The following is a 101580-nucleotide window of genomic DNA, read 5'->3' on the forward strand; positions in this document are numbered from 1 at the left end:
CATCCTGCTTACCGGCTGTTCGGTGCCGGCTGACCGCACTTTGCACAGTCGAGCTCGGCCCCAACACCCAAGCGTGTGAGCGCCAACCTTGAGCCGAACATCCAGACTGAAGTGAAGCCGCCACAATTGGGCGCGGCATAGGAGCGGCTTTATAGATTGTAATCGGTCATATTCAAACGCATCGACGTCAAGCCAACGCCTGAGAGTTCTGTCCATTCATCGACTTCAAAGCCGGCGCCACCAATATTGTAGTTCTCTAAGGCCTCGTCATAACTGAAGTGACTGTTACCAGTCAGCGCAGCACTGTAAGCTGCAACCGCGCCATAAACACGTCCCGAATTCCCACCGCCCGTCAAGGTCACCACCGCATTCGGTGCATAAACTGCTGCGGCCAAATAGCCATTGCCACTAATCGCGATAGACTGCCCACCTTCAGTTGTATGGATACCAAAGACCAACAACTGGCCCGGAACTTGGCTTTCGTTTAGTATGCCATTTCCAGAAATGGAAACATTGCCTTTAGCATAGATTTTGACTGTGGCCCCGCTCGCAATCTCGACACCGGATTTACCAGAAAAACTGATATCACCATCAACAACGATACGTGCATCATCCGTAATCCGTAGGATCTTCTTGCCCGACATCGACCAAGAGTTTAATTGATAATCTCCCCCCGCAATCGTGCCTGAACTCGGAATTGAAGTAGAGGGTGCATTTAACGAAGGTGCACTTATATCTGGGAATTGCGCGTAGAAGTCGGTTGTCACACGTCCCGCATCCACCACACCTGGATTAGAGTAGCTAGTAATTGCACCATTAGGCCCAACATTCGGCAGCGCCCCACCGGTAGCCACGTAGCCGTAGATATCTGCATTCCCAATATCGATCGCATCGCTCTCTACCGATATGGTCGCCACCGTAATTTCGGAATTCCGATTTCTCCAACTATAAGCACCCTCTCCTGAGTCGTAACTATCAAAGGTTACATTATTCCCCTTCAACACGATGCCTTGCTTTGAATTGAACCCATTGATAAATGGATAGAAACCACTGGATAAGCTCGCGTGGACCTGCTTACTAATCGCACCCGAAACGCGCCCACTAGCTTCGCCCTCACTAAATATTTCAGGGCTAGAACCAGTCGGGTTGAGGATCACAACCTTGATCACGCCCTCGAGATTCCCCCCGAGATCATAAGAACCAAAACTCTGAGCCCAATAACTACGCCCCTGTGCATCTGTACCAGTAGTCCAACCAGTATGATCATTCTTGCCAAGTGCATGCAAGGCTCGGTCGACCCCACCTTCGGCTAGATTAAAGCTAGCTCCCAGCAAGTATGAACCTGCTGAGACTCGAAACTCAGTGGTCGCCATGTAAAGATAACTTCCCATCAAAGTCATGACCACGAAGCAAAAAATCATCGCAGAGATCAGCGCCGAACCACGATCGCGCGAGCCATGGGAAGTATGCATAACATGTCTCATAATTAATTTCCTATTTTGTAACAGGCCGATTTCTCATCATAAATCGCGCCGAGATGATGTAGTCCGTAGCCTCAGACCGTGAAACGGTGCGTACCATTTCAGCATCCACTTGTACGCTTTTAACAGAAAGTATCAGAGACTCCGTAGCATGATCTAATGGCTGCCCAAGTGGATCAAAGAAGCCAAACGTAAACTGCTCCACCCCATCGAGTAGAATCTCGTTCGAACTAACCTGATTGAGTTTATCTCGCACGATTCGGCTAAATATGCCATAATCAACATCAAAGATGTATTGCACCGAACCACCATCGTAATACGCATCATCGGGCACCTCTATAATGATATCATACTGAGATGCACTCGTGACATCGCTAGCCGAACGAACATCACGCGCAAAATACTCTAATGCTTTACGACTCTCTCGACTCATTTCTGTATACGCAGCGACACCAGTTGTTCCAGATGCAAACACAACAAATGTGCTCACCATCGATGCCATCACCATTCCAAGCAAACCGGTGGAGACGATTAACTCTACCAGAGAAAAACCACGACGGCCGACTGATATTAAACTCTTTCTGCTAATTTTCATATTGTCCGATAGTAGTAATCATTCACACCTCCCTCGGCGAAAAATGTAACGTATTCGAGCGTAACATCCCCACCTCGCCTATTTTCATAACTCACAGTAACTACCACTCGACGTAGGCCCTCTTCCTCATTCTCAATGCGACGTGTGACTTGATACATGTCGTAAGCACTGGTATCAAATTGAGTATCTACCGCCACCTTCACCGAAGATGGCAATGCCACCAATTCTACCCAAGAAAGCGTGCGCAGCGTCTCAACCTCACTTTGAAGAATCTGTGAAATACGCGTATAATCACGTGAATCACGTAAAATATCAAAACCGCGACGCACTCCAGATAGCCCACCAGCGATTACTAATGTAAATATACCAAGCGATACAATCACCTCCGTAAGTGTGACTCCCTGTTTACTTTTCAAGCGTGTGCCTCTCATATAGGCTATAAGCCTCAATTATACCCAGGAATCAAACATAAAGCCTTACAGCATAGCCATTTAACAACATTTTAGCACTAACATTATTATCAGTGACTACCACTAAATTAGCGTTAAAAGCCCCCGAAACCGCTTAAGTGCTTACTAGGCCAGACACCTCAGTAGATCTGGGACAGAGCTTTTAACGATTCTGGATTGCCCCACCCGCAGCTGCCGCTGAAGCTGCGAGCATGACAACTTTGAAACTACTCTCTTGGAATGTAAACGGCCTGCGCGCGGTTCTGAAAAAAGGCTTTCTTGATTTTCTCGCTAGCGAACAACCAGATGTGCTCTGCCTACAGGAAACTAAGATCTCTGATGACTTAGTCGACGGCTTTAGCTTCGAAGGCTACCCTTATGTTTATTGGAACTGCGCTACAAAGAAGGGCTACTCCGGCACCGCGATTCTATCAAAGATCGAACCGCTCTCGGTGCAATTTGGGCTCGGCATCGAGAAACATGACAACGAGGGACGCGTCATTACGGCGGAGTTTGACGATTACTATTTGGTAACCGTCTATACGCCCAACTCTCAGAATCACGATGAGAACAAGCGCCCGCGCCGACTCGACTACCGCACTACGGAATGGGATGTCGACTTTCTCGCCTTTGTGAAGAACCTGGAACAGAGCAAGCCAGTCGTATTCTGCGGCGACCTGAATGTCGCCCACACAGAGATCGACTTGGCAAACCCAAAGACTAACCGCAAGAACGCGGGCTTCACCGACGAAGAGCGCGCACGTTTCGACGCGATCCTGGAAGCAGGCTTTATTGACAGCTTTCGCCAAGTGTATCCGGACACTCCTGAGCGCTACAGCTGGTGGTCTTACCGGGCCGGCGCGCGCAAGCGCAATGTCGGGTGGCGCATCGATTACTTCTGCGTATCCGAGGCGCTCAGCGAGCGCATCACCCAAGTCGACATTCTCGACCAAGTGATCGGCTCCGATCACTGCCCCGTCTTACTTGAATTGAGCTAATCTTCCAACCAACACTCGCGCCATGTTTACCGACCAGCCCGCAGACTCCATTTACGCACTTGGCGAAGTAAAGTTGATCCACGCCATCGGTGAGTGGTTGGGCGATGTTTCGCCCCCTAGCCCCACAGGCATGGGCGATGATTGCGCCCTGATCGACACCTCACAGGTCGATCGCCAACTGTTGACCACTGATAGCGTCAGCTACGGCCGTCACTTTGACGATACGGTGACGGCCCGCGCGGCAGGTGAGAAACTAATCAAGCGTAACTTGAGCGACATCGCCGCAATGGGAGGCTACCCTGGCCCCGCCTTGCTCAACTTACTCTGCGCACCGAACCTACGAGTCGACTGGTTACAGGAGTTTATACTTGGCATACGCCAGAGCTGCACGCGCTACCAGGTGCCCATCGTCGGTGGTGATATCGGCACCTTACCAGAGGGGCAGTTCACCGCCTCGCTGAGTCAGACGGGCTACATGCGCAGCCAAGCGATCTTACGAAGCGGCGCCCAAGCAGGCGACACGCTCTACGTCACAGGCACACTCGGTGGCAGTATTTACCATAAGCACTACAGCTTCGAACCACGGCTCGCCGAAGGTCAGTGGCTGGCGCAATCCGGTCAATGCACCGCGATGATGGATATCACCGACGGCATTGCCAAAGACTTAAATGCGCTAATTCCTGCAAACTGCGCTGCCCACATCAAACTGCCTGCACTGCCCTTATCCCCAGATGCTCATCGCCGCGCAAGTGCCACCGGCCGCTCCGCCATTGAACACGCATTTTGCGATGGCGAGGACTACGAGCTCTTGCTCTGCCTGCGAGCCAACTGCAAGACGGCCGAGTTTGAAGCAAGTTGGCAGCAACGCTTCCCCGAGACCCCGCTCACGCGCATTGGCCGACTAGAGACACTCACTGGTGAGGCACGTTATATCGATGCAGACAGCAAAGAAGCCTTGCCATGGGTAAAAGGTTTTGAGCATTTGACCGAACAATGATCGATTTATTGGAACAACTACGTAGTGGCATTCGCTCGCAAACAGCCAGCGAGACTGAAGCGCTTGCGAGGCATGTGGCTAGCTTACTGCCAGCGGATTCAGTGATCGCGCTGCATGGTGATCTGGGCGCGGGTAAGACAACCTTCGTTCGCGGGTTGGCCCGTGCTTGGGACATTCAAGAGGCCGTCACCAGCCCGACCTACAACCTCTACACGATCTATCAAGGCAGCCGCCAACTCATTCATTTGGACGCCTATCGACTCGAATCCGGCGCCGACCTTGACGCCCTGATGATTGAAGATTTCCTCAAATCGCCTTGGTGCTTCGCAGTGGAATGGCCCGAACGTATCCCCGACGCCCTGCCAGAAGAGACTTGGCACCTATATCTGACCATCAACGAGGACCAAAGCCACCAGATCCGCTTGCGAGACTCGCACTGAAATCAGCCTCGCAGCGCTTTTCGTGCTCTGGAAAATACTGACTTCACGGCCCGCGCACTTTGCTCTGGGCCAAAGCGCAGCGCTTGTAGCTCTGCCACTACCGGCGACTGAATGCCTTCAATTTTTAATTTGCTTAAGTAGCGACCAGCCTGCCGGCGTACAGGATCGAGCGCCTTGGGCCGTCGTAGCAGACGATGAATGAAACCCAGCAGTGTATAACGCACACGCCAAATCGCCACCACTGCAACTCCCAATGCTAATAGGACGATCAATGGCTGCAAGCGCCCAAGATCCAATGGAGCCGCCACCCATGATTTAATCGCGAGGCCCCACTCACTCAGCCGCTGCTTCAAGGCGGCGTAATAATCGAGCAAGACATCCTTCAAAGTCATCGCCAGTTCAACCTGATCCTGCTGCTCAAAATTCACGATTCGGCGATACCATTGAATACGCAAGCTATCCACCCAAGCCGACCAACCGGAGTCAAAGGTCATGCTCCCCTGCACCAGCATTTCTGGATCACTGGAACCGTGGCCTGGCGTGGGATCGACTCGCAGCCAACTCTGATTTTCGGCATCGTAGATCTCGACCCATGCGTGTGCATCACGATTCCTCACTACGAAATAATCTTCCAAAGTATTCCAAGAGCCTCCGGCATAGCCGACGACCATACGTGCCGCATAGCCCGCCTCGCGCGCCAGCAAGATAAATGAGCCGGCAAACAACTCGCAGTGCCCCAGACTGCCGCTGCTCAACCAAGAAACGACGGGGTCCTGCCCGGTGCGACGCTCACCGTCAGGCATCAATGAATAAGCAAAATTCTGCCAAAGGTAATTCGTTACGGCACGGCTATAATCCACCGCACTCAGCGGCGTCTCGCCCACTAAGCCACGATTGATCTCGTGCAATGCAGCTTTGGATTCAGCGGGCATATCCAGCTCAATCGTCGTCAAAGGATAGGCGAGTAGTTCATCCTCTTCGACCTCTAGGGGCAATGAGTCTAAGACCTCCCGCTCACCCTCTCCAACAGGGACTCGCAGATTGAATTGTAGATCTTCGACTTGATAGGAAAATACGTTTTGCCCGACGGAATCGAGCCCCAGCACCCGCACATCGGGCACCCACTCGATTTCCTGAAGCTTCTGGAAGCGTAGCGCCACAAAATCTCCCGGCAGCGGTAAGTAGCGGCTAATTCCCCCTTCCATGTAGAAGGTCCACAGATCCCCTTGATGCTGCGAAAACGGCATGACGGACAATCGTAATTCTCGTCGCTCAGCAAAGGTTCGAAACGGCTTAGCCCGTAGGCTATGCGAAATACGGAAGCGTCCTTCGGCGTATTTATCCAGCACCAGCATCCGCCAATAAGGAACCGCGCTCACGACATCCATATCAGGCACGTCAATGCGCAGCGCGACACTATTATCTTCCTGTATCTCGCTCACATCACCGAGCGCCACTTCTTCGCTAAAACCGGACCGCGCCTGCGTGCTCAGTTCGAGAAAAGGGAGCGCCCGGTTGAAATCAAAGCGCGGGGTCAGGATAAATAACAAGCTAGAGACCGCAACCACCAGCACGAACATAGCCGAGCACAAGACAATGATCCGCAAGTCCAGCACCTGCCACACGCGGCGTATAAATTGCGACCATTCGAAGGATGTCCAATCGATCACATGGGGGCCTGCCTCCTTGCCACGATCGACCAAACAAATCACAAACAGCAGCGCCATCGCCAGTGGTGCAAACAGTAATATCTGCAAGGCAAACAGCAAAGAAACCGTCAGAGCACCTGAGATGACCACACAAAAGAGGCAAAGCAAAATCACTTGTTTGTCTTCGCGCAGATTGCGCGGCGCCAGCACGCGATAAATGACCAACATGACCACCATCCGCACCAAAGGTGGGATAAACTCAGGAATGTGGAGCAAGAAATCGCCCACAATCATTAGCAAGATCACCGGCCCGGCCCAGCGCCAAACCACCGCCGGAATGCCGGCCACCCAACGCGGGAAACAAAACGCTACCGCAGCGGTGAGCCCACCCAGAACGAGGATCGGCATGCTCCCAACATCCAAGGAAAACAACGACCAGAAGGAAAGCATCGCTAGCAATGCCCCCATCAGTTGTTTTAGCTCGTGCAGCTCTTCTGTGCTAAGCCTCGCCTGCTTGCTCCCCATTGACATGAATAGATACCCCGCTCTCCCCGCACGGCCGAAAGGAAATTAAATTACGTCGCTGCTGATCGGCCCCCGCCTCAGTCATCACTAAATGAGGCGCGTATTCGAGCCGCGCGAGCTGATCAAAAAATGCATGCACTTCACGTAAGCCGCGCACGGCCACCGCTTCATCGCCCACACTGACCGTCTCTAAGCGCCCAGCGTGAAAGAGGTCTTCCGCCAGGGCACAGGCGGTAGAGCACAATGTCTCAACTTGCTCTGCATTCCAATCGCGATCGGGCACATCGACGCGGACATGAAATCCACTCTGCCCCTCCTGCGCCAATTGGCGAACCATCAGTCGGTTCATACGCGCGGTGGCCTTCCAATGAATCAAACGCGGTGGATCGCCGGCCTCGTAGTTGCGCACATTGAGCAAATCATTGCCCGCACCTGCCTGACGTCGCGACACCCCAGTCTGGTGCCGTCGCCCATCTACGGTTGGGGCGAAACTATAATCCACACGTGTCGGCCACACCCAAATGGTCTCCTCCGTCAGCGCGCTCAAGCCTTTCAGCAAAAAACCAAATGGAAAGTGCGATTCTACCCCGTGCAAGCGCACCATAAACGGACCTCGCTTTTCGGGCACAAAGGTCCACTCCAACGAGGCGGACGCGCCCGCGGAAATGGAGCGTGCCAAATACAAGGACTGTCCCGCAGGATCAGCCGTGCTGCTCACCCGAAAGACCACACTCATCGACGGAAAGAGCTGTTTCTCGTTTTTTAAGGCGACCTCCGCCATCCCAACCTCCCCCACCTGCAGATGCTCGGGCGCCGCCAGGCTCCAGTTTAGTTTGCGAAAATTGACCTGCGCTAAAATGCCACTCAAGACCAAGCTACTCAGCAGTAGCGAAAGCGTCATAAATAAGATATTGCTAGATGTATTATACGCGGCTGAACCGATGCCCAGCGCGACGATAATTAACATCCAGCCCGTCAAAGTCAGCTTGGTGCGCTGTAATTGCTTAGGCAAAATCTGCCGCATGAACAAGGGCAGGATGCGACGTTCCTGCTGGCGCCCCTCCATAAAAAAATCAGGGTCTGTCCAGTCGTGCCAGCGTGACACCTCTATGTGCGAATCAGTCATCTGCTCACTTAGACAGGCTCCTTAACGCGCGTTTCCAACTGCGTTAACAAAGCCTCAACCGAACGCCGCTCTTCCATCGGGTCCGACATTGATTTACGCAGCGCTAAGCGATGCGAAAATACAGGATGCAACATACGCTGCACATCTTCCGGCAGCACAAAAGCGCGCCCTTGCGAAAGCGCACAGGCTTGAGCCGCAATCTTAAGCGAAAGCGTGCCACGCGGGCTCACGCCTGAGCGAAAATCAACCTGCTGACGCGTCGCCGCAGCCAGACGCACGATGTATTCGGCGACCGTATCTTCCACATAGACTCGTCGCGTATATTCCTGCAGCTCCATTACTTCAACGCGCGAGACCACTGGCGTCGCTTCAAGGTGATCATAGTGTAAATGCCCACCTTTCAAAATATCCAGTTCGTATTCAAATTCCGGATAGCCCATTTCCATCCGCATCAAAAAGCGATCCATCTGACTCTCGGGCAGCGGAAAGGTGCCCTCATAATCGACTGGGTTTTGAGTCGCAATCACCATAAAAGGCGGCGGCACAGTGTAAGTTTGCCCATCCACCGAAAGTTTCCCCCGTCCCATCACTTCCAATAAACTGGATTGTGTCTTAGGCGTCGTACGGTTAATTTCATCAGCCAAGACTATGTTGGCAAAGATTGGTCCGCGCTTGAACTGAAAATCTTTCGACTTTTCATCGTAGATAGAGACCCCAATAATATCTGAGGGCAGCATATCGCTGGTAAACTGTATCCGCGAAAAGGAGCAATCAATCGAACGGGCCAAGCAATAAGCTAAGGTCGTCTTCCCCAGACCAGGTAAATCCTCGATTAGCAAGTGCCCACCCGCTAATAAACAGATCAATGTGCGATCGACCGCTTCGGTTTTTCCGCGAATGGTGCGTTCAATATTCTTTCGCAACCGATCGACCGTTTCAAGGGCTCGTGGCGCAGGGATCACTGGGGCATCTGACATAATGTAAAAATTAGGTAATATCCATTTATAAGACAATCTATAGAAAGCATTTCGGGGTCAACCTCCTTAGTTAACCAACGATCAGCCAAACCAAAATACTCACTAAAAACCCTCGACAGATACACAGGCCCAAAACACAGTTTATGGCAACTTCTTATCCACTTTATGCGCGCATGAAAACCGTTTATATCATCGAAGACGAGGAAATCTTGCGGGATTTACTTTCCACATTTATCGCGACCACCTATCCCGATCTGGAGCTACTTGGCATGACAGGCGATGGTGGTGAGGGCATCGAAAAATGCATCGAACTCGCGCCCGACCTCGTGATCGTCGACATTCAACTGCCCGAAGTCAATGGGCTCGAAATTCTACACCGGCTTAAGTCCAATTTTCCTAAAATCAAAATACTCATATTTTCCGGTAAAACGACTTATCAGAGCGTTAAGATTGCAGTCAACGGCAAGGCCGACGGCTTTATTAACAAAATTTCAGGCATCGAAGAGCTAGAGCAAGCAATCAACGCCGTATCCAAGGGCGAGGAATTTTTCAGCCCCGATATCCGCGACGAAGTGGCTCGCATTCGCGCCGAGCCTCCTGGTCGTTCACGTCCGCCTTTTGCTCGCTGAGCCCCCCAAAAAAAACAGCACAAGCACTCAACTACCACACACTGCCAGAATGCAGCCTTCACGCCTGAATCACGCGTGAATCACCATTGCTGCTTGGACTAAAGTTGCATTACAGTCACCTAAGTGTCACATAAAGCAGTGAAACAATTCTTCCCATCCGACGATCCATTGATAACTTTTGCACGAATTCCCAAGAAATGAAACAATCCAGACTGCTAAAATCCACCCACCGAAACAGCGGCTTCAGCTTGCTCGAAATCCTCATTGCGATCGCGCTCGTCGCCCTACTCGCGAGTGTGGCGCTCAACCAGTTGACAGGTATTTTCGGCGACAATCAAGAGGAGGCCGCACGACTATTTGTAACCAGCAACTCGGAACTAGCCCTAACCCGCTACCGCTTGGATGTGGGTAACTTCCCCACCACCGAGCAGGGCCTAAGTGCGCTAATCAAAGCTCCCGCGGACAAAGCACAGCGCTGGAAGGGCCCTTATATTAAACAAGAACCCGTCGACCCATGGGGCCAGCCCTATCAATACCGCTTTCCCGGCAGCCGCAACGTCAGCGGCAGCCGTAGCTATGACATCTGGTCACTCGGTGCAGACGGCGTAGAGAGCGGGGATGATATTGGAAACTGGAGCAGCCAGTAATTCACCCACCAGCCGCCGTATTCCCAAGGGGCACCGCTCGCGAGCAGGCTTCAGTCTGCTTGAGATCATTTTGGTCTTTGCCTTAATCGCGCTCGCATCGAGTGTGATTATTGCGAACTTCACCACTTTTCTCAATTTCGACGACCGGATCGATCCCGAGGACACGCTGCGCGCGGCCATCCGCTCCGCCCGCTTTCAGGCTGCCAGCGAACGCATTCCGGCCAGTCTCAGTTTCGACAAAGAAAGCGGCTCTTTACGAATCAGTAACGGCGAACAATTCCCGCTCAGTCCCGAATTTAAAAACGGCGATGGTGAAATCCGCTTTTACTTAGTGCCTCCTGCCAAGGGCATGGCCCCCTTTCCGGATGCCAGCCGCAGCCAACTCGAAACCAAAGAAGTGAGTTTCGCCCCCGACCGTAGCTCCAGCCCCTTCGCTGCCGAAATCGACAGCGGCAGCGGCAGTCCCGAGCGCATCATTTTCGACCCATTTTCCAGCTTAGTCAGGAGTCCGAAGTGAAAGCCATGAGCGCAAAACGAAGCCTCCCCAAAGTTGGGGTCCCGCCTTTAGCCAGCTGCATAGGAGTCGCCAAAGAGGCGCGACCGCCAAAAGGCGAAACTCCAAGTCCAGAGCATCGCCCCACTCATTTCCGACTGCCCACTCGCGGCGCAGCCGCGCCCCTCGCGCCCCACTCGCGCCACAGCCGCGCCGCCTTCACGCTAGTCGAAGTGCTGATCGCGGTCGCCATCTTTGCCATGACGAGCACCGTCTTGATGTCGGCCTTTGTGAATGCACTACTCGCCCGGGAGAGCGCAGCCAATTACGATCTGTTCAATGCCGACATTCGCGCCGTGCGCATGCAGCTACTACTCGAGCCCAGCCTCGATGACGCCGAAGACGGCGGCGATTACGAAAGCTTCCACTGCGGCGATGCTTCTTGGGAAGCCCAAATCGCTCCCACCAACGTAGTCGATCTATTTCAAGTGCAGCTCCACATTCGCTTTAGCGATCCCCCCGAAGGCCTGCCCAGCGACTACAGCGAAATGCTCTATTTGCTGCGCCCCACTTGGTCGGAAAGCGACGAGCGCTCCGACTTACTACAAGACAAACGCGAAGCACTCGAAGACAGCCGTGGAGGATTCAATTTCTGATGCACTCACTGTCGCCACAGTCCACCCACCGCTTGCCCCAACACAGCAAGCTCCGCGCCAGCACCTCTGCCTTCACGCTGCTCGAAGTGATCCTCGCGGTCACCATCGCCGGCGCCCTATTGGCCGCAGCAGCGACCTTACTCGTTTCCGTCACCGACGTGTGGATGGAGCGCCAAGACCGCCATTTTTTTGAAGATCATGTCGATGGAGTCGCCGAATTCCTACAAGCGAGCCTGTCCTCCGCCGGAACAGAAATCGCAATCAACAACGAATCCGGTGACAACTCCACAACGACTGAAGAGACCGATCCTACCGAACAGACTCAGAACCCCACCCCGGAGGCCACCACGCCCAATAATCAAGACGCGAGCGACAACGACGAAGACAACGAAGAAACAGGCAGCACTGCAAACACAGGCGGCGGGCTGATCAGTGTCGCCGAAGATCCGATCGACTGGGCCCAGCCACCAGGCTTCGCCGAATATCAAGATCCTCTCTTACACTTCCGACTCAAAGACACCCCCCCGCTACTGATCCAAACCGACAACGCGCCCATCGTGGGCATAGAGGTCTACCTTTATTTCAAAGACAACGAAGGCCTCAGCTTGCTCTGGTATACCCCACTGCAAGAAGATTCCGAAGACATCAGCGACCTGCGCCGCACACCGCTCAGCGATCTAATTACCAAGGTCGAATACGTCTACTGGGACGAGAGCTTCGAAAAATGGGAGACCGAAACCGAGCCTCAAGAAGGCGATGGCGAAGAACAATTCATCCTCCCCCGCTTCCTAAAACTTACTTTCGAGTACGAAGGTGAAACAAAAGAGCGCAGCATCACGATACCCGTCCCTTCAAGGAGTGTATTACTTTTTTAAAAATGGATTTAACCAAGCATCAGCGTAAGGGCTTCACTTATGAAGACCGCAGTCGGGTGGCCCGCCATGGCCGCACGCCCTTGCCATCTGCCTCCAAGTCCAAAATTCACACTTCGGACCACCAGCGCGGCAGCGTGCTAGTCGCCGTGCTCGCGATCACACTACTGCTCTCCTTCATCATCACCCGCTTCATCGACGAAGCGATCGAAGACCTCGAATATCGCGCTATTTTCAACGAGCCAGCCGACGTACGCTCCTTCAGCTACAGTATGTTGGAAGTCGCGCTAGCCTCCATTCAGGAAGTCGCCCTCATCGACGACGGCAAGCTCTTCGCCCCTGAACAAGGCTGGGCCGATCCGATCGAGTATGCAGGCATCACTGTGCCCAATGGCTGGCAAGTCGACATCCAGATCCAAGACGAAAGCGGCAAGCTCCCGATCAACACCATGAGTGAAGAAATGCTCAATCGCATGCTGGAAGAGAGCTTCGACTTTGATTTCGGCACCGCCCGTGAACTGAGCAGCATGCTGCTCGACTGGATCGACGAAAACGATGGCCGCCGACTCAACGGGGCAGAGTCGGAAGACTACTTACGACGCGATCCTCCCTACCGCGCAGCCAACGCCCCCTTGCAAAGCCTGGAAGAATTACGATTGATCGAAATCTGGGAAGATGAATTTTTCGACGAAGACGGACAGCCCAACGAACTCTTTGCCCAACTCGACAGCATGGTATCCGTGCTACACACAGGAGCCACCAACCTCAACAGCAGCCCCCAATCCGTGCTGGAACTGCTTGCCCTTCAAGACGGCTACGATGAAGATCATCTCTTCGATGGTCTCGATGACTTGCCCTACCTACAGCAAGTGCCCGACTCCGCTAACAGCGAGAACAGCGGTGTCGAAGTCAGCCTACTACGCGTCACTGTTAACCTTTGGCGAGGGCAAGTCCCCTTCAGCCTAAGCGCCCTGGTTGAACCCAATTTCAGCACAGAAGAAGGCGACGCAGGCAGCAGCAGCGCTAGCGTCCCCGGCAGCGATTCCTCCGACGCGCCCAAGACCGGCGCCACCAGCGAACAGGACGCCATCACATACCCATTCACTATTTTGCAAGTATCCGAATACAGCCAAGGACGCCCAAGTAGTCCACCCGCGCGCTATTCGGCACTAGACATCGAGGAAGAAAGCGGTTCATTTTGAGCCCGAACACACCAGCCGTGAGCAACCCGACCAACATAGCCCCCGAAAACGAGCCCACTTCACAGCCAGACGTACTCTTGCTGCCTGCGGAGTATTTCTTCGTCGAAACGGTCGAAGTGCCCCCGGCACTCGCAGCCAATGAGCTCGCCGACTTTGCAGAGCTCAGCATGGAGGCCATCGCCCCCTTCCCGCTGGAACAATTACGCTGGGGCTTTTTAACTGCTCCCGACGGTCAAAGCCTATTAATCTACGCCGCGGTTAACGAACGACTCAAGCGCGCTGGCTACAGCGAACTCGAAAACTACACCTGGGTGCTGCCCGACTTCGCCACACTCTACGGCGCTCGTTTTAATAGCGACACCCAAGTCCGACTCCAAGGCGAGTCCTACGACACTACCTTCCACTGGCCCAGCGGCGAATCCATGCCCGAGCAGATCCGCAGCCTGCCCCCAAGCCTGTCCCCGGGCGATGCGACACCGGTCACGTCTCCCCCCGACTCCTCCGACAGCCAAACCATTCAGCTACGCGCTTTACCCGTCGAGATCTCTGAAAACGGCCAGCCCACTTTTCAATTTGAAACGATCGGGAACGCGCCCAGCAACGGTCACTGGTCTCCACTCACACCCGACGAGCACGTGCTCTGGCAAGCCGACATTCGCCCGGCCGATTACAAGACGCAAGAACGCAGCGCCCGTCGCACCACCGCACTCATCACCCGCATCTTAGGCTACGCCGCGCTCTTTGCACTTTTCCTCATCTTACTTGAGGGCCTCTTGTTTGCAGGACAATTTTGGCTCGGCACCCGCCAGGCAAAAATTGACCGCCAAGCCAGCAGTGTGCGCCGGGTCGAAGACACCCAAAGCCTGATGAACAAGCTGGAGCAGGTCGCACAAAACGAGCTGCGTCCCATCGCCATCCTGCGAGCCGCCAATAATATCCGCACCGCCCTCGGCACCACAGGGATCGAATACGACGAAACTATTATTGAAGGTAACAACCGCATCACAATCGAAGGCAAGGCTAACACAATCAATGAGCTCAACGCCTATACCGACGCACTGCGCAAGTCTGGCACCTTCGAATTGGTCGATCCCCCAAAATCGCTCAAACGCGCAGGACAAACCAAAGTCACCTTCTCCGTTTCCCTGGACTACACGCATCGCGAGTTTCAACCAGAGCCCGAATCAGAGCCCGAACCAGAGCCTCGCATAGCTCCCACTCCGCCGCGGCCCACAAGTAGCGTTAGCGATGCACCAAGCGTTAGCGAGCCCCAGCGAATCGGTGCCAAGACGATCCCGCTCCCTAAAACCACGCTGCCAGCCATACAAGCGAAAGGCGACCAGTAATGAGTACACTCAAGCAAAGCACCCGTCGCTTCTATAAGCGCATGAGCCTGCGAGAAAAATTACTCTCGCTCAGTTTCATTTTAGTCATCCTCTTTATCTGGAGCAACAACTGGCTCGGCCGCATGTCCGATTGGAATGCCCAGCGTAAACTCTCCACCATCGAGCTCACCACCCAACAGGAATGGCTCGATCGCAGCGACTTCTTTGCCGAGGGCCTTGCGACCGCACTGGAACGTGTCGACCCCTCAAAAACCTACGATGCAGCACAACTCTCTGGGCGCGTCGATAGTCTGACACGCCAGATTGGCCTCTCGGGGCAGGCCGACATCGACTCCGTCCGCACCCGTGAAGGCGAAATCTTTAACGACCACAACCTGCGCGTGCGCCTCAAAAGCATTTCCATCGCTCAACTGATCCGGCTCAACGACCTTATCAAGCAAGAGACCCCCTACATCAATTTACAGAATGTCCGTATTCAAAAAAACCAGCGCAACCCCGAGCAACTCGATGTGCGCTATGAAATCAACTCTTTCGATCTAAAAGACTCCAACCTGCAATGATCCGCTTCTCCATCCTAAGCCTCAGCCTCAGCGCCTGCATCGCGCTTGCCTCTTTTTCCCACGCGCAAGAGACAAACTCCCCCGCGTCCTCAAGCCGTAACAGCACCGCCGAGCTCGTGGCTCCCTCCATCCCCGCGGAGCCCGCGCTCAAAGAGCCCGAAGCCATGATCGGCGAGTTAATACTCGTCGAAGACAGCGCCGACCAAGTGCTCACCCTGCTGGAGCAAATGACCGATAAGATCATCCTACGCCGTCAAGACCTGCCCGCGTCAAAGTTCACCTTCAACTCCCGCGGCGAACTGACTAAACGCGAAGCCGTGCTCGCGATCGAAAGCTTGCTCACGCTCAACGGCATCATGCTCACCGACATGGGCGGCCGCTTCATGAAAGCTGTCCCCGCGACCAACGTGAATACCCACGTGCCGCAAATGCTGGCAGGCAGCACCCTCTCACTCGATCCCAGTCAGCAAATCTACGCCAAACTCTTTAAACTCGATTACCTCAACGCTACTGAGGGTGCCGCTCCTCTGGTACAAAATCTGATTTCACAAAACTCTAGCATCCTCCCCTTCCCAAAATCTAACGCACTGCTAATCTCCGATGCCCTAATCAACCTACAGCGCATCGAGACCATCCTCAACGAAGCCGACACCCCACAACTCGTCCGTGAACAAATCAAGTTCGTCAAACTCGACTACGTGCAAGCCTCCGAGATGCAAGACCGCCTGGAGAACCTCATCCAAGGCCCGCTCAATAGCTACCTCGAAGGCAATACCAGCGTTACCGCCGATGAACGCACCAATCAACTCATCCTCATCACTCATCCTGGAAACCTCGATGTGATTATGAACGTCATCGAGAGCGTCGATGTCGATGCCGCCCCACTGACTGGTAGCGAAGTCTTCCAACTCCGCCAAGCCAAAGCCGAAGAGGTGGTCCCCATCATCGAAGACATCATTTCCGGACAAGAAGAAGGCCGTGAAGAAGACGCCAAAGTCGCCCGTGAGAACGAACGCAGCAACGGCCAGCGCACGAACAACACCGGCAACAACAATAATAACGAGAACAATGGTAACAACAACACGCCACCAGTCCCCGCGACTGCGGTAGCCAGTAGCGGTGGCACCGAAGCTAACAGCTCGCTCCAATTCTCAAATTTTGTCGGCCTCTCCGCCGACGAGCGCACCAACTCGATCGTCGCTTACGGCACACAGCAAGACCTCAAAACACTCCGCGAGTTGATCGAGAAAATCGATATTCCACTACCACAAGTGCTGATCGAAGCAGTGATCACCCAAGTCACACTCAGTGAAACACAAAGCAGCGGCTTGAGTAGCATCGGTTTCACCTACAATGGCTCCACTAATTTCTTTACTGATATCTCAGCAGGCACAGTGGACGGGCTCTCCTTTACCGACGGCACCATCAGCCTCGACGATCCTTCAAACTTCTCGCTAGGCGCCGCAATCACACCCACCAATGGCGACAGCGACACACGTGTGCTCTCCGCCCCACGCATCGTGGTCAGCCACAACGAAGAGGGCATCATCAACGTGAGCAAATCACAACCGATCATCACTGGCAGCACAAATTACAATGATAGCACCTCCACCAGTAGCACAGTCGAATACCGCGACATCGGTATCAAACTTACCGTCACCCCACTCATAGGAGCCGACGGCACTGTTCAAATGGTGATTGAACAAACGGTTGAAAACGTCGTCGATTCCGTCACCATCGATGGAAATGATCAGCCTGTCATCGGTGTGCGCGAAGCCACTTCCACCATCAGCGTCAAAGATGGGCAGATCGTCGTCTTAGGCGGCTTGCAAGAAAACACGGGCACCGACAACAACAACTATTTCCCGCTAGTCAGGCGCATCCCTCTAATCAGAAACATACTAGGCAACACCAGCGAAAATCATGACCGCACCGAGATCATCATCTTCATCCGCCCAACAGTTCTAGAAAACCCAGACAAAGCAGATCAGGTATCGAAAAACTACATCGAAGGAGCCTCCGAAACCGAAGTCATTAAACAATATATCGAGACCAGCACCACTTCAGACATTTATCTGAAAGGCAGTAAGTTCGAAGAAAAGACGCCCAAAGAGGAAAGCTCAACAAACAGCAGTAAACCTCGCTCACTACGCCGCTAAACGATGCATCCGCTCTACACAGATTTCATGCAGCAAGTGAAGGTCCGAGGCCTACTCACGCTCACCCTTATATTCACGCTGGCCCTTAGCAGCCACGCAGAATCATTGGAGAGCAGCAACCCCTTCCTCCCCCCCGGTTACGGCGAAGAAAAGCCCGAGCCCCCCAAGCCCGTGGTGCAAACCAGCGGCCCAATCAGCCGGGAAGTCGAATTTCGTGGCGTCGTTAAGCTCAACGACAAATATCAATTTAGCGTCTTCAATAAAAGCGAACAAAAGGGCTATTGGATCCAAGAAAACCATGCCGACGGAGGCATCAGCGTGCGAGGCTACGACGCCAATTCACGCACGCTCACTGTCAACATGAACGGCCGCTCCGAACGACTCACACTCATGAGCGTCAGCGACGCTCCACTGCCTGTGATCTCCTCCGTCAGCCAACCTAACAGCAAGGCCGCAACACCGACACTTCCGCCAACGATCAGAAACGCTGGTAACAGCAATAATAACAGCGCGGAAAGCCGCCGGCGCGTGATTCCCCGGCGCCGTGTCATCTTGCCCAAGAAGTAAGTGCGCCGACTTCAACGGTCAACGACCAACGGCAAACGGCCAACGGTTGGGAATGAGAAAATCAACCTAAGTTTGTAATAGGCAAAGCGCTCGCAATCAGATATCTTACTGATCTATGATTAAGCGCGTACTCCATTTCTTCAAAAGTCTATTTGGCTCAGCCGTCACTGAATTAGAAAAAACCAACCCTGAGGCACTCCTCGGAGCGGAAAAAGAGAATCTGCGAAAGCAGATCCAACGCTACAATCAAGGATTGGCGGCACATGCCGCGATGGTTGAGAAGCTGATCACTCAGGTCAATGGCCAGGAGCAACAAGAGGCACAGCTACTAACTAAAATCAAAGCCAATGTAACAGCCGGCAATCAAGAGCTGGCTGGCCGCCAAGCACTCAAGCTCAGCGAAGTCCGAACAGAATTGGCGGCCAACCGCGATCAGTTGGAAGCCGCCGAAAACACCTATCAGGAAATGTCTCGCAACCGTGAAGCCAGCGTCAAAGAAGCTCAAAAGAAGATCGAATCTTTGCAGGCCAAGATCAATGAACTCAAGGTCAAGGAAGCCACAGCGGATCTATCCGAGATGGCCAGCAGTATGACCGCCGACATGGGAGGCGCCAGCGAGACCATGAACCGCCTGGAGCACATGGTCGAAGACGCACGGGCCAAAGCTGCCGGTCGCGCACGTGTGGCGCAAGATAGTATGCCTTCCCTAGAGGTCCCAAGTGCCGAAGAAGAACGCGCGCTGGCTCACGAAGCACTCAGGAGCCTCTCCGGAGAATTGGGCTTCACCACCGCCGTCGAATCCCAAGGCGAAGAAATCCCAGTGGTCACTTTCGAAAAAGAAAATAGTAAAGAAAAGACGAGCTAGTCAGAAAGACTTTACTGCGCGCGCTGCTGTTGTGATTCACGGACCTACGACTGCGCAAACGAAAAGGCTGCCCACACTGCCTATTCGAAGAGTGATGGCAGGCGGGTAAAGAGCCAGACGGTGGCGGTGGACCCAAGCACGTAGGGTGGGATTCGATACCAGGCCTTGGACCAGTTGATGCCTAGGCGTTGGATGACGAAAATGATTGCCCAGCAAACGAGGACGAAGGCGAATTGCCCGAGTTCGACGCCGATATTGAAAAAGAGCAGCACTTGCGGGATCGACTCATTGGGCAGGCCAATCTCTCGCAGAGCCCCGGCGAATCCGAGCCCATGCACGAGTCCGAAGATGAAGGCGATGGCCCAAGGGTATTTCCAAGCGAGTCCGTGCTCGCCGCGTTGCGCCATGAGGATCTCCTTGGCCAGTAACACAATGCTAAGGGCGATCAGCGTCTCTACCACCGATGACGGGAAGCGGAGAATTTCAAAGATCGACAGGCCTAATGTGATACTGTGCGCCAGTGTAAAAGAAGTCACCGTCCAGAGCAATTTACGAGGGCTGGATACGAGTAAGAGCAATCCGAAGACAAAAAAGATGTGATCTGTGCCGATGAGTATATGATGCACCCCTAGCCCAATATAGCGTTTTGCAGTGCGTAAAAAGGAACCGGAACCGGCCTGCAATTGATCCAATTCGACTCGGATGCCGCCTTTGGAGGGTGGGAAAAACTGCCGAACATTCGTGCCGTTTTTCCATACGATGCTCACTTGCACGCCATTCCGCTCCCATGGCAAGAGGATGACGTCACCCGCGGCAAGCGGTCGCCCTTTCGCGGTGAATCGTAATTGCAGGCTGCCTTCGATTACATCCGGCAAGGCATGCCACTCACAATGCTCGGGCAATTGCGGCAACCCGTAGATATTCTGCTCACCCATAGGAACCTCGTAGCGCAGCACATACTCGTGCGTGTCGAGTTCTTCAATACCAAGCTGAGCCACTCTCAAGTCATGCGCAAAAGCCTGCGCTCCGAGAAATAAACCGAGCAGCACAATACTGTATAAATAACGAATCATGGCACGACGTCCACGTATGGAGCTGGCACTTCAATCAAATACGGCTTAGCGAGTTCGTGAATGGCCGCATCTACAGCAGCTTGTTGTTGTGCGGATTCCCAGTTCGATTGTAGAGTGCGTCTAACTTGTTCAAAAGGCATATCCATTGGCCCGATCTTCTCTATGATTCGAACAAAGTGCGTGCCTCGATCTGTAAGGTAAGGCCCCTGCCACTGCCCAAGTTCGAGTTCAAATAATGAATCGGAGACTGCTTCTCCAAGCAGACGATCAAGCTGTGGTTTATAGGTTAATGGTAGCGGATTGGCTAAACGAATCGGATCCCCGAGTCCGGAAGGTGTCTTGCCGGAATTGAGTTGGGCCAATAGGTTATCTGGAATTGCAGTGGAGTCTTTGCGATAAGAGACATGCTCAAACGAGAGGCGCGGAGGGAATCGATACTCTTCGGGAGTCGTTTGGCGTAATTCGATGAGCTCTTCATCGCTCGGTTCCCGCAAGACGGGCTTTAACTCATTACGAATCAATTCCACCAAGAGTTCTTTCACTTGAGAACTTTCGGTTAAATCGCGCCGTAAGGCTTCTTCGAGTAGAATTTGATCCTCAATATAAGTGCGCACCAACTGCGCAGTTTCAATCTGATTGCCGGTCTCGAGTGTCTCCTTCTCTGCCGCGACTTTCATCTGCTCGACTTGCGCCTCAGTCAATACGATCTCCGGCTTGGAAAAAGATTGATAGATGCTGTGCACGCCGAGCATGACGAATGCAATGAGCGCGAAGTGCACAACAGGCTCTTTCATGCAAACTTGTATCCACCCAGCAGAGGATCCGTTATTTGGTTCCGTATTCGATTTCACAATACTTAATCTCTTGCTGGAGGCTTATTCCGATGGATGCGCAGGACGCACACAACGGAAGCCATTGACACCGTAAGGATCATCCCCTGCCGGAGGGAATGGATAGCGGTGAAAGACACGGGCATCGACGCTGTTATTCCACCAACTGCCACTGCGCAAAATACGGTTCGGTGCGGTTGGTGTAGATTCCGGTCCTTTCGGCTCGAAGTCTTCTAGAGCAGTATAATCTTCGGCCCAATCCCAGACCCACTCGTGCACATTCGCCGCCATATCGTAAAGGCCGTAGGCGTTTGCCATATCTTCAGCGACGTAACCGGAGGCGACATCTTGTGTGCCATCAAAGTAACCGATCGGACGTGTAATCGGATACGGATCGAACTGCTGGTTAACCGATACGAGATTCTGCCAGGAGTTGCCTCGTGAAATGACATCTCCGTAACCCCATGGATAGTCAGCTCCAACGAGTCCACCGCGTGCGGCGTATTCCCACTGTGCTTCAGTTGGCAGGCGGTAACCGTTGCCACTCCAGTTCACATGTGCAGTGGTCAGGTCGATTTCGCCGCTACGGTAAACGTTTTCGCCATTTGTATCCGCGTAGTATGCTGGCACGAGACCTTCCATTTCACTGCGCGCATTACACCATTTCACTGCTTCATACCAGGTGATCGGCACAGCCGGGTGGTCATCGGAGGGCACGAAGTCGTAAACATGCAAGACGGTCGGCAAGTCGTATCCGTTGGCATTGGCCCAAGTAGCGACAGTGATCCACTCACCTCGGGACACCTCAAATTTATCCATATAGAAGGCATCGAGGTGCACTGTATGCTCCGGACGAACGTCGGCGATACCAGCGCTATCCTCACCCATGATGAAAGAGCCCGCCGGTATGTGTGCCATCGCTCGGGCGAAGTTGAACTGCGCGGTGCCCGGAGAAGAAATCGCGGCGTCGGCATCTGCACTCGTTGCCACTGGAGAGGCTTCCACTTCGACCGTGAAGAACGCTTGATCATTACCGGCGCCAGGACCGGCAACAGGAATTTCCATTAAGTTGCCATCTCCTTCGACAGCGTCATCGATCGCAGTAAAGGTTGTATTCAAATCCGGAGCGGACTTCACGGTATAACGACGGCCGAGTTGACTGTCCCAGGTGATGTTGATGGTCGGCGAAGCGGCACTTGGAATGTCCATGCCTACTTTCAACTGTCCACCGACTGGCAGTCCGGCGACGAACTCCTGAGCAGCGGTCAGACCATTACCATCTGGATCGGAAGATTCAGCGGCATCAAAATTCCCATCAGATACCAGACCTTGATTGTCTAACCACCAGTGTGGTGTGCCATTGGCAGCTAAGACAGGTGAGAAGTCGGCAACGAGTGCGCGCGGCTGATCGAGTCGCAGGCTGAGAGTTGCTTGAGTCGCATCGGCCTCGCCGAGGTCACCACGCCATTCGACGAAGGTGAAAAACGGCCCAGGCACACTCTCGATATTAACTGTAGTGTTGATTGGATACCACTTGCCGGCATCCATGGGCTTAAGCTTACCTTCGGCACCACTGTCGATTTCCAGTAATACTTGTGTTTCCCAATTCCAGGTGAGGGTCGTATCACCGGTCAGTTCCAGATTGACGGATGATTCGTCGCCGCTGGCACTATTCGCTCCCGTAGTCGACCAGCCCGTGATGATATTACGTGTTTTCCCTTGGCTGACAGCCTCGACAGATGCCTCGACTTCCGCGCCATGACTATAGAGGTGCTCGCCAACTGCTGGAACCGGTGAACCGTAAGCGGAAACGACCGTCAGCGTGTATTGGTCCAGGGCGAAGTTGGCCGTCACAGGGCCAACTGGTTCGCTCATCGATGCGATACTAAACTGGCTACCATTAATGTCCAAACCACTGGTATCCCCCGTCCATGCAGTGAAGGCTGCATTGGTATCGGCCATTGCGCTGACACTGACAGATGCTCCCTCCTCGATCCAAGGAGTCGGTAGACTTATCGAGCCCGGGCCACTCGTCGCGACGTTCAAGTAGTGCTGCGTTTCCCAATTCCAGGTAAAGTCGAGATCGTCGGTCAAAGTAATGTCGACCGAACTGCCACTACCATTGACGACTTCGCCATCGCCCAGAGTGTAGGAATATCCGGTTGGCACATAACGCGTATCCCCGACTGTTTGCGTCGTGGCACTGAAGCTGACTTCGGAATCTTCATCGTAACTGTAAGAACCTGGCAACGGGCTCACAGTGCTAACTGTCGACGCAACTTCGACAGTATAGGTAGGATTCGAACTAGAGAACTCAGCAGTCACAGGGCCGCGTGCGCGGTCCATCGTAAAGGAAATCGTCTCTCCATTAACAGTCGCGCCACTAATGTCGCCGCTCCACTTCACGAAGCTCGCTCCAGTGTCGGGCTGCGCCGTAATGGATACGCTCGCACCGGCGTTTTGCCAACCACTGGACAAGGACACGAGGCCATCACCTACCGACTGTGTCGTGAGTTGATATTGCGTATCGTAATCCCAAGTCAAAGTAGCGCCTCCATCCATCGTGATCGTCGCCACAGCACCGCTACCGGAAGTGTTGACTCGATCGCCAATCAAAGACCATCCGACCACATGCTCGCGCGTGGTGCCATCGACGATGTCTTGCGCACTGATCACCACCGGCTTGCCATCCGCGATCTTATGCGAACCAACTGCAGGCGTCACAGTTGACTGCGGCGACACCACGATCAGCGTCTGATCGAAACGCCCATCGAAGTCGACCAACATATCGAAGAAGCTACCATCCGGATCGTGTAAGCCAGCCATGCCTTGTGAGTCGGAGCTGATATCTTTGCTCCAGTCGCGTCCGAGGTATGGAGAGTAAGTGCTGTGCACCACTTTACCAGCTGAGGGCTGGAATTCCATGATACGCAAGAAGCCGTTACCACCATTGGGCAAGGTTTGATAATCTACCAAAACTTCGTGCACAACATTACCCGCGGCGTTGGTTTCTTCTAAATTATAAATCGCAAAATTGTGTCCACAAATGACCATAAAGATCTGGTTATTTGGATACACGAGCGTATCGAACACTTCGTTTGCCGTATTACGATCAGCGCCACTCACCCAGAGTAGAGGCACACGACCACGCTCACCCGTGCCGGAACCGGACTTACCGCTACCGCCTGATTCGGCGAGATAGTTATGCGTCGTCAACACGGTCAAAGTGGTCGGGTGTGCATCGAGCACTGCTTGAGCCCAAGCGATATCCTGGTCACGCGCATCGATGTCCATGTGTAAATACATCCACTCACGACCATTGACGGTAATGACTTGATAATCACTCCAACCAGTTGGCGAGGATCCCCGATACCAATCATAGATTTGTCCATCAGCTGGATTCACCCAACGGGACGCGCTAGGTCCATAGTGCTCAATATATTTGTCGCTCAAATCATGATTCCCCGGACTGGTGCCGTATGGGATTTGGTCGTTCATCAAATCCATCGCGGCGTTGGCACGTGTCCAGTGATCATCGCTGTATTGATTATTCACAATGTCACCGAGGTGCGTGACGAACTTGATATTTTCGGTCACGATATTGTCCACAATCCACTGCGTCTGCGACTTGTAAATCTCAGCGCGTGAATCATTGTTAACGTAGTTTTGCGTATCCGGAAGTGCGATCACAGTGAACACCTCCTCGACACTAAAGTTTGCGGTAATCGTTCCATACGCACGATCCATTGGGAGCACGATCGTGTTACCACCGATCAAAGCACCTGCGGTATCACCCGTCCAACCACTGAAATAATATCCAGCCGCCGGTGTCGCCGTAATGGTCAACGGTGTCGTATCACCATACCAGCCGTCGACAACATCGACACTGCCGCCAGTTGTCGCTTCAGTATCGATTAAGTATTCGGTCAAGAATAACCAAGTCAGCTCGGTATCGCGAGTAATGTCGAAAGTCACCGTTGCTCCATTACCTGTGCGCGGTGCGCTACCGATCGCAGTCCAACCAATCGGCGTGCTCCGTGTATCGGATGTAGTCTCACCGACAACGGATACGGTCACCTCTGAGCCTGAAGTATAACTGTGTGCACCGGCGACTGGAGTCGATGTGCCTTGCGAAGAAAGAATCGTCAACACGGGGTCAGCCAACGGGTCCGTCACACTGACGGTCACTGTAATTGTATCCGTTGCTAAGCCATCGGATACCGAAACCACGAAACTGTCGATTCCTGAGAAACCGGCATCCGGTGTATAGCTAATCGTCGCCTCCGTATCACTTTGTGTATCGATCGCGGCTGTGCCATTACCTGCAGGAGTCGATACGGACCAAACGAGTGTATTACCGTTCGCATCAGTCACATGATAGACCACTGCCTGAGCATCCGAATCTTTTGTCGTGTTCAGCGCGAATTCGCTCCCTTCAGTGATCACTGGTGTGGTATTGGATACGTTTACTGTGACAACAATCTGATCCGTTTTTGCGCCATCACTCACTTCCACAATAAAACTATCATTCCCGACATAAGCACCGGAAGTGTAAGTGACTGTAGCCTGAGAATTGCCATCAATCGTCACGACCGCCGAACCATTTGCAGCGTCTTCTGCGATGGACCAGCTGAGCGTATCCTCATTGCCATCCGTGGCATTAAATATCAGAGGGTAAGCGACATTCATTTGAGCGCTCACGCTCACCGATTCACCTTCTGTAATCACAGGTGCTTCATTCGGAGTCGGTTTCGTGGTCGATGTGATACGCCCGGCAACAGGGCCAAGTGATGCGATTTGCGTATCCGTCAAGGCCTCATCCCAAAGGGCGAAATTTGTGATATGAAGATTGCCATCATCACCATCATTGTCTCCTAACAGGATGAACTCACTGCCGAGCGCATAGCGCGCATCGATACCGTCTTTCGGTGTGCCCGTATGCCACTGCACTCCATTAACCCACATGGAGCCACCATCGGTCTCACCTGCCTCGACTCGCAACACGACTCGATACCATGCCCCGGCAGATACAGTGTTAGAGCTATAACCTTGAAAGCCTTCATTTGTGCCGATGGCTCCGCTGGTGTTGAAAAAGAGATCGCCGTCGTCGTCGTTTGCGAGCGTAGTTTGGAAGAATGTCTTCCAACCGAGTGAAGGCACATACACATCCCACAGCATTGTGTATTCGTTCGTCAAAGTGCCTCCACCATTCGCTCCAATCGGGTTAGTGACTAAGTAGTTGGTTTGCGTGCCAACATCCATAGCGCCATCATCACTATACGCACCAGCCACCACAGAAGCCGCCTCGCCCTGCTCGACTAAATCATTTCCAATCGTCGCCACGGTAGGATCGACTGCGAAATCAAACTCCCAAAGGCCAACCGGAGTCGGCCATGCGGGATTCGCGGGGTCTTGGACTAAGATCGATACCGTTACCGCATCGCTAGCTTCTGCATCGGCAGCTTCGATTTCAAAACTATCCAAGCCGCTAAAGCCTGCATCCGGAGTATAAGAAAAACTCACAGAACTATCATCACTCTGATGGATCGCGACAGTGCCATTCGCTGCAGGTATCGAAACGCTCCATACGATCGAATCATTCTCAGGATCCGACACATGGAGTGTGCCCTCTACTGCCGCACCGTTAAGCACAGCATCACTCATCCGATAGCTGCTGCCTTCGGTAATTTCAGGTGCCTCATTTGGATCATACTCCAAAGCACCGAGCACGGCATCCCCCGCGGCTCCGATACCGGCAATCGACGCCGGTGAAAGCGGATGATCCCAAATCGCAAAGGCCCCTATATTGAGTGAAGCATTTTCGCTACTATTGTCAGCGAAGAGCAACAACACATCATCCAACGCATAACGCCCGTCTACAGTTTGGTTGCTATGCGTATGAAAAAGTTCGCCGTCGATATAAACTTCAAAGCTCGGCAAGTCCGCAACAATCACGACCCGCTGCCAATTAGCTTCATCGATTGCGGCACTCGTATAACCCGCATCAGCGGTGCCCATGGTGTCATTATTACTACGGATGAAATATTCGCCGTCGCTCGCGTTGGTCGTGTCGGTTTGGAAAAAACAACGCCATGCACTACGACTCCCGGATGGAGAGAACACATCAAACATCAAAGTATATTCATTCACACCCGTGCCGCCGCCATTGGCTGCGATACCATGGGTCAAGTTCAGGCGATTCGCAGTTCCCGTGACAGTTGTTATGACGCCATCGAGACTCAATCCATTGGCATCAGCCAGCGCACTCGTCTGCGAAGGCGTGCTGCCTTCAACCTCAAGTGTAACACCATCGTTCGCAAGCGTCGCTGCAGTAATATTCGCTGCATCATCAAAATCCCAAAGACCCACAGGTTCCACAACAAATCCCGAAAGACCGGCGTCGGCGCTTCCCATGTCAGCGATTTCGTGATCACTTAAGCGCTCATCATACAGCGCGATATTACTGACGATCACCCGTGACTGTTCAGCAGTCGTATTATCCTGAAAGATTCCAAATGTGGATGCAATCGAAGCGCGGTCAAAATCGAGTGTGTTGTTACTATTGTTATCACCAATTTTGACACCATTCAAATAGACACTGCGGCCCACTCCGCCGTTATCGACCGCATAGACGAAGCGATACCATGTATTACTCAAAAATGTGCCACTACTACCGGTGTAATTAATTGCTGCGACACCAAGTTCCGTATTCCCCGTCTGCTTACGGATAAAATAATCACCATCTCCCCCACTATTAAATTCTAGTATTCCGGTGAAGTTACCATTGTCCGCACCACCGTCGGTAAAATCAGGCACCATCATATCAATCACGATGGTGAACTGATTGCTTCGAGTCGCGGCCTCATCTCCATTCGCTCCGATAGGATTCGTCGCCGTCAAATAGGCAGTGCGCGCAACATCCGCGGCACCCGGCACATCCGCAGATGCAATCACAGTGCCGTTCAGAAGCAATGGGCTTCCGATACTGGCTGCGCCGAGATCGGATGGATCTTCAAATTCCCAGAGCCCCACAGGCTCCGCCGCAAAGATAGAGGCAGGCAACAGAGCTGCCAAGGCGAGTGATGAGTGTGCAAACGCACGACGAATAAATGATTTCATGGTGAAAAGGCTCAAAGGCCATCGCGGTAAAATTGAAAAATCGGGCGACTGAAATAAGCCCGAATATTATATATAATTCCTTAAGAACGGCGGCGGATCATGCTAAACCCCAACGCAGCCAGTCCGATCAACATCGCATAAGCAGAAGGCTCTGGAACAATTGCGTCGGCACTGGCTCCACCAAAACCAGAAACTTCAACCTCGCTCAAAGTGTGATCCCAGAAAGCTAAATTGTTGAGTAATGCCTCACTAGTCTCAGCACCATTATCCACAAGTATGAGTAATGAGCTACCGACATTAAACCGATCCGCAGTGCTGGTCACCTGGTTCACCAAAGAACCATTTATATAATACGACAATTGCGAGTCATCAAATGTAATGGTAATACGATTCCACTCTGAAGCAGCAACAGTTCCTGCATAATCACCACTGACTCCAATGCCATTGGCACTATGAATAAAGGAATCACCATCACCCGCATTTCCAGTGTCCGTCTGAAAGAGTGAAGTATAGTTCCCCGCAAATCCTTGATCAAAATTGATATCCATCATCAAGGACCATGCGCTTGTCGGTGCGCTCGCATCATTTGTCATCACCAACCACTGCTCACCGCTACCACTTGTTACATTATAGCCGAGACGAGCGAGGTTTGCCACTGTCGCCGTTTCTCCACCGATCATTGCGGAATCATAAGATTCAACGATCGCACTGCCGGAATCTGAAACCGTAGTCAGCGCACTCCCGCCAAGAACGCGATTAGTCAAATCACCATCAAAAGCCCATGAGCCAACGAGTGAGGCCGATGCTACTTGCATTAGAATTACGGAGCCGAATGCACAAAGTGTGGTAGTTTTCATATTAAGTTGCCTTATGAAGGAAGTTATAGCCGTGTTGAAACGCACCATCCCGGCAGAGGGAGGCACATGAAGGAGCCGAGGTATTTCAGCAAAAGATAGCCCCGCAATAGCAAAAATCCTTCGTCACACAGCTTTCACATGACGCCAATATTACTGACACTGTTATGACACAAAACTCCTCTCAAAAAGATTTAGACGAACAAACTTCGTCCAATAATTGAGTTAAGTAAGTTGAGAATACTCTCTCTTCACGCGCTTTATTAATCTTTAAGATTCATGTCTCCGTGTCCGAAGAACTTTACTGCGCAGACTCATCATTGTGATTCACGCTAATGCGACTGAGCAAAGAGTCGATCGATGTGATCAGCGTATTTAAAACCGTGAGCGACGACTTATCCAGACTGAAGGCAACTTCTTGTAGATGGGCTTGAGATGAAGAGAGTTCAGCAGACTCGGCCTCATCATTTGTTCGACGCTGGGTGACTGCTTGCTGAATCGCTTGGCTCAACTCAAAGGTCTGACCGTTCGACTGCTGCAATTGCGCAGCAATTGCCTGCAATGCCTCCAGTAAACGCGGCATATCCTCAGCACTCAGCTTCGCTAAATCTGTTTGATGCGCACTGGCGCGATCGAGCGAAAGGGCCCCCTGATCTTGTACCACATTCACCAGCTCACGTATCGCACCACCAATGCCATTTTCAGCATCGCTTCGGCCAGCAGCCAAGGCTTGTCCAATCCCATCCAGCCCTTCCTTGAAGTCGGACAATTGAGCCACCACTCGATTGATGGGATCGCCCTCGCTGCCACCGAGCAATTTCTTTCGGTTGAAACGTTTCTTAATTTCATCCCAGCGTGCCTGTTCTGCCTCGCTGAGTTTGCCTTCAATCTCTTTGAACTTAAGCAAATTGGCCTCGGCCCCATCGGTGAGTGTCTGCGCCTCGCCGGTGTAGTGGTCGACAATGAGTTGCTCGACTTCTGCATCTGTCATGATGGGCAAGAGCTTCTCCGCGATCCGATTCATATTACGATACGAGCCTTGCAGTTTAAAGGAGGGCTCGGTGCGATAATCGTCGGCCTGCGCAGCGGAGCGCACATACTCTAGATTGACCCGCAAGATAGTGTCGCGCACGCGCATCATCATCTTCATCACAGCGACCATGTCGTTGATCTCCTCCATCGAGTAGGAAGAAACGAAGCTTACGCCTTCACGCTGATCGGTCTCCGCAATTTGCATCACGGCATACACATCCTTGCGATCCTTGCCAGCAAGTATGCCCAAGGTGCGATTCGAGGTTAATGAATTCTCAATATAAGAGGCCTCAAAATATTGGCTGTTCTCACCGATAATATCGCCGAGATTGTAGGTGTCGGCACGATTCGCCAACATGTCGGGAATCTGAAATTTGCCCCCGGCCTCGGTATAAGGATTGCCCGCCATGACCACCGCCACTTTGCGTCCACGAAAGTCATAGGTGCGCGACTTCCCCTTATACACGCCCTCAATACGGCGGGTGCCATCACAGAGGGAAATAAACTTTTGCAAGAGCTCGGGGTTGGTGTGCTGAATATCATCTAGATAGATCAACACATTATCCCCCATCTCGAAGGCTAAGTTAATTTTTTCCACTTCCTGGCGAGCTGCCAAGTTGGGGCATTGTGAGGGATCGAGCGAAGTGACGTCGTGCCCGAGCGAGGGACCATTGACTTTGACAAAGGTGATCCCCAGGCGATTGGCGACATACTCCATCAAGGTTGTTTTACCATAGCCCGGCGGCGAGATCAGCAACAGCAAGCCCATGCGGTCGGTGCGTGTATCCTCACCGGCACTACCGATTTGCTTGGCAAAGTTCTCACCGATCAAGGGAAGGTAGACTTCATCCAGCAAGCGATTGCGCACGAAGGCGCTCAGGACTTGCGGCTTAAACTCGTTGAGGCGCAGCTCGGCCTCTTGTTGTTCTAGCAGTTCCTTCTTGCGAGACTCGTAGCGAAAATAAAGAGCTTGATCCTGAGCTTCGAACTTTCGCATGCGTTGCATAAACTCGAGGTAATTAAAGTGATACCCCCCCCCATCGGCGATGATGCGGTGGTCACCCTTGAGGCCAGCAACGGTATGCTTGATCGGCACGTTGAGAATCTTACGACGCTCGAGACCACCGCGCAGTAAATGTGCAGCTGCCTCGGGCAGGAATACCCGCAAGTCCGCATCTAGCTGATGTGTGACAGCGTAGCCCTCCAACCAATCATGAATCACACGATACTCGCTCAGCACATCGCCGCTGACTTGCTGCACCGCACCTTGATAGGCCTCCTCAAAGCGTTTAGTGGAAAGCTCTCGCTTAAAACGATCGATCAAATCGGCAGCCTCTTTGGTGCAATAAAGATCGGCATCCTGAACGATTTCATAAAACAGATACTCCGCAGCAGTGGCGTACTCGATCGATTCAAAAAATGCACTCTCCTGAGCAAAGCGAGCAATGGCTTCACTGAGCTCATCGATGTAATTTTTCTGCGTATGATGATTCGGAAAGAGGCGCAGCATCTGGCCGAAAGCATCGATCCGCTCGCGTAGATGGTTAGTCAAGCTCTGCCCAGCTTGGCTGTGCCAAAAAACTAAGGCGCAAGCGCGGACGCCAGGGCTGTAGCGCAGTAAACCAATATTAGAATGTGTTTGCGCCAGCTGATTGAGAATCGCGCAGGCATCAAAGTCGTGCACACCCTTAGTATAGGACTCTTGATAACGGGGCGCCATAAAATCGCGCACCGATTCCAGACGCGCCTCCTCACTGAGTTGTAAATAGTCCTCGGCCCCCTGCGCCTCCAAATATTTGTAGGCCAAATACTCGGCACGATACACTTGATCGTTCTCCGAGCAGCCATGCATCTGCCACGCTGGCTGAGTCTCCAGCAATTCGGAGTCCTGCATTTTCTCGTAAAACTGAGTGCCCGAGAGATGGGTATACAGCGCCCCCTCACGCAAGACTGATGTCAATTCGAGTGTCTGCGTATTCACAGTAAAGGCGTGACGCCCAAACTTAATGAGGTTTTCCCCATCAACGAAGAGCTCTTGTTTATCTTTGAGCTGCCGCACGGCATCGCCCTGAATGGTTTTAAGCCGCGTCAGCAACTCGTCGCCCTTCATGCCCTCTCCTAATGCTTTGAGCTCTTCGACGAGGTCGCGCACCTTGTCGACCATGAGGTCGGAGGCAAAATACCCGTTGATATCGTTGATCTCTTTGAGTGCCTTGGCGCGATTATCGATGCCTTTTAAAATGCGCTCTGCAGATTGTACCAGCTTGCTCACGCGGCGATTGCGCGCCTCCTGCAAACTCGCCTTCTTGGACTCGAAGGTATTGTAAAGTTCCGCCCGCTTGTCGGCCAAGAGCTCGATAAATTCATCAAACTCCGCGTATTTGCCCTCCAGTTCTTCCAGCTGCACGACCGCCTTAGTCAAGAACTCATCACAGCGCTCGGGCTCATCGGCGATGTCCAGATAGTTGGCGACTGATTGCTCCAGTAACTTGATCTGCGCTTGAAATTGCGCCGAGCCCTCCTTGCGCATCAGCTCCTGGCGCGAGCGTTTCACCTCGGCCTTGAGGCGATTGAGCTCGGTAAAAATATCAGAAATGGTGTCGATGATGCGCGTGGTCTCGGTGGCATCTTCGATCTTAAGGTTCGAAACCATTTCGATCAGCATTTCGAGTTGCGCGCCGGTGCCGTCGAGCTCGCCCAGCAGATCCTTCGCCATGGCGGCGGTTTTGATCTCCGGCATCGCGCTCTCCACCTCCTGTAATTGCTGGTGGTAAGGCGCGAGCGCCTGTGGCTGCAGCAGGAACTCAACGGTCGCTTGCGCAAGCGAATCCATTTGAGTCGCGACGCCCTCTTCCAGCTCATCACACAGTGCGATATCGACGTATTTTAGATCCCGTAGGCCAATCACTTCGCCCCGCAATCGACGCAGATGAGCCAAATAATCGACAAAGACGCGCACATCTTCCGGCTGCGCGCCCGCAAGCTCGGTAAAAAGTTTACGCGCCTGTGTTTGCACCAGCTGAGTCTGCTTCAAGGTCGACTTGCGAATGCGCTGCACTTTCTCAAATTCTGCAATGGCGGCTTGGCCGGTATCACGAATCTGAGACAGTGTATCTTTGAGATTAAACGCATCCTCAGAGCCGAGCCAGAAGTAGCTATCAATGGTGGCCACACAGGTCTTCACCAGATCTAGGTAGAGCCCCTCGTAGGCATCCTCGCGCTGCAACAAATTATAGATGCTGTGACATTCTGCGATGCAGCGCACAATGCTGGCGTTACCGATCTTAAATAAATAATTATCGCTACTCGCTTCGACAGTCAGCTCTTCCGTCGCATACGGAGTCTGCCAGATTTGCAAGGTGTGGTGCTTTTGCGGCTCCTCATGTGCTTTAAAATAAATCAGCGAGCCATCCTCAAATGTACTGTAGCCGTGTGCTTCGATCGGACTCTCTACTTTTTGAGCAATGAGATTATAGGAGAGCAATTGATACAGGCCCTCACTTTGCTGATAAAACACATAGAGAAAATCCTCTCCATTAGGTGCTTTCAACACGCGCTCAAAGGTCATCTCGCCGGTGGCATGACTGAAGCGCTTAAAATCGCCATTGTGGAGGTAATACCCGTCCGCAAAAATCACCCCGTGATCTTCGGGCAACATCACACAGGAGTGTGCCACCGAATCCACGCGCTTCACTTCTTTCACCTTTTCGTTATAAATGAAATAGCGCGTCTGCTTCTCCTGGTAGGGCGTAATGCGAAGAAAAATCAGGCTGCCCACACATGCATAGTGAATGTCAGCATCGTCCAGCGTTTGATCAGGATTCTCAACAGGCTCGGAATAAATCCCCTCCCCACTGTCGGTATTGTCTTCAACCTTAATCGTTAGATCGCCTCCGATGGTTTCGACAAACAAGCGATCATCGATCGAGACGTGCGGAAAGCTGCCCGTACGGTGCAGGTCGCGATGCGCCCGTGTCCATTTAAACGAGTGTTGATCGGGAAACACATACTCGTGCTCGAAGCGATTACCGAGGTAGCTTAAAGTATCGTCCTGTATCAGCCATTTGAATACCTTAACATCACGCAGATCGTCACTAATCTGAAACACCATCAAAAGGTGTGGGCCGACGATCATAAACTTCGCAAAGAAAGTATTTTTATAATATTTATAAAGGTACTGAAAGTCCGCCTCAAACTCACTGGACTCGAGTGCCACCAGCGGCTCCTCATGAAAAGAGTGATCCGAGGCATCGTAGCGAAACTTGGCAAAAACATCCGTCACCTCCACCTGCGACTTCAGGCCCATGTGCACATTGTAGCCGAAAATAAAACGCCCTCCCGGCAATGCAATCATACCGCGCGGGATGCAATTGTTCCCCGTCTGTATTCGATCGGTCGCCAGCAAGTGAGTGTCCACCGCACCGAACACGGATTTACGCTCCGCATCAAGCTGCTGCACGCGCTCCAAGAGCGCACTGCTTTGAGTCGTCAGGCGATTACGAATCACCTCATAAGCGCCCCCTTCGAGTTTTTGCTCTGTCGCTGGATTCTGACTAGCCATACTGGATCAATTGCCTGCTGTTTATATAAAGTCGCCGCAGAAGACAGCGACAGCTGCGCGCTGTCGCTGCCCCTAGCAGCTTAGTGTCGGCTAGCGCCTATTTTTGCCCCATACTAAGGAACTGTTGCACACGCTCATTGGCCAGACCGAACTTCTCAGCCATGCCGGCCAGTCCGCGGATGCGGCTGAGCTGATCTTCATCATTAGTTTCCGAAGCCAACTTCATCATCAAGTTAGCGATCGACAAGTCCTTCACTGTGGCCACATCGATGTTGAAGTCTTTCAACCAGTTTGAAACCTGAGCTCGGAAATATTCAGGGTCTCCATTGAAGAAGGTCTCCTTCACATCAGTCAGTGCGGGACTGCTACTCAAGGTGCGCTCAAAGGACTTACCACGAGTCACAGCGCCAATGATATCGTTATAAAATTCGGTGCTACCACCCACGATATCAACCTTAGTATTCTTAAGCGAATCAGAGAGCACTTGGGCCTGATGACGCGCGATATTTTCGTTAACACGAATGCTTTCGAGCTCGACCTCTTTGTCCTTTTCGAGGCGAAGTTTAAACTCTTCGTGCTCCTTGCCCGCTTCGTTGAAGAGTTTCATCGCAGCAGCCTTTTCGGTAATGCCCTTGGCATCGGCTTCGAACTTTAATGAGGCAGATTTAGCATCGGCTTCGCCCTGTCTCAAGCTGGCAGCAGCCCTTGCTTCCAAGACCTTGGCATCGCCTAGACCTTCGGCCGCGGTTTCCGCCGCAACGCCTTCTGCGAGGTGCTTCTTGGCGAGCGCTTGTTTGACCGAAGCGGCTTCTTCTGCTTCAGCGGCGATGATCATCTCTTGCGCAGACAGCTCAGTAGCTTGCTTGCTAGACTCGGCCCGGCGGACCTCCTTGTAATATTCTTCGTCAGCCTTCAACTTTTCAGCCTCTTGGCTAGCTTCAGCTTCCTTCAGTCGAGTTAGCTTCTCGCGTTCGGCCTTTTCTTCCGCATCTGTAATTGCGATGCGCTTTTGACGATCAGCAGTGGCAAAGGACTCGGTATCTTTAATCTTTTCTTGCTCGATCACGACGGTCTTCTCAACCATCACACGCTCTTTAATGACATCTTGGATATTGCGCTTTTCAATTTCGACCGCCTTGGTCTTTTCGATGTCCGCCAATGTAGTGACCTTATCGCGCTCCACGACTTCGAGTTGACGGTCACGTTCGACACGCTCGGTTTCTACCGCTTCGGTCTTCTGCTTATTCTTTTCTGCCACGATCACCTGGCGCTGCATGTTTTCACGAGCGATTTGTAATTCTTCGTCAGTGTTGATCTGAGCTTGCTCGGCGCGTAGGCGTTGCTCTTCAGCAACGCGCTTCGCTTCAGCTTCCTCACGCGAACGAATCACGGAAATTTCACGCTTTTGCTTCTCTTCAGCCTCCGCTTGTTGTTTCTCCATCTCCAAGACTGCCTCGATACGCTGCACATCGTTCTGCTTGATGGTTTGAATGCGGCGATTGGCAATCTCGTTTTCCAGAATCGCCTGAGTCGCCGTGCGCTCGGCAATCTTCTTAATGCCCTCGGAGTCGAGGATATTGTCCGGATTTAAAGCTTCAAGTGGAGTTTGCTCCAGGTAATCAATTGCCACGTCTTCCAGCGCGTAGCCATTCAAATCCTGCCCGATAACTTCAATGATCTTATTACGGAAATCAATGCGGTCGGTGTAGAGGCTTTCAAAGTCGAATTGCTTACCTGCAGTCTTCAAAGCTTCCGAGAACTTGGCATCGAAGAGCTCGCGAATTTTATCCAGATCCGACGCACGCTCACAGCCGACTGCCTTCGCGACCGCTTTCACATCATTTTCATGCGGATTCACTCGCACGTAGAAGCCAACACTGATATCCGCTCGCACATTATCCTGACAGATCAAACCATCCTTGCCACGACGATCCAAGGGCAAGTGCTGCACTCGCAAGTCCATGATTTCCAGTTTGTGCAGCACTGGCACACTCACCATGCCCGCAAATGAAACCTGTGTGCCGCCAAAACCATTGCGCACGAGTGCATAGCCTTGGTCGACCTTACGGTACATTTTTATAAGTGTGACCAACAAACCAACAATCGCCGCGGCGACTCCTAGCAACACTGTGAGGCCCACAGATTCAATAATGGCAAGTGACTGTATCATATTCATATTATCTTAGATCTTGGTTAATTCGTTGGTTATCTTCCTGACTGTATAAAGCATACGCTGCGCATCTTCGCTAATGATCAATGCAGTATCCCCCGCTTGCAGCGGGGCACTCTCCGAAGCAAGGCGCACATTCACCACCAAAGGACCTTCCGGCGTGCTGACCTCGGCTTGCCCAAAACTTGCATCCACTCGGTCTGAACGCACATGGCATGTTCGCCCAATCATCGTCAAATTGCCGTCGGTCTTGTCTTCGAGTCGCTGGTAAAAGACCGCCACCGGCCACAAGGCCAAAGACGAAACGATCAAGCCCGGCACTGCGACCGCAGCGGACAGCGCAAAACCAATGATCCCGGAACCTCCGGAATTTAAATAAAAGTTGCCAATTAAAGCCATCGACCAGGCACAAATCACTAAGCCCGACACCACGACCATCAGAGGCAGGCTGCCGAGATGAATAAACTCCATCAAGCCAGTGAGTGCCCCACCACCCGTATTGGCATCAATATCAGCGTCGGCATCCACATCGACATCGGCGTCCACGTCAAAATCGAAGCCTAGAAAATCCAGATCCACGACTCCGATAACCGCAATCGACCAATACAACATGACTAGGATCAGCATTAGAGTCCAGGGCATGTTGTACCAACGCAAGGCTTCAGTAAACAGTTCTTCAATCATTTGAGTGGGGCAAAATAATAACAGAAAAAGTGAGCAAATATATTACAATAAGCGAGAGATTTTATACAAACACCTTGCCAAAATAAGTAATTTCTAAAAATCATTAGCTGTGCAATCCCACGAAATTATCAAAACTTGCTTCGTTGACAGCTCTCCGAAGGCACTCGCCGCCGAACTCGGCATATCACAGTCCCTCATCTATAAGTGGTCGCAACCAGTAGGTGAAACTCAAAGCGGCTCTAAGAACCCCTTGGATCGGGTTTGCGCCCTCAACGAGGCCTGCGGCGACAACCAACTGATCAAATGGTTGGCTGCGCAAGCGGACGGTTATTTCGTGCCAAACAATGTCGTATCCGCAAAACATGACGCACTGAACCCAGCCACGCATGAGATGGTCAGTCAATTTGCCTCTCTACTCGGAGAAATCGCCAACGCTGGCCTCGACGAACGCATCACCCAAGAAGAAGCTGCCGGCATACGCAAGCGCTGGGACACACTCAAATCCTTCGCCGACGGTTTTGTAAACGCCTGTGAACGCGGCGACTTCGATCAAATGAAAGAGATCGAAAAGCAGTGGAGCCGAAGCGCTTGAGCGCACTTGGGAATGACACGAAAAAGCCCGCAGCTTTTACAAGCAGCGGGCTTTTGGAAATATTACGTGATGCGGCGTGAGTCGCACCTACGCGGCATTAACTAGACGTTAATGGAAATATCAACACCAGCAGGCAGGTTGAGCTTCTTGAGCTCATCCACTGTGGCTGCAGTTGGCTCGACGATATCGATCAGGCGCTTATGTGTGCGAACTTCAAACTGATCCATCGACTTTTTGTTAACGTGAACGGAACGATTCACAGTGAACTTTTCGATCTTAGTTGGAAGGGGCACAGGACCAGCAACGCGAGCGCCAGAGCGCTTAGCTGTTTCGACGATGTCCGCAGCGGACTGGTCAATTACGCGATAATCAAAGCCTTTAAGGCGAATACGGATACGTGGTGTGCTCATATTTTATATTTGTTTGGTTAAGGTTTACTGATGTTTCAGTTAAAATGTGCTTTTGAAATTGAGACTAAATGCTTTCTTGCTTAATCCCGATTAATAGCGCCCCCGAGTGGAGGTTTCTAAAATTTTATTAAGGATGTTCTGCGGGACCGGCTCGAAGGATTCGGGCTCCATACTATAGGAAGCGCGTCCTTTACTGAGCGAACGCACGATGGTGGCGTAGCCAAACATCTCTTGCAGCGGCACTAGGGCGGAGATCGAAATGAAAGCGGACTTACCAGTTACATTCTGAATCTGACCGCGTCGACGATTGAGATCCCCCATGATATCACCTTGATACTCGTCAGGTGTTTCAACTTCGACCTTCATCATGGGCTCGAGCAGCTGTGGGCTCGCCTTTTCCATAGCATCGCGGAAGGCGAAAATACCGGCCATCTTGAAAGACATCTCGGAGGAATCGACTTCGTGGAAAGAACCATCAAAGAGGGTGACTTTCACATCGACAACGGGATAACCACAAACGGAACCGTTGTTAGTCGCTTCACGAATACCATCCAAGGTTGGCTTAATAAATTCTTTTGGAATGACGCCGCCAACGGTCTTGTCGACGATTTCGATACCAGCGCCGCGCTCGAGCGGCTCCAACTTAATACGGGCATGGCCATATTGGCCACTGCCACCAGTTTGACGCACGAACTTACCCTCGCCTTCTGAATTGGTTGAAACGGTTTCGCGGTAGGCAATTTGCGGGCGTCCGGCTTCGGCGCCGACTTTAAATTCGCGGAAAAGACGATCCTTAATGATTTCGAGGTGCAACTCACCCATGCCAGCGATGATCGTCTGGCCAGTCTCTTCGTCGCTACTGACAACAAAAGTTGGATCTTCTTCGGACAAGCGCTGCAAACCAGTCGCCATCTTTTCCTGGTCAGCGGAGGTCTTGGGCTCGATCGACATCGAGATCACTGGCTCTGGAAATGTAGGCGGTTCTAAACGTATGTCCACGCCCTTTGCGCAAAGAGTATCCCCGGTCACAACATCGCGAGCACCGACAATGGCGCATATATCCCCCGAATAGGCGACATCAATATCTTCGCGTGAGTCAGCCTTCATGACCAGTAAGCGCGAAATGCGTTCGGTTTTACCGGTGCGTGGATTATAAAGTGCGGTCCCCTTAGCCAAGCTACCGGAGTAGACTCGCATGAAAACTAGCTTACCGACATAACCGTCGTTCATTAACTTGAAAGCGAGTCCTGTAAACTTGGCGTTGTCATCGGGCGCAACTTCAACATCGCGGCCGGCTTCTGTCTCCCCCTTCATAGGCGGTAGATCGAGCGGACAAGGCAAATAATTGACAACCGATTCTAAGACGGCCTGCACGCCCTTATTTTTAAAGGCGCTGCCAGGAATCACACCACAGAAATCAAGTGAAATGGTGGCTTTACGAATGGCTGCACGAATATCGTCGGCACTGAGCTCTTCGCCCTCCAAATACTTATCCGCCAGCGCGTCATCAAAGTCGGCCAGCGCTTCGATCAGCTTCTCGCGATACTCTTGGGCTTGATCGACATAATCAGCGGGGATCGGCCCCAGCTCAAATGTCATACCTGAAGCATCGGCGGCATCGTAAATACGGGCATCCATGGATGCGAGATCGATCAGACCGACAAAATCTTCCTCCGAACCAATCGGTAAAAAGATGGCGTGTGCATTCGCAGCGAGGCGATCGCGCATGGACTCAATGGCCGCAAAAAAATCCGCGCCCACGCGGTCCATTTTGTTTACGAATGCGATGCGCGGGACCTTATACTTGGTCATTTGGCGCCAGACCGTTTCGGACTGCGGCTGCACGCCAGCGACGGCACAAAAGACACCTACGGTGCCATCGAGCACTCGCAGCGAGCGTTCGACTTCTGCCGTAAAATCGACGTGCCCGGGGGTGTCGATAATGTTAATCTTATTACAGATTCCGGCAAATGGACCTTCTTGATTGGTCCAGTTACAGGTGATCGCAGCCGAAGTGATGGTAATACCACGTTCGCGCTCTTGATCCATCCAATCGGTAACAGCGCTACCTTCATGAACTTCGCCCATCTTATGGACGACACCTGCGTAAAATAAAATTCTTTCCGTCGTCGTTGTTTTGCCTGCATCGATATGCGCAGCTATGCCGATGTTGCGCGTATGCTCCAAGGGGAACTTACGCTTAGGCGAGTTAGCTGACGCTGTGCTAGTAGCGGACATAAAACAATTAGACTGGAAAAGAACGAGTGGCGCGAGGAAGTCCTCAGACTACCAGCGCAAGTGTGCAAAGGCACGGTTGGCTTGGGCCATACGGTGCACTTCTTCCTTTTTCTTAACAACACCACCAGTGTTGTTATACGCGTCGATAATTTCGTCTGCCAAAGCTTCGTTCATCGGAACGCCCTTGCGGCTGCGAGCTGCATTCACCATCCAACGGAAAGCCAAAGCTTGTTGACGCTCGAAAGAGATCTCAACGGGCACCTGATAGGTAGCACCACCCACACGGCGGCTCTTCACTTCAAGCTTAGGACGCGAGTTTTCAAGCGCACCCATAACTAGGTCTACAGGATCGCCTTTTTCGAGTTTTTCACTTACACGCTGGAAAGCAGTGTAAACGATTTTCTGAGCCACGGTGCGCTTACCACGCTCCATGATCATGTTCACAAGATTGGCAACCAGAGTGCTATTATAGCGAGGATCTGGAATAAGAGGACGTTTTACGGCTTGGCGACGACGTGACATAGTAAGAAAGAAATAAGATTTAAGAAATCAGAATCAAGAAACAGCTAAATTAAGAAACAGCTAAACTAAGAAACACTTAGCAGGCCTCAGGAAGCATCCTTAGGACGTTTCACACCATACTTCGAGCGACTACGGCGACGCTTCTCAACACCGACACAGTCAAGCGTGCCACGCACGATGTGATAACGCACACCGGGAAGGTCCTTCACACGACCACCACGCACAAGCACGATACTGTGCTCTTGCAGATTGTGACCTTCGTCAGGAATGTAGGCAATCACTTCGATGCCATTAGTCAAACGAACCTTAGCCACCTTACGGATAGCAGAGTTCGGCTTTTTAGGCGTACGAGTCATAACTTGAACACAGACACCACGGCGAAATGGGTTCTTGTCCAGGTGACGAGACTTGGATTTTACCTTTTGAACAACACGAGGGTTGCGGACTAGTTGGTTAATTGTTGGCATTGAAATTGATCGCTGGAATTAGAGAAAGACGGCGAAAGTAGCGCTTGGCCTTTCCTGTGCAAGTACCTTTTTGCATTTTTTTCGAGGTAATCAAGCAGGGCCTTGCCATGCTTCACATAAGCCACTCCCCCGTTAGCCCACGAGCACAGGCCACAAGCGCGCTTGGGACCGATTCGAAAAGCCCGCAAGGGCCGCACACTCGAGAGAAAGATACCATAATTCTCAAGCTTGCAAATACAGCACCGACTCTCAATCTGCGCGCATGCTCACTAGCCTATTCGGATATTGTTCCTTAATCGCCTTCGCTTGGCTCTGCTCAAGCTCTCGTAAAGACATCAACTGGCGCACAGTCATAGGAGCCATCCTGATACAATTCGGATTTGGCGCATTGGTATTGTTCTCCCCATGGGGCAAATTTGGGCTCGAAGTGCTCTCCGTCATGGTGGGTGACGTCATTAGCTTCGGCTTCGTGGGCATCGAATTTCTATTCGGAGGACTCGCAGGACACCAACACAACTTAGGCTTCCTCTTCGCATTCACCGTATTACCAGTAATCATATTCTTCTCCTCACTGATCTCCGTTCTCTACTTCTTAAGGGTGATGCCTATTATAGTCGCCTCACTAGGCGGTGTAATCCAAAAGCTACTCGGCACCAGCCGCGCGGAGTCCCTCAGTGCGACAGCCAACATTTTTGTGGGACAAACCGAGGCCCCGCTCGTCATCAAACCCTACCTTAGCAGAATGACCAAGTCGGAGTTTTTCGCAATTATGGTGGGCGGGCTATCCTCTATAGCTGGTAGCGTCATGGCCGGCTACGCCAGCATGGGGGTCAGCTTGGAATTCCTACTGGCTGCCTGCTTCATGGCCGCCCCCGCAGGCCTACTCTTCGCCAAACTACTGCTACCCGAGACTGAAGAGCCGAACAACGAAAAGCTGCCCGAAGACATTGAAGGGGCCCCGGTCAATGTATTTGATGCGGCTGCGCAAGGTGCCAGCGACGGGCTCAAGCTCGCGCTCAACGTAGGCGCCATGCTCATCGCATTCGTCGGGCTGATCGCACTAAGCAATGGCATACTTGGCAATGTGGGCGACCGCCTCGGACTGGAAGGCCTCAGCATACAACTATTACTGGGCTACGCATTTTGCCCGCTCGCATGGATTCTCGGCATCCCATGGGAGCAGGCAATTCAGGGCGGCGCGATCATTGGCCAAAAAATCGTGCTCAACGAATTTGTAGCCTTCCTAGAATTCACCCATATACAAGAGACGCTCAACCTGCGCAGCCAGGCAATCCTAACCTTCGCTCTTTGCGGCTTCGCCAACTTCTCATCGATCGCGATCCTACTCGGCGGCCTCGGCAGCCTGATACCAGAGCGCCGCAGCGAAATCGCGCAATTAGGCATGCGCGCCCTGCTCGCCGCCTCACTGGCAAATTTCTCAAGCGGAGCAATTGCCGGAATGCTGGTGCAGTAAGCATTTCAGAGTTGCCAATCCAGTAAGCCTTGGCGTTCTTTGGAGGTATGAAACTCATCGACGGCAACGCTATTGCAGAATCCATTATCGAAGAACTCACCGTTCAGGTTGGCCAAATCCAAGGCAAGAAGCCAGTCGTGGCCTTTATTAGAGTCGGAGACGACCCGGCATCGGTTTCCTACGTGCGTAAAAAGGAAAAGACAGCCGAGCGCATCGGCATCGAAAGTCGCCTCTACCTGCTGCCAGAAGATGTCAGCAAAGAAGCGCTATTTGCACAAATCGACAGCCTAAATGCCGACCCCGACATCAATGGAATCCTCATACAAGCACCACTCCCATCACATATCGACGAAACAGAGACTTTCAATCGCGTGCTGCCCAACAAGGATGTCGACGGATTCAACACTCTAAACATCGGTAAACTTTGCCAAGAAGATGACAGCGGCTTCGTCGCCTGCACGCCTGCGGGTATCGTCGAACTAATCAAGCGTAGCGAGATCGAGACCGAAGGTAAACACGTCGTCGTGCTAGGCCGCAGTCAAATCGTAGGCAAGCCTGCCGCACTACTCATGATGCGTAAGGCACTCCCAGGCAACGCCACGGTCACCATTTGCCACTCCCGCACACAAGACCTGCCTAGCATCACACGCCAAGCGGACATCCTAATCGCCGCCATAGGCCGCGCCAATTTCGTAACAGGCGACATGGTTCAAGACGGCGTCGCAGTCATCGACGTTGGCATCAATCGCGTCGAGGATCCGAGCAAGAAACGGGGCTACCGCCTAGTAGGTGATGTTGAGTTTGACGCAGTCGCGCCCAAAGCGTCACAAATCACACCCGTCCCAGGCGGCGTCGGCCCAATGACCGTCGCCATGCTCATGCACAACACATTGCGTGCATTTAAAGCTGCCCAAGCCGGATGAGTTTCCCCGACCCCAACCAGCACGAGCCCAAAAAAGAACAGTCACATCCCACGCCTCCCAGCGCGGGCAACTTGCTCGACTCGATCTTTCGCAAGGACGGCCCCATGCCGACTGCCAGCATCCCCCTGCGTGCGTTTGCCTTCTTACTGGACTTCATCCTGATTTCGGCCGTAGCCTCGGTCATCATCTGGAAGATCGTATTACCGCAGTCTCACCCAGCCGCGTTCACTGAACTTACAGAATGGACCCAGGCGTTGATCACGTGGTATGGCGAAAACGGTGCCACAGCAGGCGCCACCATCCCAGAACCCAGCAAAAGCCTAGTCCGCGCGCTGGCTGTCGCCAACGAACTGCAGATGCTCACTTTTTGGATCTACTTTGCCATTGGAGAAGGATTCTTCGCTGGCAGCTCACTAGGCAAACGCATCTGCCGCATACGCAGCGTCAGCACCGTAACACTTGGAGCTCCGCCAATCATGGCCGGTATCGTACGCGGCGGCCTAAAAACACTTACGCTCTACCTATTTTTCCCCTTCGGACTAATCGCCACCCTCGCGACGCTATTTTTCAACAAACGCCGACAAATGGGGCACGATATGATGAGCCGAACCGCCGTCATTGACGAAAAAAACGTAAATATTCAAACATCCAAGTGAGGTACATTGCCTATGAACCATCTAGTGTTTTCTGTTTTACCTAAGCCAACGAGTCCGTCACACTCACACTTGACAGTAGAAACATCCATCCAACTACGATCATCCACCTCAAGAAAAGCGCTATTTTGATCAAGAAACACCAGCCAAAAATCCTCGTCGTCGACGACCAGCCGATCAACATTAAGCTGCTTCAGCGTAAACTTGAGCGCCAGGGCATGGAAGTCTACGTTGCCTATAATGGGCGCGAATGCTTAAGCACTGTAGCTGAGACCAAGCCGGATCTGATTTTGCTCGACATTATGATGCCTGAGATGGATGGCATCGAAACCTGCCAACGCCTCAAGTCAAACCCCGAGACCGAGACGATTCCGATCATTTTCATCACCGCCAAGGCCTCTAAAGAAGGCAAACTAGAAGGCCTCGATGCAGGCGCCGTCGACTACATCACGAAGCCAATCGATTTAGACGAAACACTCGCCCGCGTGCGCACACAGTTACGTCTACAAGAGATGTTTCGCGAAAACCTCCAACTACAAATACGCTTGGGAGATGCTCGTAAGGCCGCCGCCGTTGGCGCCATCACGCAAGGCATCGCACACAACTTAAACAATTTGCTAGGCGTCGTGGTCGGCTACCTCGACCTGATCAAGAATGGCCACGACAGCCCCGACATGGTCAAACACAGCGTCGGATTAATGGACAACGCCATCAATCGCATGGTCAACATCATCCGTCAACTAGGCACCATCGCCAACAATGAGCGACTCGAACTCACAGCATTACCTGTCTCGGACCTAATCGATAGCAGTATCGAACGCTTCCGCTCGGAATATGATGTACCTGCAATAGTGACCATCGAATCCTCACTCGACAGCGACACTAAGATCTCGGCCAACGCCGAAACTTTCGAAATCATTCTTGGTAAACTCCTGATCAATGCGTGGGAGAGCTACAATAAGGACACACCCGATGACTCACGCAGCATTCACCTAAAGGCCAGCATCAATCGCGAGCGTGGACCTGCCATGCTACAATTAGAAGTCACGGACCATGGAACAGGCATCGCACCCGAGGTGAGCGACACACTCTTCGAGCCATTTATCACCACCAAGACCTCGGTCGGCCGAGGCATGGGCCTCACCATCGCCCGCCACACGCTACGCAACCTTGAGGGCGAACTTCACCTTAAGGAAAAGCCAGAAGGCGGCGTCACGGCAACCATCAAACATCCACTATAAAAGGCTTAGTAACAGGCTTAAAATTTCAATCGCCCAGCTAGATCATCTACATCAACTGGCACACACACACTGACTCATGTCCATACGCATTGCATTTATTGGAGCCGGCCGCATGGCCTCAGCCATCGTCCGCGGACTCCTCGATAAGGAACACTACGCCCCCGAAGAGATCGCCTGCACCTGTGGCGACGATCCCACCGGCCCTGCACTAGCCGAAGCAACTGGCATCCAGTTTCTAGAAGACATCACGCCTGCCCTGTATGAGGCCGAGGCCGTAGTGCTCGCCTGCAAGCCTCAACAGTTCGCGGCGATCAGCCCCGAACTCGCCGAAGCCGCACGCGGAAAATTAATACTCTCCATCCTCGCAGGCACTCCGCTGACTCGCTTAAGCGAGAAGTTTGCACATGCGCGCAACGTGGTGCGCACCATGCCCAACACTCCGGGCCAAATCGGCGCGGGTGTGACGGCCTATGCTCCACTCCGCGAGTTGTCTGACAAAGACAATACTATCGTCGAGAACACACTCAGCTCCTTGGGCAACTTCCACGAAGTGGAAGAGTCCGACCTAGACGCTGTCACTGCACTCAGCGGCAGTGGCCCCGCCTACGTATTTGAATTTGCAGCCGCACTGCGCGAAGCGGGCGTCAATTGCGGCCTCGACGAAGGGCTCGCCGACGCCCTCGCCATCGACACACTACTCGGCGCCGCAATGCTACTCGCAGAAACTGAAGAAACACCGGAAGCACTGCGCGACGCAGTGACCTCCCCAGGAGGCACGACCGCCGCCGCGCTCAAGGTATTTCAAACAGGCGGATTCCGCAGTTTGGTCGACCAAGCGCTCGCAGCCGCAAAAGCACGCTCACTGGAGCTCGCTGCCGAATAAACAACGCCCCTGCACGGAGCGCTGGGCGCAGGACACGTCCGGCAGTTTTGGTGCTTTTCGCCGCTCTGCTAATATTTGACGCTGCACCCGTAAGGCACGGTGTTCGCATCAGCAATAGGCTCTCCCGCCTGCGCGCTATCGTAAGCGGCCTGCACATAATTTTTAGCCTTAGCAATGTCACGTTGACGCGTCGACTTAATGCTATCGATTGCTCCTTGGTAAATTAAAGTACCTTCCGGATCGATCAGATACATGTGAGGCGTCGTGCGAGCTCCATAAGCACGCCCGACCTGCCCCGATGCGTCCAACAGCATCGCAGTCGAAAGCATTTCTTTATCCTTACGTAAAGCTTCTCCCTCCGCGGCTGTCACATAGCCCTGCTTCCCTTCGGCCGAAGAAACGACCTGCAGCCAAACAACACCGTCCTCGGTCATCGACTTTTGTAGCGCCTGCATATCCCCATCCCCGTAGTGCTTCATGACAAAGGGACAATGGTGATTTGTCCACTCCAGCACAACATACTTGCCAGCGAAATCAGACAAACTGTGCGACACACCCGTGGTATCACTTAGGGTAAAATCAGGCGCTTTCGCACCGGTTTCCACGCTGGCCAATAGTGAGGAGGCAAAGACAAACGAAGTCGCGAAAAGAAGAGAGAGTGATTTTTTCATAATAAGATGTAGTAGAATCGATGATTCGCCTACTAACAGACTCGATTTTAGCGCAAATTCAAGTGACTAGTAGAGATTCTAAAAAGCCTTGAGCCTATCCCTATTTTAGAATTAAAAAGCACGTATAAAGCGTCCACTTAAATAAATTAAGCTCATCTATGAATGCACTCATCTACAGTAACGAATATCCACCTTATAACTACGGCGGCGCAGGAGTGCACGTTGAGTATTTAACCCGAGAACTTTCTAAACTGTCCGACGTCGATGTCGACGTGCGCGCCTTCGGCGATCAGACTGAATCCGACTATCCGCTCAAAGTCAAAGGCTACCCCGTCGACACCAGTCAATTCGGCGCGCCCAAGCATTTACACTCCATTTTCGGCAGCTCACAGCGCGCAATCAGTTACAATGCCGACGGCAACGAAGCGGACGTCGTGCACTGCCACACATGGTACACCCACCTGGCTGGCATCATGACTAAGATGAACTATGGGATCCCGCTAGTGATTACGGGGCATTCCCTGGAGCCACTCCGCCCCTGGAAGCGTGAACAACTGCAAGGCGGCTACGACTTCAGCAGCTGGGTCGAAAAGACCGCACTCGAGATGGCCGACGCCGTGATCGCGGTGTCCGAAGGCACCAAAACCGACATTTTAAAACACTTCAATGTCTCGCCCGAAAAAGTCCATGTTATCTATAACGGCATCGACACCGAAGAATACCAGCCAGTCGACCCCAGCCCCGCATTGACTAAGTTTAAGATCCCCAACGACAAGCCTTACGTGCTCTTCGTCGGACGTATCACCCGCCAGAAAGGCATCATTCATTTGGTCGAAGCGATCAAATACATGAACAATCACTATAACGTAGTACTCTGCGCCGGCGCCCCCGACACTCAAGAGATCGCCGCCGAAATGAAAGCCGCCGTAACGGAGGCCAGTAAAGAGCGCGACGGCATTTACTGGGTCGACGAAATGGTCGATAAGACTGACATCATTCAACTCTACTCAGGCGCGGCCGTCTTCTGCTGCCCCTCCATTTACGAGCCCTTCGGTATCATCAATCTCGAAGCGATGGCCTGCGAGACTCCCGTAGTCGGCTCCGCAGTCGGCGGCATTCCCGAAGTTGTCGTTCATGATGAGACTGGCTTTCTAGTCCCTGTAGCGCAACAAAACGAGAGCCCCTTCGCCCCACTACATCCAACCGCTTATGCTAAAGACCTCGCGCATCAGGTCAATCGACTGATGGACGACCCCGCGAAGCGCGAACGCTTCGCTAAGGCCGGTCGCAAGCGTGCCGTCGAACAATTCAGCTGGAAAAGCATCGCTGAACAAACTGGCAACCTCTACGCCTCTCTCAAGAACTCTTAATTGCCCATTCCTCTTTCTCAATTTCTCCCGTAATGTCTCTTCTAGCCAAAACCGCAGGCACTCGTCGTGTCGTCATTGACCACGTCACTCCGTCGATCGACGGCGGACGCAATCCCTTTAAACGCGTCATCGGCGACTGGATCGTCTTTCAAGCGAATGCCTTCGCCGACTCCCACGACCTGTTGCAGGTCGAACTGCGCGTTCGTAAAGTAAACACCGAGCACTGGCAAGTGCTGCCAATGCAAGCGCTCGGCAATGACGAATTCGAGACGACCTACCGCACCGACAGTATTGGACTCTTCGAATATGAAGTCGCCGGCGTAGTCGATCATTACGGCAGCTGGCATGAAGGCTTCAAAAAGAAGCATCAGGAAGGCGTCCCCCTAGACTTGGAGTGCCGCATCGGCGCCGAACTGCTGGAGCAAGCAGCCAAGCGCGCAAGCGAAGACCACGCCGAACAACTGCGCGAATGGGCCACCCACTTGGCCGACTCTAGCGCCGACATCGAAACGCGCATTAGCCTCGCTTATAGCCGCCACGTAACCGATATCGCACGCAGCTACCCACAGCGCGCCTGGGAAACCACCAGCCCTCTCTCGCTAATGCTGATCGAGCGCGAACTGGCCGCATTCAGCGCATGGTATGAATATTTCCCACGCTCTTGCGTCTATGACGGCCACACACATGGCAGCTTCAAAGATGCCGCCAAGCGCCTGCCCGAGATTCACGAGATGGGCTTTAACATCGTTTACTTCCCACCAATCCACCCGATCGGTCGCGAGTTCCGTAAAGGTAAAAACAACACCCTCACCCCCGGACCTGACGACGTCGGCAGTCCGTGGGCAGTGGGCGCAGCAGAGGGCGGCCACAAATCCATCCTCCCCGAACTCGGCAGCCTCGAAGATTTTCAACACTTCCTCGATGAAGCCGAAATGCGCGGCATGGAAGTCGCCCTCGACATAGCCTTTCAATGCGCACCGGATCACCCTTGGGTCAAAGAACACCCGCAATGGTTCCGCTGGCGTCCAGATGGCACCGTCCAATACGCCGAAAACCCGCCCAAAAAATATCAAGACATCCTCCCGATTAACTTCGAGTCTGACGACTGGGAAAACCTCTGGGACGAGCTCAAGGGCGTCTTCGAATTCTGGATCGAGCAAGGCGTCAAAGTCTTCCGAGTCGACAATCCTCACACCAAGTCGATGGAATTCTGGCGCTGGTGCATTCTCAACATCAAGGCTCGGCACCCCGAAGTCATTTTCCTCGCCGAAGCTTTCACTCGCCCCAAGCGTAAGTATTTCCTAGCCAAAGGCGGCTTCACCCACGGCTACACATACTTCACTTGGCGTAACACTGCAGCCGAACTGCAGCAATACGTCGAAGAGCTGACACAGGGCGATTCCAAGGACTATTTCTGGCCCAACTTCTGGCCCAACACGCCCGACATTCTACATGCCGACCTTCAGACTGGCAACCGCGCCACCTTCATCGGCCGCTACATACTCGCCGCCACTCTCTCCTCCAATGTCGGTATTTATGGGCCTGCCTACGAACTCCTCGACCACGAACCCTATCCTGGCAAAGAGGAGAATAACCACAGCGAAAAGTATCAACTCAAAGCTTGGGACCTCAACCAGCCTGGCAATATCAAAGCTGAAATCGCCCGTGTAAATGCGCTACGTAACAATCACGAAGCTTTCCAACGCACATTTAACGTACAGTTCATCCCCTGTAACAACAGCCATATCATCGCCTACTTAAAACAGAACTTTGAAAAGACCGACCGTTTCATAGTGGTCGTCAATATGGACTGGGAAAATAAACAAGTCGGCACACTCGACCTCAGCGGAGAAGCCCTCGGCCTCGCCCACGCGGGCAACCTACGCCTCGTCGATCAATTCGCCGCAAAGCCCACAGAGTACATCTGGCACGACACCACTCCTTACCTTGAGCTCAACCCGCAGACCTGTCCCGCTCATATTTTTCAAATTATCGACTAAAGCTTAAAGCAAAGGGGCACATACGACCGACTCCGGCCATGCTCTAGCCGTATAGTTCGACAAAAAACGCATACTTCATCTGCTGCCAATGAATCGGCTCAGTTAGTGCTTCGTGGTGCCCTAATATAAAAGAATCATGCGTCATTCAGTATTAGTCCTCCAAATCACCCTACTCTCGCTGCTCGCGGGATGCGCAACCTTGCCCGAGAAGGCGATCATCACCAAAAAACATGTTGATCGTGCAATTGAAATCGAAGAGACATTCGCACACAACAGCGCAGAGTTCGCCCCGGCCGGCGAGTCTTGGTTTGAAATCAAACACGGCAGTTCGAATGTGCTGATCGTAGCCCCTCACGCCACTCGACCCACGCGCGAGGGAAAACTGCGCTTTCCAGATGGTGGCACGGGATCACTGGCTGTCATGCTTGCGGAGCTGACGGATTCCACCGTGATCTACACCACCTATGCCAGCCCCTCCGATCCAAACTACTACGATGACAACGACTTTAAACGTGCACTGGCACAACTCATCGAAACGGAACAGCCTCGACTGGTGCTCGATATCCACGCCTCGCATTGGTATCGCCCATACGATGTGGACTTCGGCACTATGAATGGTGCAAGCATTCGTGGCAACCGCTGGATTGTGACCTCGCTCATGTCCTACCTACAGCAGGAAGGCATGTCGAATTTTTCAATGGATTACTTCGCGGCCACTGCACACCAGACCGTTACGAAATTTGTCACGGCCATGGGCACTCCCTGCATTCAACTTGAAATCAACTCAAATTACACGGGCCACCAGTATGACAGTGAAACAGTCCGACCACAAATGTTCGCACAAGCACTGCAAGGGCTCGTGCGCTTCGTCGAATACGTGAAACAAAATAAATAACCATTCGCCGCCTGGAGCAGACCATATAGCAATCACATAATTAAGATATACGATTCCAATCATTGACTGCACGACTTGCAGCGAAATAGTTGCGAAAATTATGCCTACCTACCAAAAACTCACATCCACACTCGCAATCCTAAGCGTCACATGCGCGACCTACGCGGACGACACAGCCGATCTTTCCGGTAATTGGAGAGAACTGCGACTCGAAACTCCCGCCGCTCTCATCGAGACTTATTATAATATAAGCACAGGCGAAACGCGCAGATCCAGCGACTCTCAGGATTATGCGCAGAGTGGAGAACTTTTAGTGGATACTTACTATAGCAGTGATTTTGCCACCGAGGCCAGCAGCCTGAGCATCGACGCCTCCGGCAATATCAGCGGAGGCGCAGCAGCCCAAATTCTCGACTATAACCGGGGGCGCCTACTGGCCAAAGATGACGGCGAATCTTTAGCCGATGCCAGCCCGGCTTACGTGAATCTAGCGAAAGACATCATTACTAACTCCACTGCGGACTCCAACAGCCAAGAGCTCAGCATTGTCCTGCGACAGCCGGCAAGCCTGAGCCTAAGTGAACTCGACGGCAAATGGGGCCTGGGCAACGCTTATATTGGCTCTGCGATGCAGGAGACCTACTATAATCAGAGTACCGATAATCAACGTCACTCTGATATTAGCGATTACGCGCGGGAAGGTGAGCGATTGGTCGATCTACACCGAATTGAAGATTTCGAAAGTAATTGGGGCACACTCACCATCAATGATGGCTCCTTCAGTGGACTCTTTTCAGGCAGCATATCTGTCAATGGTGTTCGCCCCGTAGTCGCCCCGGGCGACGACACCAGCCCGATGACCATGAACATCAATGCTGCCAAAGATGTGATTGTACACGTCAAAACGGAAGCAGGCGAATACGTGGAACTCATCATCATCAGCAAGCTCCCCTCTTCCCTAAACCTGGCAGAGCTGTCTGGCAACTGGCGCTACACCTCCCTATTCATCCCTATCGAGATGACGGAAAGCTACTATAATAGCCAAACAGGAAACAGCCGCACGGGCGATATTAACGACTATGCCGGCAGCACTGGCTTGAGCGAAGAACTCGTAGACATCTACTACACGGACGAGTTTTCCACCAAACAAGGTAACATTCACATCGACTCCTCCGGCAATGCCAGCGGGGCCATCAATGGTAGCTTCAGTATTGCCAATACTGAAAACTCGCTGCTGTTCAACGATTCGGGAGATCTTGCTCCTTTGTATATTAATGCCTCTAAGAACTTTGCCTACAATTTTAGCCAAGACACCTATGGCGTAAACATCAGCCTGCTGACAAAGATCAGTAGCGATACGCCCGAAACCTTCGAAGAAAGCGTGGACCTACGATTGGTGCAAGTCGACGGTGAAGCCGTATTCACCCTCAACGGGAGCAACGACCTTAAAATCGTAAGCAGCCAAACTCTGGGTACTGCAGCCAGCACATGGGCTGAATTGAGCGACTCAGAAGGCAGCAGCATCATTACTCGCAGCGATGCCGCAGCCACCTCAGAGTTTTATAGCGTCACTCCGCGCACCGAAGCAGAGTAATCGCTAGAAAAATAGCATGCACACTCTACGCGCGGCAATCGCTGGATTGCCGCGCCCTTGCTCGCCGCTGAATCAGGCGCCATTCTGAAAAACGCTCTATTTTTCAAAAAAAATAGCAGAACGACTTTACTTTACCAAATAGTCATCTATTAGTGCATCCCATGGGACGAACAAGTAATGCCAAAAACCAACTCCTCGACGCGATGGTGCTCCTGATGTGGGAACGCAGCTATGGCTCGTTGACGATTGATGTCATCTGCGAAAAGGCAGAGGTCAAAAAGGGCAGCTTTTATTACTTTTTCAAGTCCAAGCTCGATCTCGGTATCGCCGCAATGGACCATGTGTGGACTCAGATCCAACCTCGCCTAGATGCGACTTTTTCACCCTCGCGCCCGCCCTTGGAGCGCCTGGCCCGTAAACTCCAGGAAGCTTACGAGCGCACCCAGCAAGTCGCGGCCGAACATGGCTGCGTCTTGGGCTGCCCCTTCTTTAACATCGGCGCCGAGATCTCAACCATCGAGCCGGAGCTTGCCGATAAGGTGAACCAGATGCTAAGCCGCTTCCAGCGCTACTTCGAAGCGACCATCACGGAGGCGGTCGCCAATGGAGATATCCCTGAAATGGATACCAAAGAAGCCACACGTATTCTGTTTAACCTCTATGAGGGTATGATTACCCAAGCGCGCATGAAAAACGACCCGGAGATACTCAAGGATCTTCCCGTCGCAGCTGCCCGTATCCTCCGCATTCAACAGCTGCCCGAAATCTCAGTCGCCTAAGAGCGCTGGCCCGCTGCCTCCACCCATTGCTGATGCACAATTGTCGGCAGATACTCAGTCCCAATTCTTTACTAAACAGTCAACTACTAACAAATTTATATTATGATCGGAATCAAAGACACCCTCGAACTCAACGCCGCGCGCTACGGTCGTCACGACCGCTTGGCGGATCGCATCTTCGGAGTTCAAAGAACCAACCGCACTCCAGCGGAAGGTAACAGAGCATCCAGCCCGCAGCCGAGTCCCTTGCGCCAATACACAGGCCACAAGTTGCTCGGGCTCCCGGGCGGCATCGGTCAGCCACGCACGCTGAGTTTCAACAGGCACGCAAAGCGCCACGCCGCATAATACGCGACAAGACGACCGACCACTACCGACCTCGCAAACGACCAAGCCATGATCCAACCACTCTTGACATCCATGACTGTCCTATCGCTCGTGCTTTCCGGCTGCGCGGTGGGGCCCGATTTCGCCCAACCTGAGCCCGCCACGCCCCAGGCATACACACAGCCGACCCCCTCGGTTGAAATCGACGTGAAGCACTGGACAGAGCTCTTCGCCGATGTGCAACTCACTCAATTGGTGAGTCAGGCGCGTGCCCACAATCACAGCTTGAATGCGCTCTATCAGCGCACACGACAGTCGCGTGCGCTCATTCGGCAAGAGCAGGCTGGCCGACGCCCTCAAGTGGATACAGACAGTACCTACGCACGCTACAAAGATTCGGAGGCACTGGGCAATACTGGCGATGCGGAGGATGCCTACAATGCCTCACTCACCTTAGGATGGGAGCTGGACCTCTTCGGTCGTGTGGCACGCTTAGTCGAAGCCGCCGAGGCAGATGCCGCGGCCAGCGAGGCCGCCTATCAAGATCTACTCCTGATCACCGAAACCGACGTAGCGATCAACTACTTCCGCCTACGCGCCATCGAGCGCGAAGTGCAATCCGTACAACGCAGTGTCGAAACACGCCGTGAATCACTGGAAATCGTTAAAAAGCGCTATGAAAATGGAGCCGTCAGCGACCTCGATGTCGCACAGTCTGAGACGCTGCTAGCACAATCGGAAGCGGACCTGGCCAGCCTGCTGCGCTCGCGCGATACTCGCAAAAATGCGCTAGCGGTCTTGATGGGACAAGCGGCCCCTGATTTTTCGATTCAAGTCACCGCGCTCACTGGCAAACCCGTAGACGCGCCCGCTGGCCTGCCCTCGGAACTGTTGCAGCGCCGCCCCGACATCCGTCTGGCCGAACAAAACTTACGCGCAGCCAACGCACGTATCGGCGTGGCCAAGGGAAACTTCTTCCCACGCATCACCCTGGGCGCCAGCGGTGGCTTCGCCGCCTCAGCAGCGAGCGATTGGTTCAAGGCCGGTTCCGAACTTTACAGCTTCGGCCCCAATATCAACCTGCCGCTCTTCCAAGGAGGACGCCTACGCGCCGATCTCAGTCGCAGCGAATATGCCTACGCTGAAGCGGCCGCCAACTATGAGCAAACCGTAGTGGAAGCCTTTGCAGAAGTGGAAGACGCACTCTCGGGCTGGCGTCACCTCTCCGTGCAACGCGCCGCACTGGAGCGCGCGGCACACGCTTCCGCACGCGCGCAAACGATTTCCGACAATCAATACCGCAATGGTATCGTCGACTTCATCTCCTCGCTCGACTCCGAGCGCACCGCATTGGAGGCCGAACGTAGCCTAGCCCAGATCATCGGCGACGAATACGAAAACTCCATTCGCCTCATCCGGGCGATCGGCGGCAACTGGAACTAAGCTGCTTCCCACTTTAAAAATCAAAAAGAATACCACTACCAATGAATAAGCCACTCTCCCTCGCCGTATCCACTCTAGCCTTACTGGCCACTCTCGTCGGCTGCGATAATAAAGCCGCCAGCCCCGCCTCCCCCGCTGCCAACGCAGCTCTGCCGGTGCCAGTCGCCAACCCCACGCAACAACACATTGCTGAGTATGCCGACTACACCGGTCGCCTGGAAGCGGTCGAAATCGTCGACGTGCGCCCGCGTGTGAGTGGCTACATCGAATCGATTCACTTCACTGAAGGACAAAAAGTAAAGGCCGGCGATCTGCTCTACGTGATCGATGCACGCCCATTTCAGGCACAGGTCAATCGCCTGCAAGCACAGGTCAATCAAGCCGAAGCTGCGCGTTCACTCGCCAAAGCAAACTTGAAGCGCGCTGAAAAGCTGATCGAAGTCAACGCGATCAGCCAAGAGGAGGCCGACATTCGTAACAGTGAAGCACTGCAGGCGGAAGCCGATGTCGCCGCCGCCATCGCCTCGCTGGAAGCCGCTCACTTGGACCTCGAGTTCACGCAAGTCATCGCACCGATCGACGGCATTGCCGACCGCCGCGAAGTCACAGTGGGGAACCTGGTGGTCGCCTCAGAAACTGAACTCACGACCATCGTGCCGCACAGCCCCATCTACGCCTACTACGAAGTCGACGAACGTGCCTTCCTGCGCAGCCTGCGTCGCTATTTCAACGGTGAAAGTGGGGGCCGTCACTCCGATGCGCAAATCCCTGCTTGGCTGGGCCTCGACGATGAAGAGGGCTATCCACACCAGGGCATCATCAACTTCTCCAGTAATCAGCTCAACCCCAACACCGCCACACTCACTGTGCGTGCCTTGTTCCAAAACGAAGATGAATTCCTCACACCGGGGCTCTTCGCCCGCATACGTGTCGCCACCACGGAAAAAGCCGACCGTATCCTCATTCCCGATACAGCGATCGGCACCGACCAAACCATCAAATATGTCTGGGCACTCAAAGACGACAACAGTGTCGAGCGCCGCACACTCGAGCTAGGCCCCACACATGAGGGTCTACGCATCGTGCGCTCGGGCCTCAGCACCGAAGACCGCATCATTGTAAGCGGCATCCAATTCATCCGTCCAGGTATGACGGTGGATCCACAAGCGGCGGCTCAATAATCCTCCGCACTCCTCTTTGACCGACTACCGAACCAAGCCATGAATTTCTCTCACTTTTTTATTAAGCGTCCGCGCTTTGCGATCGTCATATCGATCGTATTCACCGTGCTCGGGATACTCGCATTTCCGACACTGCCCATCGCACAATATCCTGAAGTCGCGCCACCGACTGTAGTGGTGCGCGCCAGCTACGCCGGCGCCACTCCGGAAACCATCGCCAACACCGTCGCCGCGCCGATCGAACAGGAGATCAACGGTGTGGAAAACATGCTCTACATGTCGTCCAATTCCACCGCGGACGGTTCACTGGCCATTACCGTGACCTTCGAGCTCGGCACCGACTTGGATCAGGCACAGGTGCTGGTGCAAAATCGCGTCGCCATTGCGGAGCCCCGCTTACCCGACGAAGTTCGCAGCGCTGGCGTCACCGTCACCAAGAACAGCCCCGACATCTTACTGGTGGTGCAAATGATGTCGCCGGGGGGCACCTACGACAATCTCTACGTCAGTAACTACGCGATCACTCAAGTGCGCGAGCAGCTGCGCCGCATTCAAGGCGTGGGTGACGTGCGCTTATTTGGAGCACGTGAGTATTCCATGCGCATCTGGTTGAACCCGGAAAAATTGTCCTCCTTGTCGATGATCCCCAGCGATGTAGTCGCAGCACTGCGCGAGCAAAACGTGCAAGTCGCCGCCGGTGTGATCGGGCAATCGCCCACCACCCAGGGCAATGCTTTTCAATACAATGTCAGCACACTCGGCCGCCTCGACAACGAGACCGCATTTGAAGACATCGTCGTCAAAACAGGCCAGAACGGTGAAGTCGTACACTTACGCGACGTCGCTCGAGTCGAGCTCGGCGCACAAGACTATGGCATCGTCAACTACGCCACCAAAACACCCGCGCTCGCGATGCCGATCTTTCAACGTCCCGGCTCGAACGCATTGGAGACTGCGAGCGCAATACGCGCCACCATGGCTGAGCTGGAAAAAGATTTCCCAGATGATTTGGAGTATAAGATCATTTACGATCCCACCCAGTTCATTCAGCAGTCGATCGACGAAGTGCAAATCACCCTGCTTCAGGCCATACTCTTCGTGGTCTTAGTGATCGTAGTCTTCCTACAATCCTGGCGCGCCGCCATCATTCCTTTCTTGGCAATTCCGATCTCACTGATCGGCACCTTTGCCACCATGGCGATCATGGGCTTCTCGCTCAATAACCTCACGCTCTTCGGCCTCGTGCTCGCGATCGGCATCGTGGTGGACGACGCCATCGTGGTGGTGGAGAATATTCAGCGTAATATCGACGAGGGCAAGAGCCCGCGCGAAGCCGCCTTCGCCGCCATGTCGGAAGTCACCGGAGCGGTAATCGCCACCTCCTTAGTGATGGTCGCGATCTTCGTGCCGACCGCCTACATCCCTGGCATCTCGGGTCAATTCTACCAACAGTTTGCGCTCACCATCTCTGGCGCCGTGGTGATATCGACCATCGTATCACTCAGCCTCAGCCCCGCACTCGGTGCCATTTTGCTGCGCCCGAGTAATGCGCCGCAGGACCGCTTCACTCGCATTTACATGTTCCTCTTTGGCTGGTTCTTCAAGGGCTTCAATTGGTTCTTCGATAAATTCACCCGCGGCTACACCGGCATTATTCGCCGCATCGTGCGCTTCGGCTTCGCCGCCATCATTATCTATGTCGGCCTACTCGCAGTCACCTGGTTTGGCTTTGGCAAAGTACCGGTCGGATTCATCCCGACACAAGACCAAGGCTACAGCATCGTGGTGGCCCAATTGCCCGACGGCTCCTCGCTGCAGCGCACCGACGAGCTCACGCGTAGCATCGTCGATACCATCATGACTGTCGACGGCATCAAGGGCACCGTCGCCTTTGCTGGCTTTAATGGTGCCTCCTTCACCAATAGTCCCAACTCCGCGGCCATTTTCACACCCTTCGAATCCTTCGAAGAGCGCCTCGAATCCGGACGCGATAGCGACACCATCATCGCCGAACTACGGCAAAAACTAGGCGACATTCAAGAAGCCTTCGTCTTCGTCATCCCGCCCCCACCCGTGCGCGGCATCGGTAGCGGCGGTGGCTTTAAGATGCAACTGCGCGACCGCGCCGGACTCGGCCCCGCCGTGCTCGAACAAACCGCATGGAAGCTCGCCATGGCGGCCAATGCCGAGCCTTCAATCACGCAGACTTTTACCTCCTATCGCTCCTCGGTGCCGCAATACTACGCCGATGTGAACCGCGTCAAAGCCAAGATGCTGGATGTGCCACTCGATAACATCTTTAGCACCATGCAGATTTATCTCGGTTCACTCTACGTCAACGACATCAACCTACTCGGCCGCACCTACCGAGTGACCGCCCAGGCCGACACCGAGTTTCGCGATACACCCGAAGACCTCTACAGCCTCAAGACACGCAACAACAACGGCGACATCGTGCCACTCGCTTCCCTGGTCGAACTCAAGAACTCCTCTGGCCCCGACCGCTATGTGCGCTACAACCTATTCTCCTCAGCCGAGGTGCAAGGCTCCACCACACCCGGCTACTCCTCCGGAGATTCAATTGCCACCATGGAGCGACTCGCCGCCGAGATTCTGCCTCCCGGCATGGACTATGAATGGACCGATCTCGCCTACCAACAAAAGCAAGCCGGCGGCAGCACCGTCGTCTTCCTGATGGCCATCGCCTTCGTCTTCCTGGTGCTCGTGGCACAATACGAAAACTGGTCACTACCGCTGGCCATCATACTCATCGTCCCCCTCAGTCTCAGTGGCGCCATCGGTCTCGTTGCCTTACGCGGATTTGACAACAACATCTTAACACAGATCGGCTTCATCGTACTCATCGGCTTAGCCGCCAAGAACGCCATTCTCATCGTTGAGTTTGCCAAACAAAAGCAAGACGAAGGCATGAACCGCTTCGACGCCGCAATCGAAGCTTCACGCCTACGCCTACGGCCTATTTTGATGACCGCCATCGCCTTCATCCTCGGCGTAGTCCCACTCGTATTTGCCACAGGTGCCGGTGCCGAAATGCGCCAGGCCCTAGGCACCGCCGTCTTCGGCGGCATGCTCGGCGTCACCGCGATCGGAATCTTCATGACACCCGTGTTCTACGTGATCATCCAAAAATACGCCAAGTCCTCACATAATTAAGCTGCATCTCTTTTGCCGCGGCGCAAATGGCGTGCTGCTGCGGCTCCAGCTGCGAGAAGTCCGAGGGCGCCTGCGGCTTCGGAGGGCTCGGGGATGACGGCAGAGTCAAAGGTGTCTCCTGATTGCCCCCATTGGCCAGCTTTGCCATTGACCTCTACGGCTGTGATTAAAGTGGGATTGCTCGGATCATTGACGAGGATGTAGATCCAGCCAACACTGGCTCCATCGTTGAATTGAAACTGAGCGGTTTTTACATCTGTTGAGCTAAAGCTAGTAAAGTCGTTTCGGATGACATTTTCTTGGGCGGCGCTGGCCCATTTCACTTGCATTGAAAAATTGTTAGCAAAAGAGGCTGCATTGATAACAAACGAGGCCTCTGGATCAATCGCGCCAGCCGAGTTCCATCCACGATTTGCGCCGTTTCTGCCGAGCACAATATCATGATTCCCACCAACAAAGGAACTCTCGTAATTTTGTCCCCTAATATACATTTCGGCAGATCCGACGCCATCAATATTCCAGGTTGCAGTGCCATCGTTATAGTCGAGCCCTCCAGTCAAAACACTGGGTAGCTCTCCTATGCTGATATTGACGACTGCCCCTGACAGCGATAGAGCAAGTCCGCCGGAGCAAGCGCCACCGATTAGACTGATTTTCTTGAGGGAGGGCGTGCTTTGTTGGGAACTTTTCATATAAGTTTTAATGTTTATCCTGTAGTGTGGTCGAGAGCGCCAATGTGATAGCTCCTATTACATTGGCGAATAGTTTTATGTCAAAAAAATGTAAATGCATTCCGGAGTCCCTAGCGTCGAGTTCGGTAGAGCTCTGTGGCGACGGCTGCGACCATGGCATCTCGATTCATATTGGGAATTTGTAGAAACTCAATGATCGCGTCGACGGTGGCTTCGGGGGAATGAATAGCCTCACGATGGCTGATGCTTAGGCAGTCGGCTTGCGGATGGTTAAGCAGTATGTTTTTGCATTCACGTATTTGATTTACGAATACATTCTTCAAGCCACCCCGAGTGGCAGCAGACGTGGCTTTCTGATTGCGCTTGAGCATACTGTCTTGAGAGGCCAGGATCTCATCAAGATCGCGTTCTATGATAATGATTTTATAGGGATGCGTGTGGGGGAGATACTGAACTTGCGGGATGACGACTTTAACAACTTTGCCATGTGCGTCGTTGAAAATGTCGACCGACTTGTCCAGGGCCTTAATGGCTTCATGCTCGAAGTAACCTTTTTGATTGGATGCGTCTGCTTTGCGTTGCGCATCGCTTAGCACGGGGAGGCCAGCTGCCTGCAGGATTTGCATGAGCATGGATGTCCCCGAACGCGGTAATCCGGCGACAATGGTGATCCATTGCTTGGGTTGGCATTGGACCTTCCCTGTCTGATTGAGCATGACGGGCGTGTAAGGCGTCGGTTTGGGCTCGGTGGTGGCTTGAGCTGTGGCTAGCGTAGACGGCTGTTCGAGGTGATCTTTGAGCAGTCTTTTCGCTTCCAAGGCTTTTTGTCGGCACTCATCCGCCTTGGTTTCGTTCTTTAAGCGTTTAGAATAGATGAAGGCTAGGCGTTGATAGGCTTTGGGAAATAGAGGATTCTGTTGCACGGCCTCGTTCAGCGCATCGATCGCCCATTCGATATGACCGCAACGGTGCAGTGCGATCCCGTAGAGGTAGTGCCCATGGGGATTGTGGTGTTTCAATTGAATGGACGCTTGAGCTTCGGCGGCGGCTTCAATGTTGCGCTTACGAGGCAAGAACGCTTGGCAGAGTCCCATGCGGGCTATGGCGTTCTCTGGATCCAGGTCAATGATGGCTGTGAAATGAGCTTCGGCCTCTTCCCAGCGTTTCAGGCTCAAGCAGACATCTCCCATTCGAGTGAGGAGAGAGACTCGGCGGCTTGGCTCGACGGAGATCAGCTTTGAAAAGCAATCGAGAGCTTTCTCGTAGTGCTTCTCTGCTTGCAGGACCAGACCTTCGAAGTAGGCGAGGGTTTCTGGATTTGTCTGCGCTCGGATTTTGAGTTGACGCACTTGTTCGATTTCTTGAGGCGTTAAATCCTCATCAGTTATTGTAAGGCGGGCGGTTTGCTCGGTGGACGATGGTACTGTCTTCTCAGCTAACTTCGCCTGATAGATTTCGTCCAGTTCGTGCTGTGCGGCTTGTGCGTAATGTTGTTTACGCTCGATGAGTAAGTTCAAGGTTTTGCGGGCTGCTCGGGGCTTCTTGAGTGCGAGGTAGCAGTGCATGAGTTTGATGCCGAAACGGCTTTCGTCGGGCCATTTCTCCCAAAGTTGTTGAAAAATGGTGATGGCCTTTCTAAAGTGGCGGGCATCGACATGGGACTGCGCCAAGTGATATTGGAGTTCACGATTTGTTTTTTCGACGGCAATGGTCTGATCGGCATCTGGCTTGTCGATGTAACCTAGCTCGATCAACTGATCCATGGCCGCTTGGGCATCTTGTGGATTTAGTTGAGCATCGGAGGGGTGCATGCCGGAATTGCCTGCAACGTCATCCCAAGAGTCAATTCGTTGGATGGGGGTGGGTTCAGAGAAGACTGATTCAAGCACCTTGCCATCCATGTCACGTCCGACTGGCAAACCAAAGGCATGGAGCACGGTCGGCGCGATATCCAAGAGTGTCGCGCCATGAATCTCGGTATTTCCTTGTTTGATTCCCGGGCCTTGCATGGCAAAAATTCCGTAATTCCTGTGTTCAGCCGCGGGGCCTGCAGGTTCGTTGGGCAGCGAGCGGGGGCGGAGATGATCCGGGTGGAAGCCATGATCGGACATGAGGAGAACGGTGGTGTCCTCGCCGGCTAGGGTTAGGAGCACACCGAGCATCATGTCATGAAAGGCGTAAGCCGTGGTCATGACATTTTTATAAAGTTCGAAGTCTTCCTCCGAAATGTGTTGCTGACGAGGCGGGTGGTATTTCATGAACCCGTGGCCGTAGTGATCGATGCCATCGAAATATACGGCCATGAAATCCCACGGCTCGGTTTGCAGTAGTTCCGTGGCTGCCGCGTGAATTGATGTGTTTTCCGCGGTAATTTTGGCTAAGCCGTACAGCCGATTTTCTTTAGACTGATCGATCGCTTCCGCAGCGGGGATGAAGGATGCAAGCATATCTCCGGTGATATCCATAGGATGCAGGCGAAGCTCCGAGAGTGATTGCTGTAAGCGTGCAGGGTGGATGGTGCCAGGGCTGAGGGGCCACGGAGTTTCCGGTAGCTTGGGTGCACTCTGAAAGTGGTTCGACACCATGACACCGTTAATCGACTCCACGGGACTGGACGGCCACCATCCTACAACATTACAGATCTTTTCACTTTGGCTGAGAATATTCCAAATAGCCTTGGTTTTACGACTGAGGTTAGTGATTGGTCGGACTCCACCGGTCGATGGATCTGCTTCGGTAAAACCATGAATGCCGTGCTTCTCGGCACGTTTACCAGTTGCGATACTCGTCCAGAGCATGGGAGAGAGGGCAGGTTGGAGCGTGGCAAGATTCCCCCAAACGCCATTATTGATTAGCCGTTGAAAGTTTGGCATTTTGCCCAGATCGAGTAGTGGACGAATGATTCGCCAATCAGCGGCATCCCATCCGACAAGTAGTAATTTCTTCATAATCTAAGCTCGGGAGCGAGCTGTTCGCTGCTCCTCGGCAGCAGCGATACAGTCAATTGTTGATGCAAGCCAAGAAAAAATGAACCAAGGAGCCCGAACTCAATTTTAGCCCAAAATTGCGCCTATTACTAAAACCAAGTTTGACGGCTCCATTACCTTAAAGGGATGCGGATGGGCCATTCATACTGTGAGCGCACGGCTAGGCCATTTCGCAATGGGGGCGAGAAGCGAGAACCTTCAGCCATTCGTTTGGCGGCCTCGATGAATTCTTTGTGCGAGTAATCGACCACACGTTGCACCGAGATGCGTCCATCGGCCTCAACATAAATCAGCAAATTGACAAAGGCCTCCCCACGGCCACGTGGAGAATTGGGCGGATATCGGAACCGCCCTTCCCTCACTAGGCGCGGCACTTCGTCGAGCTCTCCAAAGCCGAAGATTTTTTCTAACTGCACAGCAGACTCAGTGGAGAAATCGACTCCTAACCCGATGTCTAAACTCATATCCCCCCCAGTGCCGGGATTGAGCGCGATCTCTAGTTGCTCCAGACTGGGCATCGGCGGCGGCTGATCCAGTTCGGGCGGCGGCTCCTTCTCTTCCATTTTGCGCGGCGGAGGAGGCTCTTCTAAGCGTGGCGGCGGAGGGGGCACAGCCAGCTCCACGGCTTCAATGGACTCCACGGACTCCCGCTGTGGTTGCGTGAGCTGAGTCAGCGGAACTAATAACATAATGATCAAAGCCACCCCACAGCCCAGCAACAAACTCAGCCCAGAGCCGAATGATTTTTTTTGAGGCGGTAAAAGTGATGGCATATGCAGGCTTCACTAAAGCGCCTCCAAACACGCTTTGTCAAAGTCGGAGCTGAGTGGACGGAAAAAGTCCCTCCTTCCAGGGCTGGCTACATGAAGGACTCTAGATCGCTCTTTACGCTACGATCGCGTTGCTCCAGTTGACCTTCACCATATTCTATGACTCCCAAGGTTACCTGCGCCCCGAAGTAAACGCCAATGGCAGCCGCAGTGGCCACTATATAGATAAATAAACTCACGCCTGAAGGGAGCGCCCAAATTCGCTTCGCAAAGACAACAATTGAAAGAAAAATAAATAGCACCCAGATCGCACTGGGGATGGCATAGATGCTCCAACCCGCACCTTTACTGACTAGCGGGACGATAAACAATTCCGCCATGGCATAGCCGATCAGGCCAAGCAGCATGGGTATGGCGAAGGCAAAAAACGCAGAGAAAATACCACGCTTACTCGAAAAAATTGCCATGAATATGCGTGCTGCGAGAACCCATGCGAAAATGCACACGCCGAGTACGATATTGAAATCTGGCTCCCCTGCGGTATAGCCAAAAATCGCTTCAACTAAGCGTAGAATTGACTCCATTACATCCTTCAGCATAACCTACACTTGTAACAAGCTGCGCTAATAAAGCGACTCAATTTTTGTGAACGTCCAACTAGTCAAATCCCCCAATTCACGCTGTGATTGCGCATTTAGCCTTTTAAAACACTGGTAAAAATACAAGTCAGCTCCAACATTGCTCATGTCCAGCACAAATGAGAAGGTCCCCTATCGTCTCAAAAATAGGGATACAGGCCCCGTAGGCATCCATGCGCCCCTCTCTCCGAAATCGATGTTTTTATTCGGACTGCCCTTTGTTGCTTTCGGCCTCTACTTCACCCTGGGAAGCCTTGGGATCGTCGAATTGGATGCTAGCAAAGTTAACGGACCGATGTGGCTGCTCACCGCTGCCGGTTTAGTCTTCCTAATGGCAGGCCTCATCATCTGGAAAATGGGCTACAAGCAAGCTCGCCTATTGGCAACATGCCGCAAGCTAGCACAGCGACATCCCAACAATCCCGCCATGGCGGACTACCCCTGGGACCGCCAAGGCTTTTGCCCCCCGCGCTGGAGGCCAGTCCAAACGAGCCTGGCTGCCTTTGTTTTCATCACGATCTTCGCCTCGATCCCGAACTGCATTCTTCACGAAGACGATTCCGCCCCGTGGCTGCTTCGCCTGTCTGCGATCGTCATGAACTTGATCGTGATCGCAAGCTTTGTGATCACCGTAAAGAAGCTACGTCACGCCTTAAAATTTGCGAAGACTCAATTAATCTATCCTCGCTTCCCAATGCACCTGGGCGAATCCGTGCAGCTAAAGGTCCGCTTGCCTGCCAGCGTGCGCTCACCGTCTTCTGCGAAGTTCTACCTGCGCTGCATCAAAGAATACTATGTCACCAGTGGCAGTGGCAAGAACCGCAGCAAGCGCCTGGTGCATGAAGTGCTCTACGAAGCACAAGAACAGGTCGACCGCACACAGCTACAGGCGAGCCCCGGCTACGCTTGCGTGCAATTCGAGCTACCCGAGTCAGCACCTGCGACTCACATCCAAGGCGCCCCACCCCATTTCTGGGAGCTTGAGATGATTTTATACGTTCCAGGGCTGGACCTGAATCAACAATACCTGCTCCCCATTTATCGTGACGAGTCGACAAAAAAGGGCGTGTCTCTCGACACGCCCTTTTGAAAATGTTTATAAAGTAAATTTACTTTTTCTTTGCGTCGAATTTCTCGGCGCTCATCACATTGGAGTAATGAATGGGAGCTTCACGCTCAACCGAACCACCCTCTGGGTTTTCCTGAGTCTTGCGTTGGAACTTAGTGATCATGTTGACGCCTTCGACGAGGACACGCTCACCTGCTTTTACAGAGAGGACCTTGCCGCGTTTGCCTTTGTGTGCGCCCGAAATGACGACGACTTCTTGTTCGCGTTTGATTGCTTGTGCCATGATTAGAGAACCTCCGGTGCTAGAGAGATGATTTTCATGTATTTTGCGCGGAGCTCACGAGCAACCGGTCCGAAAATACGTGTGCCTTTGGGGTTACCATCGGCGTTGATGATAACAATCGCGTTGTTATCGAAACGTAGGTAGCTGCCATCTGCACGGCGGACTGGAGCCTTGGTGCGAACGACAACGCCACGAACGACTTCACCCTTTTTAACAGAGGAGTCGGTGGAGGCTTCCTTGACGGCACACACAACAACATCACCGACATCGGCAGTGTCCTTGTTTTGGCCAAGGCGGCGGATCATCTCGGCGGATTTGGCGCCGGTGTTATCCGCGACAAAAACGCGGCTGTTCATCTGAATCATAGCTAAATCTCCTTATTAGGATTTATAAATTGTGTCGTGTTCGTGGCTGCAGTGCGCCCTATTCTTCGCCCAGCTTTGGAGCGACTTCGAGCACCTTGGTCACACGCCAGCGCTTCAGCTTGCTGAGCGGACGAGTTTCCATAATTTCAACTTTGTCACCCAGACCGCACTCGTTTTTTTCGTCGTGTGCGTGCACAACAGTCTTACGCTTAATTTCCTTCTTATAGAGAGGGTGCGGGACTTTGTAAGAGTAAGTGACTTTGATTGTCTTGTCACCGGAACGTTTTGAAACGGTTCCGACCAAGACTTTACGAGAGTTGCGTGTTGCTGTGGCTTCCATATGCGTAGGCTGCTAAGAGATTAGGCGCTGGCTGCGGCCAACTTCTTTTCTTTAAGGATGGTTTCGAGACGAGCGATTTGACGGCTCATGTCTTTGAATTCGTGTGGGTGCTCGACTTGACCAGTTTGCTTGCGCATACGGAGGTTGACGCGGGCATCACGTGTATCGCGAAGCGACTTTTCAATTTCGACTTCGGACATTTCGCGGATTTCTTTAGTGTTCATAGTAATAGTTTCCTATCTCTAAAAGTGTTATGCTTCTTCGCGTGAAACGAAGCGGCAGTGGAATGGAAGCTTTGTATCCGCAAGGCGGAGGGCTTCACGAGCGGCAGTTGCGGAACAACCAGCAACTTCGAAGAGCATAGTGCCGGGCTTAATGACCGCACACCAGTATTCAACAGAACCTTTACCTTTACCCATACGAGTTTCCGCAGGCTTCTTGGTCACAGGCTTGTGAGGGAAGACGCGGATCCAAACCTTACCTTTACGCTTGAGGCTACGTGTCATAGCAACACGAGCCGCTTCGATTTGACGAGAGGTCATACGACCGCGAGTGAGTGATTGGATACCGAAGTCGCCAAAAGCGAGTGAATTACAAGATTGTGCAGTGCCGTAAATACGACCTTTGTGAACCTTACGGTATTTTGTGCGTGATGGAAGAAGTGCCATGGTTCGCTCTGTTTAAAATGTTAAAAGTAAAAATTCGTTTCGAAGGGAAGACTCGCCTTAAGCGTTTTCTTCGTCAGGTAGGCAGATCCAGCATTTAACGCCGATGATACCATACACAGTGCTAGCTTCGGAGAAGCCGTAGTTAATGTTCGCACGAAGTGTTTGAAGAGGCACACGACCTTGACGTTGTTGCTCTGTGCGAGCGATGTCAGCACCACCGAGGCGACCTGCACACTGGATACGGATACCATCAGCACCCATGCCCATTGTGGTTTGAACCGCACGCTTCATTGCGCGACGGAATGCGATACGGCGCTCAAGCTGCAAGGCTACGTTTTCAGCAACTAGTTGTGCGGAAAGGTCGGGGCGCTTGACTTCTTGAATGTCGAGCATGATTTCCTTGCCGACCTTCTTATTGAGCGTTGCCTTGATCTTATCAAGCTCGGCACCTTTACGGCCGATGACAACACCTGGGCGTGCGGTGAAAATCTTAACACGGATACGACCCGAAGCACGTTCGATGAAGATGCGTGGCACGGATGCGTAGCGAAGCTTCTCTGTGAGGAATGTGCGGATGGTGTGGTCTTCCTTGATATACTCAGGGAATTTGTCCTTGTTTGCGTACCAGCGGGAGTCCCAGTCGCGGGTTACTGCAAGGCGGAAGCCGGTTGGATGTACTTTCTGTCCCATAATTCGTAGGTGTCGTTAAAGCTTAAGCCTCGTCAGAGAGGATGATACGGATGTGGCTAGTCGCCTTCTTATAAGGGTGAGCGGAACCACGAGCAGCAGGGCGGAAACGCTTGAACGTTGGGCCTTGCTCGACGGTGGCGGACTCAACCTTAAGGGCATCCGAAGAGAGATTGTTATTGTTTTCCGCATTCGCGATAGCCGACTGAAGAGTCTTGCTCACGAGACGCGCGGACTTGCGAGGGATGAAGCGAAGAACTTCAACCGCCTCGGCAGCGTTGCGACCTTGGATGGCTTGTGTGATCTCGCGCACCTTGCGGGGCGACATACGGGCGTATTTTGTATAGGCTTGGACCTGCATGAGATTCAGCTGTTTTGAAGTGTTTTAATTCGGGCAATGTCGCCCGCTTGTATGGTGGAGTCTTTGACCAGATCGAGGATGAGCCCTGCGGAATGGTCGCTACGTGATTCGATAATGATAAGCTCGCCAATGGATTGTAGGCCACGCGTGATGCGGCAAACCATTCCTAAGCGAATCCCCTGCTCAAGACCTCCATCGAGAATAACGACGTCGGCAGCGAGTGTGGGCACAACCTCAGCCACGGTTGCGGCATTCGGGCTGTAAATGGACTCTTTAACGAAAGCGGGCACTCCAGCACTCAGCGCACTAGCTGCTAGCATCCCCCCGAGGAGGAATAAGCCAGCCAGCTTAAGTGTGCGAATTGTGCGTGGAAATTGCATAGCGTTAGCGTGAAAGAGAGAGTTTACTTACCAGTGGGATGCCCCTTGAAGGTGCGAGTGGGTGCAAACTCTCCGAGCTTGTGACCGACCATATTCTCAGTGACGTAGACGGGCAAGAAGCTGCGACCGTTGTGCACATTGAAGTTAAGGCCGACGAAGTCGGGAGTGATTGTTGAGCGGCGCGACCATGTTTGGATCGGCTTGCGGTCGTTGTTGGCCTGTGCAACCTGCACCTTTTTAGCGAGGTGTGGATCAACAAAGAAACCTTTTTTTACGGAACGAGACATAGCTAGTTAAATCGGTTTAGCGTTTCTTCAATTGGCGGCCGTTGCGACGGACAACAATTTGTGAATTGGTCGGATTAGACTTTTTACGAGTTGGGAAGCCCTTCGAGAGTTGGCCCCAAGGCGACTGCGGATGACCACCACCGGAAGTGCGGCCTTCACCACCACCCATTGGGTGATCCACAGGATTCATCGCGACACCGCGAACACGAGGGCGACGACCGAGCCAGCGGCTACGACCTGCTTTACCCAAGCTTTGGTTTTGGTGCTCAAGATTACCAACTTCACCAATCGTTGCGCGGCAACGAGAGTTGAGGAAGCGAATTTCACCGGAAGGCATCTTTACAGTCGCACGGTCACCATCGACCGAAACAAGCTGTGCAGACTGACCGGCAGAACGTGCGATTTGCGCGCCACGGCCAGGGTGAAGTTCAATTGCGTGAATCTTAGTGGCTGGTGGGATGATTGCCAAAGGCAAGCAGTAACCAGGGTTGAATTCTACGCGATCGTTGGTGCTGAGAAGTGTGTCGCCCGCTTGAACACCACGAGGTGCAAGAATGTAGCGTTTTTCACCATCCGCATACGCAAGCAGCGCAAGGTTGGCAGAACGATTTGGATCATACTCGATCGCTTGCACTTTTGCAGGGATGTCGAGTTTTTCACGGCGGAAATCGATGATGCGATAGATACGCTTGTGACCACCACCACGACGACGAGAAGTGATACGACCATAGCAATTACGGCCCTGCTTATCGTGTACGCGTGTGACGAGACGGCGTTCTGGCTTTTTCTTAGAGACGTCCTGCTTGTTTCGTGTGAGGAAACGTTGGCCGGGAGTCAAAGGTCTGGAATCTACGAGTGGCATGTTATTGGGTCCCTTCGTTCTTAGACGAGTTCGATCTTATCGCCCTCTTTAAGAGTCACGATAGCCTTTTTGTGGCCGCCCGAAGTGCCGGACTTACCGCGACGTGAGCGGTCGTTCTTCACCTTAGGCTTTTTGTTAAGAATGTTTACGTTTGTCACCTCGACATTGAAGACCTTAGCCACGGCGCGAGCAACCTCGATACGGTTGGCGCTAGGAGCGACCTCAAATGTGTATTGGTTGAAATTAGCAGACAAGAGTGCTGCTTTTTCAGTGACTCGGTATTCGAGAAGAATTTTATCGGCAATAATCATGACTCACCTCCCTTTGCGCCATTGGCACGTGCGATGATAGTTTCGATGCCCTTAGCGCTGACGATGATGTGGCGATAGCGCACAACATCCAGAGTGCTGAGGTTGCCAGCTTCAGAAAGGGAAACCCCTTCGATATTGCGGGCTGCCAGAGCGGCATTGTTTTCAAATTGGTCATCAACGATCAAGACCTTACCACGAGTCGGAAGAACCGCTGTGAGCACTTGATTGAAGAGCTTTGTTTTTGGCTCCTTCACTTCGACAGACTCAATCACGGAAAGGCCACCTTCAGTTGCACGCTCGAAAAGTGCGCGGCTGAATGCGAGATCCTTCATCTTGCGATTGATCTTTTGTGAGAAGTCGCGAGGTTTTGGGCCGTGAGCGATACCACCATGACGTTGGTGAGGCACGCGGCGTGAACCTTGACGGGCTGTGCCGCTACCTTTTTGACGGAAAAGCTTCTTACCAGAACCGGCAACTTCTGCACGGGTCTTAGTCGAGGCGTTTCCTTGGCGAGCGTTGGCCTGGTGTGCGAGCACGACTTGACGTAGCGCTGCTACCCCCTTGTCGCCCTCGAAAGCTGGAAGTGCAAACTCCTTCTCAGAGCTTGAAGATCCGTCGGCTGTATAAACTTTAAGTTTCATCGTATTGTTTCCTTTCGTCGCTCAGCTTACGCTTGGGCTTTTTTAGTTTTAACCGCTGTGCGAACAGTGACGAGGGAGCCACGCGAGCCAGGAATACTTCCCTTAACCAAAATCAGGTTTTTCTCAGCGATAACTTTAACAATTTCAAGGTTTTGGACTGTGCGACGCACATCGCCCATGTGACCGGGCATCTTTTTACCCTTGATCACGTGGCCTGGCCATTGGCACATACCATATGAACCACCACGGCGGTGGAACATCGAACCGTGAGAGGCGGGACCACCCGCAAAACCGTAGCGCTTCACAACACCTTGGAAACCACGTCCCTTGGAGGTGCCGATCACATCGATCTTTTGGCCCGACTCAAACTTCTCTACAGTCAGCACATCGCCGAGGTTCAACTCGACATCGCCATTTGTGCGGAACTCTTGGAGTTCAGCAACAGGCTCAACGCCGGCCTTTTTGAAGTGGCCGAGGGCTGCTTTAGAGAGACGGTGCTCTTTTTGTGGACGGAAACCGATTTGGACGGCATCATATCCGTCTTTTTCGGAGGACTTAATCTGCGTTACTGGGCAGGGTCCTGCTTCAATGACAGTCACAGGCACAAGACGATTGTTGTCGTCAAATACCTGAGTCATTCCTATCTTTTTACCAAGTAGGGCTACGTTCATAATACTAATAGGCAGGTGGAGCAGAGGCTCCGTTTCCTAGACCTGCGTTAGAGGAGTTAAAAAAATGTGGTTTATCGCCTCAATTGGGAAGCGAGCGACGGAAAAAAGAGGGAAGAAGCGCGTTCGTCAATCCCCGATTTCAAAAAAGCCGATTATTTTCTGTACTTTGCAAAAGTCTGTGCTTAGTCAGCCCTGCGCTCCAATTGCGGAGCAAATACCACTTTATTATAGAAGAATCCAATTCCGATCAGAGCCAAGCCCAAGCCGAGGAAAGACAACACTCGCAAAAGGCCCTCCAACTCGGCGGCATCAACCAGAAAGACTTTGCCAATAGTGAGCAGCAGTAAAATCAAGGAGCCAACATGTATCACTGACTGCTGACGCCACAGGCCGATCGCCTGATAAGTCACCGCCAACAAGAGCCAAACAAGCGAGTAGGTGTAGATCTCCGCGGTCGAAGTCCCATCGCCATATAGATAACTGCCGCCATAATAATCCTGCACTAGAAAAGTCGCCCAGACAAAGCCGAGCAGCATAGCCGCCAATTGATACACACGGCGCAGACGCTCACAGCCGCCCACCCCACTCTGCCATGCCAGGACACAGGATGCCGCAAAGGGCAGGCCGAACTGCAACAACAGCGCATTGAAGAAGAAACGCTCCCCCGCCGCCCCCGCATCCGCCAAGTGAAGCCAAGCCACCCGCAGCGCCACCAAGCCCGCCAAAATCACGCTCCCCTGATGGCAGGACGTCCACACGCGCGCAAGATAGACAAAGCCCACAGCCGCCACCGCCAGCAGCGCGGTCAAGCCTCCCTCAACAGTCGCCGACGACCACTCAGACGGCATATACGACGCATCCAGCCATTGATAGATCGCCACAAAGCCCAGCAGGCTCACCCCACCCAGTATTCGAGTCACAACTTTGCGCGCTGCCGCATCCCAGACAGTCCGAAAACAGCCCCACACGGTGACGACTCCCACAAAGCCCAACACCCAAGCCAAGGCAACCATCCCATCCTGCGCAGCCCCAGCCCCCACCTGCTCGCGGAAGAAATAGCCCACCGCATCGGCAGCATGGTCGAGCATGCATGCCGCCCACGCCACCCCCAGCACAGAAGCCACCAAAGCCGACCGCCCGAAAGCACGCAGCTTCCAATAAACTGCGGTGCCGATGACTAAGGCCCCAGCAGCTTGCTCTAAGTAATCCGACGGCAGACAAGTCCACAGCCCGAAGCCGAACAAAAACACTGCAAAGGCCGAATACTCACCCGCTACCTCGGCATCGCTCTCTCGGCGAAGAATATGTTCACCCGCCAGCGCCAATAGACCAGCCACCACCGCCGCCAGCCACAGCCAAGCGGAGCGATGAAACACAGCGACGCCCCCCACCACCCACTCCCGGTTGGCATAGAGTAAGGGCACTGCACTGAGTGCTGCCGTCACAGACAGCGCGCGCCATGTCAAAACCCGGCCCGACACCAGCCCACGCCAGTGCCCAACCACAAAAAACAAGCTCAGTAAACCCAAGGGCGCAAACAACCAGCTCAACATCGCGCTATCTATACTAGCAAGCGTGCCCGCCGCCACCGCGCCCAAGGCCAACCAGGCGGCCCCAATAAAGTCATCTTCACGCAGCACAGCCAGCAACAGCGCACCCACACTTATAGCACTGAAAAGCGCCATATCGACTGCGGCAAAACCGCCGATCAAAACGAGAACCAAGCCCTGCACGAGCCCTCCACCCCAAGTCAGCCAACGAATAGCCGTCAACCAAGGGAGCGCCGATGCATCCAGCACAGTATCTTTCTTCGCCAGCAAGACCCAGACTGCATTCACCCCGCAGACACCCACTACGAAGATCAGAACCCCCGCCAGCTGATCCAAGTGACCACAGACATTGCCTACGATTACCGCAGCCGACCACAGATAAACACCCGCCAAAGAGCCCAATAAAAGCGCCCACCAGCCACGACATACGCATAGAAACTGCGCCCCACAGAATAACAAAAACAGATAGCCAAACAGCATCACCGTATCATTCGAGCCCGTCGACATCAGCCAAGGCGTGAGAAATCCCCCTACCAAGCCCATCATCGCAATCGGCGCCCCATTCTTGAGCGACAACAGCACCGCCAAAACCGTAACCAACACCATAGCCACAAAGCCCAGCCCCAACGACACATATCCATGCATATGCACGGCTGCGTAGGCAGCAAAATATAAGCACGCAATGCCCGCCCCAGCCAATGCCTGACCGATGCGCTCATTGGCAGCCATCGACGATTTCACTCCAATCACAAACCCAGCCCCGCAGAGCAGGCCTCCAAAACCCACCGTCAACCAAAGGCGGACCAGCGGCGTCAGCCAGCCAGATTCGATCGAGTATTTAATCATATAAAAGCCCGCCATCAATAAAGCAATCCCCCCAACCCAAACGGCGACCTTGCCAAACCAGTCTTGCGGCTCAGCGGACTCGACCGGCTCTGAGACAGAGCAACTCGGGAGAGTTGCGCTCCCGGGATCGCGAATCTCCGCATTCGCCCCAGTGACTGACTCTGACGCAGAGCAACTCGGGAGAGTTGCGTTCCCGGGATCGCGAATCTCCGCATTCGCCCCAGTGGCTGACTCGGCCATTTTCTCAGGCCGAGTCCTTGCGTCGCGCGACGGCGAAACCCTGGATTCCGTTGGCTTGGCCTCGGCGACCTTCATCGATGAAGCCCCTACCTCCTCCCGAATAACCGCCGCGTCTTTGCGATCCTGCAGCTCCCCTAGCTCACGCTTGAGTCGCTCCAGTTCACTGCGGGTGCGGCTAATCCGCCCCAAATTCACCCAAGGCAAAATCAAACTAGCGATCAAACCCAAGACAAGCAGCAGCCCAAATATTTCTAACATACCGAATCTTAAAAAATACAATTGAACATTGTTCAATATTAATTTTAAACAACGTTCATAATAATAAAGAACTCTAACAAATTGACCCATGGCCCGCCGCAAAGACCACTCCCGCGAAGAACTCACACAATTGGCAATCCAAGCCGGTCGCCAGATCGTCATCGAACAGGGCCCCAGCGCGCTAACCGCACGCAAGGTCGCCCAAGCGATCGGCTACACGCCCGGCACGCTTTATAATGTCTTTGAAAACATCGATGGTCTCATCGCAGCCATCAATATCGAGAGCATGCACAGCTTCGCCGACAGCCTGCGCACACTCCATCAACCCGGCGAAACAAGCGAAAGCCGCATCCGTCGCATCGCGCAGGCTTACTTGGACTTCCATCACGCGCAGCCGCAGCTGTGGTCCCTACTCTTTGCCCAGCCGCTCGACTATAATTCCGACGACTATCACGCCGCCATTCACGCGATTTTCGACCAGGTATGCGACGCCATGATGCCACTCAGCAGCTCCCCCACACTCGCGCGCCAAAAAGCAAAGATCCTGTGGTCCACCCTGCATGGCATCTGCCTACTACAGCAAAGCGGCAAGCTCAACGTCAGCGAACCCGACCCCGCGGAAGATCTACTGACTCACTTCCTCGACCAATTCCTACAATGAGCCGCACGCCGCCCCACCCCATACGCCTCCTCTATATACTAGTGATCATGAGCCTCAGCTACGGAAGCACCCACGCCCAAGAGCACGTTGTCCTACTCCACGGCCTCGCCCGCAGCGCCGCCTCCATGAATAAAATGCAGCGCGCACTCGTCAACGAAGGCTACCAAGTGCACAACCTGAGCTACGACTCACGCCAGCATGGCATCGAGCAGCTGGCCGAAAACGTCCATCATCAAATACGCACACAGACCACCAAAGCCACAAAAGTGCACATCGTCACCCACTCACTCGGTGGCATTCTCGTGCGCCAGATCCAAGCCACCACCCCATTGCCCAAGCTCGCTCGCGTCGTCATGCTCAGCCCGCCCAACGCCGGCAGCGAAGTCGTCGATAAAATTGGCCATTGGTGGCTCTTTCAAAAGATCAACGGCCCGGCTGGGCAACAACTCGGCACCGACAAAGACAGCTTCATCGGCCAACTGCCCGCAATCAATTTCGACTGCGCCGTCATCACCGGCGATCGCAGTATCAACTGGATCAACTCCCTCATGATCCCCGGCCAAGACGACGGCAAGGTTTCCACTACCAGCGCCCGCGTCGCAGGCATGCGCGCCTACAAAGTGCTCCACACCACTCACCCGATGATCATGAAAAAGCAAACAGTCATCCAAGAGGTGATACACTATCTTCAGACCGGCACGTTGCAGTAAACCCCAACAGCTCACCCGCGCAAGGAGCGCAAATACAGTGCCGCACAGGCACGCGCATCCGACAGCGCATCGTGGTGATTCAGTGGGATATCGAACTCCTCGCAGCAATAATTCAGCTTTTTCTTAAACAACTTATAGGTGCACTGCTTCTCAAACAGTGGCAACGGAAGCCCGTAAAACTCCAGTGCCTGCTTCAGGCAAGAACCGTCGAAGGCCATATTATGCGCCACCACCGTTTGCCCTTCGATGAAGTTGGCGATCTGCGGCCAAATCGCATCAAAGCCCGGCGCCGTCATCGTATCGCGCGCCGTCAGCCCATGCACCGCGGTATTGAAACCCGAATACATATCCTCCGGCGGCCGCACCAAAAGCGAGAGTTCCTGGGTGACGACGCCCGCCTCCACCCGCACCAAGCCCACTTGGCAAATACTCCAACGCTTCGGCTGGGCTGTCTCAAAATCGATCGCGGTAAATGTCGGCATGCCTGTTCTTCTCAAAAAAACGGCCCTCGAAGCAAGCGCATTAGCCCAGACTGCGCTGAATTTCAGAACTAAACTCAAGCGCTGCCGAAGGCGTCTCTTACTTGCTGTAGAAAGCCCTTTTCTTTATCGGTGAGGCCGTCCGATTGGAAGAGACGATTGAGCAGTTCCAAAGCGCGTGGCTTTGAATTTTCGCTCAGGCGCTCCGCGACATATGCGATAAAATCTGCGGTCAGCTCTTCGCTGATACGAGCGGTTCTCGCGCGGTCGGTCGCATTGCAAATGTAAACCGAGGGCCCCGTGCTGGAATCCCAACCGAGCGAATCAGCGGCATGGTCAAACTCTTTGGTCTCTGCCAATGATAAATGTTGATCCACATAGATCGCCATCAGTAGCAGATCAATAATCGCTTCGCGCTCTGCTTGCTGCAATTCGGACTCAGGGGTGGAGCGAGACTCTTGACTAAATAGTTTCTCTAAAAATTTCATAGGACAAATGGTTGATACGGTGGACGCACGTGGCGAGTGTCGGCTCGATCATCGAACAAAACCACAATCAGTCAACTAACTACTTTCAATTCAGACACAGCAGACTCCCCTCGAACCAGCTCTGAGCGGACAATGGTGGCAGCACTACTCCCAGCGTGACAGGCTTTCGCCAGCATCTTCCCATTCGTTAAAAATAGAACAGGCGCGCGCCTGGAGTAAAACCCGGCGGCCTTCGCGACTTCTACAGTGCACCAAGCGCACATTCCCCATCAGTCGCTTCGCTTGTCGCAACAATTCAGTTCGCTCTGCTTCGCTGCCACGCAGTAATTCTGGAACAGGGAAATAACTGCTGCGAGCGCTGGTAACCGATGAAATCAAATAGTGCGGCGAGCGAATGGGCCCCATCATTTCTAAAAAGGCTGTGGCGAAATGATGACGGTCCATACGATTGCCACCTTTGAGTGAGACAGAAACCTGGCCCATAAATCGGTCCACCGTGAGAGCTTGCTCCGGCACGTCTTCGTCAAACTTCCCGAGCGCATGCATTGTGCGAAACAGGGAGCGCCCGACTCGATCTGCAGTCACTCCCGTGAGCCCATATTGACGATAGAGCCGCAGGGCCCGCCAAAGATCGGGAGCGATTCGCAGCAGCCCGATCAAGAGCATCAGTAGCAACATTCCCCATACCGCGAGACCGCGACCACCGGAGAGCATGTGTCGAAAGGCATCAAACCCCACGCCAAGAATCGATAACGCGGCGCCATACAAGACCGCTTCTACGGTCCTCCACAGATAAGCGTAATGCATCAACTTGCGCCCTTTGACTTGAATGCTACGATAAAACAATCCTTTCCAATCGGGAGCATTGGCAGGCCCGAGCCATGCCTGACGAATCCAGCTGGCATTGGCAGAGAGCGCCTGCATTTCATCATTTACCTGCTCGCATTGCTGTGGAGTCAAAATACTGGCGGGAATGCCCAAGCGCTCGTATCCCGATTGAATCGCCGCTTCGCGGTGATTCGGACCGACAAAGGTTTTGAGCCGGCGCCGCACGCAGTCCAAATCGGGCTCGTCATGGGGCACCCCCGTGAGTGTGACGAGGTGCCAGATCTTAGATACTTTCAGCGGACTCGAGGGATTGGTGCGAATGGCTCGGCCCCGAATTTGGTTGGACGACACGAAGGAGCCGACATTGGAGGCAATGATTAAGCTGTTGATACAGGGCGCATCCCAACCTTCGCCCAGCAAGGCTTGCGTGCCTGAAAGTATATGAATCGCGCCCCGCGCAAAGGTCTCGGTCATCACGGGCACCAGTTGCCTCGAAGCACCGCGCAGCAAAGTGAGCGCTCGATAGTCAGGCAATGCCTCGAGCACTTCTAAGCGCACATCCGCCGGTGAGAGTCCCCGCTCACGGCAAACCTCTAACAAGGTGCCCGCTGCGCTCGCAGGAATAATGACCATGGAACCTGTGAGCAGACCGACCCGCTCGTCTCCCAGCTGACGTAGTCTCTCAAAGATGGGCACCGCTCCCAGCTTCAAAGATTTTGCATTGCGGCTCCGCTCACAATACGTGCCCAGAAATTCGGGATAAATGTAGTCCGACAGCACCAACAATCTCAAGTCCGCGCCATGGGTCTCACGTTCCACGCGCACGATCGCTTCAATCGAGCGCAACTTGGTGGCACTACGCATCAGGCGGCGATTCCGCGCATGGCTCGGAAGTAAATGCACATGCCCTCGCTCAATCGCACCGCGCTGCTTCAGCAAAGCTTCGATCTGTCTCACAAAGTCCTGCGGCCATAGCGAACGCTGCTTTTTAGAGACAATGCCACGCAGTAAGACCTGCGCCCACTCGGTATCGAAACACGGCAATTCGCCCGCCTCCGCATCTAACAATTCGAGTAGCTCTGGCTGCAACCGCGCTCCTCGGGTGTGGAGATAAATAAGCAGCGACGAAAACCACTCCACTTCGGCATAAATATCGACTTCGTGCGCCTCGGGGTCCAGCAACCATGGATGCTTATTGATTTGCTCAGCGAGCGAGTCCCGATGTAACAAGTCAGCAACCAACTCGTTGATCTGGCTTTGAAAGCTTGCGCGTTGTTGCAGATCTTCGGGACTGGCGAACTCGAAATAGAGCAGGTCTACATGTGGGCACAAATCGCCATTCAACACCAGCTCCGGCACTGGAATCTCCATGTCGATTTCGCCACAGAGCTGAATATAGCGCTCCCACTCTGCAGCCGACGAGTCGTAAGGAGGTGTCGCAGTCAGCGAAATAGTATGCACCCCCTCAATACGTTTGCGCAGATCAATAATCGACTGCCACCAAGCCTGCTTGAGGTGGTGTGCCTCATCCAGAAGCAGAGTTTGGACCCCAAGCGCACGCAGAGCGGCCAAGACTGGCTCCGCCCCGGGCTGCGACATGACCTGATCGACCATCTGATAGGTCGTGATCGTCACTAAACCAGGCTGGCGCAAGTCGAGGCTGATCCAATCCGCAGCGCCCGCGGCAAAATCTTGGCGCAAACGCTCCGCCCATTGCGACTGAATGGTGCGAGTCGGCGCGACCACCAAGCTGGGGCCCGCCAAACGACGCATGAACTCCAGCCCAAGAACCGTCTTACCAGACCCCGGCGGCGCGACAACATGTAGACGGGCATCGTCCAAGTGCGCCTCCATCTCCGCCAAGGCTCGCGCTTGATAATCGCGCCACGGATGGGCGAAGCACAGTGTTGGAGGAAATGTCGGCACAAAAGTAAGTCACCGCATCGGACGCGCCAAATCAATCTTATCCGAGCGCAAACTGCCCCAGGGCAAGCAGCGAATCAAGCCGCCGAGCGCGAAGGTCGATGCTGTGAGCGAGTGCGACGCGTGTCCTGGCCTCTTTGCAGGCCTCTTTCCGGATGCGAATGCGATTCACGGCTTGGCGCGGGGTCGAGAAAGTCCACCTTGTGCGCAGTCAATACGATGCGGCTACGCTTATCCCCCGCATCTGTCTCCCAGTGCTCTTGTTTAAGACTGCCCGCAAGCAATGCTTTGGAGCCCTTAAACAAGTGCTCGGCCAAATGTGGCATATTCCACGCCTCGACAGGCATGAAAACCACACGCTCCCCATCATTACAGGCGAGCGTGAATTTACTTAGGTGCTGAACGCCGTTGGCTTTTTCGCGAGCTTTGATTTCGCGAGTTTCAATGTCGGCTGTGAGGTGTCCGCTGATGATTGTCTGATTCATAATATTTCCTTTCAGTTACGTTAATTTAGCTTGCTACGAATGAATCGTTTTCGATGTCCTCCAAAATAAAGAACGCCTTCCTCTATCGCATAAAGGCAAGGCTACTGTCAAGCAAATAAGGTGAACAAAATAGCACTCCGCGTCATCGCGCCCCACCCCAGCAGTCCGGCTTCATTGCATTACGCCGAGACAGGCTCCGTTAGCCGAAACGAGTTTCGGACGGAGCCTGGCCTGCCAAGGCGTAGTCTTCGCCCCGCCCCCAGCAGTCCGGCTTCATTGCATTACGCCGAGACAGGCTCCGTTAGCCGAAACGAGTTTCGGACGGAGCCTGGTGCCCCCTCTGGGAATCGAACCCAGATCGACTATTTAGGAAACAGTAGTTTTATCCGTTAAACTAAGGGGACCGCTACAGGACAATCTAATCGTACCTTTGAATACATGAGCTTAACTAAATAGGTAAAGGCTTTTGATCGAAAATCTTAGTCTTCTACCAACCATAACAGCTCATAGGGCTCTAATTCCAGAATGTCATGAGTGGATAAAGTTCGCTGACTCAGTGTATCTTTGAAAAAATGTGCGAGTCCCTCGGTACGTAGACGGCGCATATTAACAGTTTGGGGGGCATCGGAGAAATTCGCAATCACTACGAGCAAGTGGCCTTCGCTCCAACGCAGATAGCTGATCACGTGTCCATTCTCCGGTTCTAATAAGCGCATCTGGCTGCCAGTAAAAGCCGGGCATGCCTTACGTGTTTCAAACAACTCCTGCAACTCTCGAAAAATACGTGCCCGCACAGAATTCTTTTTCTTGAGCTCACCGACGAGACTCCAGTCCATCATAGGCCGATGTACCCAGCGACTGTCGTCTTTCTTCTCTTTGTCTGCCAGATAATCGTAATCGTTGAGCATTCCCCATTCCTCGCCAAGGAAGATGAGTGGTATGCCACCAATGCTACACAACACGCCATAAAGCATCCGTATGCGACGCACCGCCATCTCGATCAGCTTGGGCTCTCCACTCACAAGCGCCTGCTCCAAACCCGCAAGTGAAGCCATAGTGCCCGAAACGCGCATGTCTCCTGTATCGGTATTATGTTGAAAAGGCACGCCTGCAGCAAAGGAACCTTTAAATGCGCCTGTGTAAAAGCTGTTCAAGAAGTTGCGATGGTCGTCGGGGTTAATGCCGACGGCCCAGGCATCTCCATTGTCAAAAGACCAGCCGATGTCGTCATGCCCACGCAAATAGTTCACCCATACAGTGCCCGGCAACAGATGCTGACGATGGCCGACCGATTGCTTGAGCAACTTGGTTTCACGCGTCGCAACCGCCTCCCAGAGCAATGCCATCAATGTCGGATTATACGAAATAGGACACTCCTCGGGGCTGATGTATTTGACAACTTCATCGGGATGCACAATCGCCTCAGACTTGAAAGCGAGCCCAGGTGCCGCGATGCGACACACGGCATTAAATGCCTGGATCAATAAATGTGCCTCAGGCAAATTCTCACAATTGGTCCCCATCTGTTTCCAAATGAAGGCAACCGCATCTAGGCGCAATATTTCAACACCGGTATTGGCGAGAAAGAGCATTTCCTCTACCATCGCACGAAAGACCTCGGGGTTCGCATATTTAAGGTCCCATTGAAAACTATTGAATGTCGTCCATACCCAGCTCTGCATGCCTTCCTGCCAAGTAAAATTGCCGCGACGTATCGTGGGGAATATTTCGCGCAAGCTGCGTTCATATTGATCGGGAATGCTACGATCGGGATATACGTGAAAATAGTCGAGGTATTCGCGCTCGCCCTCTTGCGCACGGACCGCCCACTCGTGGTCATCGGAAGTATGATTAAAGACAAAATCGATCACCAAGGAAATGCCAACCGCTCGAAAATCGTGCGCTAAAGCGCGCAAATCCTCCATCGTGCCGAGGTCAGGATTCACACTGCGGTAGTCACTAATAGCGTAGCCACCATCGCTATTGCCTTCACGATCCTTGAACAAGGGCATCAGGTGCACATAAGTCAGACCCAAGTCTTTTAGATAAGGGATCTTATCACGCAGTTGATTCAAGTCGCCACTAAACAGATCCACATAAAGCGAACCACCGACCATACGCTCGGAGAGGTACCAATTAGGATCGTTCTCGCGACGCACGTCGAGTTGACACAAGTCCTCGGGACGACTGAGCCAACAATCCACGGCGGTGAGTAAAATGCGCTCCAGATAATAATAAAAATCGTAATGCTGCCCGTAGAGCCGATACAAGAGCTCGAAAAGACGCGGCCAATGCTCCTCTAGGCGAGCATCGATCGTCTCTATATTCAGAGCACAGCTATCATAACTAAGTGAACTGGCTTCAATCTTTTCTAAAATCTTAGGACGCACACGGCCTAAGGTGCGAGAGGCTTCATATACTAAATCCAAATCAGTCATCCTCACTGGCTGTCAATTTCTCATTCGGGATCGTAATTTGATCCAAGAAGTTATAATACTGGATGCCTTCAATAATACCGGCAGCATGCTCTTGTTCGGCAAAATAAACGCGCGGATACTTGCGCAGCTTTTCGAGCTCGCGGCTGTAATTGCCCACCACAACACCGAGCGTATTGCCAGCGAGCATACCTGCGTCGTTACCTGAATCACCCGCCACTAGAATGTGCTCCAGCGGATACCCCCACTTGAATGCCATGTGGCGAATACTAAGACCACTTCCAGCACGACAGGGGATGATGTCCAGGAACATGCCCAAGGACAGAATACACTTCGCACGCACACCATGCTCCCGCAGGATACGTTTGATATGTGCTAACTTCGGAGCAACGGAAAAATCGACCTTATAACTCACCTTAAAAGTGGACTGCTCGCTTTCTTCCTGCAGGTATAAACCATCGACGGGATCGAGCACCTCGTGGATACGCTGGGGCGCCCAACGGAAGTCGATATGCTTACGCCAGCTCGTGTCCAAGGTGTAGTTTTTGCCGTAATAAATCTCAGTACCGACCGAGGTAATGAGCACTTCGGGGTTGGGAATGTTTAAAGATTCCATCAGTGGCAACACATCCTCGTAACGACGACCGGTCGCAATGCCGAAACCAATATTATCCTCGGCCTCGCTAATTAAGCGGAAGAAATCCTCCATCGCCTCATCATTCCCCGTGAGGGTATTATCAATATCGGCAATAATTAGACGATCAACCTGCGGCAAACGCCGGCTCTTGCGGCCGCGGGCAATCGGCGCGGGGGCATCGGCATCTTTCAGCACTTCCTTGACATCGCGTAAATAGCGTGTGACGTGCCGCTGCCAAGAGTAGTATTTATTGACGTTTTCCAAGCCCGCCCGTGACCATTCATCCCACTGCGCAGGCTCTAACAGGGCATGCAGCAGCGCCTTCTCAATCGACTTAGGATCGAAGGGGTCGACCAATACGCCATTGTTACAATTTGCAATGATGTCGTTGGGCCCCCCATCGTTAGTCGCGACAATTGGCGCTCCACTCGCTGCGGCTTCGAGTAGCGTCAAGCCAAAGGGCTCCGTCATCGCAGCGTTCACGAAGACGCCACGCGACTTAGTAATCTCACGATAGAGCGTCGCGACATCATCGGCCTTATGACTCTTGGGATAAGCGACCTTGCCATATAGATCATACACATCGATCAGCGTGAGCACATTGAGCAGTACCGCACGCTGCCCTGCAGGCATTTGCCGTAAATCATCACGCGTCCCCATGACTAAAACCAGATTAGCCTCGCGCTGTAATTGCGGAGACTCCCCGTAGGTCTTCACAAGCATCTCCAAATTCTTGCGCTCATCGGGACGTGCCATCGCAACCAACATAGGCTTATCTGGCTGATGTAAAAAGCTACGCACGTCCTGCACTAGCTGTGAACTCACATCTTCCTCGCGGGGCGCACGGAAGTTGCTCAAGTCCACTCCAGGAGGGATCACTTCCATCCGCTCAGGAATGTAATTCTCGTATTGCTCATACTGCTCCTTCACTTCCTGACGCGTGCTGGTGCAAATCAACGAGCAAGTCTCTAAAGCAAACTCTTCGGCCTCGATACGGGTGGAGATGGCGTAACGCGATTCAATTTTCTCTGCGCTAAGTCCTGAATCTTCCAAGCGTTGGCGCTTCACACGCCCTAAAGAGTGGCCAGTAAAAATAAAGGGGATGCCTAAGAGTCGAGCCAACTGCCCACCGCCGTAACCAGCATCGGCATAGTGGCCATGTATGACATCCGGCACCGTACGCGTGCGCTGAAAATGATTGAGGCACTGATCGACAAACATCTCCATATAAGGCCACAGCTTAGACTTACTCAAGTAACGCTTGGGCCCAAAAGGGATACGTACAATGTAAGCTTTATCTGCAATCTGTTCTTCGAGTTTCGCATAGTCATCCGACACCTTGTCGTCCACGACCTGACGTGTGATCAAGTCTACTCTAGCCACATCTTCGCACTCTGAAAGCGCACGAGCCAACTCAAGTACATAGCGTGTCTGGCCCCCAGTGTCTTCATCGCGACCGAGTTCAAGTTCATCACCTCGAATCAAACCATGCAGGCTGATCAATGCAATACGGATTCCTTTTTCTTTAACCATGATTATTGATTGCTAGAATTCTATATTAAGGCGGCGCCATGTTGCATTTTGCAAAGTTTCGCAGCAGAGCGCATGGCGTTCTGCACGAAATGAGTCATATAAGCGCCTATCACTCATCTATGCAGGCTGCATGCCGAAAATTGCAGACTTCAAAGCCGTATTCACTCGCATGAGATGCGTGCTAGCTTGAGTCGAATTTGATTTTCGTCACAATTCCGGCTAGAGATTCACTTAAGATCATGTATGTTAAATTTCATGATGAGCGCTACAGCTCCAGCACATTGGCCCGCTCCTGCGACGCATCCACACACAATACTATCTGATGAATCATTTCAACCCAGAAGCCAGAATCGCCCCGACCGTGCTCGCGACGGATCTCGATGGCACGCTCATTCCCTTGCCCGACAGCCCGGAGCATCCCAGCGACTTAAAAGCTCTCAATCAGGCACTTTCCAAGTCAAAGGCCAAGCTGGTGTTTGCGACCGGACGACACTATGAATCGGTGCTCGAAGCCATGCAGCAATACGACCTACCCTCTCCCGAATGGATTATTTGCGATGTAGGCAGCGCAATCTATCAACGCATAGGCGAGCGCTTCGAAGTATTCACAGCTTACGAAGCACATCTAGAACAAAGCTCCGGAGGCGTCGACCGCCAAGCTGTCGAAGAGGCTCTATTCACAGTCGAAGGGCTGGAATTACAACCGCCCGACCATCAACAACGCTTTAAGATCAGCTATCAATCTGCAGCGGACACGGTGACTCGATTAGTCGATGACATCGGCCAACGCCTCAAACAAGCCCAGCTGCCCTACGACTGTATGGGAAGTCTGGATCCGTTCCTAAATTGCGGTCTGATAGATGTCATGCCACGTGGCGTGTCTAAAGCCTACGCCTTACTTTGGTTGAGCACCCATGCCAACTTTCGCCCCGACGAAGTCATCTACTCCGGCGACTCAGGAAATGATTACGCCGCACTCGTCAGTGGTTTCCGTGCCATCATTGTGGCAAATGCTAGCGAAGGGCTGGTCGATAAAGTGCAAGCGGCCCTGGCAAAACGCTCCTTAGAAGAACGGCTATATTTAGCAGAACACCGTGCAAGCAGCGGTGTATTAGAGGGCTGCCGACACTTCGGATTAATCTAGTCGGCGAGTTAGGCTTGGCAATCGCATGAACATTTGCACAGTCATAGATTATGACTCCTGAATCCGCTCTGCAAAAATACTTTGGCATGCCCTCCTTTCGGCAGCCGCAGCAAGCGATTATCGAAGCTGTACTAGAGAAAAAAGATACTTTAGTGGTGATGCCGACGGGGGGCGGTAAAAGCCTCTGCTTTCAATTGCCCGCGCTACTGCTACCGGGGGTGACACTGGTGGTCTCACCGCTGATTGCGCTGATGAAGGATCAAGTGGACGCGCTGCAAGCACGTGGCCTGCCTGCGGGGCTGCTCAACAGCTCGCAGACGCTGGAAGAGCAGCGGGCCACATTGGACGCTATCCGCCAACGCACGCTCAAGCTGGTCTACGTCGCTCCGGAGCGTTTTCGCTCGCAAAGTTTCCTCAATGCGCTGCCGAAAGACGCCATCAGCTTGTTCGCCATTGACGAAGCGCACTGCCTCTCCCAGTGGGGGCACGATTTCCGGCCCGATTACATGCGACTGGGTGAAGCGCGCAAAGCGCTGGGCTCCCCACCCTGCATCGCGCTAACCGCCACAGCCACTCCGGATGTGCAGGGCGACATCATGCAGGTGCTGGAAATGCGTGAACCTGCGGAATTCGTGGCAGGCTTTGCCCGTGAGAACCTAAGTTTTAAGGTGCGCAAAATCGGCTCCAACGCCGATAAGCAGGAGGCTCTACTGCGCCTGATCAAACAGCATAAGACTGGCATCGTCTATTGCGCCACACGTAAGTCGGTCGATAAAGTGGCAGCCGCCATTGAGCCATTGGCAGGCTCCGTCATTCGCTACCACGGCGGGCTATCCGATAAGGAGCGCACGCAAGCGCAGGAAATTTTCATGCAGCGCAGGTCGGACGTAGTCGTCGCCACCAATGCCTTCGGCATGGGAATCGACCGTGCCGATATCCGCTTCGTTTGCCACTACGAAATGCCGGGGAGTGTGGAAGCTTACTATCAGGAAGGCGGGCGCGCGGGGCGCGATGGCGCCCCTTCGGTCTGCGAAATGCTCTTCTCCTACGCGGACAAGCGGGTGCAGGACTTTTTCATCGAAGGTGCCAACCCTGGCAAAGAACTGATCGCCCGGGTATTTGACATGCTATGCGCCGAAAGTGACGAAAACCACGAAGTGCGGCTGCCTGTCGATGACCTCTGTGAGCGTCTAAATACAGGCCGCAAGGTCAACCCGATGGCTGTTAGCACCGCCATATCCACACTCTCACGCCATAAATGGATCGAACGTTTCGAGGTGCCCGGGCGACGACTCAAAGGCACCCGCATTCTCAAACTTGGCCAAAGCGGTCGCGACCTACCACTGGACGGACAAGCTCTGGCCATCAAAGCTCAACGCGACGAGGCCCGCTTAAAGGCAGTCATTGACTTCGCTTACGCCTCCGGCTGCCGCCAGCAGTGGATTCTCAACTACTTTGGCGAACGCAACAGCCAGCCCTGCGGTCGCTGCGACGGTTGCCGGCAACGCAAGCAACTGGCCAATCGCGAGGTTAAGGCCGATGAGTGGACCTTGGTGAAGATGGCGCTCAGTGGCGTTGCTCGCATGAGCAGCCGTCGCGCTCCCGACGAATGGACCCCCCGCTTCGGGAAGCGTAAAATCATTCAATGCCTACTCGGCAGCCAATCGGCCCCCATCCTCGATGCGGGACTGGACGCACTCTCCACCTATGGCATACTCAAGCGCGAAGGCAGCGCCTTTGTGGATGCACTCTTCGAAAGTTTCGAGCAGGCGGGACTGATACAAGTCGTGACCGAAGAAGGTTTCCCCCTCTTAAAGCTCACCGAACTCGGCTCGCAAGTCATGCGCGGCCTCGCTCAACCGGCCCTGGCACTGCCCGAGCGCACAGCTGGGAGCGCTGGCAAAGTCACCACAGCCAAAAAGCTGAAAAAAGGACAGGCGCCCGAAGGCATTTTAGACAACGCACTCTATCAAAAGCTGGCTGCGAAGCGCAGCGAAATGGCCGCTGCCCACGGCAAGCCTGCCTACACCGTATTCCCCAACTTTGTATTGGTCGAGCTGGCCAACCTCAAACCAAGCAGCGAGCGCGAAGCGATCAAGATCCGCGGCATCGGCCCCGCTAAACTGAAAACGGTGCTACCCCCCTTCCTAGAGGTGATCAAAGCTCATAACGCGTGAACATTGAACATTGAACATTGAACATTGAACATTGAACATTGAACATTGAACATTGAACATTGAACATTGAACATTGAACGGACGTCTGGCCCGTAGAGGCGAGAGACAATGAAAAATCCCCTGAAGAAGCCATTATTTCGACATTCAAACTTGGACCTTCGATGTTCGACCTTCTTTTGACTAAATTTTAAGCGAGCAACACTTAAATTTTTGCCAAAATTGTACTTGCACACTAGCGTGAACCCCATACTTTCCGTCGCTTCATGAGCACTGACAACAAGACACTTAATCGCTCCCGCAACCCGATGGACTACACGTTCAACGATGTGGAGCTACTTTCCCGTTTCGTCACAGAAACTGGTAAGATCCTTCCTCGTAAAGACACAGGCCTTTCCGCAAAGCACCAGCGTCGCATTACGAACCGCATCAAGCAGGCTCGTAACATGCTGACTATGCAGTAAGCCCTTGAGCTGAAACAGGACTTTCCAATCCTTCTCCTTTAATTAGGTGAAGGATTTTTTATATCTACCTGTCGTGTCCGCTTGCGGACCTCTCAGCGCTGCCTACAGTAATCAAACACCACCGCAGATACGCCGCACACCAGCCAAATGACCCACGCCTGCAAAATACTGCCACCGACCGAAGCGAACATTGACCTATGCGCGGATTTGCTACGCGACGAAGCAGTCGTCGGCGTCCCAACGGAGACGGTCTACGGACTCGCAGGTAATGCACTCAACGAAGTCAGCGTGCGAAAGATCTTCGAAGTGAAAGGGCGGCCCCTAATAGATCCCCTAATCGTACACTTTCATTCCTTGGAAGATGCAGAGGCTCATGTCGAATTTAACGATCGAGCTCGCAAACTAGCCGCCCAGTTCTGGCCTGGCGCGCTCACCCTAATACTCCCCAAAAAGGACAGCATCTCCGACCTCGTCACCGCGGGCCTTCCCAGCGCAGCCGTGCGTGTGCCCGCACACCCGGTATTCCGCAGTCTATTAAAACGGCTCGAATTCCCACTCGCCGCCCCCAGCGCCAACCCCTTCGGATACGTCAGCCCGACACTCGCCCAGCACGTAGATGCCACACTGGGCAATCGTATCCTCGCGGTGCTAGACGGTGGCGCCTGTGACCACGGAGTGGAATCCACCATTGTGGATCTGCGCGATCCAGCTGCGCCCAAAATCCTACGCCCAGGCCCGCTTTCAGCAGAAGCCCTAGGCATTCAAAATTGTATTCAAAACTCGGATACAAACAAAGCTACAGTCCCCATTACCAGTGCACAGGCTGCGCCAGGCATGCTGACCCAGCACTATAGCCCGAAGACTCCGATCACATTATTTGCACACGGCACAAAAGCCCAACAAGTAAAGGAAACAGAAGCTGTGATCTATACCGTCAAGCCCTGCGATTCGAAGCTAGCGAGTGAAACATCCAACACTTTTTGGCTTTCAGAAAACGGCGAACTTGCAGAAATTGCGCATAATTTATTTGGGCTGATCCAAAAGTTGGACCAAGCCAAGTACACAAGATTACACATCGAGCGCGCCCTCAATCAAGCGATCGGCGTCGCGGTCAACGACCGTCTAAGTCGCGCTGCAGCCAAGCGCCCGTAGAATACTGACGTTCGCAAGCACTGAATCGACAAGCACTTAAAGCTATTAGAAGAAAGTAAAACAGGGATCAGCCAATCTAATCGGAAAATTATTTAGCTCTTTTTTTCCTATTTGGCACCAGATGTGCATTACACCGTGTATGCACCAAACGATTCGACTACCGCGGTGCGCTGGAGTGGCAACAGCCTCCCTTGCGTGCCTTTTTGCATTCACATCCGCTTCTGGCTCAGTTCCGAGTGAGACGCGCGACGTCCTACAAGAATGGGTCAAAGTGAAAGCACTGATCTCTCAAGAACGCGAAGAATGGGCCACTGAAAAGGCCCTGATCGCTGATACCATTGAGCTACTCAATGCTGAGAAGGAGATGCTGGCTGAGACCATTGATTCCCGCAAAGACGCCGCCGAGGCTGCTGCCAACGAGCGCACAGAGCTCTCGCTTAAAAAGGAAAGCTTAGATGCCGACGCCGCCACCTTAGGTGAAGTGCTCACCGGCTATGAGAGCGAGATGACCGCGTGGGTGCCTAGCCTGCCCGCATTGCTACAAGAGGAGCTCGCGCCCCTCATTCGTCGCTTGCCGACCGAAGAAAATGCCAGCTCCAATGCGGGAATCGGACGCCGCCTGCAATCGGTCGTCGGCATTCTATCTCAAGTGGATAAGTTCAATTCATCCGTCACCTACCGTAAAGAGTTACGCGACTCGGGCGAAGCCACTAAAGAAACCGATACACTTTATTTCGGCCTAGCCTATGCCGTTTATAGCGATGCCGAAGGCAGTTCAGCGGGCTACGGAAAACCCGGCCCCGAAGGCTGGACCTGGGAAGCAGCCCCCGAAGCCGCAGCCGATATTAAAGAGCTGATTGCCGTCTATAAAAACGAGACGCCCGCAAAATACGTCTCGATTCCACTCTCGATTCAATAAGCGCTACGTACGCTCAATCGAAAACTACTACTACCAAACGATTCTTTGATCCATGAAACGTAGCCTATACTTTCTATTAATTAGCCTATTCTCCTTACAGTTACTCAGCGCGCAGTCACTGGATAGTGTGAAACAATCTGCCAATGCAGATCTCGAAGCAGCCCTCAGCGAACTTGCCGAATTACGTGCAGAAATTCGCGAGGAGAAAATACCACTCGCTCAAGAGCGACGTAACCTAGAAGCTGAAGTCCGCACCTTACGCGGCGAAGCCGAAGCGGCTCGCGCCGTGCAGGACAACGCCGACTTACGACTCGACCAACTGCGCTCCCAAATCAAGGGGCGCGAAGAAGAGATCCAGTATGCAAGCAACTTGCTGGACGAATACGTGCGGGGCCTACAAGCACGCATCCACGTCAGCGAAGTGGAAAGCTACGAACCGAAACTCTTGGAGATCCTCAACAGTGCGGAAGCTTCTGAAGACGGCGAGACTTCCATCACACAACTCGCCAACGGCATTGGCCTCGGCCTGGAGCGCGCCAAGGAAATCTCCGGCGGCAGCTCCTTTCAAGGCGGCGCAGTCCTTCCCGACGGTAGCTACACACAAGGCACCTTCCTGCTGGCAGGGCCTCTGGCTTACTTTTCCTCGGAAAAAGGTGGCGGTCTGGTCATCCGCGGCGAATCACTTCGCCCAGCAGTCGAGCCGATTCCTGAATACGACATTAGCGAGGCAGTCGCCTCCGCCACATCCGGCAGCACGGGCCTGATCCCGATCGATGCTTCGATGGGTAATGCACGCGCAATCGAGCAAACCAAAGAAACTCTGATCGAACACATTCAAAAGGGTGGCGTCTGGATCGTTCCTATTCTCGGCTTTGCACTGGTATCGCTCGTGATCGCAGCCTTTAAGGCACTCGAACTATACGGCATTAAAACTCCAGATGAGGGTGCCGTCGCCAAACTGGTGGGCCTAATCAAAGAAGGTAAACACGAAGAAGCCACAGAGTCCGCCGCCCACCTACCAGGCCCTGCCGGCGACATGCTGCGCATCGGTGTTCGCCACTCGGGTGAGTCTGTCGCACTCGTGGAGGAGCTCTGCATCGAGAAGGTCGTCGAGACTCAACCTCGCGTGCAACGACTACTCTCCTTCGTCGCCACCACCGCCGCGGTCTCCCCACTCTTGGGCCTGCTCGGCACGGTGACCGGTATGATCAATACTTTCAAATTGATCACCATCTTCGGAACCGGCGATGCGCGTAACTTATCTTCAGGTATTTCCGAAGCGCTGATCACCACTGAGTTCGGTCTGATCGTCGCCATCCCGGCCCTCATCTTACATGCTGTGCTCTCCCGCAGAGCCAATGGCATCCTCGCCACAATGGAGAAGCAAGCAATTGCCTTTGTTAATGGACTGAAAATCGCCCGCGAAAAATAATGAATAGCCACGAACTAATCACCACAATCATAGAGATATGGGTACAAGGTGGGTGGCTCATGTTCCCGCTGGCAGTGCTCGCACTATGCATTTACCTCGCGGGGTTTGAACTCGTGTTCTTCTTCCGTAAATACGGTTTCGATAAGGACGACAAAAACACCTGGGGCCACTGGATCGACAAACCAGAAGACGGCACCGGCATGCTAGGAGCCGCGATTCGATTCGCACAAGAAGGCAGCAAGCAAATGGATTCGATTCGCTCACGCGTTCACGAATTACGACACGCTTATATCAACCCTGCCCGCCGGCGCATTTACTACCTATCGATCCTAGTCACAGTCGCGCCCCTCACCGGGCTACTGGGCACGGTCATCGGTATGATCGTGACCTTCAACGGCCTGTCTTCAAGTCGCGGCAGCGCGCTAGACGTCGTCGCAGGCGGCATCTCGCAAGCGCTCATCACCACGCAAACCGGCCTCATCATCGCCATTCCTGGTTACATCTTGGTGCACCACGCCAAAACACGTTGCCAGCGATTGGAAGGCTTTTTCTCAGAGCTCGAAATACGCACAGCTCAAAAATTTGAACGCACACATAAAGAATCATGATACAACGACGCTTTTCCAGCCCAGCCGAAGAGAGTGAAGAGATCAATCTCTCACCGCTCATCGACATGGTGTTCATCCTACTGATTTTCTTCATCGTCACCACTGTCTTCGTCGAGGAAACAGGGATCGATGTGAATAAACCGGAAGCCGCCTCCGCGGTGGACCTAGACAAACAGAGTATTCTCATTGCACTCACTCCCAAGGGTGAAGTTGTTTACGGGGGCCGCGACATCGGCGTCAATGGTGTCCGCAGTCTCGTGCAACGACTCACTCGGGATGACCCCGAGATGCCAGTCATCCTACAAGCGGATAAGGCTGTCAGCACGGAGCGCCTAGTGCGCGTGATCGACGAATCTAAGCTCGGAGGTGCGCAAGTCGTTAACATCTCAACGGCGCATTAACCACCAGCCCAGACTATTTGTGAAGCATAGACCAGAAGATACCGCCCCCGATAAACCTAAGTTTTCATCGCGAAGCCTTGGAGTGATCAGCGCGGCGGCGGCCCTGACGATTGGCATCTTCGTCCTCTTTCCTTTTACTCAGTTCATCGGCAATCAAACCCGCGAACTAGTCACACTGCGATCGATCGACGTGGCTCCGCCACCGCCACCGCCACCGCCATCGGAGGAGCCACCACCGGAAGAACCGCCGGTCGAAGAAGCCCCCCCACCAGACCTATCGGAGCCACCACCTCCCTTGGATCTCGCGCAACTGGAAATGGCACTGAACCCTGGCATGGGGGATGACTTCTCCAACGCGTTCTCAGTCGCTGGCTTCGATGTCGCCGGGGATACCGCCTCGGAAATCATGACCTTCGAGATCTCTGATCTCGACGAGATGCCACGTATGCTGAAAGGCCGACGCCCCAAGCATCCGCCGAATCTGCTGCGTGAGCGGGTCGAAGGCGTCGTTCGCCTGAAAGTGCTCTTGGACGAAACCGGACGCGTGAACGTGCAATCCGTCATTTCATCGACACATAGCGCTTTCGAACGCCCCGCCATTCAAGCCGCCGAAGACTTCCGCTACACGCCACCGACTAAGAACGGCGAACCTGCACGCACCGTGTTCGTTCTGCCCATGAAATTCTCTATCAATTAAACCACTCTTATCATCCATTTTGTTCAACCACGAGCGCTTATGAAAATCACACGCTTACTTACCATTCTCGCCAGTATGGCTGCTCCTTTTAGCAGCGGCTTACTCGCTCAAGACTATCCACTCAGCGAAAATCTCTGGACCAATCCTGAATTTCAAAATCGCTTCCTCGGCAGCTACGGCTTCGACACATCGATCACGCCCAAAATCACTGCCGACGAGCAAGAGATTTTCAAGCAATTGGTGCCTTTGATGCAGAACAACGCCAACGCGGCGATTCAACAATTGCGCTCCGCAATCACCAACGAGTCCAGCGCGGCACTCGACTACACCCTGGGCAATCTCTACGCTCAAGAAAACCAAGTGTCCAATGCGATTCGCTCCTATCAAACCGCGATCCGCAAGTTTCCTAATTTCTATCGCGCCTACAAAAACCTGGCATTGGTCATGGTCAATGAAGGTCGCTATGAAGAAGCAGTTCCTTTTCTGCTGAAAGGCCTCGAACTCGGCGGCACCGATGGCGCACTCTACGGCCCGCTGGGACTCGCTTATTTGAATCTAGAGAAGCCTAAGAGCGCACTGACTGCTTACGATAATGCACTGCTCTTCGCACCCGACAGCTTACAGTGGCAACAAGGCAAGCTCCGCTGCTTAATGGATCTGAACCTTTACAAAGAATCTGCCGGCATGCTGGAAGAAATGATTCTGGAAGACAGCCAAAACCAAAACTATTGGAAATGGCAGGCCAACGCCTTCCTGAGCGAGGACGACATGGCCAAGGCCAGCGCCAACCTTGAGATCCTGAAACGCTTGGGCAATGCCGACGGCGCCTCCTTAGGCCTGCTGGGCGATATCTACCTCAATGAGGGCATGACTCAAATGGCACTGGAGAATTACCTCCTCGCCGCCGATCAAGAATCACTCAGTTCCGCACGTCTAATTCGTACCGCACATAGCTTCGCAAGCCGCCGTCTATGGAACGAGGCCTCCACCTATTTGGATAAGACCAAGAGCCGACTCGACTCTCTCAGTCCGAAAGAACAATCCACCTTCCTCACGCTCCAAGCACAAGCAGCCATGGGCCTGGGTGAAACCGAACAGGCTTCCACAATCCTAGAAGCACTCGTCGCGGAAGACCCGATGAACGGTCAGGCGCTATTGACCTTAGGCAACCTACAACGCGAACTCGATCGCATCGAAGACGCGGCCTTCTCCTATGAGCAAGCCGCACAGGTCGATGAGACACGCGTCGACGCACTGGTTCAACATGCACGCATGCTGATCTCACTACGCGACTACTCACCTGCCGTCACACTACTGCAACGAGTCGTCTTACTCGAGCCAGGACCTCGCTATGAGGATTTCCTAGAGCGCGTCCAAAGCGCCAACCGCGCATCCAAGGGACAGATCTAATCGCGCACAACGACAACTTACCAAGAGCACATATATAAAATGATTCGCATTGAACAGGAAAACGACTGGCTTTTGCTCAGCCATCCAGACCACGCCGCACTCGCGGGTGAATTTGCCCGGCATTGGAAGAACGATTTCTTCGCACCGCCTAAGCCTTTCACCCACATATTGGATGCCACCGCACGTCACGACGACAGTTGGAATGACCGCGATGCATTGCCACTACTCACGCATGAGATGAACCCCAGCGCCTTCTCCGAAGAGCTGGTGGGCACTTATGATGCATTCGAGGAAATTGATCTGCACGACTATCTAGGTGTGCGTGGCCAAGCGACCGAAGTCGCCGCACTGCGTGACCCCTATTCGGCCATCTTGATCTCAATGCACACGGTCAATCTGCTAACAGTTCAGGCAGACCTCTCCACATTGAACGATGAAGATCGCGCCTTTCACAAGGCATTCATCGACGGACAAATTAATCGACAAGAGGAACTCAAGGCGCGGCTGATGTTACAAGACGACATTGCGCCCTACCTCACAGACGAGTGCCTGCTCGCAGGATTTAAATTCCTACAGGCTTGCGACAGCTTCTCGCTCCACGTCGGTGTCGCATTCTCCAAGCCTAGCAAACTGCAGCACGCGCACCCACGGCGCGATGGCAGCGAGACCGAAATCGAGTTCATTCCCAAGGGCGATAACCATTACGTGCTGAGCCCCTATCCACTAGATGAGCCGACCGTCGTATTCAAAGTGCCTTACCGTCGTGTGACTAAAACAGCCACTTCCAGCTTGGAAGCGTTTCAAGCGGCCTATGCGGCTGCACCGATCGAACTAGTCACCGTCACCGTCTCTCAAAGCTAAGCAAACCATGAGCGCCGAAGCTAAACTTGCCGAACTCGGCATCACTCTCCCCACCGCACCCACACCGGGCGGCAACTACCTAACACACCGTCGCATGGGTAACATGCTGATACTCGCTGGAGTCATTAGTTTTAGTTCCACCGGTGAAAAGTGGCAGGGCCAAATCGGTGACACCCGCGACTTGGACGAGGGTTATGCCGCCGCGAAGCTGTGCGCCTTGAATGTGCTCGCAACCATTCGCGACATCACTGGCACACTCGATGCAGTCAAACAGTTCTTGTATGTGGGCGGCTATGTCAGTGCCATTCCCGCTTACGGCAAGAGCCCATCGGTGATCAATGGTGCTTCGGATTTATTCGAAGCTGTATTCGGCGAAGCGGGCAAGCACGCACGTGCTGCCGTATCCGTAGCAGGACTACCTAATAACGCTACCGTCGAAATTCAAGTTACGGTCGAATTACACTAAAACAAAGAAGCACTTTAGACAGGGCGTAATGAGTGCGATGCATTTATTGCCGTAACCAGTATTACGGCTGAATACGTGCTGTAGCGCTGTTATGGATTTTCGCCCTTTCAAACCCAATCGACCTTTCGATATAAAAAAATGGCCCGGCTATTACGGCTGGGTCATTTTAGTCGTCGGCACCCTAGGCATGATTTCTGCCGTGCCAGGCAGCCCACCGGGCATGAGTGTCTTTGTCGACGATATGATCGGCGCACTGGACCTTGAGCGTAGCAGTTTCGCGCTCGCCTACACGCTCGGCACCATCGCCGCAGGCGTATGTGCGCCCATTGCTGGCCGCTTTATTGATCGCTTAGGCGCACGAGTCATGGGCTGCCTGAGTTATTTCGGCCTGGGGCTCATCCTACTCTTTACCGGCTACATCGGGCAAATTTATTCCATGTTTCCGAGCGCGGAGACGACCTCGGTCCCCTACGCCTTTATCCTGATATTTATTTCGTTTGCCGGCATCCGCTTGATGGGTGTCAGTTTCTCAATGACGACTTGCCGCTCCATGGTCTTTCGATGGTTCGAAGGTAAGCGTGGTTGGGCCGCTGCCATCAATGGCACCATGCTCTCGCTCAGCTTCTCAACCGCCCCCTTACTCTTGAACGGATTTGTTATTTCACTCGGCTGGCAACGCACATGGATCACTTTGGGCTGCATTTTCATCTTTGGCATGACAACGATGGCCTACGTCTTCTTTCGCGACAGCCCAGAGGCCTGTGGCGTCGAAGTGGAGCAGTCGACTTCCAAGCGCAAAGACAGTAAAATCAGAGTGCCGATCGTCAAAGAATTTACCGCTCCGGAAGCACTGCGCACCAGCACATTTTGGTATTTTGTCGCGGGCTTGGCATTGAATGGTTTGATCGGCACTGGTATTTCATTCCATATCATTGGGCTTGGTGACTCGCTGGGCATGACTCGCGAGGCTGCTGTGGGCGTCTTCCTCCCCTCCTCGTTTTTTCACATTGGTACCACGATACTCATCGGCAGCTATGCAGAACGCTTAAAGATGAAGCATGTGCTGAGCTTTATGGTGATCGCTCAGCTGCTCTCACTGGCCGGGGCTTACCACTTGTCAGACACTTTCTGGCGCTGGTGCTTCATTGTGGGCAGCGGCTGCGCCTGGGGCTCCTTTGGGGTTCTGGTCAATGTGCCATGGGCACGCTTCTACGGCCGTAAAAACCTGGGCGCAATCAATGGTTGGGTCACGGGCGTCATGATCGTCACCAGTGCACTCGGCCCCTACTTGTTCGGACTCTGCTACGAGCTAACCGACGCCTTCTCGATCGCCATCATCGCCTGCTCCGTCCTCTGTCCGATCGTATTCATATTCTCACTACTCTCAGACAATCCACAAGCAGTCATCTACTACAATAAGAAGGCAAAAACCAAAGGCCCATGAATCGACGACATTTCATAAAAAACAGCCTGATTGGCGTGTCCGCAAGCATCGCCCTCTCTCCCTGGTCCGCCTTCGGTCAAGGGCCCGCGATACTCGGCTCAGATAAGCTACGCCCGCAACTCAAGCACGGAGCCGCCAGTGGTGATGTCGATACGACGTGTGCCGTGCTCTGGTCCAAAACAAATCAAAGCGCTCAGATGTGGGTCGAGCTCAGCACCCTGCCCGATTTCTCAAAAGTTGAAACACTCAAAGGGGGACACGCACTCCAACAAACGGATTATAACGCGCACACCCTAGTCAGGCGTTTGTTGCCCAACACACGTTACTTCTACCGCGTTCATTTTCAATCGTTGAAAGATCCCAAACTGCGCAGCGAGCACTGTAGTGGACAATTTAAGACAGCGCCCACAGAAGCCTGCGATGTGCGCTTCTGCTGGTCGGCCGACACCGCAGGACAAGGCTTCGGCATCGATCCCGCCCACGGAGGCATGCTCACCTTCGCATCCATTCGCGCACGTAAGCCGGACTTTTTCGTCAACTCGGGCGACTTGATCTACGCCGACAACCCGATGTCCTCCGAAGTCACACTCGACGACGGCAGCATCTGGCGCAATCAACTGGTGGAAGCCAAAACACGCGTCGCCGAATCCACCGACGACTTTCGACAAAACTTCTACTACAATTTGCAGGACGATCACCTACGAGCCTTACAAGCCGAAGTGCCGATGATCCAGCAGTGGGATGACCACGAAGTCGTCAACAACTGGTATCCGCAAGAAATACTCGATGACGACCGCTATACGCTAAAGGATGTCAAGCAACTCGCACACAATGCCAAGACCGCCTTCTTCAACTGCAATCCCATCCGTCCTCACGACACGGATCCCGGCCGCATTTACCGCAAAATTAGTCGCGGCCCACTCTTAGATCTATTCGTGATCGACCTACGCAGTTACCGCGGCCCCAACAGCTACAATCATCAGACTCAACAGAGCGAGGAAACTGCTTTTCTAGGTGCAGACCAACTCAAGTGGCTCAAAGCCGAGCTCAAAGCCTCCAAGGCGACTTGGAAGATTATTTGTAGTGACATGCCGATCGGACTGGTCGTCGCCGAATGGGGCAAAGAAATCTACGAAAATGGAGCGAACGGCGATCACGGCGCCCCCCTCGGACGCGAACTGGAACTGGCTGAACTGTTCCAAAACATTGCGCGCGAAGACATCACCAACGTGCACTTCATCACCGCCGACGTTCACTACTGCGCGTCACACTATTACAATCCCGCCAAGGCCAGCTTCAAAGACTTTAAACCCTTCTGGGAATTTGTCAGCGGCCCACTACATGCAGGTAACTTCGGCCCCAACCCACTCGATGGCACCTTCGGCCCCGAGGTCAAATTCACCGGCATCCCCGAAGGCATGCCCGCCTTCACGCCACCTTCCGAAGGCCTCCAGTTTTTCGGAGAAATGGAAATCGATGGAAAAACGCAAGCGCTGACCGTCCGTCACTTTAATCGAATCGGCGAAGAAATCTGGTCTAAAGAACTCCAGCCAGAGCAAGCAGCCAAGGTATAAAACGAAAAGCCGTAAAGAAGGAATCAGGCATAAGAGGACACGGCCTTGTGCCGCACCAACAGATTGGAGGACAAAGCGACATTGGGTTTAACGACTCCCTTTTCTTCCCCGGTTCAAAGAATCGAGGCCACGTATCTTTAATCCTTGGGATTGGAGCTGTCGGCAGGCGCAAGGCAGATCGTCCGACCTACGCTCCCCGGTTCGAAGAACCGAGGCCATGTATCTTCAATCCTTGGGATTGGAGCTATCGACAGGCGCAAGACAGATCGGCCGACCTACGCTCCCCGGTTCGAAGAACCGAGGCCACGTATCTTCAATCCTTGGGATTGGAGCTATCGGCAAGCGCGAGGCAGATCGTCCGACCTACGCTCCCCGGCTCAAAGAACCGAGGCCACGTATCTTCAATCCTAGGGATTGGAGCTATCGGCAGGCGCAAGACAGATCGCCCGACCTACGATCCCCGATTCGAAGAATCGAGGCACGTATCTTCAATCCTTGGGATTGGAGCTATCGACAGGCGCGAGACAGATCGCCCGACCTACGCTCCCCGGTTCAAAGAACCGAGGCCACGTATCTTCAATCCTAGGGATTGGAGCTATCGGCAGGCGCAAGACAGATCGCCCGACCTACGCTCCCCGGTTCAAAGAACCGAGGCCACGTATCTTCAATCCTGGGGATTGGAGCTATCGGCAGGCACAAGACAGATCGCCCGACCAACGCTCCCCGGCTCAAAGAACCGAGGCCACGTATCTTCAATCCTTGGGATTGGAGCTGTCGACAGGCGTGAGACAGATCGTCCGACCTACGCTCCCCGGTTCGAAGAACCGAGGCCACGTATCTTCAATCCTTGGGATTGGAGCTATCAGCAACCCCAAGACAGATCGTCCGACCTACGCTCCCCGGCTCAAAGAACCGAGGCCATGTATCTTCAATCCTAGGGATTGGAGCTATCGGCAGACACAAGACAGATTACCCGCCCCCGTCAGTTCCCCGTCAGTTGTCGTTGAGCTGACCCCGTAAGTTGTCGTTGATTGAACAACGAATGGAGAGGAGCGTAGCGACGACGTGGCCGTGCACGGTATCGACAATTGGGGTGGTCGCCCCGGTGGCTTCATCCACCAACGCTTCTAAACCGCCAAGCCCCTGAAAACTGCCATAGCCCGTATACAGGTCGGGGCCGTGCACCATCCACTCACGTTTGCCGTGGTGCTCGACGGCGGCGACCATATATTCGACCTGAGGATCGAACCATGTTTTGATGCGGTTCTTTTCGATCGTGATCGCGTTGGCTCCGGCGGGCGAGTAATCGGTCTGGAAACGCCGTCCAAAGCCGTCATATTGTGCAGTCCAGATGTA

Annotated in this window: 89 protein-coding genes and 1 tRNA gene; 46 read left to right on the top strand and 44 right to left on the bottom strand. The window is 53.3% G+C overall.

The features are described 5' to 3' along the window. Nucleotides 1-149 precede the first annotated feature (149 nt). The 3 genes from QEH52_RS07770 to QEH52_RS07780 are packed head-to-tail and all read right to left on the bottom strand — an operon-like array spanning nt 150 to nt 2492. The gene (locus QEH52_RS07770; RefSeq protein WP_308949537.1) at nt 150-1472 is read right to left on the bottom strand and encodes a DUF7305 domain-containing protein; all 1323 of its coding nucleotides are present in this window, start codon (nt 1470-1472) and stop codon (nt 150-152) included. A 22-nt stretch (nt 1473-1494) separates the two neighbouring features. Continuing rightward, nucleotides 1495-2076, bottom strand: coding sequence for a PilW family protein (locus QEH52_RS07775; RefSeq protein WP_308949538.1), 582 nt, complete (start codon nt 2074-2076; stop codon nt 1495-1497). Further along, a complete protein-coding gene (locus QEH52_RS07780; protein ID WP_308949539.1) occupies nt 2073-2492 on the bottom strand; it encodes a type IV pilus modification PilV family protein in 420 nt (139 codons plus the stop codon). Before QEH52_RS07780 ends, QEH52_RS07775 begins: the two co-directional genes overlap by 4 nt. A 254-nt stretch (nt 2493-2746) precedes the next feature. Here QEH52_RS07780 and QEH52_RS07785 point away from each other — a divergent pair, with 254 nt between their 5' ends. From QEH52_RS07785 to tsaE, 3 genes are read left to right on the top strand one after another with little or no spacing between them, the layout of a single operon-like run. Beyond that, nucleotides 2747-3523 (top strand): exodeoxyribonuclease III, encoded by a 777-nt coding sequence (locus tag QEH52_RS07785; protein WP_345785455.1) that lies wholly within the window; start codon nt 2747-2749, stop codon nt 3521-3523. A gap of 22 nt (nt 3524-3545) precedes the next feature. Continuing rightward, nucleotides 3546-4520, top strand: coding sequence for a thiamine-phosphate kinase (locus QEH52_RS07790; RefSeq protein ID WP_308949541.1), 975 nt, complete (start codon nt 3546-3548; stop codon nt 4518-4520). Then, nucleotides 4517-4960 (top strand): tRNA (adenosine(37)-N6)-threonylcarbamoyltransferase complex ATPase subunit type 1 TsaE, encoded by a 444-nt coding sequence (tsaE, locus tag QEH52_RS07795; protein WP_308949542.1) that lies wholly within the window; start codon nt 4517-4519, stop codon nt 4958-4960. Before QEH52_RS07790 ends, tsaE begins: the two co-directional genes overlap by 4 nt. A 2-nt stretch (nt 4961-4962) precedes the next feature. Here tsaE and QEH52_RS07800 read toward each other — a convergent pair whose 3' ends face one another. From QEH52_RS07800 to QEH52_RS07810, 3 genes are read right to left on the bottom strand one after another with little or no spacing between them, the layout of a single operon-like run. Further along, nucleotides 4963-7140, bottom strand: a complete 2178-nt coding sequence (locus QEH52_RS07800) for a transglutaminase TgpA family protein (RefSeq protein ID WP_308949543.1) — start codon at nt 7138-7140, stop codon at nt 4963-4965. Next, a complete protein-coding gene (locus QEH52_RS07805) occupies nt 7109-8260 on the bottom strand; it encodes a DUF58 domain-containing protein (RefSeq protein WP_308949544.1) in 1152 nt (383 codons plus the stop codon). Before QEH52_RS07805 ends, QEH52_RS07800 begins: the two co-directional genes overlap by 32 nt. An 8-nt stretch (nt 8261-8268) precedes the next feature. Next, the gene (locus tag QEH52_RS07810) at nt 8269-9237 is read right to left on the bottom strand and encodes an AAA family ATPase (protein WP_308949545.1); all 969 of its coding nucleotides are present in this window, start codon (nt 9235-9237) and stop codon (nt 8269-8271) included. 143 nt (nt 9238-9380) lie between these two features. Here QEH52_RS07810 and QEH52_RS07815 point away from each other — a divergent pair, with 143 nt between their 5' ends. From QEH52_RS07815 to QEH52_RS07865, 11 genes are all read left to right on the top strand, one after another. Further along, nucleotides 9381-9866: a response regulator gene (locus QEH52_RS07815; RefSeq protein ID WP_308949546.1), complete on the top strand. Its 486-nt coding sequence runs from the start codon at nt 9381-9383 to the stop codon at nt 9864-9866. 197 nt (nt 9867-10063) lie between these two features. Then, the gene (gspG, locus tag QEH52_RS07820; protein WP_308949547.1) at nt 10064-10513 is read left to right on the top strand and encodes a type II secretion system major pseudopilin GspG; all 450 of its coding nucleotides are present in this window, start codon (nt 10064-10066) and stop codon (nt 10511-10513) included. Next, nucleotides 10485-11030: a pilus assembly FimT family protein gene (locus QEH52_RS07825; protein ID WP_308949548.1), complete on the top strand. Its 546-nt coding sequence runs from the start codon at nt 10485-10487 to the stop codon at nt 11028-11030. Before gspG ends, QEH52_RS07825 begins: the two co-directional genes overlap by 29 nt. A 5-nt stretch (nt 11031-11035) precedes the next feature. After that, nucleotides 11036-11662 carry a PulJ/GspJ family protein gene (locus tag QEH52_RS07830; RefSeq protein WP_308949549.1) on the top strand — a complete coding sequence of 209 codons (627 nt, stop codon included), beginning with the start codon at nt 11036-11038 and terminating at the stop codon, nt 11660-11662. Next, nucleotides 11662-12537: a hypothetical protein gene (locus QEH52_RS07835; RefSeq protein WP_308949551.1), complete on the top strand. Its 876-nt coding sequence runs from the start codon at nt 11662-11664 to the stop codon at nt 12535-12537. Before QEH52_RS07830 ends, QEH52_RS07835 begins: the two co-directional genes overlap by 1 nt. 2 nt (nt 12538-12539) lie before the next feature. Then, nucleotides 12540-13736, top strand: coding sequence for a type II secretion system minor pseudopilin (locus QEH52_RS07840; RefSeq protein WP_308949552.1), 1197 nt, complete (start codon nt 12540-12542; stop codon nt 13734-13736). After that, the gene (locus tag QEH52_RS07845) at nt 13733-15082 is read left to right on the top strand and encodes a hypothetical protein (RefSeq protein ID WP_308949553.1); all 1350 of its coding nucleotides are present in this window, start codon (nt 13733-13735) and stop codon (nt 15080-15082) included. Before QEH52_RS07840 ends, QEH52_RS07845 begins: the two co-directional genes overlap by 4 nt. Next, the gene (locus QEH52_RS07850; RefSeq protein WP_308949554.1) at nt 15082-15642 is read left to right on the top strand and encodes a hypothetical protein; all 561 of its coding nucleotides are present in this window, start codon (nt 15082-15084) and stop codon (nt 15640-15642) included. The genes QEH52_RS07845 and QEH52_RS07850 overlap by 1 nt, the downstream gene beginning before the upstream one ends. Beyond that, nucleotides 15639-17801 (top strand): secretin N-terminal domain-containing protein, encoded by a 2163-nt coding sequence (locus tag QEH52_RS07855; RefSeq protein ID WP_308949555.1) that lies wholly within the window; start codon nt 15639-15641, stop codon nt 17799-17801. Before QEH52_RS07850 ends, QEH52_RS07855 begins: the two co-directional genes overlap by 4 nt. 3 nt (nt 17802-17804) lie before the next feature. Then, nucleotides 17805-18368, top strand: coding sequence for a hypothetical protein (locus tag QEH52_RS07860; RefSeq protein WP_308949556.1), 564 nt, complete (start codon nt 17805-17807; stop codon nt 18366-18368). Between the two features lie 115 nt (nt 18369-18483). Further along, nucleotides 18484-19233 carry a PspA/IM30 family protein gene (locus tag QEH52_RS07865; protein ID WP_308949557.1) on the top strand — a complete coding sequence of 250 codons (750 nt, stop codon included), beginning with the start codon at nt 18484-18486 and terminating at the stop codon, nt 19231-19233. Between the two features lie 80 nt (nt 19234-19313). On the opposite strand, the gene QEH52_RS07870 is transcribed toward QEH52_RS07865, so the two are convergent. The 7 genes from QEH52_RS07870 to QEH52_RS07900 form a co-directional block, all read right to left on the bottom strand. After that, nucleotides 19314-20306 carry a HupE/UreJ family protein gene (locus QEH52_RS07870; protein WP_308949558.1) on the bottom strand — a complete coding sequence of 331 codons (993 nt, stop codon included), beginning with the start codon at nt 20304-20306 and terminating at the stop codon, nt 19314-19316. Next, nucleotides 20303-21100, bottom strand: coding sequence for a peptidylprolyl isomerase (locus tag QEH52_RS07875; protein ID WP_308949559.1), 798 nt, complete (start codon nt 21098-21100; stop codon nt 20303-20305). Before QEH52_RS07875 ends, QEH52_RS07870 begins: the two co-directional genes overlap by 4 nt. Nucleotides 21101-21181: 81 nt before the next feature. Beyond that, on the bottom strand, nt 21182-28255 hold the full coding sequence (locus tag QEH52_RS07880; protein ID WP_308949560.1) for an SUMF1/EgtB/PvdO family nonheme iron enzyme: 7074 nt from the start codon (nt 28253-28255) through the stop codon (nt 21182-21184). Nucleotides 28256-28335: 80 nt separating this feature from the next. Beyond that, nucleotides 28336-29112, bottom strand: a complete 777-nt coding sequence (locus QEH52_RS07885) for a LamG-like jellyroll fold domain-containing protein (RefSeq protein ID WP_308949561.1) — start codon at nt 29110-29112, stop codon at nt 28336-28338. A 298-nt stretch (nt 29113-29410) separates the two neighbouring features. Continuing rightward, the gene (locus QEH52_RS07890) at nt 29411-34702 is read right to left on the bottom strand and encodes a DNA repair ATPase (protein WP_308949562.1); all 5292 of its coding nucleotides are present in this window, start codon (nt 34700-34702) and stop codon (nt 29411-29413) included. A gap of 97 nt (nt 34703-34799) precedes the next feature. Then, nucleotides 34800-36878, bottom strand: coding sequence for a hypothetical protein (locus QEH52_RS07895; protein WP_308949563.1), 2079 nt, complete (start codon nt 36876-36878; stop codon nt 34800-34802). Between the two features lie 6 nt (nt 36879-36884). Then, nucleotides 36885-37556: an OB-fold-containig protein gene (locus tag QEH52_RS07900; protein ID WP_308949564.1), complete on the bottom strand. Its 672-nt coding sequence runs from the start codon at nt 37554-37556 to the stop codon at nt 36885-36887. A gap of 109 nt (nt 37557-37665) precedes the next feature. On the opposite strand from QEH52_RS07900, the gene QEH52_RS07905 reads away from it, so the two are divergent. Then, entirely contained in the window at nt 37666-38148 is a 483-nt protein-coding gene (locus QEH52_RS07905; RefSeq protein ID WP_308949565.1) for a phage regulatory CII family protein, read from the top strand. A gap of 101 nt (nt 38149-38249) precedes the next feature. On the opposite strand, the gene rpsJ is transcribed toward QEH52_RS07905, so the two are convergent. From rpsJ to rpsL, 4 genes are all read right to left on the bottom strand, one after another. Further along, entirely contained in the window at nt 38250-38558 is a 309-nt protein-coding gene (gene rpsJ / locus QEH52_RS07910; RefSeq protein WP_308949566.1) for a 30S ribosomal protein S10, read from the bottom strand. Nucleotides 38559-38648: 90 nt separating this feature from the next. Then, complete coding sequence (fusA, locus tag QEH52_RS07915) at nt 38649-40796, bottom strand: elongation factor G (protein ID WP_308949567.1); 2148 nt, start codon at nt 40794-40796, stop codon at nt 38649-38651. Nucleotides 40797-40844: 48 nt separating this feature from the next. After that, nucleotides 40845-41318, bottom strand: coding sequence for a 30S ribosomal protein S7 (rpsG, locus tag QEH52_RS07920; protein ID WP_308949568.1), 474 nt, complete (start codon nt 41316-41318; stop codon nt 40845-40847). 86 nt (nt 41319-41404) lie between these two features. Beyond that, nucleotides 41405-41785 (bottom strand): 30S ribosomal protein S12, encoded by a 381-nt coding sequence (rpsL, locus tag QEH52_RS07925; RefSeq protein WP_308949569.1) that lies wholly within the window; start codon nt 41783-41785, stop codon nt 41405-41407. 262 nt (nt 41786-42047) lie between these two features. Here rpsL and QEH52_RS07930 point away from each other — a divergent pair, with 262 nt between their 5' ends. The 5 genes from QEH52_RS07930 (at nt 42048) to proC (ending at nt 46959) form a co-directional block, all read left to right on the top strand. Next, nucleotides 42048-43259 carry a NupC/NupG family nucleoside CNT transporter gene (locus QEH52_RS07930; RefSeq protein WP_308949570.1) on the top strand — a complete coding sequence of 404 codons (1212 nt, stop codon included), beginning with the start codon at nt 42048-42050 and terminating at the stop codon, nt 43257-43259. A 47-nt stretch (nt 43260-43306) separates the two neighbouring features. Beyond that, on the top strand, nt 43307-44182 hold the full coding sequence (gene folD, locus QEH52_RS07935) for a bifunctional methylenetetrahydrofolate dehydrogenase/methenyltetrahydrofolate cyclohydrolase FolD (RefSeq protein WP_308949571.1): 876 nt from the start codon (nt 43307-43309) through the stop codon (nt 44180-44182). Next, nucleotides 44179-44838, top strand: coding sequence for an RDD family protein (locus tag QEH52_RS07940; RefSeq protein ID WP_308949572.1), 660 nt, complete (start codon nt 44179-44181; stop codon nt 44836-44838). Before folD ends, QEH52_RS07940 begins: the two co-directional genes overlap by 4 nt. Nucleotides 44839-44963: 125 nt before the next feature. Continuing rightward, nucleotides 44964-46076, top strand: coding sequence for a response regulator (locus QEH52_RS07945; protein WP_308949573.1), 1113 nt, complete (start codon nt 44964-44966; stop codon nt 46074-46076). 76 nt (nt 46077-46152) lie between these two features. Beyond that, nucleotides 46153-46959 carry a pyrroline-5-carboxylate reductase gene (gene proC / locus QEH52_RS07950; RefSeq protein WP_308949574.1) on the top strand — a complete coding sequence of 269 codons (807 nt, stop codon included), beginning with the start codon at nt 46153-46155 and terminating at the stop codon, nt 46957-46959. A 68-nt stretch (nt 46960-47027) separates the two neighbouring features. Here proC and QEH52_RS07955 read toward each other — a convergent pair whose 3' ends face one another. Beyond that, the gene (locus QEH52_RS07955) at nt 47028-47630 is read right to left on the bottom strand and encodes a thioredoxin family protein (protein WP_308949575.1); all 603 of its coding nucleotides are present in this window, start codon (nt 47628-47630) and stop codon (nt 47028-47030) included. 158 nt (nt 47631-47788) lie between these two features. Here QEH52_RS07955 and glgA point away from each other — a divergent pair, with 158 nt between their 5' ends. From glgA to QEH52_RS08000, 9 genes are all read left to right on the top strand, one after another. Continuing rightward, entirely contained in the window at nt 47789-49000 is a 1212-nt protein-coding gene (gene glgA / locus QEH52_RS07960) for a glycogen synthase (protein WP_308949576.1), read from the top strand. Between the two features lie 32 nt (nt 49001-49032). Then, nucleotides 49033-51000, top strand: a complete 1968-nt coding sequence (locus QEH52_RS07965; RefSeq protein ID WP_308949577.1) for an alpha-1,4-glucan--maltose-1-phosphate maltosyltransferase — start codon at nt 49033-49035, stop codon at nt 50998-51000. 136 nt (nt 51001-51136) lie between these two features. Next, the gene (locus QEH52_RS07970; protein ID WP_308949578.1) at nt 51137-51895 is read left to right on the top strand and encodes a hypothetical protein; all 759 of its coding nucleotides are present in this window, start codon (nt 51137-51139) and stop codon (nt 51893-51895) included. A 100-nt stretch (nt 51896-51995) separates the two neighbouring features. Then, nucleotides 51996-53489: a hypothetical protein gene (locus tag QEH52_RS07975; RefSeq protein WP_308949579.1), complete on the top strand. Its 1494-nt coding sequence runs from the start codon at nt 51996-51998 to the stop codon at nt 53487-53489. A 161-nt stretch (nt 53490-53650) separates the two neighbouring features. Next, complete coding sequence (locus tag QEH52_RS07980; RefSeq protein WP_308949580.1) at nt 53651-54268, top strand: TetR/AcrR family transcriptional regulator; 618 nt, start codon at nt 53651-53653, stop codon at nt 54266-54268. Between the two features lie 102 nt (nt 54269-54370). Further along, a complete protein-coding gene (locus QEH52_RS07985) occupies nt 54371-54616 on the top strand; it encodes a hypothetical protein (protein WP_308949581.1) in 246 nt (81 codons plus the stop codon). Nucleotides 54617-54664: 48 nt separating this feature from the next. Beyond that, the gene (locus QEH52_RS07990) at nt 54665-56038 is read left to right on the top strand and encodes an efflux transporter outer membrane subunit (RefSeq protein WP_308949582.1); all 1374 of its coding nucleotides are present in this window, start codon (nt 54665-54667) and stop codon (nt 56036-56038) included. A 41-nt stretch (nt 56039-56079) separates the two neighbouring features. Next, nucleotides 56080-57219, top strand: a complete 1140-nt coding sequence (locus QEH52_RS07995) for an efflux RND transporter periplasmic adaptor subunit (protein WP_308949583.1) — start codon at nt 56080-56082, stop codon at nt 57217-57219. Between the two features lie 39 nt (nt 57220-57258). Then, nucleotides 57259-60393: an efflux RND transporter permease subunit gene (locus QEH52_RS08000; protein ID WP_308949584.1), complete on the top strand. Its 3135-nt coding sequence runs from the start codon at nt 57259-57261 to the stop codon at nt 60391-60393. Here the strand turns inward: QEH52_RS08000 and QEH52_RS08005 are convergent. From QEH52_RS08005 to QEH52_RS08020, 4 genes are all read right to left on the bottom strand, one after another. Then, the gene (locus QEH52_RS08005) at nt 60390-61085 is read right to left on the bottom strand and encodes a hypothetical protein (protein ID WP_308949585.1); all 696 of its coding nucleotides are present in this window, start codon (nt 61083-61085) and stop codon (nt 60390-60392) included. The two genes, QEH52_RS08000 and QEH52_RS08005, sit on opposite strands and share 4 nt — an antisense overlap. 110 nt (nt 61086-61195) lie before the next feature. Continuing rightward, nucleotides 61196-64033 carry an alkaline phosphatase family protein gene (locus QEH52_RS08010; protein ID WP_308949586.1) on the bottom strand — a complete coding sequence of 946 codons (2838 nt, stop codon included), beginning with the start codon at nt 64031-64033 and terminating at the stop codon, nt 61196-61198. 152 nt (nt 64034-64185) lie between these two features. Continuing rightward, nucleotides 64186-64845 carry an energy transducer TonB gene (locus QEH52_RS08015; RefSeq protein WP_308949587.1) on the bottom strand — a complete coding sequence of 220 codons (660 nt, stop codon included), beginning with the start codon at nt 64843-64845 and terminating at the stop codon, nt 64186-64188. Between the two features lie 86 nt (nt 64846-64931). Further along, nucleotides 64932-65441 (bottom strand): hypothetical protein, encoded by a 510-nt coding sequence (locus QEH52_RS08020; RefSeq protein WP_308949588.1) that lies wholly within the window; start codon nt 65439-65441, stop codon nt 64932-64934. A gap of 145 nt (nt 65442-65586) precedes the next feature. Between QEH52_RS08020 and QEH52_RS08025 the strand changes: the two genes are divergently transcribed. Beyond that, on the top strand, nt 65587-66570 hold the full coding sequence (locus QEH52_RS08025; protein WP_308949589.1) for a hypothetical protein: 984 nt from the start codon (nt 65587-65589) through the stop codon (nt 66568-66570). 19 nt (nt 66571-66589) lie between these two features. Here QEH52_RS08025 and rplX read toward each other — a convergent pair whose 3' ends face one another. The 14 genes from rplX to QEH52_RS08095 form a co-directional block, all read right to left on the bottom strand. Then, nucleotides 66590-66832, bottom strand: a complete 243-nt coding sequence (gene rplX, locus QEH52_RS08030) for a 50S ribosomal protein L24 (protein WP_308949590.1) — start codon at nt 66830-66832, stop codon at nt 66590-66592. Between the two features lie 2 nt (nt 66833-66834). Beyond that, nucleotides 66835-67197, bottom strand: coding sequence for a 50S ribosomal protein L14 (rplN, locus tag QEH52_RS08035; protein ID WP_308949591.1), 363 nt, complete (start codon nt 67195-67197; stop codon nt 66835-66837). Between the two features lie 58 nt (nt 67198-67255). Next, nucleotides 67256-67537, bottom strand: a complete 282-nt coding sequence (gene rpsQ / locus QEH52_RS08040; RefSeq protein WP_308949592.1) for a 30S ribosomal protein S17 — start codon at nt 67535-67537, stop codon at nt 67256-67258. Nucleotides 67538-67557: 20 nt separating this feature from the next. After that, on the bottom strand, nt 67558-67761 hold the full coding sequence (gene rpmC / locus QEH52_RS08045; RefSeq protein WP_308949593.1) for a 50S ribosomal protein L29: 204 nt from the start codon (nt 67759-67761) through the stop codon (nt 67558-67560). Nucleotides 67762-67788: 27 nt separating this feature from the next. Then, nucleotides 67789-68205: a 50S ribosomal protein L16 gene (gene rplP, locus QEH52_RS08050; protein ID WP_308949594.1), complete on the bottom strand. Its 417-nt coding sequence runs from the start codon at nt 68203-68205 to the stop codon at nt 67789-67791. 57 nt (nt 68206-68262) lie between these two features. Further along, a complete protein-coding gene (gene rpsC, locus QEH52_RS08055) occupies nt 68263-68895 on the bottom strand; it encodes a 30S ribosomal protein S3 (RefSeq protein WP_308949595.1) in 633 nt (210 codons plus the stop codon). A gap of 22 nt (nt 68896-68917) precedes the next feature. Continuing rightward, the gene (rplV, locus tag QEH52_RS08060) at nt 68918-69253 is read right to left on the bottom strand and encodes a 50S ribosomal protein L22 (protein ID WP_154001131.1); all 336 of its coding nucleotides are present in this window, start codon (nt 69251-69253) and stop codon (nt 68918-68920) included. Between the two features lie 5 nt (nt 69254-69258). Continuing rightward, nucleotides 69259-69633: a hypothetical protein gene (locus QEH52_RS08065; protein ID WP_308949597.1), complete on the bottom strand. Its 375-nt coding sequence runs from the start codon at nt 69631-69633 to the stop codon at nt 69259-69261. A 23-nt stretch (nt 69634-69656) separates the two neighbouring features. Continuing rightward, nucleotides 69657-69920: a 30S ribosomal protein S19 gene (gene rpsS, locus QEH52_RS08070; protein ID WP_308949598.1), complete on the bottom strand. Its 264-nt coding sequence runs from the start codon at nt 69918-69920 to the stop codon at nt 69657-69659. 16 nt (nt 69921-69936) lie between these two features. Further along, nucleotides 69937-70782, bottom strand: coding sequence for a 50S ribosomal protein L2 (gene rplB, locus QEH52_RS08075; protein ID WP_308949599.1), 846 nt, complete (start codon nt 70780-70782; stop codon nt 69937-69939). 20 nt (nt 70783-70802) lie between these two features. Continuing rightward, nucleotides 70803-71093 carry a 50S ribosomal protein L23 gene (gene rplW / locus QEH52_RS08080; protein WP_308949600.1) on the bottom strand — a complete coding sequence of 97 codons (291 nt, stop codon included), beginning with the start codon at nt 71091-71093 and terminating at the stop codon, nt 70803-70805. Further along, the gene (gene rplD, locus QEH52_RS08085; protein WP_308949601.1) at nt 71090-71734 is read right to left on the bottom strand and encodes a 50S ribosomal protein L4; all 645 of its coding nucleotides are present in this window, start codon (nt 71732-71734) and stop codon (nt 71090-71092) included. Before rplD ends, rplW begins: the two co-directional genes overlap by 4 nt. 26 nt (nt 71735-71760) lie before the next feature. Then, on the bottom strand, nt 71761-72405 hold the full coding sequence (gene rplC, locus QEH52_RS08090) for a 50S ribosomal protein L3 (RefSeq protein WP_308949602.1): 645 nt from the start codon (nt 72403-72405) through the stop codon (nt 71761-71763). 182 nt (nt 72406-72587) lie between these two features. After that, nucleotides 72588-75299, bottom strand: a complete 2712-nt coding sequence (locus QEH52_RS08095; protein WP_308949603.1) for a DUF2339 domain-containing protein — start codon at nt 75297-75299, stop codon at nt 72588-72590. 88 nt (nt 75300-75387) lie between these two features. Between QEH52_RS08095 and QEH52_RS08100 the strand changes: the two genes are divergently transcribed. Both QEH52_RS08100 and QEH52_RS08105 read left to right on the top strand, forming a co-directional pair. Next, entirely contained in the window at nt 75388-75960 is a 573-nt protein-coding gene (locus QEH52_RS08100; RefSeq protein ID WP_308949604.1) for a TetR/AcrR family transcriptional regulator, read from the top strand. Beyond that, nucleotides 75957-76670, top strand: coding sequence for an esterase/lipase family protein (locus QEH52_RS08105; protein WP_308949605.1), 714 nt, complete (start codon nt 75957-75959; stop codon nt 76668-76670). The genes QEH52_RS08100 and QEH52_RS08105 overlap by 4 nt, the downstream gene beginning before the upstream one ends. Before the next feature lie 11 nt (nt 76671-76681). Here QEH52_RS08105 and QEH52_RS08110 read toward each other — a convergent pair whose 3' ends face one another. The 7 genes from QEH52_RS08110 to QEH52_RS08140 all read right to left on the bottom strand — a co-directional run bounded on the left by QEH52_RS08110 (nt 76682) and on the right by QEH52_RS08140 (nt 85478). Beyond that, nucleotides 76682-77152: a 3'-5' exonuclease gene (locus QEH52_RS08110; protein WP_308949606.1), complete on the bottom strand. Its 471-nt coding sequence runs from the start codon at nt 77150-77152 to the stop codon at nt 76682-76684. 74 nt (nt 77153-77226) lie between these two features. Beyond that, nucleotides 77227-77637 (bottom strand): hypothetical protein, encoded by a 411-nt coding sequence (locus tag QEH52_RS08115; RefSeq protein WP_308949607.1) that lies wholly within the window; start codon nt 77635-77637, stop codon nt 77227-77229. A 144-nt stretch (nt 77638-77781) separates the two neighbouring features. Continuing rightward, nucleotides 77782-80391, bottom strand: coding sequence for a DEAD/DEAH box helicase family protein (locus tag QEH52_RS08120; RefSeq protein ID WP_308949608.1), 2610 nt, complete (start codon nt 80389-80391; stop codon nt 77782-77784). Between the two features lie 74 nt (nt 80392-80465). Beyond that, nucleotides 80466-80873, bottom strand: a complete 408-nt coding sequence (locus QEH52_RS08125; RefSeq protein ID WP_308949609.1) for a single-stranded DNA-binding protein — start codon at nt 80871-80873, stop codon at nt 80466-80468. A 329-nt stretch (nt 80874-81202) separates the two neighbouring features. Continuing rightward, a tRNA-Arg gene (locus tag QEH52_RS08130) sits at nt 81203-81277 on the bottom strand. Between the two features lie 75 nt (nt 81278-81352). Continuing rightward, entirely contained in the window at nt 81353-83311 is a 1959-nt protein-coding gene (locus tag QEH52_RS08135) for an alpha-amylase family glycosyl hydrolase (RefSeq protein WP_308949611.1), read from the bottom strand. Continuing rightward, nucleotides 83304-85478, bottom strand: coding sequence for an HAD-IIB family hydrolase (locus QEH52_RS08140; protein WP_308949612.1), 2175 nt, complete (start codon nt 85476-85478; stop codon nt 83304-83306). Before QEH52_RS08140 ends, QEH52_RS08135 begins: the two co-directional genes overlap by 8 nt. A gap of 322 nt (nt 85479-85800) precedes the next feature. On the opposite strand from QEH52_RS08140, the gene QEH52_RS08145 reads away from it, so the two are divergent. The 14 genes from QEH52_RS08145 to QEH52_RS08210 all read left to right on the top strand — a co-directional run bounded on the left by QEH52_RS08145 (nt 85801) and on the right by QEH52_RS08210 (nt 100224). Further along, nucleotides 85801-86622 (top strand): HAD-IIB family hydrolase, encoded by an 822-nt coding sequence (locus tag QEH52_RS08145; protein WP_308949613.1) that lies wholly within the window; start codon nt 85801-85803, stop codon nt 86620-86622. A 50-nt stretch (nt 86623-86672) separates the two neighbouring features. Then, nucleotides 86673-88799 (top strand): RecQ family ATP-dependent DNA helicase, encoded by a 2127-nt coding sequence (locus QEH52_RS08150; protein ID WP_308949615.1) that lies wholly within the window; start codon nt 86673-86675, stop codon nt 88797-88799. Between the two features lie 263 nt (nt 88800-89062). Further along, on the top strand, nt 89063-89260 hold the full coding sequence (gene rpsR / locus QEH52_RS08155; protein WP_308949616.1) for a 30S ribosomal protein S18: 198 nt from the start codon (nt 89063-89065) through the stop codon (nt 89258-89260). Nucleotides 89261-89407: 147 nt separating this feature from the next. After that, on the top strand, nt 89408-90412 hold the full coding sequence (locus tag QEH52_RS08160) for an L-threonylcarbamoyladenylate synthase (RefSeq protein WP_308949617.1): 1005 nt from the start codon (nt 89408-89410) through the stop codon (nt 90410-90412). Between the two features lie 139 nt (nt 90413-90551). Further along, entirely contained in the window at nt 90552-91331 is a 780-nt protein-coding gene (locus tag QEH52_RS08165) for a DUF3450 family protein (RefSeq protein ID WP_308949618.1), read from the top strand. A gap of 52 nt (nt 91332-91383) precedes the next feature. Then, nucleotides 91384-92763 carry a MotA/TolQ/ExbB proton channel family protein gene (locus QEH52_RS08170; protein WP_308949619.1) on the top strand — a complete coding sequence of 460 codons (1380 nt, stop codon included), beginning with the start codon at nt 91384-91386 and terminating at the stop codon, nt 92761-92763. Continuing rightward, complete coding sequence (locus tag QEH52_RS08175; RefSeq protein WP_308949620.1) at nt 92763-93371, top strand: MotA/TolQ/ExbB proton channel family protein; 609 nt, start codon at nt 92763-92765, stop codon at nt 93369-93371. The genes QEH52_RS08170 and QEH52_RS08175 overlap by 1 nt, the downstream gene beginning before the upstream one ends. Then, nucleotides 93368-93772, top strand: a complete 405-nt coding sequence (locus QEH52_RS08180) for an ExbD/TolR family protein (RefSeq protein WP_308949622.1) — start codon at nt 93368-93370, stop codon at nt 93770-93772. Before QEH52_RS08175 ends, QEH52_RS08180 begins: the two co-directional genes overlap by 4 nt. 19 nt (nt 93773-93791) lie before the next feature. Then, complete coding sequence (locus QEH52_RS08185) at nt 93792-94469, top strand: energy transducer TonB (RefSeq protein WP_308949623.1); 678 nt, start codon at nt 93792-93794, stop codon at nt 94467-94469. A 39-nt stretch (nt 94470-94508) separates the two neighbouring features. Continuing rightward, entirely contained in the window at nt 94509-95879 is a 1371-nt protein-coding gene (locus tag QEH52_RS08190; RefSeq protein WP_308949624.1) for a tetratricopeptide repeat protein, read from the top strand. A gap of 39 nt (nt 95880-95918) precedes the next feature. Then, the gene (locus QEH52_RS08195; RefSeq protein WP_308949626.1) at nt 95919-96740 is read left to right on the top strand and encodes a DUF3891 family protein; all 822 of its coding nucleotides are present in this window, start codon (nt 95919-95921) and stop codon (nt 96738-96740) included. Nucleotides 96741-96747: 7 nt separating this feature from the next. Continuing rightward, nucleotides 96748-97206 (top strand): RidA family protein, encoded by a 459-nt coding sequence (locus QEH52_RS08200; RefSeq protein ID WP_308949628.1) that lies wholly within the window; start codon nt 96748-96750, stop codon nt 97204-97206. 91 nt (nt 97207-97297) lie between these two features. Further along, the gene (locus QEH52_RS08205) at nt 97298-98650 is read left to right on the top strand and encodes an MFS transporter (RefSeq protein WP_308949629.1); all 1353 of its coding nucleotides are present in this window, start codon (nt 97298-97300) and stop codon (nt 98648-98650) included. Beyond that, entirely contained in the window at nt 98647-100224 is a 1578-nt protein-coding gene (locus QEH52_RS08210; protein ID WP_308949630.1) for an alkaline phosphatase D family protein, read from the top strand. Before QEH52_RS08205 ends, QEH52_RS08210 begins: the two co-directional genes overlap by 4 nt. 993 nt (nt 100225-101217) lie before the next feature. On the opposite strand, the gene QEH52_RS08215 is transcribed toward QEH52_RS08210, so the two are convergent. Next, nucleotides 101218-101580, bottom strand: a 363-nt coding sequence (locus QEH52_RS08215; RefSeq protein ID WP_308949631.1) for a hypothetical protein, incomplete at its 5' end; no start/stop codon positions are given.

The sequence above is a fragment of the Thalassobacterium maritimum genome, assembly GCF_031127805.1.
Taxonomy (GTDB): Bacteria; Verrucomicrobiota; Verrucomicrobiia; order Opitutales; family Coraliomargaritaceae; genus Thalassobacterium; species Thalassobacterium maritimum.

Bases quoted from the DNA above. Each gene is read 5' to 3' on its own strand.
- QEH52_RS08145 (WP_308949613.1), top strand. From the start codon at position 85,801: ATGAATCATTTCAACCCAGAAGCCAGAATCGCCCCGACCGTGCTCGCG.
- QEH52_RS08175 (WP_308949620.1), top strand. From the start codon at position 92,763: ATGAATAGCCACGAACTAATCACCACAATCATAGAGATATGGGTACAA.
- rpsG (WP_308949568.1), bottom strand. From the start codon at position 41,318: ATGTCACGTCGTCGCCAAGCCGTAAAACGTCCTCTTATTCCAGATCCT.
- QEH52_RS07970 (WP_308949578.1), top strand. From the start codon at position 51,137: ATGCGTCATTCAGTATTAGTCCTCCAAATCACCCTACTCTCGCTGCTC.
- QEH52_RS08165 (WP_308949618.1), top strand. From the start codon at position 90,552: ATGCACCAAACGATTCGACTACCGCGGTGCGCTGGAGTGGCAACAGCC.
- proC (WP_308949574.1), top strand. From the start codon at position 46,153: ATGTCCATACGCATTGCATTTATTGGAGCCGGCCGCATGGCCTCAGCC.
- QEH52_RS08010 (WP_308949586.1), bottom strand. From the start codon at position 64,033: ATGAAGAAATTACTACTTGTCGGATGGGATGCCGCTGATTGGCGAATC.
- QEH52_RS08100 (WP_308949604.1), top strand. From the start codon at position 75,388: ATGGCCCGCCGCAAAGACCACTCCCGCGAAGAACTCACACAATTGGCA.
- QEH52_RS07985 (WP_308949581.1), top strand. From the start codon at position 54,371: ATGATCGGAATCAAAGACACCCTCGAACTCAACGCCGCGCGCTACGGT.
- gspG (WP_308949547.1), top strand. From the start codon at position 10,064: ATGAAACAATCCAGACTGCTAAAATCCACCCACCGAAACAGCGGCTTC.
- folD (WP_308949571.1), top strand. From the start codon at position 43,307: ATGAAACTCATCGACGGCAACGCTATTGCAGAATCCATTATCGAAGAA.
- QEH52_RS08105 (WP_308949605.1), top strand. From the start codon at position 75,957: ATGAGCCGCACGCCGCCCCACCCCATACGCCTCCTCTATATACTAGTG.
- rpsC (WP_308949595.1), bottom strand. From the start codon at position 68,895: ATGGGACAGAAAGTACATCCAACCGGCTTCCGCCTTGCAGTAACCCGC.
- QEH52_RS07840 (WP_308949552.1), top strand. From the start codon at position 12,540: ATGGATTTAACCAAGCATCAGCGTAAGGGCTTCACTTATGAAGACCGC.
- QEH52_RS08110 (WP_308949606.1), bottom strand. From the start codon at position 77,152: ATGCCGACATTTACCGCGATCGATTTTGAGACAGCCCAGCCGAAGCGT.
- QEH52_RS07955 (WP_308949575.1), bottom strand. From the start codon at position 47,630: ATGAAAAAATCACTCTCTCTTCTTTTCGCGACTTCGTTTGTCTTTGCC.
- rplD (WP_308949601.1), bottom strand. From the start codon at position 71,734: ATGAAACTTAAAGTTTATACAGCCGACGGATCTTCAAGCTCTGAGAAG.
- QEH52_RS07995 (WP_308949583.1), top strand. From the start codon at position 56,080: ATGAATAAGCCACTCTCCCTCGCCGTATCCACTCTAGCCTTACTGGCC.
- QEH52_RS08135 (WP_308949611.1), bottom strand. From the start codon at position 83,311: ATGACTGATTTGGATTTAGTATATGAAGCCTCTCGCACCTTAGGCCGT.
- rpsJ (WP_308949566.1), bottom strand. From the start codon at position 38,558: ATGAGCACACCACGTATCCGTATTCGCCTTAAAGGCTTTGATTATCGC.
- rplN (WP_308949591.1), bottom strand. From the start codon at position 67,197: ATGATTCAGATGAACAGCCGCGTTTTTGTCGCGGATAACACCGGCGCC.
- QEH52_RS08195 (WP_308949626.1), top strand. From the start codon at position 95,919: ATGATTCGCATTGAACAGGAAAACGACTGGCTTTTGCTCAGCCATCCA.
- QEH52_RS07830 (WP_308949549.1), top strand. From the start codon at position 11,036: ATGAGCGCAAAACGAAGCCTCCCCAAAGTTGGGGTCCCGCCTTTAGCC.
- rplC (WP_308949602.1), bottom strand. From the start codon at position 72,405: ATGAACGTAGCCCTACTTGGTAAAAAGATAGGAATGACTCAGGTATTT.
- QEH52_RS07770 (WP_308949537.1), bottom strand. From the start codon at position 1,472: ATGCATACTTCCCATGGCTCGCGCGATCGTGGTTCGGCGCTGATCTCT.
- rpsQ (WP_308949592.1), bottom strand. From the start codon at position 67,537: ATGGAAGCCACAGCAACACGCAACTCTCGTAAAGTCTTGGTCGGAACC.
- QEH52_RS08140 (WP_308949612.1), bottom strand. From the start codon at position 85,478: ATGGTTAAAGAAAAAGGAATCCGTATTGCATTGATCAGCCTGCATGGT.
- QEH52_RS08115 (WP_308949607.1), bottom strand. From the start codon at position 77,637: ATGAAATTTTTAGAGAAACTATTTAGTCAAGAGTCTCGCTCCACCCCT.
- rpsS (WP_308949598.1), bottom strand. From the start codon at position 69,920: ATGTCTCGTTCCGTAAAAAAAGGTTTCTTTGTTGATCCACACCTCGCT.
- rplV (WP_154001131.1), bottom strand. From the start codon at position 69,253: ATGCAGGTCCAAGCCTATACAAAATACGCCCGTATGTCGCCCCGCAAG.
- QEH52_RS07875 (WP_308949559.1), bottom strand. From the start codon at position 21,100: ATGAAAGAGCCTGTTGTGCACTTCGCGCTCATTGCATTCGTCATGCTC.
- QEH52_RS07855 (WP_308949555.1), top strand. From the start codon at position 15,639: ATGATCCGCTTCTCCATCCTAAGCCTCAGCCTCAGCGCCTGCATCGCG.
- QEH52_RS08125 (WP_308949609.1), bottom strand. From the start codon at position 80,873: ATGAATCAGACAATCATCAGCGGACACCTCACAGCCGACATTGAAACT.
- QEH52_RS07870 (WP_308949558.1), bottom strand. From the start codon at position 20,306: ATGATTCGTTATTTATACAGTATTGTGCTGCTCGGTTTATTTCTCGGA.
- glgA (WP_308949576.1), top strand. From the start codon at position 47,789: ATGAATGCACTCATCTACAGTAACGAATATCCACCTTATAACTACGGC.
- QEH52_RS08205 (WP_308949629.1), top strand. From the start codon at position 97,298: ATGGATTTTCGCCCTTTCAAACCCAATCGACCTTTCGATATAAAAAAA.
- QEH52_RS07825 (WP_308949548.1), top strand. From the start codon at position 10,485: ATGATATTGGAAACTGGAGCAGCCAGTAATTCACCCACCAGCCGCCGT.
- rpmC (WP_308949593.1), bottom strand. From the start codon at position 67,761: ATGAACACTAAAGAAATCCGCGAAATGTCCGAAGTCGAAATTGAAAAG.
- QEH52_RS07860 (WP_308949556.1), top strand. From the start codon at position 17,805: ATGCATCCGCTCTACACAGATTTCATGCAGCAAGTGAAGGTCCGAGGC.
- QEH52_RS07775 (WP_308949538.1), bottom strand. From the start codon at position 2,076: ATGAAAATTAGCAGAAAGAGTTTAATATCAGTCGGCCGTCGTGGTTTT.
- QEH52_RS07850 (WP_308949554.1), top strand. From the start codon at position 15,082: ATGAGTACACTCAAGCAAAGCACCCGTCGCTTCTATAAGCGCATGAGC.
- QEH52_RS08170 (WP_308949619.1), top strand. From the start codon at position 91,384: ATGAAACGTAGCCTATACTTTCTATTAATTAGCCTATTCTCCTTACAG.
- QEH52_RS07980 (WP_308949580.1), top strand. From the start codon at position 53,651: ATGGGACGAACAAGTAATGCCAAAAACCAACTCCTCGACGCGATGGTG.
- QEH52_RS08025 (WP_308949589.1), top strand. From the start codon at position 65,587: ATGTCCAGCACAAATGAGAAGGTCCCCTATCGTCTCAAAAATAGGGAT.
- QEH52_RS07965 (WP_308949577.1), top strand. From the start codon at position 49,033: ATGTCTCTTCTAGCCAAAACCGCAGGCACTCGTCGTGTCGTCATTGAC.
- rplB (WP_308949599.1), bottom strand. From the start codon at position 70,782: ATGCCACTCGTAGATTCCAGACCTTTGACTCCCGGCCAACGTTTCCTC.
- QEH52_RS07930 (WP_308949570.1), top strand. From the start codon at position 42,048: ATGCTCACTAGCCTATTCGGATATTGTTCCTTAATCGCCTTCGCTTGG.
- QEH52_RS08190 (WP_308949624.1), top strand. From the start codon at position 94,509: ATGAAAATCACACGCTTACTTACCATTCTCGCCAGTATGGCTGCTCCT.
- QEH52_RS07810 (WP_308949545.1), bottom strand. From the start codon at position 9,237: ATGTCAGATGCCCCAGTGATCCCTGCGCCACGAGCCCTTGAAACGGTC.
- QEH52_RS08200 (WP_308949628.1), top strand. From the start codon at position 96,748: ATGAGCGCCGAAGCTAAACTTGCCGAACTCGGCATCACTCTCCCCACC.
- rplX (WP_308949590.1), bottom strand. From the start codon at position 66,832: ATGGCACAAGCAATCAAACGCGAACAAGAAGTCGTCGTCATTTCGGGC.
- fusA (WP_308949567.1), bottom strand. From the start codon at position 40,796: ATGTCCGCTACTAGCACAGCGTCAGCTAACTCGCCTAAGCGTAAGTTC.
- QEH52_RS07800 (WP_308949543.1), bottom strand. From the start codon at position 7,140: ATGTCAATGGGGAGCAAGCAGGCGAGGCTTAGCACAGAAGAGCTGCAC.
- QEH52_RS08065 (WP_308949597.1), bottom strand. From the start codon at position 69,633: ATGCAATTTCCACGCACAATTCGCACACTTAAGCTGGCTGGCTTATTC.
- QEH52_RS07880 (WP_308949560.1), bottom strand. From the start codon at position 28,255: ATGAAATCATTTATTCGTCGTGCGTTTGCACACTCATCACTCGCCTTG.
- QEH52_RS08210 (WP_308949630.1), top strand. From the start codon at position 98,647: ATGAATCGACGACATTTCATAAAAAACAGCCTGATTGGCGTGTCCGCA.
- QEH52_RS08160 (WP_308949617.1), top strand. From the start codon at position 89,408: ATGACCCACGCCTGCAAAATACTGCCACCGACCGAAGCGAACATTGAC.
- rpsL (WP_308949569.1), bottom strand. From the start codon at position 41,785: ATGCCAACAATTAACCAACTAGTCCGCAACCCTCGTGTTGTTCAAAAG.
- rplP (WP_308949594.1), bottom strand. From the start codon at position 68,205: ATGGCACTTCTTCCATCACGCACAAAATACCGTAAGGTTCACAAAGGT.
- QEH52_RS08005 (WP_308949585.1), bottom strand. From the start codon at position 61,085: ATGAAAAGTTCCCAACAAAGCACGCCCTCCCTCAAGAAAATCAGTCTA.
- QEH52_RS08180 (WP_308949622.1), top strand. From the start codon at position 93,368: ATGATACAACGACGCTTTTCCAGCCCAGCCGAAGAGAGTGAAGAGATC.
- rplW (WP_308949600.1), bottom strand. From the start codon at position 71,093: ATGATTATTGCCGATAAAATTCTTCTCGAATACCGAGTCACTGAAAAA.
- QEH52_RS08020 (WP_308949588.1), bottom strand. From the start codon at position 65,441: ATGCTGAAGGATGTAATGGAGTCAATTCTACGCTTAGTTGAAGCGATT.
- QEH52_RS08015 (WP_308949587.1), bottom strand. From the start codon at position 64,845: ATGCCATCACTTTTACCGCCTCAAAAAAAATCATTCGGCTCTGGGCTG.
- QEH52_RS07790 (WP_308949541.1), top strand. From the start codon at position 3,546: ATGTTTACCGACCAGCCCGCAGACTCCATTTACGCACTTGGCGAAGTA.
- QEH52_RS07835 (WP_308949551.1), top strand. From the start codon at position 11,662: ATGCACTCACTGTCGCCACAGTCCACCCACCGCTTGCCCCAACACAGC.
- QEH52_RS07990 (WP_308949582.1), top strand. From the start codon at position 54,665: ATGATCCAACCACTCTTGACATCCATGACTGTCCTATCGCTCGTGCTT.
- QEH52_RS07890 (WP_308949562.1), bottom strand. From the start codon at position 34,702: ATGGCTAGTCAGAATCCAGCGACAGAGCAAAAACTCGAAGGGGGCGCT.
- QEH52_RS07975 (WP_308949579.1), top strand. From the start codon at position 51,996: ATGCCTACCTACCAAAAACTCACATCCACACTCGCAATCCTAAGCGTC.
- QEH52_RS07815 (WP_308949546.1), top strand. From the start codon at position 9,381: ATGGCAACTTCTTATCCACTTTATGCGCGCATGAAAACCGTTTATATC.
- rpsR (WP_308949616.1), top strand. From the start codon at position 89,063: ATGAGCACTGACAACAAGACACTTAATCGCTCCCGCAACCCGATGGAC.
- QEH52_RS07895 (WP_308949563.1), bottom strand. From the start codon at position 36,878: ATGAATATGATACAGTCACTTGCCATTATTGAATCTGTGGGCCTCACA.
- QEH52_RS07865 (WP_308949557.1), top strand. From the start codon at position 18,484: ATGATTAAGCGCGTACTCCATTTCTTCAAAAGTCTATTTGGCTCAGCC.
- tsaE (WP_308949542.1), top strand. From the start codon at position 4,517: ATGATCGATTTATTGGAACAACTACGTAGTGGCATTCGCTCGCAAACA.
- QEH52_RS08000 (WP_308949584.1), top strand. From the start codon at position 57,259: ATGAATTTCTCTCACTTTTTTATTAAGCGTCCGCGCTTTGCGATCGTC.
- QEH52_RS08095 (WP_308949603.1), bottom strand. From the start codon at position 75,299: ATGTTAGAAATATTTGGGCTGCTGCTTGTCTTGGGTTTGATCGCTAGT.
- QEH52_RS07805 (WP_308949544.1), bottom strand. From the start codon at position 8,260: ATGACTGATTCGCACATAGAGGTGTCACGCTGGCACGACTGGACAGAC.
- QEH52_RS07885 (WP_308949561.1), bottom strand. From the start codon at position 29,112: ATGAAAACTACCACACTTTGTGCATTCGGCTCCGTAATTCTAATGCAA.
- QEH52_RS07940 (WP_308949572.1), top strand. From the start codon at position 44,179: ATGAGTTTCCCCGACCCCAACCAGCACGAGCCCAAAAAAGAACAGTCA.
- QEH52_RS07900 (WP_308949564.1), bottom strand. From the start codon at position 37,556: ATGATTGAAGAACTGTTTACTGAAGCCTTGCGTTGGTACAACATGCCC.
- QEH52_RS08150 (WP_308949615.1), top strand. From the start codon at position 86,673: ATGACTCCTGAATCCGCTCTGCAAAAATACTTTGGCATGCCCTCCTTT.